Raw genomic sequence first — 115,343 nt, 5'->3', positions numbered from 1 at the left:
GAACGGATATAGCTCAACACTGCGGAGACGATTCATGTCATGCGGGACGGAGGCTCTGCTAGATGGGAATCGACGCTCGTATCCCCATGTCCAGGAAAATGCTTGGCTGTAGCCGATACGCCTTCCTCCTGATATCCCTTGATCGCAGCTACACCCAGGGCAGCTACCGCTGCGGGATCTTCACCAAAGGAACGTACCCCGATGACCGGGTTGCGCGGATTGTTATTCACATCCAGGCATGGAGCAAAGTTCATATTCACTCCGAGCGAACGAAGCTCACGTGCTCCGATCTGGGCGACCTTGTAGGCATCTTCGACATTACCGGCCGCGCCAAGTGCCATATTGCCTGGTATCCGGCTAATGCCTCATGATCGATTCGGGCGACCATGCCGCCCTCTTGGTCGATCGAGAGAAAGAGCGGTGCTTTTTGCTGCTTCGTTGCCATCTCCTGCAGGGATGCGGACAACTCAGCGAGCTGAGGCAATGCCTGCACGTTACGGCGGAAATAACAAATGCCGCCTACCTGATATTGCTCGATCAGGATTTGTGCATGCTCATTCGGTACCAATGCATTGAATCCGCACGTAAACATCTGACCTACTTTTTGTTCCAACGTTAACTCGTTTGCCGTCCATTTCATGAATACTTAAACCTACTTTCATCTATGAATTCTGGGAGATCACACCGTTGCTTCGCTGGACATTTCGCGGAATTCCGAAGGGGTCATCCCCGTTGCCTTCTGAAATACCTTCGTGAAGTACCGGCGTTCGTGATAGCCGACAAATGAACCAATCTGCGCGATGTTTTTGTCACTGTTCGCAAGCAGGAACTTCGCCGCCTCCATCCGCTGTCTTGTCAAATACTCAACGAATGTAAGGCCGACATGATTCTTGAACAACAGGCAGAAATAACTGGAGCTGATACTTAAATGTTCCGATAGTTCCTCAATTCCAAGGTCTTGGCCCATATGCGTGTTGATGTACTCCAATGCGGCGGAGACGAGCTGCTCAGGCGATTTCTTGGCAGCTTCAGGATTGGGTGCTTCATCAATGAGCGAAACGGTGTTGTAATACTTCTCTTTCGCTTTCTTCTTGCGAATCTCCTCCCCAATCTCTCGAATCTTCATCTCCAGTTCGCCATAATGTATGGGTTTGCTTATATAATCTTTCACTCCGAGTTTGATCGCTTCGCGCGCGTATTCAAATTCCTGATAGCCGGTTAACAAGAATACTTCCGCCCGGCTCCCCATCTCCCGCACCTTCGTAATAAAAGATAATCCGTCCATAACCGGCATTCGGATGTCCGATAGAATGAGGTCCGGATGATGCTGCTCTGTCAGCTCAAGCGCCTCCATCCCGCTGCGGGCAAGTCCTACCACCTTCATGCCCATATCCTCCCAAGGCAGCACCTTGTTCAGATTGTTTAGAATCGGAGCTTCATCATCCACCAATAATACCTTCATCATTCTGCTCTTCCCCCTGTCGTAATTGGTATAACGCATTGGATTACGGTTCCGCCTGGACGGCTGGAACAGATAAACAGTCCATAGTAATCACCGTACTGAATTCGAATACGGTCCGCGACGCTGCGGAGCCCGAGCCCGCGACGCTCTTGATTTACTTTTAGGTTCTGCATCGTAGCTTGTCGCGACACATCGTCCTCCGGTATCATGTATTCGAAAGTGGATAACTGCTCGGACGTCATGCCAAGGCCGTTGTCTTCCACTCGGATCATGACATTACCGAGTTCTTTCCAGGCAGATATGCGAATCCAGCCGGTATAAGATATCCCTTCGAATCCATGCTGAATGCTGTTCTCCACGAGTGGCTGCAGGGTAAGCTTCAGGATACGGCTGTTTAGAAGATCCTTCGGCACATCGATCTCATATTCAAATACGTCCTCGAAACGGAATTTCTGAATTTCGAGGTAACTCTGCAAATGTTTGATCTCTTCCTCCAGCGTGATCTCTTCCCGATCCTGTATGCTAATGCGCAGGATGCTCGCCAGACGGTACACCATTTCGCTTACCTTACGTCCTTCATTCTGGATGGCCAGCACATTGATCGATTCAAGTGTATTGAACAGGAAATGCGGTTTAATCTGGGCTTGCAGCACACGCATCTCCGCCTCAGTCTTCTGTCGTTGCTCCTTCTTGATCTGACCAAACAGATTGTTGATCCGATTCATCAAATTGTTAAAGCCCTGGGATAGAAGCAGCAGCTCATCCTCGCCCTTCTCTTCGACTCTGGCATTCAAATCGCCGTCCTCCACCCGCCGCATAAATCTGACGATAACCGCAATCGTTCCTGTAATGCGGTTCATGAACAGCCGATTGAACACGATCGCTGTCACGAGACAGATGCCCATGATCACAAAGAACCATTTAGCGAAGGACGTGACTTCCTGGGACAAAGAGTGCCAATCTGTGATCGAGACGAGATTCCAGTCATAATCCTTCAGATGGTAGACGGAAACGATATTTTCCTTACCATTGAACTTGGCTTTAAAGCTCTGATAACCTCGCTGGAACTCCACGTTTCGTTTCATGTACTGACTGATGTTCTGACCGTCCATACTGTTCTGCGGATCAAACAATATTAAGCCGTCGTTGTTAACCACCATAAAGGAAGTGTTCTGGATATTGTTTGGAATTGTCAGATTCCGAAAGATCTCCTCGAACTCCCACTTCTTGATCTGCACGACGAGGATACCAAGCTTGCGCAGAGTCGAAACATCCTTAATAAGCCGAATCTGCGTGAATACCGGGTCTGCGCCCGTCAGTTCAGGGAATTCATGCGGAGCCAGCCATTTCGGTATGCCGTTCAACTCGACGACTTCCTCATACAGAGGGCTGTTCTTAAACTCCTTATACGGCAACGTTCGAAAGTTCTCTTTACTGAAAATCGGTATCGGCGGTTTCTCTTGGCTGAAATGGTACAAAAAAGCATAGCTGATCGCAGGATGGTTATACAACAAATTCCGGAAGCTGCGCTGCCTCTCATTCAGATTCAACTGCTCGGAGTCGGTTATCAGGTTCTGGGAATATGGATCCTTGGCGTTAAGAGCCATCGCAAAGACCGAAGTCGCGATGCCGTTATCCGTCACATACTCCATCTCCTTGAAGACATTCAGCAGACTGTAGCTGATCGCCTTGAGTGAGTATTCGGCCTGCTGACTGTACTTTTTCTCAATTGAATTATAGGTGATGAAAAAAGTGAAAAGACCGAGTACAAATAAGGGAATAATGATAAGCCCGAGAAATGCCGTAAACAATTTGTTACGTAAATTCATGCGCATGCTCCTGCTCCGTAAATTACCCCTTAACACTTCCTGCGGTGACTCCTTCAATTATTTTCTCTTGAAGAACTGCATAGATGATTAGGACAGGCAGCACGCTGAATACGATTCCGGCCGACATCTGGGCATAGTTCATATTGTAAGCGTCTCTGAAGCCGACCATGCCGACAGGGAGCGTTCTCAGTTCATCGCTGGAGAGGAAATAGTTAGCGAGCAAGAATTCGTTCCAGTTGCCTAGGAAGTTAATGATAAATACGGTAACAATTGCCGGAACGGTTAGAGGTAAGATAATCTTAACAAACAACCCCGGAGACCTCAATCCATCTATTACCGCGGCTTCCTCAATTTCGCCTGGCAGCGAACGCATGAATGCTGCCAGAATAATAACCGAGAATGGTATGGCGTTGGCTACATAAGGCAGAATTAAGGCCATATGCGTATTCAGAATGTCCAGTCGCGACATTAACCCGTAAATGGGCAGCAGAAGCGAGTTGTTCGGAATGAGCATCCCAATCAAGATACATTGAAAAATAATGGCGCTGATCCGGTTGTAACGCATCCTGGTCACAGCAAACGCCAGCATCGCTGCAAACAGGATCGACAAGCAGGCCGATAGCACACCGATGTATAAACTATTCAGGAAGTAGGTACTGATCTTCGCATTCACCCACGCATTCACGTAGTTATCAAAGACGAAAGTGCTCGGCAGGCCGAACGGATTGGTGGCAATCGATTGGTTATCCGTCTTCACAGAGGAGAACAATACGAACAGGAACGGATACAAGATGGTGAGCAGATAAGCCATCAAGAATATATGCGGAATCAGTCTCTTTATCGCCCTCATCAGTATTCAACCCTTTCGTTACGCCGTGCAATCAGAACCTGATATAGCACTGTAATGATCATCGTAAAGATAAAGATCAGTACAGCAATCGAATTGCCGAAGCCGTGCTTGAAGCTGGTTATCGCATAGCGGATCATATAGGTCGCCATGACGTCGGTCGAACCGGCTGGACCACCTTTTGTCATCACAAGTATAATGTCCGCTGCTTTCATCGCGCCCGCGATGGACAACATGATGACAACAGAGATAATCGGCATGATTAGCGGCAGTGTGATTTTTGTTGCCCGCTGCATGCCGGTAGCTCCATCGATCGCAGCTGCTTCATCAAGCTCCTTCGGAATGGAGATGATAGCGGCAAGCACCATCACGATGTAAAACCCGGTCCATTGCCAGGCGTTCGTAATCAGAATGGCAAGCATGGCCCACTTGCGATCGGATAACCAATAGATCGGCTCAATGCCAACCAAGCCGAGCAGCTCATTCATCAATCCAAAATCCGGATTGTAGATGAAGCCCCACAGTATGCCGATCACGGCTGTCGACATAATAGATGGAGCGAACACCGCTGTTTTATATAGCCCCTTCAGTCGCTTCACATTAGCGATGAGCAGTGAGAAGATGACGATGACCGGTACCTGAAGCAGGCAGGAGAACAAAATAAAGTACACGTTATTTCGCACAGACTTCCAAAAAGCAATATCGTGAACAGCCGTCGTGTAATTATCGAATCCGATATAGGTTACATCCTTGGATATCCCATTCCAACTCGTGAAGCTGTTATCAATAGCCGTAAAGATCGGATAAATAAAAAACGCCAGGAATAAAACGAATGCCGGCAGCACAAAAACGATGTATATCAGCGGGTTTCGCAACGCCTTGTTCATGGTAACCTCCAGGTCTGAATCGTTGGATTAGACGAAAGGGCGCCCCCCATGATCAGCAGTGGCGCCCATATCGTCTCTTATGCTATTAAGCGCTTACTCCTCTGCTGCGTTTGCAGCTTCCTGTGCCGCCTGTACGTTCTCGAGCATCTTCTGGGCGTCAAGTTCGCCGCCGATTACCTGCTGGATTCCCATGCTGAGCGCCGTATTCACGTCAGCTTGAACAAGTGCATCAAACGCCGGGAAGGACTTGTCAATCTCGCTGACTGCCTTGAAAATATCCTGCATGAGCGGATCATCGGATGTGGAATTCATTGTGTCCAAATCCATCTTCATCGCTGGCAGCACGCCATCTTCCTTCAAACCGCGCAGTTGCATCTCGTCGGTCCACATATTCTTGATGAATTCCTTCACCGCTTGAAGCTTGCGCGGGTCATTGTTCACGGCAGCGGAGAAGCCGTAACCATTATTCGCATCCTGCATCACGACAATCGGATCACCGACATTCACTGGAGGCAGATTGAAATATCCGATCTTGCCTACCATGTCGCCTGCTTGTGCAGCGTCTCTAAAGACGGAGTTCGCCCAAGACCCGTCCATCATCATCATGGCTTCACCAGAGATGATCTGATTTCTCATGTCGGCATATTCAAAGCCCAATTCGCCTTTTTTGAAGTAGCCTTTTTCCACCCATTCCTGGTGTTTCTTCACGCCTTCAACGACTTTCGGATCCGTCCACTTGGTCTCTCCGGTCTTGAAGCCGTATGTTACTTCTGCCCCTGCATAGTAGCTCCACAAATTGTTCGTTGTCATGAGCGGAATCCAGGCATCCTTAGAAGATTGGGCAAATGGAATTTTGCCGTCTGCCTTAATCGTCTCTGCGATTTGCTCCAGCTCCGCTAATGTTTGGGGAACCGAGAGGCCTTTTTGCGCGAAATAATCCTTGTTATAGAAAATCCCTTCAATCGAACCGCCGATCGGCAATCCGTAGATCTTTCCGTCATGGGTAAACGGATCCAATGTTGTAAATTTGTCTTTAATGCCAAGCTCTTCAAGAATTGGAGTCAAGTCAAGCATCAATCCTTCCTTGGCATAAACGCCGGCGTCCGGGCTGCCGAACACATCGAATACTTCAGGTGGTTTGCCTGCGGCCATCTCTCCCCGCAGTTTCTCTTTACGGTTTACCTCGGAATCGACTGCATCCAGCTTGATCTTGAGTCCCGGAACAGCGGCTTCGGTTTTACTGACTACATCGTTAAGAAGTGCCAGACGGAATTTCTTGGACTCTCCTACTTGGGTATGGCGGATCGTAATTTCAAACGGCTCGTTGCTGTCCGCTCCCCCAGTTCCTGATGCATTCCCGGAACCCTTGTCTCCGCATGCAGACAATAGCGTAGATGAAACAAGTAAAAGCGACATCCATAATGCAAGACCCTTTCTCTTCATCTTACTTGACCCTCCCCATGTATATATTCACTTCATGTCTCCATTATAGAAAGCGATTGCAATAAAGAATAGGTTGATATTTATCTAGGAGAGGGGCAATATTGTCTAATAAAAAAATAACCTTCCCTGAAAAGGGAAGGTTATCATGAATCATCTGATCCTATTGTCATGCATTATACTCCAAGCATTTATACTTCACCTATAAGCTGATATGCACGTGTTATCTGATCCGAAGAAGGGGAAGGAACGCCTTTCAGCGGATACATGAGGCCCAATTGCTCCCACTTATATATACCCATCTGATGATACGGCAGTATCTCAAATTTCTCCACACCATCTAGAGTTCGTATATACTGACCTAACGCCATCAAGTCTGCTTCATGATCATGAATACCGGGAACATACACATGGCGGATCCACATCTTCCGATTATGATCGGACAACCAGCGTGCCGTCTTCAAGGTTCGTTCATTGGATTTGCCTGTCAGCTCGATATGCTTCTCATCATTGATATGCTTTAAATCAAGGAGAACCAGATCCGTATAATCGAGCAGCTCCGATATCTTCTCCGGCTCACTGTACCCATTGCAGTCCAGTGTAGTGTGCAGATTCCAGCGCTGCTTCACTGCCTTGAACAGTTCAGTTACAAAAGGATACTGCAGCGTCGGCTCGCCTCCAGAAACCGTAATCCCGCCCCCTGAAGAACGATAATAGATTATATAGGGTTCTATCTCATCCAACACTTTCTCTACCGTCATTTCATAACCCTCGTTCAGTCCCCAGGTATCCGGATTGTGACAGTACTGACATCTCAGCAAGCAGCCCTGCATGAAAAGGACAAAGCGGATACCCGGACCATCCACCGTTCCGAACGTTTCTATGGAATGTATATGACCTTTGAGCATGGGAGTCATCCTTTCTATATCCGCAATTTGTCGATTAAATCCAAGGTTACATGGAGCCGTGGAAAGTACGATGGATGACGTCCAGCTGTTGTTCGCGCGTAAGCTTGACGAAATTGACCGCATAGCCTGACACACGCACTGTCAATTGTGGGTAATTCTCTGGATGCTCCATCGCGTCGATGAGCTGCTCCCGATCGAATACGTTGACGTTCAGATGATGGGCATCGCTGCCGAAATAGCCATCCATCATGCAACCAGATTGCTCACGCCTGCCGAATGTTCTTTCCCTAGCGCGCCCGGTACGATGGAGAACGTGTTGGAGATACCGTCCAAACTATCCTCGTACGGAAGCTTCGCTACCGAGGCCAGCGAGGCCAGCGCCCCCTTGCGGTCCCGTCCATGCATCGGATTCGCTCCCGGCGCGAACGGCTCGCCAGCTTTGCGCCCGTCCGGCGTAGTGCCGGTCTTCTTGCCGTAAACCACGTTGGACGTAATGGTCAGGACCGATTGCGTCGGCATCGCGTCGCGATAGGTGCGGTGCTTGCGGATCATGCCCATGAAGGACTCCACCAGCATGATCGCAATGCTGTCGACCCGATCGTCGTTATTGCCGTAACACGGGAAGTCTCCGGTAATTTCAAAATCGACCGCGATTCCCTGCTCGTTCCGAATCGGCCTTACGCTCGCATGCTTGATCGCACTGAGCGAGTCCGCTGCTACGGACAGCCCGGCGATGCCGCAGGCCATCGTCCGCAGAATATCCCTATCGTGCAGCGCCATTTCAATCCGTTCGTAGCTATATTTATCATGCATATAATGAATCACGTTGAGCGTGTTCACGTAAAGCTTGGCCAGCCATTCCATCATCGGCTTGAATCTCTTCATGACGGCCTCGTAATCAAGAACTTCGTCCGTGATCGGCGGATATTCCGGCCCGACCTGGGCGCCGGACTTCTCGTCCTTACCCCCGTTAATCGCATACAAGAGTGCTTTGGCCAGATTGGCTCTCGCCCCAAAGAATTGCATTTGCTTGCCGATGCGCATGGCAGAGACGCAGCAAGCAATTCCATAATCGTCCCCGAAGATCGGACGCATCAGATCATCGTTCTCATATTGTATGGAGCTGGTTTCGATTGAGACTTTAGCACAGTATTTCTTGAAACCTTCCGGCAATTTATCAGACCAGAGCACGGTCAGATTCGGTTCGGGGGCAGGACCGAGATTGTACAGCGTGTGCAGGAAGCGGAAGCTATTCTTGGTAACCCTTGTCGTGCCGTCCATCGACATGCCGCCGATCGACTCCGTCACCCAGGTCGGATCGCCGCTGAACAACTCGTTATAGTCCGGCGTCCGCAGAAACTTCACGATCCGAAGCTTCATCACAAAGTGGTCTACCAGTTCCTGTGCCGACTGCTCGGAAAGCTTGCCGCTGGCAAGGTCGCGTTCGATGTAGATATCCAGGAAGGATGATACTCGGCCGAGGGACATCGCCGCCCCGTTCTGCTCTTTGATCGCGGCCAAGTAACCGAAATACAGCCATTGAAATGCCTCCTTGGCGTCAGTCGCAGGCTCCGAGATGTCGAACCCGTGCATGGCCGCCATCACCTTCAATTCCTCCAACGACCGAATCTGCTCGGATATCTCTTCCCGCAAACGAATGGTCGGCTCATCCATGACATCGGTCTCCAGTTCGCCAAGCTCCCTCATCTTGTCTTGAATCAGGAAGTCTACGCCATACAGCGCTACCCGGCGATAGTCGCCAATGATGCGTCCCCGCCCATAAGCATCCGGCAATCCTGTAATGATCCCGGCCTTGCGGGCCGCTCTCATCTCGGCGGTATAGGCGTCGAACACGCCCTGGTTATGCGTCTTGCGAATATTCGTGAACATATCCACCACGTCCTGCGGTATCTCGAACCCGTAGGCATGGCAAGCATCAATCATCATTTTGATGCCGCCGAATGGTTGAATCGATCGTTTGAAAGGCTCATCGGTCTGAACGCCGACAATCTGCTCCTTATGTTTATCCAAATAGCCGGGTTGGTGGGAAGTGATGGTCGAAGGCGTATGGACGTCTACATCCAGAACCCCGCCGTTATCCCGTTCTTTCTTGGTCAACTCCGATACGATATCCCACAATACCTTGGTGTTATCCGTGGGTCCCGCTAAAAATTGCTCTGAGCCGTAATAAGGGGTCATGTTTGCTGCAATGAATTCATTAACGTCAATGCGTCTGGTCCATTTCCCTGATGTAAACCCTTTCCAGCCCGCCTTTTCAATCACCGACATATTGAATCCCTCCTATATTATGCTGCGGCTCGCAGGACGGGCGGGGGCACGCATTGATCCATCTCAGATCTTAATGTGAATAATTTCACGATCAATGTTACTTCTTCCCCCGCCATGTGTCTGCAAGTTTCAATATCGAAGATCTGAGATTCAACAACTCTGCTCTACACCTATATTGTAATCCTGTTGCTTATCGAAATATGTGATATTAATCACAAATTAATGGTTTTTCGTGATTTTTATCACTCTGACACTACCCTGCGCTAGAATCGGCCGTAGAATGCGTTCCTGTACACGTCCGCCAGTTCAGACACCAGCGGCAGCTTCGGATTGCTGGTCGTGCATTGGTCTTCGAAAGCCCGGTCCGCCAAATGTGCGACCCGTTTCTCGAAATCTTGAGGATCGAAGCCGAGCTGTTGGAACGATTCCTCGATACCGAGCTTGCCGTTCAGCTCCCGAATGGCGGCGATCAGGCTGCCCACGCCCTCTTCCGTCGTTCTGGCCGGCAGCCCGAGGATCCGCGCGATTTCCGCATATCTCTCGTCGGCCACGAAGTGAGTGTACTTGGGCCAGGCCGCGAATTTCGTCGGCTTCTTGGCGTTGTAACGAATGACGTGAGGCATCAGGATCGCGTTGGTTCGTCCGTGCGCCGTATGGTACTGTCCGCCCCATTTATGAGCCAAGCTGTGGTTGATGCCAAGGAACGCATTCGCAAAAGCCATGCCTGCTAACGTCGAAGCATTATGCATTTTCTCGCGGGCGAGTTTGTCGCCGGTTAAGGCCGATGGCTCAAGATACTGGAACACCAGTTGAATGGCCTTGATGGCGAGCCCATCCGTATAATCATTCGCCAGCACCGACACGTAGGCTTCGATCGCATGCGTCAGCACGTCCATCCCGGTATCGGCCACCGCGGTTTTCGGTAAGGTGTATACGAATTCCGGGTCGATGATAGCTACGTCCGGCGTTAGCTCGTAGTCGGCCAACGGGTACTTGGTATGTCCCTGTATTTTGTCTGTGATGACGGCGAACGAAGTCACTTCCGAGCCCGTTCCCGACGTGGTCGGAATCGCCACGAACTTCGCCTTCCGTCCAAGCTTCGGATATTTATATACCCGTTTGCGGATATCCATGAATTTTTGCTTCAGATCGTTGAAATCCGTATCCGGATATTCGTAGAACAGCCACATCGCTTTGGCCGCATCCATCGGCGATCCACCGCCGAGGGCGATGATGCAGTCCGGCTGGAATCGCTCCAGCAGCTCTGTTCCGCGTTCTACGGTCGTCGTCGAAGGATCGGGCTCCACATCCGAGAAGACCTCGATGACTACAGGCACTCTGCGCTGGCGCAGATAGTGCTCTACGCGCTCCACGTAACCCAGCTTCACCATTACGGGGTCGGTCACGATCGCGACGCGGGTGATGTCCGGCATTTTCGCCAGATACTGCGTGGAGCCTTTTTCGAAATAAATTTTATCCGGCACTTTAAACCACTGCATGTTCACGGTTCTGCGGTTCACCCTTTTCACGTTGATGAGATTGACGGCCGTCACGTTCGACGAAGTGGAGTTGCGGCCGTACGAACCGCAGCCGAGCGTCAACGACGGCAGGTTCGTGTTATAGATGTCCCCGATCCCACCTTGCGAGGAAGGCTGGTTGACCAGGATGCGGCACGTCTTCATGCGGTCCGAGAACTTCATGATGACGTCCTCATTGTGGGAGTGGATGACCGACGAGTGGCCCATGCCGCCGAAAGCAACCATCTCTTCGGCACGCGTAATGCCTTCCTCCGCGTCTTTCGCCTTGTAACAGGCCAGAACCGGGCTCAATTTTTCGGCAGACAGCGGATAGGCAGGACCGACTCCCGCAAGCTCCGCGACCAGGATCTTGGTGTCCTCCGGCACCTCGAAGCCGCAGGTTTCGGCAATCTTGGCTGCCGGCTGTCCGACGATGGCCGGATTGACCGCGCATTTCTCGGCTACCATGGCATGCGCATTCAGCTTCGCCAGCTCTTCCTTGTTTACAAAATAGCAGCCGCTCGCGGTCATCTTTTTTTTCACCGTTTGATAGATCGGCTCCTCGATAATGACGGCCTGCTCGGAAGCGCAGATCATGCCGTTATCAAACGTCTTGGACAAGATCAAATCGTTCACCGCTTGATCGATATCCGCACTCTTCTCGATGAAACACGGCACGTTGCCTGGTCCTACGCCGAGGGCAGGCTTACCGCAGCTGTATGCGGCTTTCACCATCGCGGAACCGCCCGTGGCCAAGATGCAGGCGACATCGGGGGAATTCATCAGCGCGTTGGTTTTATCCATGGAAGGCGCTTCGATCCATTGGATGCAATCGGCCGGGGCACCTTGCTTCACGGCCGCGTCCCGCAGGACCATCGCCGCTTCTCTACTGCATACGTGTGCGGACGGATGAAAGCCAAAGATGATCGGGTTTCTTGTTTTCATGGCTATGAGCGCTTTGAATATCGTCGTTGAGGTCGGATTGGTTACCGGGGTAATTCCCATGATGATGCCGATCGGCTCCGCAATGTTTTGAAAGCTGTCATAGGCGTTGTCTTCGATGATCCCCACGGTTTTGTTGTACTTGATGCTGTTGTGAATGTACTCCGCTGCATACAAATTCTTGATGATCTTGTCTTCGTATACGCCGCGCCCGGTTTCCTCCACCGCCAACTTGGCGAGCCGCATATGGTTCTCGATGGCGGTAAGGGCCATCGCCTGCACCATTCCGTCAACCTGCTCCTGATTCAAAGACATGAATTTCTCTTGTGCCCGGTTGGCTTTGTCCACCAGATCTTGAATGTGTGCCGCTGCCGTTTGCCCTTTCGCTTCGACCTTTTCTTTGCTCACAGCCATCTCTCTCATCCTCCTATGCTTTTTTTTCATCGTCTACGCTTCGATCGTAACACAACCAAAACCAAATTTATGTGAATTTTTTCACAACAATAAAATCGGCTTTTTTTGTGTGATTGATATCCTTCTTCCCTCTCTCACAAGTGAAAGAGATCACAATGTTTGAAAATTCGCCATGATTTCCCTCCCCGCAAGCCACTCAAGTGAATGTTTTCACGTTATAATTGAATTATAGATAGAACAGACCCCATTCGAGGATGATAAAGGAGATACCGATATGAAAACTGTGGATCGGCTTGTGGAAATGGATACCAGAGGAAACACACAGGGCTTCTCGGAACAGAATCGTAATCGTCTGCTCGACACCATGAAGGAAAGAATATACCCTGAAGGCTCGCACCTGTTCTGGGAGAGAGACTTCGCTGATAAGTTGTATTATGTGAAAAAGGGTCGCGTCAAAATAACAAAATCTACGGACGAAGGCAAAGAGCTTATACTATACATGCATCATCCAGGCGACATGGCCGGGCAAGCCGATCCATTCTTCGGCACTAGCCATAGCTTCTCGGCAGAGGTGATGGAAGACAGTGTTGTAGGTGTCATTGATCATAAGGATTTACAGATGCTGATCTGCCAGCATTGTGATTTTGCCATTGATTTCATGAAGTGGATGGGCGTCTACCACCGAATCACCCAAACGAAATTCCGTGACCTGATGATGTACGGCAAGCCGGGTGCTTGGCTTCAACTCTTATCCGTCTAGGAAATACGTATGGCCAGCCCCATGCGGATGATTCAATTCTCATTCATAAGAAGATCACGCATACGGATCTCTCCAACATGATTGGCGCTACTCGCGAAAGTGTAAATCGGATGCTTAGTGATCTGCGTAAAAAGGAAGTCATTGAATATACCTCGGGTATGATCATTATTAAAAATCTATCGATGCTGCAGGAAATATGCCACTGCGAGCTCTGTCCGAACGAGATATGTCGAATCTGATGTTCCCCATCTATTTACGAATTAGTGTTAGTCAGCATCATGTGTATAATATGCGACGCATTGCCCACAATAAGGCTTGTCTCTCCAAACCCACATAAAAGGAGTGCTCAGCATGCGTGAAGGTCTGATCCCTGCTGTTCTTGGAACTGTAGTATCTGCTTCAGGTGCCGCTCTGCTTAGCAGCAAGTACAAACTTGCCGCGACCGGTATTCTTGGCTTTGGCCTGGCTCATATTGTGCTCGGTGCAATTGACCTCGTAGAACGCCGGTAACGGAATGGAAGACAGAATTACAGGCTGTCCTGACTCGGGTTCAACCGAGAGGACAGCCTGCTTTTATTATTAACCGTTCCGTTTCCTTTGTCCTTTATCCGAGGATATAAACCAATAAGCCATGCCTACAAATAACCCACCGCCAATGATATTCCCCAGTGTGACCGGCACCATGTTGCTAATCCATCCGCCAATGGAGATGCTCTCGGGATGCCCTGGTAATATCGTCGCTAGTGTCAGAAGCGACATGTTCGCCACGCTATGTTCATACCCTGTCGCAATGAAGGCGAACAGACACCACCAGATTAAGATCAGTTTCGTGGTCTCTCCTTTGGCGCGTATCCCCATCCACAGGGCCAGACATACAAGCCAGTTACACAATATGCCTCTGAAAAACAGTTCCATGAACGGATCGTTCATTTTCTTGGCAGCAGCCGTGAAGATGAGATGATCCGGCGGCAGGCCTTTGAACAAGCCGGTAGCATAAATCAGATAACTGAACAGAATCGCTCCGGCCAGATTGCCGATAAACACGAGTACCCAGTTTCTCAGCGTATCGCCTATCGTCGTTCGTTTGGATAACGTGCTTATCGTAAAAAACATATGATTCCCGGTAAACAACTCTGCTCCGGCGAACACAACCAATGTGAGCGCGATCCCGAACGCGGCACCCATGACGAGGGATTGGTAGGGCGAACCGGCGGTTGCCAGCGGTGCACCCACCTTAAATATCAAGATAATCCCAATACCGACATACGCACCGGCCAGCATAGCCGATACCATGTAACGCAGCAGATTCCCATTCATCTGCTCTTTCTTCGCGATGGCGACATTTACGACGGCTTCCACATCATTTTTAAACATAGGCTACTACCCCTCGATTTCGTCTGTTGAATATGCTATATTTCTCGCCTTAAACCACGACCTCAACCTTTCCGTCCACGGCGCGAACCGGATATACACGCACTTGACCCTCATCCGGAGCCTGTACAAGCCCTGTCGAAAGCTCGATTTTCCAATCGTACAACGGATCGTAGATGAAATGCCCGGATACGATGGCTTCGGCTAACGGTCCCCCTTTGGGGTGAGGACTTCTATTCTCCAAAGCAAACCATTGATGATCCGAAGTCCGAAAAACGGCAATCTCCCGATCTCCGATTTGGACCACCCTTCCGAGTTGTGACAGAAATTCATTTTCATTTCCTACCGTAATCAATCTTCCGGTCTCCATAACATGCAACCTCCGCTTCTTTGCTCGATCCTCATCCAAACTCATATTAACTCTTTATGATCAGGCAACAAAAGGGAAGCAGGTTCCTCCCCCTTCTACTTGCTGCCGACCGGTCTTGCGTCCTGAAATAACGTATTTCGCAGCTTATCGTCGTTCAGCACTTTCTTCCACGGATCCTCTACTTGCTTTAGGGCAAGCTCAATTCTTTCCACCAGTTCCTGACGCTGTTTCGTGTCGTCAAGGATCGCGGCGCGGATTTGCTCCAATCCCAAACGCTCTACCCATTCCGACGTTCTTTCCAGGTACTTGCCGGTTTCGCGGTAATGTTGCATCAAGCACCGCAGAGCTCGATCAGTTCCTCATCCGTTTTCACTTTACAGAACGAATCGGCCAGACGCGCCTTCGTTCCGCCGTTGCCTCCGATGAATATTTCCCATCCGCCGTCATTGCCGACGATCCCAATGTCCTTCGTGCACGATTCGGCGCAATTTCGCGGACATCCATTAACCGCCATTTTAAATTTCGCCGGAAAGTCCAGTCTCTCGAATTTCTCCTCCAGAAATGCCCCCATGCCCATCGAATCCTGCGTACCGAAACGGCAGAACTCAGAACCCACACAAGTCTTGACGGTCCGCAGCGATTTGGCATACGCATAACCTGACGGCATATCCAACTCTTCCCAAACACTCGGTAAATCTTCCTTCTTCACGCCGATGAGATCCAGACGCTGTCCCCCGGTAACCTTCACGACCTTCACGTTAAATTTAAGCGATACATCCGCGATTTTCTTCAGATCCTCCGGCGTAGTAACGCTCCGTACATTCTAGGAACGACGGTGTAAGTGCCGTCTTTTTGAATGTTGGCGTTCATTCGTTCGTTGACGAAACGGGATTCCCTCTCCTCCTGATGAGTCACCGGATTCAGCATCGCCAGATAGTAATGAATGGCCGGACGGCATTTCGAGCAGCCTTCCGGATTACTCCATTCCAGAACATGCATGACTTCTTTCGTCGTGGTAAGTCCCTTGGCACGGATTTCCGCGACGACCTCGTCCCGGTCGAGTGTTGTGCATGGGCATATTCCTTGTTTACCTGCTGCCTTAAAGCCATCTCCCAATACGCTCTGGAGTATTTGCTCCACGACAGGTTTGCAACCGCCGCAAGAGCGCGTCGCTCCCGTGCAAGCTTTGATTTCATCCACAGTCGTGAAGCCTTGCAGCGTAACGGCATCCACAATGCCTTTCTTGGTTACGCCGTTGCACCCGCACACGATTTCATCATCGGGCATCATTTCCAGCGAAAACGCCTTACCGCTTCCTTTTCCCGCACTGTCGGTACCCATGATCGAATCGTAAATATCTTCGGTCATAGCCGTCTTTTTCCGAATCATCGATTGAAGGCTTGTCGCATCGCTCACATCCCCGAACAATATCGCACCGACGATGGTGTTCTCGCGTAGCAAGATTTTCTTATAGGTTTTGCGCCAATCGTCCTTCGCCACGATCACCGAGTGCTCAGGCTGCTCCATGAACTCTCCGGCGGAGAACACATCAACGTCGCTGATTTTCAGCTTCGTCGATACGATGCTTCCCTCGTAAGGCTTGCCCTCCACGCCGCATAGTTGCCTCGCAAGTACCTGTCCCTGCTCGAACAACGGCGCAACCAGACCGTAGCATACGCCCCGATGCTCGCAGCATTCGCCAACCGCATACACATCTGGCCAAGACGTCTGAAGATGATCGCCCACCACGATTCCCCGGTTCACTTCGATACCGCTCGCTTGTGCCACAGCGACGTTAGCTCTGATGCCCACGGCCATGACCACCAGTTCGGCTTCAAGCTCATCTCCATCCTTGAACCGGAGCCCAGTGACCCTAGCATCGCCCAATATTTCTGTGGTTTGTTTACCTAGTAAGAAACGGATGCCTTGCCGTTCAAGCTCCCTTTGCAGCATTCTCGATGCCATGGCATCCAGCTGACTCTCCATCAGATCCTGCATGAGATGAACCACCGTCACCTCCATGCCCAGGCTGACCAACCCCTTGGCAGCTTCCAGACCCAGGAGTCCACCGCCGATGACAGCCGCTTTCTTGTATGCCTTTGCGGCCTGAAGCATCTGCGTGCAGTCGGCAATGTTTCGAAAGCCGATAACCCCTTCTTTGTCACTCCCCGGTACAGGTAAAACAAAAGGCCTCGAACCCGTTGCAATAATCACTTTGTCATAAGGAATCTTCAATCCGTTGCCGGTCGTCACGACCCTGTGCTCCCCATCGATGGCGGTCACGGTCACACCCGTATGCAAGGTGATATGGTTCTCCTCGTACCATTTCCAACTGTTCAATACAATATCGTCCAATGATTTGCTGCCTTCCAATACATACGACAGCATAATGTGGTTGTAGTTCGGGTGAGGCTCCTGTCCAATGACGGTGATGTCAAACTTCCCGCCTAATTTCATGATTTGCTCGACCGTGCTAATCCCAGCGATACCGTTGCCAATAACAACTAACTTTTCTCTCTTTATATCGGACATCACTTGATTCCTCCCCAACACGTTATCTGGTGATCGTGAGCTTCCATTCCTTTCACCTAAATTATATCGTTTTAGGGCATTAATTTTTGTGATTTATTTCACAATTATTAAATAAAAATACCAAATAACCCTGTCCGGATCGGAACAAGGTTATTGTGACCTTCTAAATGATCTGAGCTTCCATATAGGTTCGCTCGCCATTTGATATTTTTAAGTACGGACTGATTCCGGCGAACCCTCTGGCATCCAGATTCACACCTGTCATCCAGTTTCCTTCAAGCCAGTGTCCATCCGCTTCCATCGCAACAGCCGGTGCCTGGATATGCTCCTGATACAATACGATGCTGGATTGTATCTTCTTGATCGCCTTCCCTCTCTCCATGAGCGGCTCCACGTTCATATAAGTAGGAACAAAATAATTCGCGATAACATCAAGCTCCTCCCCGTCGAAGAACGGTTCACTTCCGAGGAACGGATGGAGCATCAATATATTCTCATAGTGCGACCAGATGATCACCTGCAGAAATCTTCCCAGCCAGCCTTTGTCCGAGGCAACCTGATCGTGGGAGTGGCCAAACTCATAATCGATAAACTTCCAGCCGCTTGGTCCCTTGACCCACTTCTGGAACATCTCTTCGCTGCTTCTGCCAGGCGGAGCGTTCGAATCTAAGTCAGCCTCGAATAACTTGAGCCGCAGCGATTCAGGAAAATACTGGCTCACCATATCTTTGGTTTTCTTAAAAATGTGCTGCACTTTCGTAGATGCCTGTTTAAGCTCTGCAATATCTTCTTGTCCGTAATGCAATTGGGAAATATACATCCGTTTCATATGGGCTCGCCTCCTTCATTACGCTGTCTATTGATATCATATCGTTCGTTAGGCTTGTTGGTGCAAGTCCCAGCAAGATACCAAGCCGTCCTCATTTGTCAAAAAAACCCTGTATGAGTAGTCTCATGCCAGGGTTCGTGTGTCATTGATATCACCATTACGGGATAAAGCAGTTATTTATCGATCCAATGCTCCGCCCAAGCCGAGACTTGTTCCATCACGGGTTGCAGGGCTTTGCCTTTCTCGGTTAGTTCATATTCGATACGGACCGGTGTCTCCGGATACACATGGCGACTTAATATGCCTTCGCATTCTAAATCCTTCATCCGCTCGGACAGCATCTTATCGCTCATGGATGGAATCAGATTCGAAATATCCTTAAATCGCTTGGGTCCGCTCATCAACGTCTGGATAATCAGTCCGTTCCAACGCTTGCCCAAAAATGAAAATGCCGATTCAAAACGTGGACACATCGTCATATTCGTAACTTCCATAATATCCTCACCTCTTTACGAAGTCACCTTGGTTAGTTTAGTTATATCATGTAGTACTGGTGATGCTAAAACTTACGATTAGTAAGCATATTTCATTTTAGCATATTTTTGTGAAACTGAAAACCATCTAGCCCCTATTTCCCAGAAAATCAGCATTCTTCGGTAATCAAACGAGCCAATTGTTCCAAATCCCCTTCAATTAACGGGGATAATGTTCTATTATACAGCACGGAGGCTGGATGGAACAGAGGAAATATCATATAGGTGTTCATCGAAAACTGATATCCTGCTCCCGGGTCTTCCAGACTAGCCGTCTGTTGAACCGGTCCCTCAATCAGTTTCCCGTGTAAGGATGTGACAGTCTCATGACTGCCAATGAGCCGGTGCAGCGCGATATTTCCCATGGGAGCGATGATCCTGGGCTGCACCCAGGCAATCTCTTCATCCAGAATCGGCGCATGCGCATGATTTCAACTTTGGTTGGCGTCCGGTTCGAGCGACTTATGACCTTCTGACCATCGGCTCGCACGATCGTTTTTTCCTTATAGGGTCGGCTTCTCATCGTACTGGTCATGTAGACCTCCGCACGGGTCAGAGCAAGGCGATCCAGGTACATATCCATCTCTTTGCCTGCTTGCCCGGCAAAAGGTCTCCCTTCCATCACTTCACTTGCTCCCGGTGCTTCCCCCACAAACATAACCTTCGCTTTCCTTGTTCCTCTGCCGAGCAGGAACCCCTCGACTGGTTCATGGGCGAGTCTGGCTCGGCAGAGCGCGATAATGTTAGGATCTACGACGGCACTTTGTATGTTATCCATGTTCTTCCCCCCTTCATGTATACCATACAATACCCTGTTTGAAGATATATCCTTCCCCAGCCTCACAAAAAAATTACGTAAATAGCTTATTAATAGCAAAAACGAGCCCCCAGGAACAATCCTGGACGACTCGCGATGATTACCGATGAACATGTAGCAATATTTAAACCATTACAGGCAGATTTCGCACCGGTTGGCTATTGCCATAGGTTTGCTTGCCTGCCGTCGAAGCAGACCAACGAATCCCGTTAGCGATGACGTTCAGCACTTCGGGGTTGTAGTAGGTCGGATAGGTTTCATGCCCTGGGCGGAAGTAGAAGATGTTCCCATGCCCGCGCTTGAACGTGCAGCCGCTGCGGAACACTTCCCCTCCTTCGAAATTGCTGACGAAGACTAGTTCATCCGGTGCAGGAATATCGAAGAATTCTCCATACATCTCCTCATGCTCGATGACAATCGGACCTGTAATGCCAGCAGCGATCGGGTGTGTCGGATTGACGCTCCACATAATCTCCTGCTCCCCCGCTTCGCGCCACTTCAGATCACAACTCGTGCCCATCAGCGCTTTGAATACCTTGGAGAAATGACCCGAATGAAGAACGATCAGACCCATCCCGTCCAGTACGCGTTGCACTACTTTGCCCACAATCTCGTCGCTAACCTGGTCATGAGCCATATGTCCCCACCACAACAGCACATCGGTTGAATCCAGTACCGAGTCGGATAATCCATGCTCCGGCTGATCCAGCGTTGCCGTTCTGATCATAAAATCAGAATGCTCCAACCCCTCCGCCAGTGCTTGATGAATGCCGTTCGGATATACCTGACGCACCTCATCATGGATCTTCTCGTGTACGAATTCATTCCATATGGTTACATTCAGCATATTGCCGTTCCCCCTAATTGCTTATTCGCTTCTTACCCCTAGATGTTATACCCACCACATTTCGCCAAGCGGCTCTTCAATCAGCACGGACTGAAGATTTTGCACCGCTTTGGAGAAACCTTCTTCGACGGACATCAGTCCATCTTCATGTTCGATACTTACAACATAGTCATACCCAACGAGACGCAGGGCACTCATCATATCTGCCCAATCTTTCACATCATGTCCGTACCCTACACTGCGGAACTGCCAAGCGCGATCCAGCATGTTAGTATAGGACTGCATATCGGTCAAGCCGTGTTTGTTCACATTGATCGGATCAATACTTGTATCCTTCGCATGGAAGTGATGGATCGCGCCTTCACGACCAAGAATTTGAATCGCTTGAACCGGATCGATACCCTGCCACCACATGTGACTTGGATCCAAGTTTGCACCGATCACTTCACCGGCAGCTTCACGCAATCTGAGCAAAGTTCCTGGTGTGTGAACAGAGAAACCGCCGTGCAGTTCAAGACCGATCTTGACGTTACGATCTGCCGCGAATTTCCCCCACTCGGTCCAGTAAGGAATTACTTTATTATCCCACTGCCAAGTCAGAATCTCCTGGTAATCATTCGGCCACGGAGCAACCGGCCAGTTCGGGAATTTAGCATCCTCGTGATCGCCCGGGCAACCGGAGAACGTGTTAACTACCGGTACTTCAAGCTTCTCAGCGAGTTCGACGGTTTTGACAAATGCATCATGGAACTCTTGGGCTACAGCCTTCTGAGGGTGCAGCGGATTGCCATGACAGCTAAGTGCACTGATGATCAATCCGCGTGATTCTACTGCATTTTTGAATTCTTTGAGGGCTGCTTCGTTCTCCAGCAGCTCAGCAGGATTGCAATGAGCATTACCCGGATATCCGCCTGTACCAATCTCAACGGCTTTCAGTCCCTTGGAAACTACATAGTCAAGTGCATCCTCAAATTTACGTCCACTCAGCAATACCATAAATACGCCTAATTTCATTGTATACCTCCTGAATAATTTATTGTAATAGTAGTTATTGTCAGGTCTTAGTTCTCGAAGTACACGGCCTTGCCGGTCTTGGCCGATTCATAAATAGCTTCCAGAATTTGAGTCACGACAAAAGCCTGCTCCGGCTTAACCACAGGATCCTTATCTTCGATGATCGCTTCGATCCACATTCTGGCTTCACGATCAGCATCGCTTTCCTTGGAACCGGAATAGAAGCTACGCCGCCGGCGTTCAGATCCACTTTCGTTTCGTACAGTCTGCTCATTTTTTCGCCATTAATGCGCAGACCGTCTTTCATGTCGCTCCGCCTTCCGTACCTGCAAGAACTGCCTTAGCTTCACCGATTTCGACCACGTTTAGCGCCCAACTCGATTCTAGGACGATTGTCGCTCCGTTCTCCATCGTAATGAAACCGAATGCGGAATCCTCCACCTTGAATTCTTTTGGATCCCATGGACCGAATGCGTTCGCCGCGTTCTCGCGATGACCCAGCTTATGGAATGTAGAGCCGAGTACGCTCTTCGGCTTATAATTATCCATGAGCCATAGCGTCAAATCGAGGGCATGGGTACCGATATCGATCAATGGCCCGCCGCCTTGCTTCTCTTCATCCAGGAATACGCCCCAAGTTGGAACTGCACGGCGACGGATAGCCAGCGCTTTACCATAGTAAATCTCGCCGAGCTCTCCCTCTTCGCAGATTCCCTTCAGATACATGCTGTCATCGCGGAAGCGGTTGTTGTAACCGACCGTCAATTTCTTGCCCGTACGCTCGGCTGCTTCCAGCATCGCTTTGGCTTCAGCTACCGTCTTCGCCATTGGCTTCTCACACATGACATGTTTACCCGATTCCAGGGAGGCTACGGTAATTTCCGAGTGAGAATCATTCGGGGTGCAGACGTGAATCACATCGATGCTTCCGTCTTGTAGAAGCTCCCTGAAATCCGTATATACCTTTGCACCTTCAACTCCGTATTCGGCAGCCGCCTTCTGAGCACGCTCCTCTACGATATCGCAGAAGGCGACCAGTTCCGCCTGGGCTTGCTTCTTCAAGCTCGGCATGTGCTTGCCGTTCGCGATGCCTCCACAACCAATAATGCCGATCTTCAATGTTTTTGACATGTTCTTTTCCTCCCATCGCATTTTAGATCATTACTGGATAAGCTCCAATATTAGTGCAACGCTTTCATACAGATAGTAGCCAAGAAATATGTACTCCGGCAGATATCTGTCGGAAGCCAGGCAGCATGTACCTCATGTATAATTCTACAAGATGTTGCGCCTGGCTTCCAGTTCGGCGTTATTCTGCCGAATCAGCCTGTTGCGGGGCCGGAAGATTGCCATAACGATAGGTGCTTTCCAGAACGACATGCCGACCTTCCAGCGACGACTGCTGGAAGGATTGCATAATCTCCAGCACGTGATAGGCCATGCGTGCACTTGCGCGGTGGTCCTTCTGTTCATGAATCGATTGAATCATATCATTGATGCCAAGTCCACGCTCGTTCTTGCCGCATTCAAACGCGGGCTCCAGCAGTTCCCACTCATCGGAGCCGTGCTTGCGCAGCTTAACCTCGCCATTGAAGAAATTCGGGTCACCGAGGCTAAGCGTGCCTTGCGTACCGTAAATCTCAATCCATGGCAATGCCGAGCCGCCGAATATATCAAAGCTCGTAATCATGGTAGCGATAGCGCCACTCTCGAAATCCAGCGTACCTGCCAGATGAGTCGGGGTCTGAACCGTAATCGGCTTGCCTTGCAGCGGGCCGGAACCGACCACACGATCCGGGATCTGAATGCCCGTTGAGGCGCTTATGCGGCTTGCAGGCCCAAGCAGTTCCACTAGCGCGGATACGTAATAAGGTCCCATATCCATCATTGGACCGCCGCCCGAAGCATAGAAGAACTCCGGATTCGGATGCCACGATTCTGGCCCGGCTCCCATCATAAACGCTGTTGCGGCGATCGGCCTGCCAATCAGGCCGGATTCAATGGCCGCTTTCGCTGTCTGAACACCGGAGCCCAGGAACGTATCTGGCGCGCAGCCTGCACGCAAACCTTTTTTATCGGCGATATTCAGAATGCGGCTTCCTTCATCAAGCGTAATTGCCAGAGGTTTCTCGCTGTATACGTGTTTGCCCGCTTCCAGAGAGGCGATATCCACGTTCGCGTGACTGGCTGGAATGGTCAGGTTAATAATGAACTCAATGTCAGCCTGCGCAAGCATCTCCTCCACGGTATATACGTTCGGGATGCCGAACTCTTCGGCTTTGGCCTTGGCGTTCTCTTGAATCAGGTCGGCACAAGCAACAACTTCGATCCACGGGCTATTCTTCAAGTTGGTGAAATAGATGCCGCTGATGTTTCCGCAGCCAATAATGCCTGCCTTCATTTTTTTCATTGATGTCACTCCTTGAACCAAATAGATGTGCCTTTGACATGTACAATGGTATTCTTTTATGGTTTCGTTTAAAATGAATAATATGATTAAAACATGAACAATCTGGTCATTATTTTCTTTTTCATCAAAGGGGACTTTCGCCATGGATCTCAACTTGTCCAACCAAGTCGTAGCAGCTGATTTCTCATTTCATCGCAAGCCGTTCAAGATGTCTCTTGCCGACGGATTCGATACATATCTGATGCGCTGGCAGACCGACGGCAAGTGCCGTGCCCGCATCGACGACAAGCTGACGCTCATCGAATCCGGGGACTTGCTGATCTTTGCGCCGGGACAGCCCTATGAGCTGCGAATCGATGATGAAGTAAACGCCCAGGGCGAATTAACAATTGAAAGCGGCGATTATCATATTTTCTTCAAAGGTCCATGGGCGGATGCATGGTGGAATTCGCAGAAGCGGCCAACCAAGATCCGCCTTCCGCTCGAAGAACGCTACTTGAGCCTGTTCCGCCAAATTCTGATGGAGCAGCGTCGTGTCTCCAACGCTTATCCGGAAATATCTGATTATACTGCGCGCATCCTCTGTCTTGAAGTCGATCGCTTGCTGTCGGAGCAACCTCCGACTACACCCAAGACTTATCTGGCGTATCGCATGAAAAATTATATCGAGCAGAATGCCTCCTCGATGTTCAAACTTGAGGATGTGGCCGCGCACGTTGGTATCAGCGTCTCTCGTGCCGTTCACCTGTTCAAGGAGGCGTTCGATACGTCGATCATGCAGTATACGATGGACGTGCGGCTTAGCATGGCGAAAGAGCGTATCGTGTTTAGCCCGCTCTCGCTTGAGGACGTGGCAGAAACTTCAGGCTTCGCCAACTACACCTATTTTCACCGGGTTTTCCGTTCCCGATTCGGCGTCTCGCCCAAACAGTATCGCATCGCCAGCAGGACCTCGACCTGAACCGATTATCAATCACAATGAAAGCCATGACCGTGCAAGAATTTCATCCTGTACACGGCCATGGCTTATTTTTGCTGCCGATATGGGGTTTTAACATATTACGCTTTTCGCTTGCCGATCTCCTCGGATACAACGACGGCTAAATCTTCATTGCCGAACATGGACAGCACGCCTAATAACGTCTCGTCCGGTATATCTCCTGCTTCTTCCTTCGGCACGGTCAGCTCCAGCACCCGGATCAGTCTATCGTTCTCCTGCTGATGCGGATATGCCTCGCGATACAGCACCATCGGATCGATATCATGATTCACGCACCACTGGGCAAATACCAGAATCATCATATCCTCATCCTGACGATAGGATTCCACGATTCTCTCTTCTACAGACTTCCCTTCTGACTCCATGTCTGGCTCTCCTCCTCTATTCAACCAGCTTCACCTGGGCCGGATGACGGGCTGCTTCCTTGGCCTGAAGCTTCTTCTTCATCCATGTGCCAAAGCCGATCACGAGCAGGATAACGATAACTTCAAATCCATACTTCACGATGCCGTTCGCAAACCAATGATGGATGAGCGGCTCCTCCACAATCATCTTCGAAGCTGTCCAGACCAGTATAGCAGCACCAATCGTGATAATGAAAGGAAATCGGTCTGTGAGTTTGATAATAATCGTGCTACCCCACACCATGATCGGTACCGATATGGCCAGTCCGAGAATGACGAGCAAGAAGCTCTCTCCCGCTGCGCCAGCCACGGCCAGTACATTATCGAGTCCCATCATCGCATCGGCAATAATGATCGTCCGAATGGCCGTCCACATCTTATTCCCTGCTGAAATTTCATGCTGCTTCTCGTCCACGAGCAGCTTGTAAGCGATCCACAACAATGCCAGCCCGCCGATTAAACGCAAGCCCGGAATCATGAGCAGCTTGACGACCAGCAGCGTAGCGATGATGCGGATGATAATGGCTCCTAACGTTCCCCACAGGATGACCTTCTTCTGATCCTCTTTTTGCACATTGCGAGCAGCGAGTCCGATGACGATGGCATTATCCCCGGCCAGGACCAGGTCAATGAGGATGATAGAACCAAGCGCAATCCAAAAATCCAGTGACATTATCAAATCCATATTTGTCCTACATCCTTTCTTTACTTTGTGTTATGATTCCACGAAACCGACGTTCACCATCCGCAAATCAGCCGTTGCCTAATTTTAATCAGGAGACCTCTCTTTTTGGACGCAAAAAGAGACCTTCACCTCATTAAAGAATCAGGCAAAGGTCTCGCTAAACAACTAATTGGTTGCCAATAAAGCCGGGGATGGTTTTTCCCGTAATGACGACTTTATTTATGAAGCTACTCCCCTTTGGGAACTATTCGATTATATATATAATAACATATGGACAAGTGCTTGACCATCCATTTTTTCTGCCCGCGGAACCGCAGAAGCGGAAGCCCCTTATGCCCGGCAGCTTTTATTTTCTGCTATGATTAGGTTTATCGTAACACGATTGAAGAAAGGCTGGCTTATGAAAAAATGGACTTTACCCGCTCTGTATGTGTTGATGCTGGGAATCGGCTTTATCAATCGGCATGATCTGATCAGGTGGCTTGAGAGCGAGCCTCCTCTATCCCTGATTATCATCCTGGCCACCCTGCTTGCCCTGTTTCCCATTGCCCCCTTCCGGGTGGTCATCGCTATACTCGGCTTCGCCTACGGAACCTTATGGGCAGCCGCCATCGCCTGGCTCAGTACCACAGCTGCTGCTGTTATCATCTATGTTGTCGTTAGGACCATATATCGCGAGCCTGGAGGGCGGCTGCTGGAACGCTACTCCGCCCTCCAAGGTTTCACAACGATGGTGGAAAGACACCCCTTCCCGGCGATGGTCCTGGCCAGACTTATGCCGGTCGTTCCCCAAATGGCGGTAAATATATACGCGGGGGTGGCCTCCATTCCGTTCTGGACCTACACCATCGCCTCGGCGCTTGGAAAGTCTCCCGGCATACTGCTCTATGCCTGGCTTGGCAGCGGCTTTTCAGAGCGGCCGCTCTTATTTGTGCTGTTGTCTGTCGCTATCGTAGCCTTGACGGGGATCGGCCTTGCTTGATCCGTCGGATCAGGCGCAGGCGGGAATGAAATCCGCTTTGGTTTCATTCGCCAAAAAGATTATAATAGGAAGAAATGCATTTACATTGATTTGAATAATGGAGGGATAATAGATGAATCATCAATCAAACTCGAGTGAATTGGCGACTTTCGCAGGCGGTTGCTTCTGGTGCATGGTCTCCCCCTTTGACGAGCTTCCCGGCATTCTGAAGGTAACCTCAGGCTATACCGGAGGACGTACGCAGAATCCAACGTATGAAGAGGTATGCTCGGATACCACCGGTCATTATGAAGCGGTTCAGATCACCTACGACCCTGAGGTTTTTCCGTACGAAAAGCTGCTCGAGCTATTCTGGCAGCAGATTGACCCGACCGACGAAGGCGGACAGTTCCATGACCGGGGAACATCCTACCGGACAGCCATCTTCTATCACACGGAATCCCAGCGCGAACAGGCAGAGGAATCCAAGCAAGCAATAGCAGCTAGCGGTCGCTTCGATAAACCGATTGCGACACCGATTATTCCAGCCAGCACCTTCTACGAAGCGGAAGAATACCATCAGGATTATTACAAGAAAAACCCCGGCCATTACAAACGCTACCGCAAAGGCTCAGGACGGGAGGACTTTATCGAGCAGCACTGGTCAGAGCCCGTGGATAAGGCAGCTCTGAAACAACGCCTTACCCCGCTGCAGTATGAGGTTACGCAGAACAATGCTACTGAGCCGGCTTTTCATAATGAGTTCTGGGATCATCACGGCGACGGAATCTACGTGGACATCGTGTCCGGCGAACCGCTCTTCAGCTCGACGGACAAATACGATTCGGGCTGCGGTTGGCCTAGCTTCACCCATCCCATCCGTGAGTATAACATCAAGGAGAAAACAGACTTATCGCATATGATGATTCGTACTGAAGTCCGCAGCAAGAAAGGCGATTCCCACTTGGGCCACGTATTCAACGATGGACCCGCTGCGAACGGATTGCGGTACTGCATCAATTCGGCGGCTCTTCGGTTTGTACCGAAGGAAGAGATGGAACAGGAAGGGTATGGCGAATACTTGCAGCTCTTCGAATAAATACTAGGACATTCCCTCCGGGCTTTTATTCATAATAGCGATTTGGGGTAATAATACTCAACACGTGCTGGAATGAATGGAGGCTTGGGTTATGCCCTGGACGAAGCAAGACTACCCGGTATCTATGAAGAATCTTGAGCCTCGCGTAAGACATAAAGCGATTGAAATCGCGAATGCCCTGCTGGAGGAAAATTACGAAGAAGGCCGTGCGATCGCGATTGCAACGGCCAAAGCCCAGGAGTGGGATGAGAATCATCCGAAGGACGAGGATTGACCCTTAACGAAAGAGAAGCTCACCGCCGTATGATCATCGGGGTGAGCTTCTTTTCTTTTCTATTTTGTACATCCCTGTTACGGTCGACTGCTAACGGTAGGACTTGCGGGTTTCGGAGATACCGGAGCGCTTGAGGCACGGACCGCATTCCGAAGAGGTTTCTTCTCCGGTTTCACGGTGCCGTACGTCACTGTAACCGTAATGACTTGCCCAGCAATGGATACGGCTAGTATAGTGTACAGCGTTTCAATTAGTGGCATGTAGAATAGCGATAATAGCAGAACTACAGCATCCATTAAGAAGAACACCGTCCCTACCTTAAGCCCGCTCCATTCACTAAAGAGCACGGAGATCACATCGTCTCCTCCTGTTGCTCCACCGTAACGAAGCACTACACCGGCTCCAAAACCAGTTAGTATACCCGACAGCACCGCCGCAACCAGCAAATTATTGCCAAGATCAATCACAAGCGTTGAATACCGCTCGATCAGGGCGTAGAACACGGTAAACATGCTGGCTGCCACGACCGTATTCAGCATAAACTTCCGACCCTTGATTAACCAGGCGATCAGAAGAACGGGGATATCCAACAGAACCATGCTTAGCGCCGGCGGAATATCAAATGCATATTTGCCGAGCAGAGCAAGACCAACAAATCCGCCTTCTGTCAGATGATTGTAAAAATTAATGTGATAATAGGCGAACGCCATAAGAAACGTTCCGAACAGCATCGCCGACATCGTAATGATTGTCTCTTGTCTCTTCCTCATACAGGATCCCTCTTGTCGTAGTAGATTGGTCAGACATAGGCCAATCTCTACCGTAGGGTAACCTGGAGGAGCTCATCCTTCGAATCATAGTTCCCATCCTTTCGATAGAGACGGTCCAGCCTTCAGACATCCGACTTCGCTCTACGAAAGAAGCTATGTGTATGAGAGATCATAACGTTTCCAAATCGTCCTTTGGGAATTCGTCCTTCGGGGACACATGGTATCCTGATCCTTTCTCGTTAAGTTGATTACTAACTCTATTATAACACAATAGACACACTTGCTAAACAGCTAACCTATTGATATGGAATATATTAGCTATTCAATCGGGGCGACTAGCTCTATCTTAATCCGATCCGGATCCTCGAAAAAGACGGCATAATGTGCATCCCCACCGGCATAAGGGTGACGATCGGCATAAAGAATCGGGATGTCTCGTTCGATCAGCTGCCGCGTTATCAAATCTACTTGTGCCCTCGACTCCGCATGGAATGCTAGATGGTTTAGCCCTGAACGCCTCCGATGATACGGAATATCCAAGTATAACGAGTCCGTCTGCACGAACACGAGATACCCTCCCCCCTTCTTCCAGCTTATTCCTCCCTCCCATTCCTGGAAAATCTCACAGCCCATCTCCTCAAGAAACCATTCCCAAAAAAGCCGGCTCTGCTCCAGGTTGCTTACATTGATCTCCACGTGATGAAACATAAATTTCTTCTCCCTTCATGATATGTATGCACATGGCGCTAACATGTCAATAATTAATACTTGCACGAAAGTATGGCCGTAGAATAACATGTGTAACATAGAACATATGTTCTATGTTACCATTATAACTTGATTGTAAGGACGTGTCACCTATGAAACCTTCTGTCCTTCCTCCCGAGCCCGCCGTGGAAGATGAAGCCTTGATCAGGGACTATCTGCTTCATACCGTACTCCAGTCTGTGGTAGAGCAGGACTTGCAAATCCTAAGCAACTTGAACCTTGAGATGACAACCATTTATAGACTTAATTTGCGGCACATCCAGAAGAACGTTTCCAACCAAATCTGGAATCTGCAGCAGCAGATGAGGGAGCACGGAATTCGAATCGAGAATGAATTCAAGGATCAGGAGGGGGTCCAAGTCGTCTATCTTTGCCGTGGTTATCCATGCAGCTTGCTGTGTGATTGGCCTTATGTGAAAGAGAAATCCTCTATGAGGCTCGCCACGTACCTGAATCAGGCACTGGAGTCTGAAGCAAAAAGTTTCTAATTGGATAGCAAAAAACCTTTATCAGTCGACTTCTGCGACTGATAAAGGTTTGGATTGACCTTGCTTCAAGGTTACGCTTAGCGATTCTCATCGTCAGCCATGGCCGTCCGCTTGTGGACCCAGGCTTCGTAATGATGAACGGCCAAACCTGCGAATGAGGCATGTTCGCTGCCGAGTGAAGCAGCATGAAGGGCCTCATCCTCCATCTCCTGCTCACTCTTGGCGAAAAAGGTAAGATGATCGCCTTCATCCGTATCACCAAGCTCCATGCCGATCCAGACTAATTTGCCAAGCTCATCGGCCTGTTCCAGCTCTTCCTTGGACAACTCGTACATCTGCTCCCCGCTATCCCGGTATGCCATCACAGCAATCGCATCTGTACGCTCAATGATCCAGCGACTGAACGAGTCGGAGCCCCCCGGCCCCGGAGTGGAATCCAGCCAGAATGGAACGGCTGCACTGATCGGAAGATTTTGCCGGTTTGCTTCGGCGACCCATACTTCCATATTGGCGCTCCATTCCTCCACAACCTGTTGCTGTTCTACATCCCATCTCCGAAGCACATAAGGCTCTACATCGAATTGAACGCCTTCGAATTTCTCCTCAGGTGCAGAGGCAGCGTTGTACTCATCCAGCCAGTTGAGCAGCTCCATTCCTTGGGAACGGCCGGCTTCGTATGCCCATTCCGGCTGCCCGTCCAATGCATGCACGCTGATCCCTTGCTGATGCGCGGCTGACACGAAGGAACGATATTCCTCCGCATCGACACCCCGCTGAATTTGCAGGAAGATCGTTGTGATGCCTTCACGGCCGCTGAATTCAATGATCTGATCCGTATCACTGCGGATAATGCTGGCATCCCACAGCCAGGTTGCCTTGTTCTCGTTCACCGGACCTGATGGGAGAAGAATGAGGATAAGTAACAGCAAAAGACCAATGACGGCGACCAGGCTGATAAGTTTAAGCTTCGCTTTTGCAGATATAAACCTCAATCTCCTCGTCCATTTCATCAGATCAGCACGGCTTCACCCGGTTCAGCGACATGCTGCACCGAATGGCCTATCTTATAAATATGAGGCTGTGCATGCGATTTGAATGCATTACGAGTATCCAGAATCGGTACTCCGGTAGCGGCGATCGTCTCATAGTCCAGGTTACTATGGTTCGTAATTAACACGATGCAGTCATAGCGGCTGAATTTCGCCAGATCGTATTCTACGCTATGAACGGTTTCGCCACGCTTATCCACAAAACTATGCGCGTACGGATCATAATACTGTACCTTCGCACCGTTCTCTTTAAACAAATCGTAAACTTCAAGACCCGGCGATTCACGCAAGTCGCTGATGTCCGGCTTGTAGGCCATTCCGAGCAGCAAGATGTTGGAGCGTTTAATGGATTTAGCATATTCGTTAAGTATCGTTGCCGTCTTATTGATAACGTAATACGGCATATTGTCATTCGTCGACTGTGCCAGCTCGATGAATTTGCTATAGAAACGGAATCCCTTCGCTTTCCAGGACAAGTACATTGGATCGAGCGGGATGCAGTGACCACCAATCCCCGGACCCGGATAGAAAGGCATGAAACCGAACGGCTTCGTTGCTGCAGCGTTGATAACCTCCCACACATCGATCCCCATTCGATCGCACATCATCGCCATCTCATTCACGAACGCAATGTTCACGCTGCGGAACGTGTTCTCAAGCAGCTTGGACATCTCAGCCACTTTCGGATTGCTAACCGGCACAACCGTCTCCACATACTGTTTATACAAGGCTTCACCGAGTTTAAGGCAGGCCTCCGTCGTTCCGCCAATGACCTTCGGCGTATTTCTCGTATTAAATCGGCTGTTGGATGGATCCACCCGTTCAGGCGAGAAGCATAAATAGAAGTCCTTGCCGACTTTATAGCCAAGCTTCTCAATCTCCTGCTGAATCAGCTCTTCTGTCGTACCTGGGTAAGTCGTGCTTTCCAGCGTAATTAGCAGATTCGGCTTCATAAACCGTTTGATCTGATCCACAACCATCGTAATAAAGGACGTGTCTGGGTCCTGATTCTCACTGAGTGGCGTTGGTACACAGATGCTGATTGCATCAATAACGGCAATCATACTGTAATCCGTTGTCGGTTTAAAGCGGCCGGTCTCCATGCATGCGGCAAGCTCCTCGGACGAGATATCCGAAATGTACGATTCGCCCCGATAGATCCGGTCAATCTTGTCAGGATCCAGATCAATTCCGACAACCGTAAATCCCTGCTTCACCATTTCTACAGCCAGTGGCAGGCCGACATAACCGAGGCCAACCACCCCTAATACCGCTTTCTTGTCCTCAATAGCACTTAACAAATTTTCGTATTCGTATTCCTCTTTCACAAGCATTCAACCTCCATCGGATGTATAGTCTGATTGCTAAACCGTTAATAATGCCCCTGTTTAATGAAGGCAACGACGGATGCGAGCATCCAATTCTACCGGCGAGAACGGCTTCGTCACATAATCGTCGACCCCGTTCTGGAAACATTGACTGATCGTCTGCTCCACACGCTTCTCTGTCAACACAACGATCTTCGGCGGCTCCTTCACTTCCAGTTGTTGTATATGATGAATGAACGGCAGTCCATCAATCCCATGCAGATTAAGTTCTGTCAAGACAAGGTCCGGCTCCCATTTCGGGATTAACTCCAGTGCCTCTAGTCCGTCGACGGCTTCAAGCGTTTCATACCCTTGCATAGCCAGCCGGATTTGCAGGAATTCCCTCACCGTCGCATCCTGATCTACAATCAGAATACGGTTCTGCCCTTGGCCGGTGTCCTCTTGCGTAAATATATGAATATCTGAAGAGGTGCTGAGTCTGGCCGCTTCCGCCATCTGTTTCATGGATTGCGGTGACGGTGGCTCTGTGAGGGCAGCAAGCGTTATGCGCGGATCTGCCTTGCCGGCCCAAGCATTCAGATGCAGCTTTAACAGCAACGCCTGATAATGGGCTTCATCCAGCGAGTACCCCTGCAACGTAACAGCCAGTACCCCGGTGTTGGGGTCCTGAGTTACTCTCCCGCCATCACCCGCCAGTTGATCGACGTAAGACTGCACTTCTTCCAGCTGTTCATCGATCCCCGGCGCAGTGCCGGCACAATACAGAAACAGCAGGGCGGTGTTGCTTCGGTGTTCTCTCACTTCCTCCTCCAGGCGGCTGTAAAAATCCACAGCCTGTTCGCGTTGCAATGTTGCGGATTGAGTCATCGTTTCAATCCCACCTCTCTTTATGGTTTAACACTGGTACAAAGATGAATCGGGCCTTGATGTTAGGCTGCTTCGTTCTTGTCTTTCCAACTCTGCCGGGTCATGGTTCCCCATGAATTGTTGTTCTGCATGTATTGAATGTGCCCTAACACCCTCCACATCACGCCAAGCTGATGATAGCCTACGAACTTGAGTGCGGAGAATAGCAGCATCTTCGCCAGGTCGGACGGTTTGGAATAGCGCTTGAACGCGATTTCCTCCAGAATGAGCGCACCTACACTGAGCAAGTAGCCACTTATGAAGTTAACGAGTCCGAACACCACCAGAACGTGCCAATTGGTCATATCAAGCATTACGTATCCAAGCAGAGCCAGAAGGCCCGTAATTCTGAAATAAGTTTAACGCTTCAAAAATAACGTTGTACGGCATCGTCAGCAGACCCATGACCTTGTATCTCGGATTAAACAACATATCCCGATTCTCGATCATGTTCTTCAGATTCCCCCGTCCCCAACGCTTGCGTTGGTTAGAAAGAATATGGTAAGTGTCCGGAGCCTGTGTCCAGCAGACCGCCTCCGGGCAAAATGCTACGCGATACGGAATTTTATTCTCAAGCATGTAACGGTGCAGCTTGATGATGATGTTCATGTCTTCCCCAGGGTATCCCCCGCGGTAACCGCCTACGGCGAAGATGTAGTCCTTGCGGAACATCCCGAACGCACCGGAGACGATAATGAGTCCGTTCAGATGGCTCCAGCCGATTCGTCCACCCAAGAACGCTTTAAGGTACTCGATCGATTGGAACATCGGCCACATCTTGCGTGGCAGCGATACATCCTTGACTTCGCCGTTCTCAATCACACAGCCGTTAGCGATGCGAACATCGCCGCCGATCGCCACCGTTTCCTCCGGATTCTCCATATACATGCGAGCCATGCGGATCAACGCGTCCTTCTCCAGCAGGGAGTCTGCGTCAATGGAAGAAATGAGCGGATACTTCGACAGATTAATACCAGCGTTCAAAGAGTCGGCCTTGCCTCCGTTTTCCTTGTCAATCAAGTAAAGATGCGGATATTGCGGATTATAATAAATTCCGCGAACCTGCTTGGTCTCCAGTCTGCCTCGTACTTCGGGATTCGGCAGCAAGGCAAGTCCGTACTCTTCAATCAATACCTTCAGCGTCTCATCCGATGACCCGTCGTTGATGACAATGACTTCATACGTAGGATAGTTCAGTGTCATCAAGCATCGTACGTTCTCTGTAATCGTCAGTTCCTCATTGTATGCAGGAACCAGCAACGACACAGACGGGACGAGCTCCGAGCCGGATAATGTATTGTATTTGGAATAGGTGGCACGTCTGTAAATATTTCCGATATTTCTGAAAGAGAACATCAGTATTACAAAATAAAGCGCGGTAACGGCCATCACGTAATAAATCGCGACCATTCCATAGGTGAGCAGGATATCTCTAAGCAGTGTAATCCCCTCCTACTCCAGCAACTTTTCCGATGCGCTTACTTGGTTGAATGCCAAAGTAATGGTCGTACATCAGCTTCTTCTTGTTAAAGGCCACCATTTGTTCAACTGCTTCATGATCGCCTTCATTAGCCATCGTCCGTTCGATTCGGTACAAAGCCGTCTCGCGAGCAGGGCCGGTTCCCGTCAGTGCTGCCTGGCAGAGCATCTCAAATCCCTGCTCCCCCAACATAGCCAAACTTTCTGCGCTGTGATTGCGCACATGCCAATTATCATCCTTCAGTGCCTCGGTCAGTAAAGGAATACTGCCCGCCGCGTGCAATCTACCGAGTGCCTTCGCGGTTACGACCCGAACTTCCCATGCATGGTCCGTCATCAATTGCGTAATGGTGTCATCTTCTAGGGCTGGGTTGGAGCTGAGATACAGCTTGACCGCCTCAGCACGTACATCTTTCTCTTCCGATCCGACCAGTCTATCCAGCGTTGGAACTGCAGCCGGAACTGCTTGCCCCCACATGGCTACGAGTGCAACCTTGACTAGACCCGGATCAGAATCATCCAACAGCTTGCGCATCAGGCTGGCGGAGTCCAGCCGAGTCTCGACCAGGATGTCCGCCGCCATATGATGAATGCCCTTATCGTAGGACAGCATCCGGGTCAGCATCTCGCGAATTTGCTGAGTTTGATCCGCACTCTTGGCAATCGCTCTGGCGATAATAATCGTCATCGGACCGTAACTCATCCGATTCAGCAAATGCTGGAGCTGCGGGACAGCCTCCTCGGCCCGCATGCCGCCGAGTCGGTAGGCCGCTGCAATCCGGCGTCCTTTGCGTACACTGGACAAAGCGCGGATGTCCTCTTCCACGTACCCGGCTTCTCGGCATAATCGCAGCACCTTGTCCCTTGCCTCTCCCTTGAATTGGTCGATCCATTCAATGAACTTCGTTTGGACGACCCGGCGCTCCGACCGGGTCAGCTTGCCCGGAGGCAGCTCGAGTGTAATATCGTCATGCAGATGAGACTGTACATACACAAAGTAGTCATTGAATTTGTGTCGGCCAAGTTCGAATTCTTTCTGCTCCGCATTATGTTTATATTTCATTCGAAATAACGAGATAATTCCTATTGTGATAAGACCGAGGCATATCGCGATAAATATATACGCCATGGTTAGATTAGAAAACATATTGGAATGGCTCCTCCTTTTTTATGAACTCGGATCTTGCTTAAGGTTCAGGCAAGCGCTGAAAGATTTCCTGCATATCATAATAGCTATGCTTCAAGCGTTCGCTGTAAATAGCCGTTTCCCATAACTCCCAAGTATAAGGCTCTATCTCTTGCAGGTTCATCGTCTCCGCTGAAATTGGGTTCGCAGATTCGCCAAGCTCCGAACGATCCACAATCCAGGGAACTAACCGAATACCGTCTGCAGTGATCGTGCTGAAATCGCGCTTGTCTTTCAGCGGACTGTAGTCCAGCACTTGCAGAGAACTCGGATCTCCAAACCCAAGCAGCATCCAAGGAATTCTCATTTCCACCACCTGATCTGCATATTGCCATGCCGCCAAGGAATGGAAATCGGGAGACGCCGTATCGGTGGTTCCTCGCATCAACATTCCCACGTTCTCGTCCACGAATGGATGCGCAAACTTCGTATCTGGCGGATTCATCAGCAAGCTGATCGCAAGTTTCCAGGAATGGAATGTTCCGTCAGGAACAACCGGGTCATCTGCTGTGCCCTTGACTTCCTGCTCCTCTGGAAGCATCCAGTAACCTTCTTGTCCATACAGGCGTCTGTGGAAGTCATAGGATGGGGCGATTGTAACCTGGGACTCATCCTCATTCCCAAGTTGGATCAACGTCTCCAGTGCTCCACCTTCCAACGTACGACCGGCCAATTCCTTCTCGGGTATATCACCGCCGGGGATCGTATCGGCCCCAATGAACAATTTCGATTGTGCGGGGTCAAAGGCTTCCTCCAGCTCCATTCCAATGTACAGATAGGCTTCATCATGAGTAAGCCTCATATTCTTGACGCCGGGGGCATTCCCAGGCCAAGTATAGATCTCATCCTCCGGAATCTTGTCCCAGTCACTCAAATCACCATCAATGGCGATTTGCTCGGCTTTTCCTGGCTGCATGGCCAGAACGCCGAACATCTTCTCGTTGGTCAGCACGTTCAACCAGAAGGATCGCCGGTCTGCCGGTATTTCAAAAGGCATCGTATTCCAGGTTTTCTTGAACCATTCATCCTGCCACATGAACAGAATGGCCCCGGAATAGCCTTCGTCATAAATGTCCTGTGTGAGCGAAGCGTCAATTTGTCCTTGCTCCCTCTCATCATGTCCCCCTTGATCTTTTCCTCCCGGGCCATGGTGAGAAATACCGATCGATGATGGCACGCCATATTCGGTTACCATGATCGGCATATCGTCGAATTCAGCCTTTAGTTTACGAAGGTAGGCTTTATACGTGTTATATCCCCCGTTGCCGTCAGGCAATGTCTGTAGGGTCTTATCCGTACGGAAAAATCCGGATAATACGGGTAGACATGATAGGCTGCGAAATATCCCGCATTCCAATCGACAGGTTCAATATGTCTCGCATCTACGGACACTAGGTCCTCTTCAAATAATGGTTCACCCGGATGCTCCAGCACGTCTGTCGTAACCCAATTCGTAAAGGTCATCGGATGCTGCCATCCGTATTTAATCTCTTCGGCCGCGGTCAGGTCCATTAAAGATGCCAGCCAACTCTCAAAAGGACTCGCCTTCTCTGTTGCCGAGAAGTGGCTTCCCTCATACCGGGGAACATCCTTATGTAACTTGTTGGTATTCTCAACCATCATTGGATCCCATTCTGTACCGACATGCCATGCCATTAAATACTTGCCGGCATTCGTCTTATACTTACCGCTCGCTTGCCCATGCTTGGGCTGGACAGTCACGTCACCGTATACCGCGGCAACCGCCTTTGATATTTCCGCCCTGAACATCTGTACGATCTCTTCATCGTAAGCATCCTGACGTTCAATTAGCTGCTCCTCCGGTGACCATATCCCCTGCATAAAGTAAAGCGGGTCCTGGCCTTTATCCCTGTTGTACTTCACCAGGGAGGTATAAAAGACCGGATTATGAACGGTGTAGACCCGGATGACGTTTGCGCCCATTTCATCGATTTGTTTGAACCAGCGCAAGTAATCCGCTTCGGTTGCGGGCAACTCACCGGGGTAATGCCCTGGGACCGTAGCCCCCAAGTTCACGCCTTTGACAAAAATCTCTTTCCAAACCTCCTCTTCTTCATACACAAGAAACGAGGTTCCTTCAGTCTTGAACTTCATCTTCATGCCTTCGGCGTCCGCATACGTTTTTAAGGACGGCCGAAAATATCCTAATATTGCAGCAGCGCCGCAGAGAAGCACAATCGTACACACTCCTGCGATCGCCCACCGTTTACGTGTGCTCATCGTCCTCGTCGCTCACCTGCCCTTTCTTAATGACATGCTGCTTCATTGCACCGACTATCGTGACGACTGAGCTATACTCGTCATTCTATAGTCGAAACGCTCCCGATACCATATTCCTTCTTTACCAACTTTCCAAAGGCTTACAGTAGTCTTAAAGAAGTAAACCGTCCACTCCTTCGCATGTCTCCCCCGAAATAATCGCTGCCGTATTGACTTCTCGTCCATTTGACAATTAGCTTGCTTGGTGTTATTCGACAAACTTCCGATGCAGGAAGATGCCATGGGCCACCAACCATAAGGCTTTAGCACACAAACGAGTTACAGCGAATAAGGAGAGTTTTCTGAAAATTTTCTTGAATCAGTATATTAAACGCTGAAAAATTGCTAAAGTTCCGGTCATTTTTACATCTTTATCCATAGTTATGACAAAAATGATACCAAAGTCATATAAAAAAACGGCTGGAAACCGCATTCTGTCAAGGTTTGTCAATAATAGCCTTTTTAACAAAATGAGAAAGGAGTCCTGTACCGGGATTGCGTTATATTCTATAGATCTGAGTGTCAGGGTCAAGTGGTAAGTATCACCTATTTTTTGTGATTTCGGTTTCAAATCCGCCGAGATACGTTATATAAATTAATTGTTCGCCAACGCTTATATTGGACCAGAACAGCTAAAAAGACCCTGATTAAGCAGCCTTCACAGTAATAACAGAGTCTATGGTTATTGGTGTGACGGGCAAAGACCAGCCACTCCCTGCCTTAATGACTACATGTAGGTCTGCTCCTGCAGGAGGATGCGTCATCCGTGTCAGTCCCATAAGACTGATGGCAGGCTCCCTAACCACTCGACAAGCCCATGTCCCGTCACCCGTTACTCATTCGATTCTTCAGCCACAATCAAAAAAACCGCAGGACCAGTCGGGTCCCGCAGTTTCTTTGATGATTATATGGTTTCACTAATCAGTTCCAAATAGTCCAGACGCACCGTGTGTGACATCACTTTAATGCCGATGGCGTGCTGACCAGACGGTATCTCAATCTTGGCCCGCAGCAAATACGTCGCCCACGAATTCGTTACCACATCGATCTCTCCCACAAATTCGCCATTCAGCTCCACAGCGATGCGACTTGGCAGATCGGTTGCAGACATCCGGATCTGCACTTGATAACAACGATGATCACGATCCTGCACGGAGGCAGGAACATTCACTTCATACTGGAACCAATCGCCAGCGTTTGCCTGAAGACAAAGCCTATCGTCCTCGGCCCACGGCTCTCCCCCGCCATGTTGAAAGTTAGGCTCCGTGCGCGGGCTTGCGATGAAACGAATATCCGTGCCATCCCCCTCTCGGAATCCGATATTAACCTTTGCCTCGTGCTGAATCTTATAACTAATGCCTCGTCCCTTGTAACCATAAAAGATAGCCGGATATCGCAAAGGTGGTCTGCGAAGCAGCGCATGCACCACTTCCGGATGGTATTCACAATTCTCGAAACGCATATTATGCAGGTATTCCCACAGAATGTCCTCGGCTTCCGCGGCCGTCGGCGGTTCCCCGCCCTCCAGAAAGTCCACGAGTTTATGCCAACCTGCAGGTTTTATGATCGAGCAGGGGGAGTTATCCGTGTCCATCTTCTTCCAAGTCCAGAAGTTCCACGAGATGTTCAAGTCATCGTACATGCCAAAAGCACCCACATACCAATCGATGTTATTCTCGCCTCCCTCGCCCATGAAGATCGGCACATCCCACTCATCACGTTTATCCAGAAACTTCTGAATGCTCTCTTGATCTGGATTGTTCCAATATTTATGAAATTGCAGCATGAGATTATCATCGAATTTCTCGTCGAAAATGCTCCAGTCCGTTGCCCAGTGTGCCCCCTCGAGAATGATCATATGTTTGGAATCCACTCTGCGGATAGCTTCCGTCATCTCTTTATAGAGCGGCATCACTAGACCATTATATTGGCTGAACCAATCCGGTAACGGCTCATTCAACAGATCGTAACCGGCAATGATCCATTCATCTTTATAGCGCTCCGCCAGCGCGCCCCATAGTGCAATTGAAGCCTTGCGGTGGCTCTCCTTGATGAATAGTTCGGGGAGGTCATGCTCCGAATCATCGATATTCGTTCCCGTCTGTCCACCCGGTGCTCCGTGCAGATCCAAAATGACATACAGCTTGTATTCCCGGCACCACCCAATCATTCGATCCAGTAATCGCAAATGATGTTCTTTCAGTTGGAGTGGCTCTTCCTCCTCGATAAGAAACCGCGCGTTGAGCGGAAGTCTGACAGAATTGAAGCCTTCCGCGGCGATTTGCCGAATATCGTCCTCGGCACTGTGTGCCTCGTAGTACGATTCCCAGAATTCGTTCGCTTTCACGGACCCAATCAACTGTTCGATCATGCGTTCCATACGTCTTGGACGATCCCCTGCCTCAGGTAATCTCCACATGTAGCCTTCCGGCAGCAGCCAGCTACCAAAGCCTACGCCGCGAAGCAGCACCTCGTGGCCAACACCGTTAACTAACCGTTTGCCGTCTGTCCTAAGAAATCCGTTCACTTCCCCATTACGAGCGTTCATATCATCATCCCCAAATGTTTATTTATCGTGATCGACTAGCCTTTGACCGCGCCCTCTACGACGCCGTTCAAAATGTATTTTTGCAGCAACAGGTACAACACAATAACTGGCAGCATGGCCAATATCAGCGCCGAGAGAATGGCAGACCAGTCGTTGTTACCATACTGTCCGAACAACATGTTCGTGGACAACAACAGCGTATACGTATCCGAATCGGTCAGCATCAAGAGCGGAAGCAGGAAGTCGTTCCATATCCAAAGGGCGTTCAAGATCGCGATAGTGGCCGTGATGGGAAGCAGTAGCGGAAATATGACGGTAAAGAATAAACGCGCTTCGCCGCATCCGTCAATAACCGCAGCTTCATCCAGCTCTCTTGGTATCGATTTGACAAAGCCGTGGTACAAGAAGATCGCCATTGATACGCCAAGGCCGATATAAATAAACCCAAGCCCGATTGTCGAGCCTTGCACGCCCAGAACCTTAGCCACTCTGTTCAAAGTAATCATCACGGAATGAAACGGAATCAGCATCGACATGACGAATAACGCAAACAGAAACCCGCTGAGTTTGCCGGGCGTACGCGATAGTTTATAGCCTGCCAGCGATGCGAACACGATAATGCCTGCAAGTCCGATCACGGCAATGACCGTCGTGTTCCAGAGACTTCTCATAAAGTTGATTTTGTGAAAGGCATCCGCATAATTGCTAAATTGGATCTGGGAAGGAAAAGCCATGATGTTGCTCAGCATCTCTCCTTCCGTCTTCAATGAATTCAGCAGTCCCATATAAATGGGGAACAACGTAAATACGGCAGCGACCATAAGGAACACGAAGACCAACAGTGAGCCCACGCGAAGCGGACGTTTTCTCTGGTAGGATTGATGATCTGCAGGGTCCCCGCTCCTGCCTGATCCAAGTCCTAATGCCCGGTTTGCACTCATGCTTCCACCTCCTTCTTCTTCATCACTTGCAACTGAATCATCGTGATGATAAAGACAACCAGGAACAGAATCATCGCTTTGGCGCTGGCATATCCATAGCGGCTATTCATGGCAAATGCTTCTTCGAAAATATTAAGCGCAATCACCTGGGTTGAACGACCCGGTCCGCCGCCCGTCAATGCAAAGACTGCTTCAAATACTTTGAACGATGAGTTCAGCGTGACAAATAATCCAATTGTCAAAGCCGGGTAGATCATCGGCATTGTTACATGCCGGAAGATGTGCCATGCATTCGCCCCGTCAATCGCCGCTGCCTCTTTCAAGGTAGGCGGCACTCCCTGCAGAGCAGCGATGTAGATGACCATCAGATAGCCAACTCCGCCCCATAAGGACACGATCAGAATCGCAATGAACGAGAAGTTCGGGTCACCGATCCAGGACTGGTCCAGAAAAGCAAACAGCGTATGCTCCGCAATGTAAGGCAGCACCTTGGTGAAAATGAACATCCACATGAAGCCTCCAATGATCATCGAGATCATGTTAGGCATGAAGAAGATCGTGCGGAACCACACCTTGCTTCTTGTACGCGATTCAATGAACACAGCGAGCAGAATCGCGATAATATTTTGCAGAACAACCATATACACCACGTATTTCAGGGTGAAAAGAAGAGAATCCCAAAAGACGGGATCCTGCTTCATGATTTCCACATAGTTATCGAGGCCTACAAAGCTGTAATCACGATTCAATCCATTCCAATCCGTCAAGCTATACCACACGCCTCCAGCCGCAGGTATCAGAAAGAAAACGACATAGAACAACAGTGCGGGAAAGACGAATGCCAGCAGTGTGAGTATTCGGCGTTTACCTCGAGCGGCACTCATTATTTGTTACCTCGCGCTCCAGCTGCCCAGGCATTGTCCAAAGCCTTAATGACGTCTTCTTTAGACACATCTTTGGTATAGTAGCTTTGCAACTGTTTTGCCGTCTCATCGGTAACTCCGTTAGGTAACGATAAATCCTGATACGCTCTACCCTCTGAAACATATTGTGAAGCTTCATCTACCCACGGGAATGTCTCGTATTGATGAACATTCGAAACGGGGTTGAATTTAAGTTCTTCGAATAAAGCGGACGATTCCTGCCCATCCAGAATGAAGTTGAGCAGAGCCATCGCCACTTCCTGATTCTCGCTCGTTGGTGAAACGGCCAGTGAAGTCGAAGTCGACAGGTTAATCATCGTACCATCCGGATTGTTACTAACGGGAAGCGGTGCAACGCCGATCTGCATGTCAGGATTCACTTTCAGCAAGGTTTCGGCCTGCCAAGTACCCTGAACCCACATGGCCGCTTTGCCGTTTGCAAAATCGGCTGAGCCTGTAGCCCCACTGACTTCAAACGGTTTATCCGTCCCATTCTCCATGATGAGATCAATGATATCGAATACCTCTTCCACGTCTTTATACGAAGCAGTACCTTCATTCATCTTCTCAATCCAGTCCGGATGCTCGGAATTGACAATTCCGCCAAGCGACAAGGCCATCATAAGCTGCGGAATCCAAGACTCCTGGAACGCCAGTTCGAATGGTTTGATGTCGTTAGCATTCAACGTATTTACGACTTCCTTCATCTCATCCAGCGTTTGCGGTGGCGTCAATCCCAGATCAGCGAATATTTCTTTATTGTACAGATAACCCCAGGAGAGACTCTCCATAGGCAGTGCTACCACTTGCTCATTGTATGTCACTGTCTGCTTTACGCTGTCGAACAACTCGTTCACGAACGGCTGATCCGTTAAATCGCTCAAATAACCCGCTTCATAATACGTCGGGATGTCAGCAATTGCGTGCAGCGTGTAGATATCCGGTGCGTCATTGGATGACAAGCGCGTCTGGAGGATTTGCTTTGCCTGATCCGAATTTGGCATCTCCAGTTTGATATGGACATTTATATTTTTCTCGGCCAGCATCTTAGCTTGAATTTATCGAAATATGCATCGAACTGATCTTTAAATCTCGGAAAACTCATAAATACCTTTAATTCTACGTCTTGCGGTTTGTCCTCATCTTCGCCTGCGGCACCACTACCGCCTGAGCTGCAGCCGGCAATGACCGATAACATAAGAATCCATACCAGCGAATGCTTAAGCGCTTTCTTCATGTGTACTACCCCCTAGTTAAAATCGATTACGTTTTCAGTATATAGGAGCTTCCACCTGACATCTTTTGAACATATTATCCTGTTGTATTGGACAATATTGAACCAGCGAACTCACTTTCGCAGTCCGCCTGGGGGTACGCCAAAATGCTTCTTAAATACCCGATAGAAGTACGTCAAGTCCTCGTACCCTGCCATCTGGGCAGCATATTTAATCGGCATGGCCTGTTCTACGATAAGCGCTCTGGCCTTCTCCATCCGCAGCCGCAGAATCAGATCCGAGACGTTCTCCCCTGTATGCTGCTTGAACATTCTGCTCAGATAGGTCTTGCTGACATGGAAATGGCGGGCGACCGATTCGAGAGAAATCTCATCCGCATAATGGTTCGTGATGTATCCCTTAACTTCATCGGGATCGAGTCGGCCGCGAGTCTTCTGCAGTTCAAACTGATCCATTACAAAACCGAAGCTGGTCGCCAGTTCCGTTGCAGCCTCTTGAAAGGACAACCAGGATGCGCGTCCCTCGCTCTCATCCCATGAAATCGCATCATATACATGCTCCAGCGCCAAATCATGCTCACCTGCGAATTTGCCTAACATCAACAGAAAATCATGTCCGATCTGACCGGCCATCGAGGCACTGGAGACGTTAACATTCGCGAACGACTGCTCCAGAAATAAACCCAACTTCTGAAACTCCGCCTCCACGGCTTGCTTGTCCAGCATCAGCAGAAAGCTAAATATACGCTGTCGATATGCCAAGTATTGATCCAAGCTGTTTTTGTCCGCAAACACAATTGGCGTATTGCCAGACCCGATGGAACGTGTTGCCGCTTCCAAATTCTTGACGGTGCGAGCGAGTGCCTCGTTCAGTTCCTCCGGATTTACCGGCTTCAGCAAATATTCCACCGCCCGGGAACGGATCGCCTGTTTCAAATACACGAAATCGTCATAACCGCTCATAACGATGATCTGGATTGAAGGATGCTGCGAACTCATTTGTTCAAGCAGGGCCACTCCTTCCATCCCCGGCATCCGCATATCGGTCAGAACGATATCTGGCAACAGTTCCTGCATCATTTGAAGCCCTTGCAGCCCGTCTTCTGCCTCGCCAACGATCCGAATGCCATGTTGGTCCCAATGCCCCAGCGCCTTCACAACTTCCCTTGACCACGGCTCGTCATCTATGATGAGTATCCGGTGTTCTTTCATGTAAGCTTATCCCCCTGATTGTTTACTGTTGCGGGCAGAATCGCCACGATCATCGTCCCGACTCCCGCAGCGGAGAATACGCGCAGTCCGTACGCATGGCCAAATTGCAGCCTTAATCGATCATGCACGTTTTTGATGCCAATGCCTCTTCTCCGCTCGCCCGCTGCTCTATCGAGACCTTCCGCTTTCGGCGCCGTCTCGCCATGCAGCTCGTTTCGAAGCACCTGTAATCCCGAAGGAGTCATTCCTACGCCTTCGTCTTTGATCGCGATCAACATTCTCCCTCGTACCGCAGAGACTCGAATCTGAAGTCTCCATGAGCCTTCCTTCGGCTGCAAACCATGATCAAACGCATTCTCAACCAAAGGTTGAAGCGTGAATTTAGGCAATATGCAATCACTCAGCTCGTCATCCACCTGCAGTTCGACTGTACATCGGCCGACAAACCGATTCTCTTGAATGAAAATATAGTTCCGGGTATGCCCCAGCTCTTTGTCCAGAGTAACCATCTGGTTCCCAGTGCCTCCGCTGATAGCATAGCGAAGGAGGTCGCCGATGACATTCGTGATCTTGTAAATTTCCGGCACGCCCTTTACCAGGGCCATCCCTCCGATCATATGAAGGGTATTATTCAGAAAATGAGGGTTGATCTGGGCTTGCAGCGCCATAAGCTGTGCGTTCTTCACATCAATCTCGCGCTGATACTCGTCTTCGATCAGTTCCTTCATGCGCTGCATCATGGAATTATAACCGCTTTCGAGCAGCCCCACCTCATCCTGGGATTGAACCGACTGTACTTCAAAATCTGGTATTCGGGTCTTGCGCATTCTTCGAGCCAAGGCAATAATCGGACGGGTGATCTGCAACGATACGAGTACTGACAACAGAATGGAAATCGCGGCAAACAACATTCCGGTCAGGATCCCGGCCCGAATCGTAGCTTCGGCGCTCTGGGTCACGGTAGACCTTGGAATGACTTTGATCACAGTTAACTGACCATCGCTGACGGAGTTGATAAAATAAAAATTACGGTCCGTCTTCCGGTACTGAAAACCGGCTTGCTGCGGATTATAATCGGCAAATTGTGCCGTAATCACGTTAGCAACCGGCTCCTTCTCGTTAACGGATGATAGTTCCGTCATCTTGTCATTCAAAAGGTACACCGAACTTTCCGCCTCCGATTGCAGGATTTCGACAATCCCATTCCAGATCTCCTTGTTTAGACGTACCGCTATGGCGCCAAACAACGTGCGGTCCTCGAAGCGGTTCATCCCGTGGTACACGTGAATCGCATCGTTGGAGTGCGCGAAATACATGTTCTTGATCGTACCATCCAGCAGGCGGTTCCAGGGCTGCTTATTCAAATCCAGCATCGCCGTGTTCATTCCAACATAATCAACCGAATAAGCAAGTTGATTCGAAGCTCCGTACAAGGTTAAGTTGTCGATTTTGCGAGAGTTGGCGAAGAACGACGAGGTTAGCGTCTCCCGTATGTAATTGAGCGTTCGGTAGTCCGTTTGAACCGCAGGACCGCCCAGCCCCTGCATTAACGGTTCATTAATCTGGAGTGTATAGAACAGCCTGTCCATCTGCTCGATCAGTTCGCTCAAATATTGGTCAGCCCACATCATCCGAGACGTATTGGCATCGATCATCTCTTTCTCGACCGATGCTCTGGTGTTATTCGTTGCAATCCACGTAATGATGATGACGGGCAGCGTGGTCAGGCAAATCATCATTACCATTAGCCTGAACCTGATTCCGGTTCGTTTCATTGCCTCTTCCCTTTCTAGGACCACTCCTAATATATGGTATGTTCAGTTCGGGACTGTTTTATTTGGTAACCATAGATGATTTTGGCTTCGAATACAACCTTGAGACCTCGCGCAAGCGACTCTTGAACAGGCAAAAAACTGCCTTACAACGAACGTGAGGCAGTACGAGAATGTTAATCAAAACCAGGGTTATTGGATATCCAATACAAAAGGTATCGTGACGATCTCATCCTTGTACTGGAATTGTCCCCACGCTTTAAAGACGCCGCTATGGGGAAAGGTCGTAACAAACTCCGCTGTCGGGCCCGTACCGTTCTCATCCAAAGGATGAACGTGAATGTACTCTTCGGCATCTTCAGACATGATCACGACATGGCCGACCGCACCCAAATAAGGTTCCAAGCGATCGATTCCTTGCTTCGTCTCGGCATCCTGAAAATGATAGGTGAGCACTACTTCCTCATTCGACAAGGTATTGCTTAGCTGGAGCTCGACCTCGATGCCATTCACTTGCGTAATGAGGCTAGGGTCGGGCTCGATCTCTAACATCGCTTCGGCCTCACCCTCGACGTAGACCCATTCGCTTAGGGTCGTACCTGCTGCGCCTTCAGGCACAAAATCGGCAAACAACTTATATTCGCCTCCTGCCGGAAATGTTGTATTTACCGTAAATACGCCATTCTCTCTGTAATCAGGATGGATATGGTTGAAATAGGTCAACTCCCGGTTCACGATAATCAGATGCAGCAGCTTCTCATGATGGACAGCAAATTCGTTAACAGGTTCTCCCGCACTATCCGTAATGTTGATGGCAAGCTCGGTTTGAGTGCCTGCAATGGCGGGCTCGTTCCACGCAAACTCCACTTCATATGGATTCGTATGCTGCTCGTGATCACCGCCGTGTCCGCTGTGTTCACGCCGCTCGTCTACGACGCCTTGCTCTTGACCTGCCTCGTGGCCGCCTGTTTCCTCGTTCGCATGATCACATGCCGGTAATCCTATCGTCAGCACCGCCATAAGGATGATCCCAAATCTATACTTACGCATCAATAATCACTCCATTTCCGCCCGAAAGTGTTTCCCTTTGCTTGAATGCTCCTACCCTCATCATAGCCCCCTACCCTATAAATAAACACTCCGCGAAAAAAAGAACACCTTACCGGCGGCAAGATGTTCTCTCGATATGGAATGACATGATCACACTCATCCGATGATTTCGTAGATTTTGTCCAGATCCACATGGCGACGCACAACGTCTGCCACGCGGTCAAACTCGGCAAGCTTGCGCTGTTCCGACTCGAAGGTTGCCGTTATGGGAGACAGCCCCTTCTTCAACCGCAGGCCATTAAGCCACGATCTGCGAAGGGCATCATTATCGAATAAGCCGTGCATGTAGCTTCCCCATACGCGACCGTCGGATCGACCTAATCCTTCAAGCTGTGCTTGGCTATCGCTAGGCAGCGACTCCATGGTGAACAGGGGCGAAACTCCGGCGCCCCCTGTTACATCACTCCACTCGCTTACACCCATATGGATTTCATAGGCCGTAATCGGGAAATCACCAGCCCCATAGAATGAATCTAGGCGCAGCGGATGGTCCGGCGACAGCTTCCCTGCCACGCGGACCGTTCTTTTGTGCTTCAAAAAAGTCGTCCTCAGCGGCAGCATGCCGAGTCCCTCCGCTTCACGAACACTTCCTTCCGCCGCATGCGGATCCGACAGCCGCTCGCCCAGCATCTGATAACCTCCGCATATACCGACCAGTTGTATATCCTGCTGCTCTGTCATGGTCCTGATCGCATCGGCGAGTCCTCGTTCCCGGATGAAGTCCAGATCGTCGAGCGTGCTCTTCGTACCCGGCAGTATAATCACGTCCGGCGTTCCCAGTTCATCCACCGAGCTTACGAACCGGACAACAACATCGGGTTCCCCGCGCAGCGCATCAAAATCCGTAAAGTTGGAAATTCGCGGATAACGAATAATTGCAATATCAAGCTCCCGCTGCTCTTGTCTTCGATAGTGAAGCTCATCCAGCACAACGGAGTCCTCCGCCTCGATTCGTATGTCTTGAATGTAGGGAAGAACGCCTAGCACCGGAATGCCTGTCCGCTCCTCAAGCCAGTCCAATCCAGGCTGAAGCAATGCTACATCTCCGCGGAACTTATTGATAATGAACCCTTTGATTCTTGCTGCCTCATGCGGCTCCAGAAGCTCAAGCGTTCCGACTATGGCAGCGAACACGCCACCGCGATCAATATCTGCCACCAGAATGACTGGCGAATCCGCCCATCCGGCCAGATTCATATTGACGATGTCCCGATCCTTGAGATTGATCTCGGCCGGGCTGCCCGCACCCTCCATCACCACGATATCATAATCCTCGCGAAGTCGTTCCAGCGCATCCAGTACGATCTGCTTAGCCTTCGGCAGAAACTGGGTCCGGTAATCCATCGCGCTCATCTGCATTTCAGGCACGCCGTGAATAACGATCTGCGAGTGCATGTCCTTCATCGGCTTAATCAGGATCGGATTCATATCCGTCGTTGCGGCAATGCCGCAGGCTTCGGCCTGCACGCCCTGCGCTCTGCCGATCTCCTTGCCGTCCAACGTCACGTAGGAATTGAGCGCCATATTTTGCGATTTATACGGAGCTGTTCGATAACCATCCTGCACGAATATCCGGCAGAGAGCGGTCGTGACGATGCTCTTGCCAACATCTGAAGCCGTTCCCTGCAGCATGAGAACCGCTCCCTGCCCCTCCTTGCTCGTTACATCATGATCCCGTGCTTGATACTCCTTCATGTTCTTCATCCTTTACTAGTCATAAACTGAATCTTCCGTACGATTATGCCTTGTCGATCGGGTTGAACCCAAACGCCGTCTAAGCGCCTCACTCAAGGGATAATATTTTGAAAAATCAGGGATATATTCATCTAAAATATACTTTTTTAGTTAAACTTGCATTATCTTGGATAAACGGTATTGTTTGATGAAAGGGAGGAACTTATTGAATGGTAATGCATTTATCCAGGTTTAGCAACAACGTCTATCTTCATGTCAAATGGTTTGCGGACCGTTTGGACTGGGTACCGCTGTCCTTTCCAAGTGTCATTACCTTGACTTTTTTATTTTGGTTAGCGTTTACATTGTTTACCTTATCGATTGCATGCGCAGTTCATGAACCTTTGGGAAGGATGGGCCCTATCGTTTCGCTGCATCATGTCCTGCACCGGCTCAGACCACATACCGGGGTGATCTTGCGAATCGGACTTGCTGTCGGGCTGATGCTTCAGCTTCTGAGCGGCTCTTATCTTGCGCCCGAGTTCAGAACCGATTCCATGTGGATTATTGTTGGCCTCTTCACCGCTGCTGCCTGTCTACTATATCAGCGCACATTGCCCCTCAGCGGAGCTATTCTGTTCTTGCTGTATACCCAAGCTTCATTAACCTACGGTATATTTCATTCCATGGATTATCTGATTTATCTTGGTATCGTCTATCATCTCTTCGTCTGCAATACTCCTTTGAAACATACGGCATCGCCAGTCCTGTATATCTGTACAGGAATGTCCCTCGCTTGGCTAGCCATGGAGAAACTAACGATCCCTGAACTTGCCTGCACGGTTATGGGCGGCTACGGGCTCCCTACCTTCGGATTCACCATCGAGCATTTCGTTTTGATCAGCGCCTTTATCGAACTTGGTCTGGCCTGGGCCTTTATCATGGGCATGTTGAACCGCTTCACAGCTTGATTGTATCCGGCATATTCTTGATGACCAGTACCGTATTCGGGTTCACCGAGATAATCGGCCACACCATCATCCACACCCTGCTCGTATTATTTCTCATCGAAGGCACGGAAGGATTGCGAACTCCGCTTCAATTCCATCGCTCTCCCGTACTTCGCGGAATGTTTGTAAGCGTCAACTTCTGCCTCTTTCTATTCGGCTTAATGACCTTGTATATCTGGATGGGCGTTAACATGGGCTAAAGACCGTACGGCACGATAAAAAAGGAACTGCGCGCACGCCTTAGCGCCACACAGTTCCCCCTTATATGCTTCATCTCGCTTCGAGTCCGCCTATACCTTGGGCAGCTCTACCATAGCCTTGGTTTCACTTGCGCGAACCACGGCATCAAGCACCTCTTGATTCCGGTAGCCGTCCATGAACCCGGGGACGCCGTCAGCCGGAGCTCCTCGCAGCACGGCGGCAAAATCAGCATACTGCTTTACCTTGCAATGGGCCGGCACCTCGAGGGTTGTCGTGGATAGCTGCCCCTGTTCTTGTTCCCGAATCCATACGATTCGCTCCGGATCGAGCGTGCCGGCATGCACGGTTCCAAGATCTCCATAAATGGACACTTCATGCTGATTGCCCGAACCAAACGCATTGCGCGAAGTTTGAAACACACCCATAATATCGCCTGTCATTCGTGCCTGGAAGCTGGCGAAATCATCCACTTCGATCTTCGCCATTGCCCCCGTGACCGGGTCATGACGTTCCGGAATAATGGTCTGCAGCTGCGCGGTAACCTCTTCAAACTCGCCGAACAAGAACCGGGCCATATCAATCATATGTGAGCCCAGATCACCCAAGGTACCTGTTCCGGTAATCGCTTTGTTGTACCTCCACATGTAAGGCACTTGGTGGGACGGTACACCGAAACCTTGCAAATACTGAATGGAGAAATGGCGGATCGTCCCCAGTTTACCCGTACGCACCAATTCCCTCGCATAGCGGAAGGCCGGCGTATAACGGTACGTGAAGCCAACCATCGCAGGGATCGGCTGCTGCTGCTCGTACTGCTCAAGCAGCGGCACGGCTTCCTCATATGTACGAGTGAACGGCTTCTCGGTCAGAAACGGCTTGCCCGCTTCCAGACAAGCACGGATGATGTCTGCGTGCACATTGTTAGGCGTAATGGAGATGACTGCATCCACGTCAGGATCTTTAATCAGCTCCTTAAAGTCGACATAACGCTTGCTCTCTTCAATGCCGAGTTGATCACCTACTCTGGTCACGCTTCGCCATTGAGATCACTTACAGCAACAAACGTATACATATTCTCGTGATTCATCCAGCGGATATGTTCTTGAGCCATCCCACCCAGCCCGATCAACCCAATCCGAAATTTATTCATCTTTGATGCACTCCTAAGCTCCATAAAGTTTATTAATAATAGGATGACCATGAGCGGGCACTCACAATCGTTCAGGTTATAAATCATGCCCCGCAGCACAGCATCCTTTGATTGCGCGGGGCAGTCATTCATTGGCCGATCTATTTTACGCTAGTGTAACGCTTGTAGGCATCCTTACGGATTTCCATCAGTCGCTCGAGTCCCATATCATTCAGCTTCTTGACATAAGCGTCCCACTCTTCATCAATCTTGCCTTCGGAAATCCACTTCGCGCGTGTCGTGCCGACAAAGCCGTCAATGTCGGTGGTGAGTGTAGGAAGCTCCAGGAATTCTTCAGCGCTGTACATGACATTCGGGAACGGCGTGGTGACATATTCGCTGCCTAACTTGTCAATGACGAGCTTCAGACCATCTCCAGTCGTCTCATCCAGAATGATATTCTTCTCAAAGCTAGGGCTTACGTACTTCGGCCCGAAATCGCGGACCGACTGATCCCAGTACCATGCATCAGCACTAGTGCCTTCCGGCGGATTCATCAGCGTATACGTACCGTCATCATTCTTCTGAATAACCGTGCCGATCGCCCCCCAGAAATTCTGAATACTCGCTTCATTCGTGTAGAACTGATCGGCCAGCGTGCAGATACTTCGGGATATTCATTCGATGTTGTTATCAGGAATTCGTTCCGTCTCAGGTTCATACCGAGCGGCTCGCCGCCCTGATAGCGCTTGCCATCTGGACCCGCAATGGACGGAATGGCGATATATTGATCCTTCCATTGACCAAAGACTGCGTCCGGTACCCACTGATTGGAGAAGCCAACCAACGGCACATCCGGATTCTGATGCTTAGCCGTTAACATCGTATTATCCTGCGTGAAGATTTCTTGATCGATTAAGCCTTCTGAGTACAGCTTATGCGCCCACTTGATCGCTTCCTTGTAGTTCTCTGTAATCGGATAGTACACTGGCTCATTGTCAATCACCATCATACTGTTGCCATTAATATCCGTAATGCCGAATGGATTCAACAGATCTATGCTGATATTGCCGGATCCGCTGACCGGAAGTTCATCAGGCTTGCCGTTGCCATTCGGATCTTGCGTCTTAAATGCCTTGAACACTTGATACAGCTCTTCCGTATTGTCCGGTACTTCCAGACCCAGCTTATCCAACCACGTCTTGTTGATAATCGGCTGAATCGAGGATTGCGGCCTGGACGGAAGTCTTGCTGGCAGCGAATAAATCTTGCCATCCGGGAACGTGCTCATTTGCTTCATTTCCGGTGTCTCTTCCATCGCGGCCTTCAAATTCGGCATATATTGATCAATATAGTCGTCCAGTGGACGGAAATAAGTTAGGTTGTTCACGATATCGGCATCGCTGAATACGATATCACCGAAAACGATATCTGGAAGCGTTCCGCTCGCTAGCATAATCGATTTCTGCTCGCCCCAATCATTCGAGGACATGACCTGCCAGTTGATCTTCACGTTGGTGCTCTGCTCCAAGTCCTTCAACCACTGATTTTGTACGAACGTATCCCCCATATTACCCCAACGGACGGTCAATACATCCAGCGTGATCGGCTCGTTAACGATGGGAAGGCCTTCTTGATTGAAATCGGATGCGGCCGCATCCGATTTCGGATCCTTATCGCCACTGCCGCTGCATCCTGCCAGATTAAATAACAGAACGGCAGCCAGAACGATAGTGCCAGCTAACTTGAATCGGTAGGCGCGATTGCTCTTCTTCATTTTACATTTCCCCCATTTTCTTATTGATGGAACCCGTAAATCCATTGCCTGACTCATTGCTTCACGGCGCCGATCATCACCCCCTGGTTGAAATACTTCTGCACAAACGTAGATGCACATAATCGGTACGGTGGCGACGATGATCACCGCATATCGCATAATGTTTGCGAGCCTTAACGCAATCTGGGCGCTTCGCCTGTTCCCATCGCGGATTGCATCTGGTTGGTAACAAGAATATTTCGCAGAATCAACTGCAAGGGATACAGACTGGAATCCTTTAGATAGATCAGAGCATTGAAAAACGAGTTCCAATGACCGACAGCCGTCCATAACGCGATGACCGATATAACCGCTTTCGATAACGGAATGACGATCGTGACGAAGTAACGAATATTGCCACAACCGTCAAGCTGCGCCGCCTCCCATAAATCGTCGGGGATACTGTTCTGGAAAAAGGTCCTAGCCACAATAATATTAAAGACAGCCACCGAAAAGGGGAGTACCATGACAAGGAACGTATCGTAGAGCTGAAAATCCCGAACGGTCATAAACGTGGGAATCAAACCGCCGTTGAAGAACATCGTAAAGATAAATAGCAATGAGATATATTTACCGCCGACCAGATCGCGTCTTGAGAGCGCGTATGCCGCCGATATATTCACAACCAAACCGATAGCGGTTCCGACGACGGTGTAGATAATCGTATTTTTGTAACCAATCCATATATTAGAATGCTTCAGCAATTCCTGATAGCCCGCCAGCGTAAAATCTTTCGGGAATAACCAGACTTGACCGTTTGCCACGGCCGCCGGTTCACTGAACGATGCGATAATAATGAAATATAACGGATAGATGAGAACAATCAACATCAGGATGGCAAACACATACAGCCCAATCTCCAGTACACGGTCCGATGAACGCGTATTTACCTGTCGCGGCGGTGAAAGATTCTCATTCACTTTGATAGTGCCCACTCTAACCCTCCTCCCTTGTTACCATAAGCTGTTCTCGCTGTATTTCTTAGAGATCTGGTTGACCATTATCAACAGAATGAAGTTGATGATTGTGTTAAACAAGTTGATGGCAGATGAGAAGCTGTACTGGCTGCTCAGCATCCCGATCTTATATACGTACGTGGAGATAACCTCGCTATGGGACAAGTTTAGATTGTTCTGCATCAGATACACCTTCTCGAAGCCCACGCCCAGCAGACCGCCAATCCGCAAAATCAACAACGTGATCATCGTCGGCATCAGCATCGGGATATCGATGAATCGGATCTTCTGCCACCGGCTGGCTCCATCCATCGTAGCTGCTTCGTACAAGCTCGGATTGACCGCAGACAGTGCCGCAATATAGATGATGCTGTCCCACCCGGCATGCTGCCACACGTCAGACCATACATAGACGCTGCTGAACAAGCTTGCCGATCCCATAAGATTTGGCGCTTCCAGGCCGAAGAGTCGGAACAAATTACCGACAAGCCTGAACTCGGCGAGAACAGGATCAGCATGAGTCCTACCATAACGACGGTGGAGATAAAGTGCGGCATATACGTTACCGTTTGAAAAACACGCTTAAACCAGTTCTGCCGCATCTGGTTGACCATCAGCGCAAGCATGATCGGGATCGGAAATGTCGCTACGCTGTACAAGCTAATGACCAGCGTGTTTATGATCGTCGTTGAGAATTGATACGAGTTAAAGAACTTCTCGAAATATTTCAGACCAGCCCAGGGACTATCCATGATGCCTACGGCCGGGCTGTAATCCTTAAAGGCGATCAGGATGCCATACATCGGTACGTATGAGAACAACAAAACCAAGATGACGGCAGGCAGCAGCAATAAATACAAGCCCCAGTTCTTCCTAATCCGCCCAAGGGTCGGTTGTTGCCCCCTGCGATTCAGTTCAGCTGCCTTCAATTTCATTCCCCTTTCTATTGTGCAACATCCTGCCTGCGCAGCATGCTATGCCGACTAAGCAACTCAAGTATACGGCTGCCAGACCGCGTTATTTGGACTAGCTTGATGTCCTATTCGGACCTTAACAAGAATTAAGGCGATACAACCGCCCACTATCATGATGAAGTCTGATGTTATTCGGACTTTACCTTGCAGTATCCGGACTTTATCGCCGAATCCGTTAGAGCCCCACCTGTTTTTTGCGCCCATTCGCTTTATAATAGCTATACCAACATTAAAACGCTTTCATATTAAGGCTCAGGAAAGGAGCCGCACCCGTTCACCATGGTTAAATCATTGAACAATAAACCTTATCCCATCCGGCACTATGTCAAAATCATGCTCTTCATATCGATCTTCGCCCTCGTGATCGATCTCGTGATCAGCTTCACTTCCATATACATCGTCAAACAGCAATCCACCCGGTACTTGCAGGATACGGCCAATCTCTATATTCGGCAGATCAATCATGACTTTTCTTACATTAATCATTACATGGGATGGACGCTGGCTAATGATGAGAGCGTAAAGGCGATGGATGACCCGGAGACTGAGTATGTCGATTTCATCAAATCGAGTGAGCAGGTGCACAAACGATTCAACGAGTTGCAGAAAAACTATGGGCAGGAGTATGATTTTTTCTTCTATATGAAGGACCAGCGTTTTTTTCAGAACTATGGACCCATGTCGCTCTCCTACCCGGAGTTCGAAGATCTGGAGTCGCAGATCATATCCCTGACGGACTCGAAGAATGTGTATGAGACCTTCTACTCGAATTGGAACCCGATCATGGTCAAAGACACACCTTATATCATCAACATCGTTCCTTTTCACAATCGCTATCTGATCTGTCTCATCTCCGCGGATAATCTGATTCGGCCGCTGCGACAATTAAACCTCGGTGAAGAAGGTTATATTGCGCTTGTAGATCACGCAGGTACGGCGATCTCGGGTCCTGGTCAGGGGGAGGCAGTGAGTCCGGAGACGCTGAACAGCGCCAAGTCCTCCTTGTTTACGTTCTCCCAGACTCGAACGACGGTGACCAAGGAATTCTCCAACGCTTCGTTCAAAGTTCAGTTGGTCATTCAATTCGGCTTATTCGAGACGATTATGATCGCCCAACTGCTCATCATGCTGCTATTCGTCGTGCTGACCTGCACGCTTAGCGTCGTCATGCTGTATTTCAAGCGGAAAGTGCTCAAGCCGATTCAGAACTTCTCGGAGAATCTGCGGCGGATCCATGAAGATAGCGAGCATCTGGATTTCAAGAGCAGCGAGATTACGGAGCTGGAACAGGTCAACTCTCAGTTCAAATTACTTGTGGAGCAGATCAAGAAATTCAAGATCGACCTTTATGAACAAGAGCTGGAGAAACAGCGAATTCAGCTGGATTATATGAAGCTGCAGATCAACCCACATTTTTTCCTGAATTGCCTGACGAATATTTACAGCATGGCCCAAATGCAGATGTTCCGGGAGATCGAATACATGTCCCTGTCCACATCAAAGTATTTCCGATACATCTTTCAGAGCAATGACAATCTGGTTCCGCTGACGGACGAAATCGAGCATGTGCGAACCTATCTCGAGATTCAGAAGCACCGATATCAGGACGCCTTCTCATATGAGATTCGCTTGGGTAACGATATGTCCGGACTGACTATCCCGCCGTTGATCTTGCAGACCTTCATTGAGAACACGATCAAATATGCCGTCTCCAGGGACCGATTATTGCAGATTCAGCTGACGGTCGGCTTGTATGAAGATGAGGAGAGAAGATACATGGCGATTGAGATCGCCGATACCGGACCCGGCTTCCCTGCTGACGTGCTCGAGAAGCTCACCGGGGGCAAGGCGCTTGATCAATCGGAGGGCAAACATATCGGAATCATGAATGTATTGCAGCGACTGGAACTGCTCTATCAGCACAGGGCTCAGTTGTGTTTCAGGAATCAGAAGGATGGCGGGGCTTGTGTAACGATCTATCTGCCTGCACCCGCTCCATTAGACGAAAGGGGGCTGTTCGCAAATGAACGTACTGCTGGTGGATGATGATTATTTCGTGGTTGCGGCGTTAGAGAAAAAGATTGATTGGCACGCGCTCTCCATCGAACGGGTATTTACGGCTTACAGCGTAACGCAGGCAAGGGATGTTCTGCTCGAACAATCCGTCCAGATTCTAATCTGTGACATTGAAATGCCGCAAGGCAGCGGCCTGGAGCTGCTGGCCTGGATTCGCGAAGAGCAGTACAGCATCCAGACGATATTTCTAACGAACTATGCCGACTTTAATTACGCGCAAAAAGCGATTGAATTGCAAAGCTTTGATTATTTTCTGAAGCCGATTGAATTCGACAAGCTTAGTCTGATTATCTCCAAAGCGATATATAAGGCAAAAGAACAGCAGCGATATGAAGAAGCGCTCCAGGACGGGGATTTGTGGAGAAAAAATCAAAACAAACTGCAGGAACATTTCTGGAGCAAGCTCATCAAGGAATATAAAACCGCGCCTGACCCCCAGGCTATGGCAGCGCATATCGCCGAACAAAAACTTGCTTATGATATATCCGATCTGTTCCTGCCCCTCTTGTTGACAATCTTTCCCTACGACCGCAGCCTTGGCAAGGAAGACAAGGAACTGTTCGATTATGCCCTGCTTAATGTGCTGACAGAATTGTTCCAAGATCCACTCTTCACGATCGAACGCGTGGTGGAGCACAAGGATTATCACTGGATCGTCATCATCAAGTGGCAAGACCAACCAGATGCACACGTGATCGAGTGCGTATGTACGTCATTTATCGAGAAGGCCAATCTGTTCCTAAAGAGCGACGCCTGCTGCAACGTATCCTCCACCGTATCGCTGCTGCATGTTCAGAAGTCGATTCGTGATTTGCTGCAGATGAATGAAGAGATGATCAAGCTGCGCAACGGCATATTTTTTGTGGAGCGGCTGCAGCTCCAGGATACAATATATACTCCGCCTAATCTGCACGAATGGGAAGAGCGGCTTCAAGCAGGCCGCACATCTCATTTTCTGGATGAGATACGACGTTATTTACGAGATCTAGCGCATAAGGGAGTATACAACGCCTCCGTGCTGCGGTTATTCCGGTTGGATCTCGTACAGCTCGTCTATTCTTATCTGAAGAACAAACAGATTCAGGCCCATAAGCTGTATACCGGCACAACCAACGACCAATTATTCATGCAATCGCTGAACTCGATTGAAGATATGGAGAAGTACATGGAATATCTCGTCAGCACGGCAGCCGAATACCAGCACTATGCCGATCAATCGCGCACGGTCGTTGAGGAGATCAAGCAATACATTCATCGCCATGTTGGGGAGGATTTGACCCGTACCAGCCTAGCGGAACTAGTCTATCTGAATCCTGATTATTTCGCGCGAATCTTCAAACGCGAGACCGGAATCTCTCTCGGGAATTATATAATCGAAGCACGAATCAAGGCTGCCAAGCATTTGCTGGAGACAACGCCACTGTCGGTGTACCAGATCGCGACCAAAGTCGGTTATGCCAACTATTCCTATTTCTCGAAGCTCTTCAAGCAAGATACAGGCTGGTCGCCGAGTGAGTTCAGGAGAAGCGCTCACGCAGGATACAGCGGTCAGCAGGATGTGGCAGGTGGCGATCGATAAGGACAAGGTGCATCTAATGACGATGACATAACAGCGAGAAAAGAGCGTTCCCTCCGGACTACTTGCTCCGGTGGGACGCTCTTTTCTCGCTGTGCTATCCTATTCCTTGACGACCATTTTCAGTGGGGCGGCAATGTTCTCCTCCACCTCTTTGCCTTGAAGCACATCGCGTGCAGCCTCCACTGCAAGCTGACCGATCAGCTGCGGCTGCTGGGCAACCGTTGCGGTTAGATTCCCGGCTTCAATCGACTTCAGCGCATCCTCATTACCATCAAATCCGATGACGATGATGTCCTTGCCCGAGCTCTGAATCGCTTCGATCGCGCCAAGCGCCATCTCATCGTTATGAGCGAAGATCGCTTTGGCATCCGGATTTCCTTGCAGCAGATTCTCGGTCACGGTGAGACCCTTCGTCCGGTCGAAGTCCGCTGCTTGCTTGGCTGCCACATTCAATTGCTCGTCGGCGATATCATGGAAGCCCTTCCCGCGCTCACGCGTAGCCGAGGCGCCCGGTACACCCTCCAGTTCGATCACCTTGGTGTCTTCGCCAAGCTGCTCTACGATATACTCTGCCGCCATTTGCCCGCCTTTGACGTTATCGGATGCGACCAATGCCGCAACCTCGCCTTGATCAGCGGAGCGGTCCAGTGTAATGACCGGGATCCCAAGGCTGTTCGCTGTCTGCACGACGGTCGAGATCGCGGATGAATCCGTTGGATTAATCAGCAGGGCATTGACGCCCTGCTGGATCAGATCATCCACGTCATTACTCTGTTTTGCAGAATCGTTCTGCGCGTCCACGATGACAACCTCCATGCCCTGCTTGTTCGCTTCGGCAACAACGCCGTCCTTCAAGGATACAAAGAACGGATTGTTCAGCGTAGATATGGATAGCCCGATCTTAATGTCGGTCACATCGCCGGTTGCCTTAGGCTTGGCCCATTCCGGTGGTTCTAGGGAACAACCGGTCACAAAGATCAACATGAGTGATATTAGAAGTGCCGATACTTTTTTCTTCATTGTCCTCTCCCCCTTAAGCCGATTTTTTCCGGTCGAGCAGTACGGCTATCGCGATCACGACACCCTTGACGACCATCTGATAAAAGGAATTAACGCCGAGCAGATTGAGACCGTTGTTCAAAATGCCGATGATCAGCACGCCGATCAGAGTACCGACAATCCGGCCGCGGCCACCCGTAAGGCTTGTTCCACCAAGAACCACCGCGGCAATCGCATCCAGCTCATAGGATGTGCCTGCTGTTGGCTGCGCCGAATTCAAACGGGAGGTCAGAATGGCCCCTGCTAGCGCGGACAACATTCCCGCCAGTGAGTAGATCATGATCTTGACGCGGGATACCTTAATACCTGATACGAGCGAAGCCTTCTCATTACCGCCGATCGCATACGTTTTGCGGCCGAATGATGTTTTGTGAAGAATGATCCACAACAGAGCAAACGTGATGATCATCGTAATCGCCGGTACTGGAATACCGAAGAAATATCCACGGCCAAACAATTGAAATACAAGCTGTCGCCTAGACCCGTAATCGGGTTACCATTCGTGTAGACAAGCGTCAAACCCCTGAATATCGTCATCGTTGCCAAAGTTGCGATAAACGGGGCCATTCTGCCCTTCGTAATCATGACACCGTTGATCATACCCATGACGCCACCAAGCGCAACGCCGATAATGATGGCCAGAATCGGATCGAAGCCGGCAACCATCATATTGGCAACGAAGGCGCTGGATAATGCCAGAATGGAGCCAACGGACAGGTCGATGCCGCCGGTCAGAATAACGAACGTCATGCCAAAGGCGATCAAAGCATTAATCGATACCTGCCGCAGCAGGTTCAGAATATTCAGCGGCTCGAGGAAGCTCGGATTCAACACCGAGACGATGACAATGAGAATAATGAGCCCGAGCAGCGGGCCTAGCTTTTGCGTCAGGCCGGAAACGTTAAATCCTTTTCCCGACTTTGCGTCGTTAACTGTTGTCATATTACTGTCCTCCTGTAGCTAAAGTCATGATTTTCTCCTGCGTTGCATCTGCTCCGTCTAATTCGCCGGTGATTCTGCCCTCGTGAACGACAAGAATCCGGTCACTCATGCCCAGAACCTCCGGCAGGTCCGAGGATACCATCAGAATGCCTACTCCGCGCTCGGTCAGCTCGTTCATGAGCTGGTAGATTTCACGCTTGGCACCGACATCCACGCCACGGGTCGGCTCATCCAGGATCAACACGCCGGGACCGATCCCGATCCACTTGGCGATGACCACCTTCTGCTGGTTACCGCCTGACAAATTGCGTGCGAGCGTCTCGGAGCTATGGGTCTTGATGTGCAGCCGTTTAATCAGGGAATCAACGAATTCTTTCTCTTTCTTCCCCGAGATGAACCCTCTTTCCGAAAAGCTGAACAGATTGGGAAGCGCCATATTCTCTCGCACCGAGAAATCCAGGATCAACCCTTCGTCCTTGCGATCCTCCGTAATAAAGCCAATGCCATGCCTTAGGGCGTCATCCGGCTTCTTGATCTGGACCTGCTTGCCTCTGACCCAAACCTCGCCGCTATCCAAGGAATCGAGTCCGAAGATCGCTCGCATCATCTCGGTACGCCCTGCACCCATCAGACCTGATACACCTACGATTTCACCGGCTCTTACGGTAAAGCTTACATGCTCGAAGCGGCTTTTACTGCTTAGCCCCTTCACCTCAAGCACAGGTTCGCCAGGTTTGGGATGTCTTGTCGGATAACGTTCGGTTAACTCCCGGCCCACCATTTTCTTGACCACTTCATTGAAATTCGTGTCCGGAATCGGCTTCGTATCAACGGATTTCCCATCTCTCATCACGGTAATTCGATCACAGATGGTGAAGATTTCCTCCATCCTGTGCGAGATGTACACGACCGATACGCCCTCTTGCTTCAATGAACGAATCACGTCAAACAGCTTCTCGATCTCCCGTTCCGTTAAGGCCGCCGTAGCTCGTCCATAATAATGACCTTCGCCCTGGTCATCAGCGCTTTCGCAATCTCAATCATCTGCTGTTGCCCCACGGAACACTCGCCAGCATCTTGGGTCAGCGGAATCGTAACCGACAACTTGCTGAACTGCTCCTTGGCAAGCGCCTTCATTTCTTTCATATTCAATAATCCGAAGCGCGAGGTCATCTCCTTGCCGATAAACAGGTTGTCCAGAACCGTCATCTCCGGCCAAATATTCAGCTCCTGATGAATGAAAGCGACGCCCTTCTCTTCGGCTTCCTTCGGATTGGAGAAATAGGTCTCCTGATCATCGATGACGATCTTGCCATCATCCCTGCTATGAAGACCGGTCAGGATGTTCATCAGCGTGGATTTACCAGCACCGTTCTCGCCCATAAGCGCGTGAACCTCTCCTTCCCGGAGATCAAAATCCACGCCTGTCAGCACCCGGTTCGCACCGAAAGACTTATGAATGTTAGTCATTTCAATATGCATCGTACTGCCTCCTTATCATCCAAAATGAACACCCGCCTGCAAAATGCAGTTTGCGTACGGCTTGGCTTCCCCCGTGCGGATTACGGCCTTCGCCTGCTGCGTCAGTGACTTGAGCTGCTCGTGCGACCACGCTTCTACTTCGCAATCCAAGAAACGCTCATGTATATATTGCAGTGTTTCCCTATTCTCGGATTTCATCTCCTTCGCGATTATGATCTTCTCGACAACCATATCATCAGCAATCGCTTCAACGACGTCCATAAAACTGGGCGTACCGTACGTTAAGGCCAAGTCGATCTTCTCAACGCCTGGCGGAATGGGAAGACCCACATCGCACACAACGATCTGATCGGTATGACCGAGATCTGCCAGCACCTTCGCGATATGACTGTTCAGCATCCCTTGTTTCTTCATGTTCTATAGACTCCCTTCCACTTCGCTTCGGGAAGGCATCCCGCCTTGCGCCCCGAATTGGGTAACGGATATCGATGCCGCCCGGTTCGCAAACCTTAAGCTGTCGCGAATCCCCTGCCTTCCGCCAAAGCCACGGCAAATGCACCGTTAAAGGTGTCCCCAGCTCCCGTCGTATCCACCACCTCGACCTGGTAGCCTGGGACAACAATCTCCTGCGTGCCATCGTAATAACGAACGCCCCTCTTGCCTTCAGTCACAATCAGCTTGTTCGGATAGCGCCGGAGCACTTCATCCAGCGGCTGGTCGCCGAACATAATGGCAGCTTCATGCTCATTGGGCGTAATGTACGATGCTAGATCGATGACTGATTGAGGCACGACCCTAGCAGGGGCCGGATTCAGCATGAACGGTATTTGATGCTCGGCGCATAGACGGCTAACATGCACCACAGTCTCCTCCGGAATCTCTTGTTGAAGAAGCACCATATCGGAAGCTTTGATCACATCAATCGCCCGATCCACATAGTCCGGCGTAACATAATCATTGGCAGCCTTCACGACCACGATACTGTTATCCCCTTCAGCCAGAATAATGTGGGCTGTACCACTCGCCATACCTGTAACCGGTTCCACATGGTCTGTAACAACATGGTTGGCGCGATAATTGTTCAAAATTTCCTGACCGAATGCATCGTCGCCGACGCAGCCGATCATCGAAACTTCAGCTCCGAGCCGCGCTGCGGCCACGGCTTGGTTCGCTCCCTTGCCGCCTGGCACGGTCTTGAAACTCTCGCCAAGCACTGTTTCACCCGCGCCAGGGCGCTTGGCGGATGTGACCACCAAATCCATAGACGCGCTGCCGATTACTGTAATTCTTGCCATTATGATTCCACCTTTCGGGTTGATTGACGTTCAACAAATTCCACGGGGAATTGAATATTGTTCTGTTCGAGAACTCGGCCTTCAATCAGGCTGATCAAGATTCCTGCGGCCTCACGCCCCATGTCGTATGCAGGCTGATGAATCGTGGATAGCGGAGGCGCCAGCAGCCTGCTAAGTAAAATGTTATCAAAACCGATAATCTGTACATCATCCGGTACTCTTCTTCCCAGACGATAGGCTTCTGCAAGCACCGCAGATGCGATAATATCATTACTGGCGATGATTCCGTCCGTATCCGGATACTTGCGAAACAGTTCCTCGGCGGATGGCTCTGCGTCGGATATGGAGAACGAGGTCGTACCCAGTACGTCATAATGTACGCCTTGCGCCGACAATGCCTCGGCCGCTCCTTCGAAACGTTCCTGGGCCGTACGGATGTGCACCGGTCCTTGGATGATCGATATGCTGCGGCAACCGCGACGCAACAGCTCGCGTGCTGCAATTCTGCCACCCTCACGGCTGTCAGCATAAACGGAAGGACGGTCATCTGACATTCGGTCCACAAACACAACCGGCAATTGGAGTTTGGTGTATAACTCCGCCGCAGAATCATCCGTCGAAGAGATGACGCCGACGACGTTATTTTGAATGAAGGTCTGGATGTAATCCATCTCCTTCTGCTTGTTCTCGTCACTATTACCAATAATTAACCGATAATCGTTGGCCTGCATCACATCTTCCACTCCGCGCGCAAGCTCCGGAAAATACGGATTCATGATATCAGGCAGCAGCAAGCCGACAAGCTTCGATTTGCGTTTATATAATGATCGCGCTACCTCGTTCGGTGTGTAGCTAAGATCACGAATCGCAGCCTCCACTTTATTTCGTGTATCTTCATGTACATATCCATTATTATTAAGTACTCTCGAGACCGTGGCCACAGATACCCCTGCGTGCTGCGCCACATCCTTGATGGTTGACATATAAAACTCACCTCATTCATGTGTAACCGGTTACAGATATACCTTATCATATCATCCCCCCATGCGCAACCTACATCAATTCCCATATTTTAGCCAAATACATATTACGGTAATCTTACAAATCCCATCATCAAAATTTACAACTCCTATCTATACTCATATCTGTAAGGCCAAGCCAGAAAGCGAGGGAAATCGAATACATGGAAAAAGAATTCACGCTGCCCTCTCCCGGGCATTCGCTAGCACCGTCCATCGATGAGGCGGTTGCCTCTACTCCAACCCGACCTGCCTCGATGAAAAAAACGAAGCGCAAAGAAATTTTGCTTGCGTATGCTTGCTTAGCTCCTTCTCTGTTCATATTCGGTCTGTTTCTATTCTACCCGCTGCTCAAATCGCTGTATCTCAGCCTATTCCTGACCGATCCGCAAGGGCGAGTCGCTGAATTCGTGGGACTGGACAATTTCAAGGAAATATTGACCTCGGAGATGTTCTATACCAGCTTCGGCAATACATTGCTGTTTATCGTACTGACGGTTCCCACCGGTATGGCAGCCGCCATTCTGTTGGCCGCCTTGACCCATAATAAACTGAAAGGGATGAAGCTATTCCGCTTCATCTTCTCGCTGCCAATGGCGGTTTCCGTCGGTACCGGCTCCATGATCTGGATGATTCTCTATCATCCGACCTTAGGTGTGCTGAATTACTTCCTGTCGCTGCTCGGTACTGCGCCGATTCAATGGCTCACCGATCCGAAATGGGCGATGATCTCTGTCGCCGTCATGACCGTCTGGATGAATCTCGGCTTCAATTACATCCTGATGCTAAGCGGGATGCAGGGCGTATCGGAAGATATATACGATAGCACGAAGATCGACGGATCTGGAGCGTTTCGTACGTTCTTCCGCATTACGATGCCGCTGATCTCCCCTACTTTATTTTTCACATCGGTCGTGTCGGTCATCGGCGCCTTTCAAGCGTTTGGACAGATTAACATTCTGACAAAGGGTGGTCCGATGAACAGCACCAACGTCATGGTCTTCAACATTTATCAGGATGCCTTTGTTAATTTCCGGTTCGGCATCGGCAGTGCGCAAGCGCTCATACTGTTTGTCATCATCCTGCTGCTGACCGTCTTCCAATTCAAATTCGTGGAGAAGAAGGTGCACTATCAATGAACATGCGTCTGATGCCCAAAAGCTTTGTATACCTCGCACTGCTTCTCGGGTCGCTGGTCGTGGCTTTTCCGCTCCTATATACCTTGTCCACGTCGCTTATGAGCGAAGCTGAATCGTCCGTATATCCGCCGCCGCTGCTTCCTGACGCGATCAATCTGTCCAACTTCGCCAAGGTAATCGATACGATTCCGGTCCTGACCTTTATCGGCAACAGCCTGATCGTCTCGGTCGCAATTATGCTGGGGCAAATCGTAACGGCAAGCCTGGCGGCCTACGCCTTCGCTTTCCTCCGGTTCCCGGGAAAGACGCTGTTGTTCAGTTTATTTCTCGCAACGATGATGATTCCGTGGGAAGTGATCATGATCCCGAATTATTTAACGGTCAAAAGCTTGAATTGGCTCGATACCTATCAAGGGTTGATCATTCCGTTTCTGGCCACCGCCTTCGGAACCTTCTTGCTCAGACAAACCTTCCTGCAATTGCCGAAGGAACTGTTCGAAGCAGCCCGCGTCGACGGATGCGGCCATGTGCGAATCTTCCTGAGCATGGTACTGCCGTTATCCATACCCGGCATCGCTACACTTGGCGTCTATTCGTTCCTGAATAATTGGAATATGTACCTGTGGCCGCTCCTGACCACCAACCGCGTGGAGATGCGTACCGTCCAGATCGGAATCGGCATGCTGCAGTTCGAAGAGATGAACTCCTGGAATTTGATTCTGTCCGGTGTGCTCCTGCTGCTGCTTCCTTCCCTGCTCCTGCTAGCGCTTGGCTTGAAACCGCTAGTGCGCGGCATTACCGCGGGCGCATTAAAGGGATGACTTCGAAGAACCAGTCAAGCTGTACTCTGCTTATTCAGCCTTGCGAATCGGTTCTACCCATAACCGTATCTCGCAATTTCTGATAGATCTAACCATACTATATATTCGAAAAGGGAGAGATTAACCGATCATGAAACGTTTTGGAAAAAGATCCTTTACACTGATCTTGCTTTCTTGCTTGATGCTGATAAGCGCTGCTTGCAGCAATGCACCGGTTGTCAACGAAAGTACCGCTGCCGCAGGCAATGAACCATCGAAAGAGCCTGTCAAAGTCGTATGGTGGCACTCCATGAGCGGAGAGCTTGGCACCGTTGCAGATAAGCTCATCTCTGATTTTAATGCTGCACATCAAGATATTCAGGTCGAAGGCGTATTTCAAGGAACCTATGATGAAAGCTTGAACAAACTAAAGGCTTCCCTCGGATCGAACAGCGGGCCGACGATGATTCAAGTGTATGAAATCGGCAGCCGTTTCATGATGGACACCAAAGCGATTCGCCCGGTTCAGGACTTCATGGACGCCGAGCAATACGACATCTCCTCCTTGGAGCCGAATATCAAAAACTACTATACGTTTGATGACAAACTCTATTCCATGCCGTTTAACTCTTCCAATCCGATTCTATATTACAACAAGGATGCCTTTAAGGCTGCCGGACTCGATCCAGAGAATCCTCCCAAAACCTATGAAGAAGTTGCCCTGGCCGCGAAAGCATTGACCACCGGAAGTCAAACCGGCGCCTCTTTCGCCATCTACGGCTGGTTTATGGAACAGTTCCTGGCCAACCAGGGAGCCGAACTGCTTAATAACGGCAACGGCCGTACTTCCTCGGCAACGGCTTCACAGGTAAACGATGCTGCCGGCGTGAAGACGCTGGCATGGTGGAAGCAAATGCTGGACGATAAAGTCGTACTGAATCTGGGACGTAAAACGGATGACACCAAGAAGGCCTTTGCTGCCGGCCAAATCGCCATGACACTGGACTCTACGGCTTCGCTTCGCGGCATTGTGAGCGCAGCCGAAGGCAAATTTGAAGTCGGAACCGGCTTCCTGCCCAAACCGGCTGATGGCGGCGACGGCGGCGTTATTATCGGCGGCGCCAGCCTGTGGCTGATGAATAATAAATCGGAAGCAGAACAGCAAGCCGCCTGGACGTTCATGAAATATTTGGCCGAACCGCAAACCCAAGCCAACTGGCATGTGAACACGGGCTACTTCCCGGTTACAACCAAGGCGTATGATGAGCCTGTCGTAAAGGAGAATCTGGAGAAATACCCTCAATTCCAGACTGCCGTGGACCAACTGCATCAGACAACGGCCAACCTGGCAACGCAAGGTGCTGTTATGGGCGTATTCCCTGAAGCTCGCCAGCTTACCGAAACAGCGATTGAAGAGGTGCTGAACGGAACGAAAACGCCGCAGGAAGCACTGGATAAAGCCGCATCCGAGATCAGTTCCAAGATTGAAACCTATAATCGAACCGTAAAGTAAAACTTCGATAAGATAAGGCACCCCTTCCCCTTCGTTGGCTAAACCTTGTAACGGTTGTAGCCAGCGATCACGGAAGGGGTGTTTTTGGGTTTCGCCCGCATCATTCATGCAGGCGCTTGAATACACTGTAATAAAGTGGAGGTGAGCCCATGATGATTCATCAACCATCCACCGTTACCATCATATCCGTGCCATTCGACCGGGGAGCTACCCGCCGCGGTGCCAGTCAGGGACCCCAAGCGATTTATGGGGCCGGGCTCAAGCGCAAGCTTGAGGCGCTCAGTATCCGATATCATGTGGAAGAACTTACAGCCGTTCCTGAGTTGAAGGACAGGTCATATCCCCCTCAACTCAAACACTTAACCGAAGTCGTAGCGATCAACGAGCAGCTAGCTGCACTTATCTATACACAGGTAAGCGCGGGCATCTTCCCGCTTGTGCTTGGGGGCGACCATAGTATTGCCATCGGCACGCTCGCCGGACTCACCAGGCATCACCGCCAACTCGGCGTTATCTGGATGGATGCGCACGCCGACCTCAATACGCCAGCTACGACCCCTTCAGGGAATATTCATGGCATGTCGCTAGCCGTCAGTTTGGGCCGGGGCGACGTACGACTGACCTCCATCGGTGGCGTCAAATCAACGATTCGACCAGAGAACGTCGTGCTGGTAGGAGCACGTTCCCTTGATCAAGGCGAGCGGGATTTCATCCGCAAGGAAGGCATTACGTGCTTCACGATGCAGGACATCGACCGTATGGGCATGTTTCGGATCATGGAAGAGGCCATTGAAATTGCCTCCGCCGGCACGGATGGCGTCCATCTCTCCTTCGATACCGATAGCATCGATCCGAAGGTCGCACCCGGAACAGGAACGCCGGTCCAAGGTGGTCTCAGCTATCGGGAAGCACATCTCGCCATGGAGCTGCTGTCTGAATCCGGCATTCTATCCTCCGCCGAGTTCGTTGAGAATAATCCGCTGCTGGACCGGGGACAGACCACCTCCCGGCTGCTAGTCGGTTTAATCGGATCCCTGCTTGGTGAGAGCATTCTATAGGTATCATACAGAGCCTGGGGTGCTTTATTACCTGCCTGCCGGGCTCCTTGGGACTTCTTCAAGGAGGTTATGCCATGAATTCAACGCAATCCCATATCCAGAAAGCCGACAAGTACGGGGCGCATAACTATCACCCTCTGCCGATCGTGATTGCCGAAGCTGAAGGCGTTCATGTCACAGATTCGGAGGGCAAACGTTATATCGATATGCTGAGCGCCTATTCAGCATTGAATGCCGGCCATCGACACCCACGAATCATTCAGGCGCTGAAAGATCAAGCGGATAAGGTGACGCTCACTTCGCGTGCATTTTACAACGATCGATTAGGCGAATTTTACGAGAAATTGGCCGCGTTCACAGGCAAGAGCATGATTCTTCCCATGAACTCCGGAGCCGAAGCGGTGGAGACTGCACTCAAGGCAGCGCGCCGCTATGCATATCAGAAGCGCGGCATACCATCCAATCAAGCCGAGATCATCGTCTGTGAGGGGAATTTCCACGGGCGCACGATTACCGTGACCTCCTTCTCCTCATCAAGCGAATACCGGGAAGGATTCGGTCCGTTCACACCCGGCTTCAAGCTCATCCCCTATGGAAATCTGGAGGCGCTGGAACAAGCCATCACCCGAATACTGCCGCCTTTCTCGTTGAGCCCATCCAAGGTGAATCCGGAATTATCATCCCCCTGACGGATATCTAAGGGGCGCAATGGAGCTGTGCCGGCGTCATAACGTTCTGCTGCTCGCCGATGAAATTCAGACCGGCTTCGGTAGAACCGGGCAACGCTTCGCCTGCGACTGGGAGAGCGTCACGCCGGATATGTATATTCTCGGCAAAGCGCTCGGTGGCGGTGTCCTTCCCGTCTCCGCCGTAGCGGCGGATGCCGACATTCTGGGTGTGTTCGAGCCCGGCTCTCACGGCTCCACCTTCGGAGGCAATCCGCTGGGCTGCGCCGTAGCCATCGCTGCGATTCATGTAATCGAAGACGAGAAGCTGACCGAAAGATCATTGGAGCTCGGTGCCTACTTCGCAGACCAATTGCGGACCCTGAACCATCCTGACATCAAAGAGGTCAGAGGCCGGGGGCTATTTATCGGGGTCGAGCTGCATGTTCCAGCCAGACGCTACTGCGAGCAACTGAAAGAGCTTGGCTTGTTATGCAAGGAAACGCATGAGCACATTATCCGCTTCGCGCCGCCGCTCATCATCAACCGAGCACAATTAATACACGCCTTTGAGCTTGTCCAGCAGGTATTTACCGAGTAAGTTTAATGACATAACAAAAAGGTTCACATCCTATGCCCTTGAGCGGATGTGAACCTTTCGATGTTTGTTCATGTCCCTACAACTTCAAGCGACAGTTGGCTTTCGCAGCGCTGTGCCCTAATGGATAGAACCGTCTTTGGAAAGCTGTTTGAACCGAAGCTTGGTCTGTTTAAACGCCTCATGCAGTTCGCGAATGATGACGTCGATCTCGTCTGCATGCTTAAGTTCCTTCTCCAGTTGGGCGCACAGCTGAGCGAGTCTGGCAGCTCCGACGTTCAAGCTGACTCCCTTCAAACTGTGCGCGAGTGCAGACAGCTGAGTTCGGTCCTGTTGTCTCCACAACTCCTGGATCTGATCAATGCAGGCGGCAGCCTCGGAATCAAACATATCGTATAACTCTGTGAAGAAGGACTGGCTCTCATCGAGGCTGCGCAGTTCCTCCACCATCTCCAGATCGATAACAGCATCCGTGTTGTTGAGCTGCTCCAAGCCGGATGAAGGTACTCTCTGCCGAATTTCCCTCGCCCAATGCTCAACGGTTCGCTGCACATCATCGAGCCGCAGCGGTTTGCTGAGATAATCGTTCATCCCCGCTTCCAGGCACTGTTCCCGATCCTCTCTGCGAGCATTGGCGGTTACAGCGATCACGACAGGGCGTTTGGCTTCTTCCATTCGCTGCAGAATCATGCGGGTCGCCTCGAACCCGTTCATCACCGGCATCTGAACGTCCATAAAGACGAGATCATAGTGACAGCTCTGCAGCGCCTGATATGCTTCCAGTCCGTTGCCAACCACGTCTGCCGTATAACCCATCTTCTGCAAAATACGCAGCAGCAACTTCTGATTGACCATGTTATCCTCCGCGATCAAAATCCGAAGCGGAAGGCGTTCGGATAGCGTGGCATCCAGCACAGACGGACTTCGATGCTTGGACGGGACCATATGGTTCTCATACAGGCTGGTTAACATGACATCCACCAGTTGCTGTTCCCGTACCGGCTTCGTGACGACTGCCGCATAGAGCGATTCCAGCTCCATATCGTGCGCATCCAATCGCACTGAAGAGAGCATAATCATAGGCAAGCTCTCCGGCGTACGAAACTTTCTGATGTTGTGACCGAGTTGGACCCCGTCCATCTCGCGCATCTGCATATCGATGATCGCCAGATCAAAGATATCCCCTTGTTCGATCCATAGCAACGCTTCCCGGGCAGATACGGTCGCTTTCGCATACACTCCCCATTTTTCAAGCACCGTCTTAAACACTCGCAGATTCGTACTGTTGTCGTCCACGATCAACACCCGCTTCTGACGCAGCAAAGCGTCCTTGTTGCCTCGCTCCAGAAATAAATCCGCGCTCTCGGTGGTAATCGTGAAATGGAACGTCGTCCCGCTGGCTTCCACGCTTTCCGCCCATATTCGTCCGCCCATAAGCTCGACCAGTTGTTTGCAAATGGCAAGCCCGAGTCCAGTCCCGCCATATTGGCTGATCACCTCAGGTGCATGCGCCTGGGAGAACGATTGGAAGAGCTGATGCTGTTTCTCTTCCGAAATCCCGATTCCCGTATCCTGAACGGTTACGTATAATTCAAATAAGGATGAATTGCCTGCGAGCGGACGTTGGTAAGCCGAAACGACAATTTCACCCGTGTTCGTAAACTTGACAGCATTGCCGATGAGATTCACGAGCACTTGGCGCATCCGCGTCACATCGCCCACCAGGAATGGCGGAATGTTTGGATCAATATAGGATAATAACTCCACGTTTTTCGAAAGTGCCTTGTGAGCGAATAAATCCAGGATATCTTCGATGCACGACTGTAACTCATATGGCTGGTGCTCGAGCGCCATTTTGCCTGATTCCATCTTGGAGAAATCTAAAATATCATTCAAAATAGAGAGCAGTGACTCATTACTCCCCCGAATCGTCTCGGTATACTCCCGTTGTTCAGTCGTGAGCTCCGTTTCCTGCAACAGACTGGTCATGCCCATAATGCCGTTCATCGGCGTGCGGATCTCATGACTCATCAGCGCCAGAAAATCCGTCTTGGCTTGCGCTGCCTGCTCGGCTGCTTCCTTCGCCTGGATCAGCTCCTCCTCTGCCGCTTGCAGTGTCATCACAGAGGTTTCGAGCTCCACGACATAAGACAGGAAGGTCGCCATCGAGTTCAGCAGATTGATCTCGCGTTCAGTATACGTATATGGCTCACGGTCCATGGCACAGACTGTCCCGAAGATCTCGCCGTTACTCCGCCAGATCGGAACGCCGATGAATGAGCAGCCGCCCAGATTTCCGGTCACCTCCATGCCGCATGTCAAAGGGTGTTGCGCTGTATCTTCAATAATGAGAGGCTTAGCGCCTTTCTCAATAACCAAACTGCAGTACGTCTGTTCATATGGCAGGCTACGCCCTCCTGGATCAGTTGCTCCTGCCGATTAAACACCTTAAAAATCGTATTCGTGACTTTATCATTGCTGGCTACGAACAATGTATTCACGTGAATGATCTGGCTGATCATAGAAAGGATATGCCCAGCGGCATCATCCAGGCTGCGATACAGCTTTGGATCCGAGTCGAAACGTTCCACCTTACACAACCTCTCGTAATACGCTCTGCATTGCTCACTCAAATTTAGCATACATTCGATAAAGCGCCAATGAAATCATGGCTGATTCTTCCATATCCTGTCTTATGACAGACAATATACTATTCATCAGCTAAGCCCCATGGTTAAATACACCGAAAATGGTTTACTATGATGATATCAACACACATGGAATGGAGGCCGTATTAATTGAGAGTTGCTATATGCGGAGGAACCGGATTTATTGGCCAAGCCCTTACAACCTATTGGCTCACCCTTGGGCACGAGGTTATCATCGTGACCCGATCAATCCCTGAGTGGGACACTCGATTAGAAGATAACGTGCGCCTGTCCTATGTTACATGGGATGATATGAACCATGACCCCGCCAGGTTCGAGCGGTTGGACGCACTGGTCAATCTGGCCGGGGCTTCTCTAAGCCAGCGCTGGACCGAGAAGCGGAAGGAGCAAATCATGCTTCCCGGAAGAAGACCGTCGCCGCAGTCGCTAAACTCATGCACCATCTCGAGCAGAAGCCACCCGTGGTCGTTCAGGCATCCGCCATGGCGATCTACGGCACGTCAGAGGATGAAGTGTTCACTGAGCAGAGTCCTGCGATCGTAATGGACTTCCCTTCCAAAGTGGTGGAGCAATGGGAACAAGCGGCTGAGTCTATCGAAACCGACCGCCTGATCAAGCTTCGCATCAGCGTCGTGCTTGGAACCGAAGGCGGTGCCCTGCCCAAAATGCTGCTGCCCTATAAGCTAGGGGTAGGCGGTCCCATCGGCAGCGGGCAGCAGTGGCTCTCCTGGATTCACATAGACGACATCGTGCGGCTGATCGACTATGGCATTCATCATGAGCAAATTCATGGTGCGGTCAACGCTGCTTCCCCTCACGCTGTAAGGAACGATGAATTTGGCAGAATCGTCTCCAAGGTGTACCGTCGTCCGCATTGGTTTCCGCTTCCCGCGTTTGCACTGCGGACAACGGTTGGGCAAATGTCCATGATTTTATTGAAGGGCCAGCATATCGTACCCGATAAGGCACTGCACCACGGCTTTTCATTTACATACCCCACACTCACTGCAGCCCTTACCGAGCTCAAGAATCGGTAAGGCATGCGAAAGAGCCCTCTGTTCTCATGGCACACAGAGGGCTCTCACTTACCATCACATCGCAGGTTGGTTTTCTACCATACTGTGATGTTATTTTAGGTCCATGCCCACATGAACCCGTCCCGATCCCAGGCGATTCTTCCGCCGTGCAGCTTGCGGAAGGCTTTCTTGACATCCTTGGAGAGAGAAGCATTTCCATTCTCATTCACGAATACAAACTCTTCGCCAAAATGCTCCCTAACATACCTAATCGCCTCGGTTTGATATAAATTTCCCGTGAAGCGGATTTCCTCGACCATCCATTCGGCTACCTGCTGCGCACTGAACGCCATGCCTTCATTCTTCCTTTCTATTGAACGTTCATCTATTATAACAGATCATGACAGCAGCCCATCATGCCGATTATGGTACGGGTGTCAGCTCGCTTTCCGTTACCCACTTGTGGTTCGTGACTTCTTTTCCGTCTGTGGTTGAGGAATAGTCTACCATGTACACCGTCGTTTGCTCCGCACTATCGATCACGGTGGTCGCCCCTTGCATGCCCTCCATATGGTCGGCTTCAACGACCACCTTTGTTCCAGTTGGGAGCGGCGTTTCCCCTGGATTCTGCAGCTCTTCGTGTATAACCCATTTATGGTTCTTCACTTCGGGTCCGCCATGGGTCGGCTTATACGAGATCATATATACCGTGGTATCATATGCACCGACAATCGTAGCTTCCGCTCCCTTCATGCCGGGCATGTGATCGGCTTCCATGATTGCGTTTGAGCCTACGGCGTACGTTGGATGGGCCGCTTTCTTTAATCCCTCAGGCACTTCTCCCGAGCCCGAATGATTCATACCGCTATGATCCGTGCCCTCCGAATGCTCCGTCCCCCCTGTACTTACTGCTTCCTCCTGGTTTGAGCTCTCGCAAGCTGCCAATACCAGCACCAACGAAGCGATTACGGCCATGGTGATGACTTTAAATTTCAACTTATGTTTGTTCCTCATCGTTCATATCTCCTTTACTAATGTGATAGATTGGCTCCAGCTTATCACTATGTTGTGAAGATTCTATGTAGCCTCGGCCAAGTCGTCCTATCCTATCAGTCTCTCCCCTTTTTCAGCAGACATAACCAAAAGGCCGCACCCGGATATCAGCCAGGAACAGCCCGCTCTGCACAATCTTATATCTCTACAACCGCTTTGATTACCTTGGGACCCTCGCTTACTCCTGCCCGTTACCATAAGCACTATCGAGTCTGATAGACGTCATGATCCTATTCGGATCGGCAATCCCGTCTCCGCCGAACGGAGCGCGGCATACGTTACCTCCATCGTCTTGAAGCCATCTTCATAGGTCGAGCGTATGCCTGAAACGTCGCCTGTTCGGACCGCATGAATAAACGCCTCATTCTCCTGCTGATACGGGTTGGCGGCATTGCGGAATTCTGCCAAGCTCCCTTTGTCTCTAACGATCAGCTTGTTCGGATTCACCTCGACGCTCCCCTGGTCGGTGTAGACCGTCAACCGACCTGCCCACCCTCAGGGAGGATGCAAGTATTGGAGATGGTAGCCACCGCCCCGCTTCGCAGCTTCATGGTCACGGTGCCCACATCGTGAACGGTGACACCTTCAACCTGACCTTTCATCGCTCTATGAGCAAATGCCGCATACACTTCTTCCACCTCGCCCAGCAAGCAGCGCAGCAAGTCCACGATATGCGTCGTCTGCTCGATGAACTGTCCGCCCGAGCCTTCTTGCTTCCTCCACCAGGAAACCTGCGGCATATCTCCCATCCAGTAGCCGAGCGCCATACCTGCCTTGCGCTCCTTCAAAATGTCGGCAGCTTTCACTGCGGCATCGGTATAGCGGAAATGATATCCTACGGAAGTGATCAATCCGGTCCGGCTCACTTCCTGGTTAATCTTCGTTGGGACTTCCATGCCCGTGGCAAGCGGTTTTTCCACGAGAAACGGAATGTTTCGTTCTACCAGACTGGTCTCGATCGCGCCATGCGCAAAAGGCGGCACACAGACGTAAACCGCATCCGGTTTTATTTCATCCAACATCTGCTCGACTTCGTCATATCCTTTCGCTGTTGCATAATTTCTTGCCGCATTCTCTGCCTTCACCTCGCTTGTTCCTACGAATGCGGCCAATGTCACGCCCTCCATCCCAGATATAATATCGGCATGGACCTTACTGAACCAACCGGTTCCGATGATGGCTACCTTTAAACTCATATTAAGAACCTCCCTGTCACTAGAATAAGATCGGATTCGGATTAAACATTCAATGATTGCTTGAGCCAATCGTACGCATGGCGTCCGTTGATTTCATGACCTCCTTCAAACAGATCGAAGCTAAAATGGTGCAGCGATTGCCACGCCCCGTACGTCCGTTCGAGACTGCCGATCGCGGCATGAACGCCTGCCAGCGGAAAGATCGGATCATGTACCCCGGATTCGATGAATAGGTTCCGCGGCGCTATCAGCCGATCAGATCGGGAAGTTCCGCAATTTGTAATACACCAGGGACGTAATTATCAATGCAATGATCCATAGCGAGTATGCTATGCTTGAACGTATTGGCAAATCCGCACAGCACGGTCGCTTTATCCGTTCTTCCAGACCGGACGCATACGCCGCAACCAGTCCGCCGCCAGAGAATCCCATCAGGCCAAGCCGTTCCGAATCGACGTCCTGCAGCCGCGCCATCAAGTCAATCATTCGGGTTGCCTCATAGACCCGAAGACCGGCCAAGGTTCGTCCCGTCATTATCAGATGCCGGGACAACGTGTTGCAAGAGCACGGCTTTGCTTCGGCATAATCACGTGCCAATCGGCGCTCTCCGAATCCGGCAAGCTCCGGTGCGAACACCTTCATCCCGCGCCGCACAAGCTGAATGGCAAAATGCTGATGAATGCCGGTCGCGGCCGTATCGGCAGTACCGTCCGGCGCCAGTCCGACGATCTCTTTACTGCCATAACCGTGCCCATGCAGAGCAAGCACGGCAGGCAGCGGCCCCGAATGCTGGCGAGGCGTCAAGACATATACCGGAACAGACAGTTCATCACCCAGTTGGAAGATCATCCGTTCGCGAATATGGTCTTCCAGAACGGTATGCTCGATCTGTTCCCCGAGATGATCTGGCTGCCGATGAGCGAAACCGAAATCTCCCAATGCACCCTCCAACTGACGCCTGATTACCCGTGTTCGCTCCTGTACATCGCGCAAGCCGCTCAAGCTGCCCCGGCAATGGTCCGTGGAATCGTACAGCTTCTCCAGAAAGCGATCCATCGCTCCCATGCCTCTCCCTCCCTGATATGAAACAACAAGTACGGTTTATATTCGACATGTTTGCCCCATTCCCTCTTGCATTGAGGGAACATGATATATACTAGAGAGGTATCCATTCCGCTGAAAGTCTATATGCCAAAGGGGAGACTACGCTCCGATGCTGATTCATCACCGATCGTTTATTCCATTATTCAAACGCGCCAATTCCGTTCTGAACCGTGCCATAACTCGCATGGAGCAACCCGATCTTGCAATTGTGGTGCACTACTGGGGATTTATGCCGCGTCACTTCGACAATACCGAGCACAGACACTCTTTCTTCGAAGCTTGTTATGTGCTTACGGGCGACGGCACCTACATCGAGCAAGAGACAGAATTCGAACTCCATCCCGGAACCTTGTTCCTGTCCAGACCAGGCGTTCAGCACGAGATTCGCAGCCAGGAGGCTTATCCTTATGCTACGTCGCCTTTGAACTGGACGAATCCGCAAGCAGCGAGTCGTATGCGGCGGCATTTCGTACACTAGCCCGACAAGGCATCCCGGTGCTAGAGGAGGGCGCAGAGCAGCCCCCTGGGCTGCTCTGGCTTTCACTGCTTTCGCTCTTTCAAGCCGGACATTCGAATGCTCCCTATCCGCCGCATGTGCCGAGCAGCATAGCTGTATCGCTGATTCTCTCCATTCTGTCTGCCCATGGTCCTGGTTTCTATCAAGAGCCGCAAGGAGCCAAAGCCCCTGATGAAGGAAACTCGCTGTTTCACCAAGCTGCGCTGTTCATCAAGGACAATCTTCCCGAACCGTTATCGCTGGAGCGTGTGGCGGGCCATCTTCACATCACGACGCGACATTTGACGCGTCTGTTCCGCACATACGGACATCAATCCTTTGTCCATTATGTACAGGAACAGCGTGTGCAGATGGCTAAGCATCTGCTCCTGCATTCGGATCGGGAGATCAAAGAGATTGCGGCTCTGAGCGGCTTCGAGTCCGTTCACTACTTTACCCGGGTGTTCACCTCCAAGCTGGGCGTAACTCCTGCCCGCTTCCGTCGCTCGCAATTCTCTGAAGGCCGCTCTGATTCCGAGCTCTGAATTCCTTTATAATCCATGTCCTGATCGTACAAAAACACTTCCTCTTTCTATAAAGACGCATCCTCCCCTGTACTTCTACAATGGAATCGTAACAAGACTTCCGAAGAGGATGCCTCCATCCATGACTAAGGCCAATGCCTTTCAGACCCATCCGATCAATCATGTAGACTTTTCTCACGAACCTGTATTTATGAACAAGGGGATCCGCTCGTTGCACTCCCTCATCCACTCCATCTACCAGCAGGATCAGCGCGGATTATTCATCACGCTCGATGGAACGCACGGCGCAGACCTCGACGGCTTGCTGACCAAGCTTCGGCAGCAATGCGATCAAGATGGGATCACACTCACATGTGACTCCACATCAAGCCATGTCAAACCAGAAGCAGAACTCCGCGCAGAGATGGCACGCTATCTAACCGATAACCGGGCGTTCGGCTATAAAGCGTCCGATGTTCATCCCTTGCAATATTTCCGGCAGGATGCACGTCAAGCCCTGAGAGCAAGCGCGCTTGCAGCCGAGTCGAACGGCGGAATTCACGTATTGCACGGACCCGGTGCTTATATGCTCGCCCACAGGGAGCCCGATCTTGCGTTCTACGCCGATTATTCGCGTGAGAACCAGCAGCGACGACATGCGGAGCATATGGGAAGCTTCGGTTTTGGCGTCTCTCATGATAAGGTCGAAACCTACAAGAACTGCCTGTTTCTCGAATGGCCGGTCTGGGAGACGTACCGCCGCGACTGGTTATCCATCCACGGCAACCGTTCGGATCAACAGGCCTACTACATCGATCTCAACCGTTCGCATGAACCTATATGGTTATCCGCCTCGTGCCTGGCTGCAGTGCTAAACAAAGCCGCCCAACAGCCGTTTCGGGTGAAGCCCTTCTTCGCGCCCGGCATCTGGGGCGGACAATATCTGAAAGAGCTGTGTGAACTGCCGGAGGCATGGCCCAACTGCGCCTGGAGCTTCGAGCCGATCGCGCCGGAGAACACCCTGCTGCTGCACGTTCAGCATGTAACGCTGGAAGTTCCATTTACGCTGTTAATGGAAGCCTCGCCGCTGGAGATTTTGGGACGCCGGAACGTCGAGTTATTCGGGCATTATTTTCCGATCCGCTTTGACTATCTGGATACGATCCAAGGCGGCAACCTGTCGCTTCAGGTGCATCCACTGCAATCCTATGCGGAATCGACATTCAATGAACATATGACACAGCAAGAATCCTATTACATTATGCGGAATGCTCCAGGCGCCAAGGTATATTTGGGCTGAAGGAAAAAACAACGGGTGCGCAATTGCTGGATGCTGCTGCGCATGCCCACCTTCACGAGGAGCCGCTGGTCCTCTCTTCTTATGTGAACGAGTATGAGACGCAGCCGGGCGATCTCTATCTGATCCCGCCGGGCACGGTGCATGCCTCGGGCATAAATAATCTGGTGCTCGAAATCTCGTCCACCACCTGGTGGTTCACGTTCAAGATCTACGATTATTTGCGACTTGACGGAGACGGCAAGCCCCGCCCAATGAATCCCGAGCATGCGCGTCACAACGTGAATGACGCCATGAACACGTCTGCCGTCGTCAACGGACTGATCGCTCGCCCCACGGTGATTGAACGTCAGGCCGGCAACACGTTGGAACTGCTCGGTCAACGCGATGACCTGCTCTTTCAGGTGTCCAGGCTGTCCCTGCATGATACGTGGAGGGGTGACACCCGTGGAGAATTCGTGATGTACAACCTGGTTGAAGGCGACCGCGTCCGCCTTATACCGGAAGCGGGGGGCGCTGCCGTTGAATGGGGTTATGCGGAGTCTTATATTATACCGGCCTGCATCGGCCCATATCGCTTGGAGAATTTGTCCGGGTCGCCGTGCAAGCTGATCGCAGCGAGGGTCAATCCAGACTGGAACCAGCCATTACTCCCGCCCGCCATGAAATCCGGAATGGATGGTGAAGGCTTCGATGCGAGACGATCCTAGGGCACATCTTGGAGCCATGCCGTCCCGCCCCTCTATCACCATCGCCCTCGATGCAGGGGGCACCGTCTTGAAGGCGGCACTTCTTGTGAACGGTCAACTTATTCCGGGCTCGTTCCGTACGCAGCCAGCGAACGCTCAAGACTCGGCTGTCAAAATCATCGAGGGCTTTGCCGCCGTTTGCCATGAACTGCTGACCGATTATGACTCCACTTGCAGGAAGTTAGATGATCGCGATCGCGTACGAATCGGATTGGCCGTTCCCGGTCCGTTCGATTACCGGGAGGGCATCGCGCTGCTTAAGGATGTTGGCAAATATGAGTCTCTATACGGCTGTCGGTCCGTGACCTGCTCCGCTCGCAGTTCCGGCTTCTGGGCTCGCGTCAAGCAGATATCATGCTGAACCATCTTGCTGGCGCCGATATTCGGTTCGGCAACGACGCTTCATGTTCGGACTTGGAGCTGGTCTTCGCTTCCCGTCGGAGCGCTTGATCTGCCTGACGCTTGGCACCGGCCTCGGGTCCGCCTTTATCGAGCATGGACGAATCGTAAGCGGCCGGAAAGGGATTCCATCCAGTGGGATGCTGTTCGCCGAGCCTTTCGAGGAAGGGATCGTGGACAGCTATTTCGGAAGAAGGGGCATTCTGAAGCTGGCCTCCGAGCGGGGATTGCTGACAGAAGGAGTTGATGTCGTCGATCTGGCGGCAACCGCTGCAGGCGGTGACACAAGCCGATTAGAACTATTCCGAACGTATGGCAGGAGAATGGGCGAGATGCTGCTGCCTTATATATCCGAATTCGGACCCAGCCGCTTGATACTAGGTGGACAAATCTCGCGCAGCTTGCCCTTATGGGATCAGTCATTAAGTCAGGCTTTAGGCGAACATGCCATTCCTGTGCACTGTCTCGATCAGGATGGAATGTCTACTGTTTTTATGGGCATCGAGCAACTATTCGGCGATATGGAGAACGAGCCATACGTCCCATTATTCAATAAATAGGAGGCTATTACTGTATGAATGCATCAAATCAAGGCGATCATCAACCACTCGTCCCTGGACGATCTATGCCATTCACCATTCCCACACGGATATCGGCTATACTGAACGCCAGGAGCGAATCGAGCAGTACCACGTAGATTTTATTCGCCAAGCACTGGATATTACGGAAGCTGCACATCGCGGAGATCGTCCGGAATGGCGTTCATTTCGCTGGACCTGCGAGACGTTCTGGGCGGTAGAGAAATTTCTCGCAGCCGCTACGCCTGAAGAGACAGAAGCGTTTCAACAAGCCGTCCTCCGGGGAGATGTCGAACTATCCGGAACCTATCTGAACATGACCGAACTGCCGGATTTTGACCTGTTGCTGCGCAATCACGGCAAAGCCCAGAAATACGCGAATACGTTCGGACATCGGATCGATAGCGCCATGACCGCCGATATCAACGGCTACAGCTGGGGATATGCGGACAGCCTGCTGCGCAATAACATTGAGCATCTGTTCTCCTGCATCCATACGCATCACGGCATGTATCCGCTAGGGCGCAAGCAGACTCCCTTCTGGTGGGAAAGCCCGGAGGGCGGCAAGCTGCTGGTCTGGAACGGCGAGCATTATATGTTCGGCAACGAACTCGGATTCTGCCCCAAGGCACTCGGGAAATACATCATCAAGGATGAACTGCAGCATCAATTGATGGAACCTGAGCAGCGTCATAACGACATTGCCGCGATCCGAATTAACCGCTATCTATGGAATTTGGAGCAGGAGTCCTATCCGTACTCCTTCGTTCCGGTCATGGTATCCGGGCTCGGAACCGACAACGCTTCCCCCAATGCGGATATCGCCGAATGGATCACGGAGTGGAACGAGTTATACGGTGACCGAATCACGATTAAGATGGCTACTCTGTCCGAGTTTTTTGCGGTGTTGAAGCAAGAGGACTTATCCTCGCTTCCTGTACACCGAGGCGACTGGCCGGACTGGTGGACGGACGGCGTGGCCTCCACCGCCATGCACACCCAGATTTACCGGGACGCGCAGCGCACGCTGCGCAAGGTCAAACGGCTCGATCCCGGCCAGCAAACGGCAAGCCCTGCAGCGATCGAGGAGACTGCGCAGGCTCTGACCATGTACGCGGAACATACGTGGGGTTATCATTCCTCCGTATATGAGCCTTGGCATCCACAAGTTCAAATGCTGGAAGTTCGCAAGCAAGCCTATGCCGCCGAGGCCAGCAAGCTGGCTCATCAAGCGCTGGATCAGGTGCTCGTGGCCCGTCGCGGCGCGCTTCTGGCTCCCCACCGTCCGCTGCGGTATGAGGTGATTAATACGGAGCCCGCGCCAGCCGCATTGCAGGTCATCGTCCCCTTGGATGGCTGGGAGCACGTCATCTTGAGGAATCGCTTTGAGCTTATAGATGAATCAACCGGGCAACCCCTGCCCTATCAATTGACGCATACCGGGGCGCTCGTGACCGAACTTGCACTTGCAGCAGGCGAGGCTCGCGTTCTGTTTATCCGTCCGCTCGAATCGTCTGATCCGTCCTCCCTTGCCACAGCGATGGTGACGGCACGCAATACCGAGCCGATCGCTTGTGAAGGGATCGACGACATCGAGCGCTTGCCTTCGGCTCATCCTATTGTTGTGGGCCAGCGTTCAATTGAATCGGCAGCATTTCGGATTGAATGGGCGATCCCGACGGGAATCACGGCCTGGATCGACAAGACGCGCTCGATCGATCTGCTGGACGACACGCGCGAGCATGGACCGTTCACGCCAATCTATGAGGTTACGCCCGCACAGGATGAAACCGACCCTGCGCAAGTATGCTCCACCCGCCGCCGGATGGGACGCAACCGTAAGGGCCTGGACGTCCAGCGGGATGCCGGACGCCTGACCCGCGTAAACGTGCTGGACAACGGTCCGCTCTTCGCGCTGGTCGAGCTGATCTATGAGGTGAAGGGGCTCAGCTACTATGCCCTGCACATCAAGCTGTTTGCACATCAAGCGCGAGCTGAAGTATCCGTTCGCTTCCACAAGGATAGCGTCTGGCTGCCAGAGAACGTGTATGTGGCGCTGCCGTTTGGGCTAGGCAGCGATGCCGAGCTGTATGTAGAAAAAGCCGGAAGTCTAGTGCGCCCGTGGAAAGATCAAATTCCGGGGACATGTCTCGATTACACAAGCGTGCAGGAAGGCATCTTCTGGCATTCGCCTCAGGAGCGGGAGGTCCTGACTCTGTCCATGACGGATACGCCGCTCGTGCAGCTCGGAACGCTTGCACATATGCCGCGGCAGCTTCACACCATGCAAGCGGCGGATAGTCGCCCGTCTGCGCATGCATGGATCCTAACCAACTACTGGGAGACCAACTTCAAGGCCACGCTTGGCGGCTTCTACGAATTCCGTTATGCGCTGGAGCGTCATCACCAGCTCGATCCCCAGGAAGCGGCGAACAGCCTGCACGCTTCCACAGGGCAATTTACGGTTCATCGAATACGATGATCCATAAGGCCCGCAACGGTCTCATGCTATATATCTCAACGACAACAACCCGGTATCTGAACTAGATACCGGGTTGTTGTTCGCTCATTTATGCTGAACCTGCGATGTAACGTTTGTTTCTCCGTATCCCTTTTGTTCTATTAACCTATAGTTAAAGTAGGGTCAGCCAGAGATATAAACCTAAGAGCGTTATCATCAAGGTGGGGATCGTCAATATAATCCCTGTCTTAAAATACGTCCCCCAACTGATCCTCACGCCCTTGGTCGAAAGAACGTGCAGCCACAACAAGGTGGCCAGCGAGCCAATCGGCGTGATCTTGGGACCTAAATCGCGCCGATGATATTAGCATAGATTAATGCCTCGCGAACGGCGGCCGACGTGCTCGTCGCATCGATGGCTAACGCATCAATCATTACCGTCGGCAGATTGTTCATGATTGAAGACAGAATCGCGGCGATGAATCCCATCCCCATGGTTGCCGCGAACATCCCTTGATCCGCGATGCTCTGTATGACGCTTGCCAAGAGATCGGTAAGACCGGCATTACGCAGACCATAGACGACCACGTACATGCCAATCGAGAAAAATACGATCGCCCATGGGGCGCCCCTAAGCACTTCCTTGGTCTGCACAGCCGGACTTTTTCGTGCCATGAGCAGGAAGAACACCGCAATAAACCCGACCACAATCGAAACCGGGATACCGACAAACTCGCACACAAAGTAACCGATCAACAACACGCTTAATACGATCCAAGATAAACGGAACATGCTATGATCCTGGATCGCTGTTGACGGATGTTTAAGCTGTGCCCCATCATACTTTCGCGGGATGCTTTTGCGGAAAAACAAATAAAGCACAAGTATGCTGGCCACTAAAGCGAACAAGTTCGGAACGATCATCCGGCTGGCGTATTCGATAAACGTAATGCCGAAGAAATCCGCTGATACGATGTTCACCAGATTGCTGACTACGAGCGGTAGCGAAGTGGTGTCGGCAATAAAGCCGCTTGCAATGATGAACGGGAATACCTTCCGTTCGTCCAAATTCAGCGCTCGCACCATGGCAAGCACGATCGGGGTCAGGATCAACGCCGCCCCATCATTCGCGAAAAAGGCCGCCACGACGGCGCCCAGCAGTGATACATACACGAACATTCGGACGCCGTTTCCGCGAGCGGCAATCGCCATATGTAAAGCAGCCCACTCAAACAAACCGATTTTATCCAGGATTAAGGAAATGATAATAATCGCGACAAAAGCGAGTGTGGTATTCCACACGATCTGGGTGACATCCCACACATCCTGAAAATCGACCACTCCAACGAGAAGAGCGAGTATCGCACCTCCGCATGCGGACCATCCGATGGACAGATTTTTAGGCTGCCAAATAACTAAAACTAAAGTGATGATAAATATAACGCTAGCCAGGACAACGGAAATCAATGAACAAGCCCTCCAATTGCACCATAATCACGAATGTAATCTTCCCTCAACTCTATGCTCCATGTACCTTTCTGAGAAGGGTTGATCACAGAAATTCATATACCGCTACTGTGCAAGTTGTTTTTCTCTGGTGCAAAAGATGTGCGTTCTATTGTATTTTGTCATAACTTCACGGTCAAACGGGTTGCTTAAGTTTGTGGAAAGTGAAGCGGACACGCAAAAACAGTGCAGGCCCAAACTTCAAGCCTGTCACTGCTTTTCATCGTGCATATTATGCTAATTCAACACTTAACTTAATGTTTGTAATGCATCAGGTGTAAAAGGAACCAATTCGTCTGTCCGGCCGTCCCGAATTTTAGTTACCCAAGCCGGATCAATCAATAGTGCACGTCCTATGGCAACGAGGTCAAATTCTTCACGTTCGAGTTTTTCAATCAATCCATCAATTCCGACGCTAGCAGCTCCCTTCCCTTCAGCGAAAAGACTTGTAAAATCACCATCAAGACCAACAGATCCAACCGTAATCGTCGGCTTGCCAGTTAGCTTTTTGGTCCATCCTGCAAAATTCAGGTCAGAGCCCTCGAACTCAGGCTCCCAGAAACGGCGAGTGGAACAATGGAAAATATCGACGCCTGCAGCAACGAGTGGCGCTAGGAACTGCTCCAGCAGCTCAGGTGTTCCAGCTAATTTCGTTGAATAAGCCCCCGATTTCCATTGTGATAAGCGCAGTACAATCGGGAATCCGGTTCCAACGGCCTGACGGCAAGCCTCGATCACCTCAACTGCAAAACGTGTGCGTGCAAGCATGTCACCACCATAGCGATCGGTGCGCTGGTTGGTTTTCTCCCAGAAAAATTGATCGATTAAGTATCCATGTGCACCATGCAGCTCAATGCCATCAAATCCAAGTCGCTTGGCTTCAGAGGCCGCCTGCGCGAACGCTTGAACGATGTCAGCAATTTCCTCTTCCGAATAGTCATTCACTTGACCGCGAGCTCCCATATGCCAAATTTGTGGAATGATCCGTCCGCCTGCCTCATGTACTTCAGACACTACATTTGTCCAGCCGTTCAATGCAGCTTCACCATAAAAATGCGGAACGTTAGCTTGATTCGACGCATCCGGATGATCGACTATCGTTCCTTCTGTCACGATAAGTCCTACGTTGTTCTCGGCTCTGCGACGGTAGTAGGAAGCTACATTAGCGCCAGGCACTCCATCGGGAGAAAATTGCCTGGTCATCGGTGCCATTACGATCCGATTAGCTAATTTCAAGTTGCCTAATTCAAACGGTTTAAATAGGGGTTCTACTGATAGTGTTTTAGACATGATAGCCTCCAAAGTTAATTGATTTTTAAATGTTTAGACAGTATCACAGGGGCCAATGTGGCCCGCGTTAAGATTAGTTTTATTTAATATCTAGATGTTCATCCAAAGGGGCGTTCCTTAAGCACCACCTCCTTTATTATCACGTTGTAAGACCAATATCAATATTCGCTATCCATTTTTGACTACACGGTCAATAACTTGGCAAAAAAAGATCAAGGCAAAATAAGTGCAAAAGACGTACGCAAGACCGCCTCGATCTGTTCCCGAGATCCTCCTGATTTTTCTAAAATCTTGGAGCCGGAAATAGCGTTGTTTAAATAAGCTGCAAGCACGCTGCTGGAAAAACGGGTCGTAATCAACTGCTGTTTCTGACCGCTGCTGATGATTTTCTCTAGTATATGTTTAGTTTCGGCGGACATCAGCTCTATTTCGCGGGTGACCTCTTTGTCATCCTTAGCAAACTCCAATGCGGTATTTACCATCAAGCATCCGCGGCACAATTCTTCATCATGCAGCAGAGAGTTGTATAAGGATTCAAGCTTTTCCAGTGGAGAAATATTCTGCTCCTCCAGCTCTTTCAAGTTCGAAATACGTTGTTCACGATAGTGGGCTAAAGCCTTGAGGAATAGAGAGCGCTTGTCGTTAAACACACAATACAAGCTTTGCTTCTTAACCCCTGTCATACGAGTTAAGTCCTCATAGGAAGTAGATTTGTATCCTTTGTCCCAAAACACTTCCATAGATTGGTGTAAAACATGATCAATATCGAATTCTCTTGGTCTGCTCATGAGATTACTTTATCAATTCTTGACTATATAGTCAAATAAAATTCGCCAGTCTTATGGATGAGTACTTTTATTACTACCTCAACGTTCGCAGTATGAAATTGATACAAGCCTTGATAACAAACAACTCGCAAACCATTACTACCCCTTACATTTTCCAGTTGCATATCGAACATTTGTTCTGTATATAATAAGAATGAGCATTTTGAAGAACGGGAGGAGGCTGTACCGATGTCCGCGTCTCCGCTGCAAACCGAAGAGGAACTGCTATCCGTCAAGGAATGCGTCATCCTGCCGCTCGTACTGGACGTGCTGGAACAGGACATCCACCGCATGAAACCTTCCGGCATCAGCCCCGATTACCTGCAGCATCTGCAGGCCGTGCAGAAGATGACGTTTACGAAGCTTGCAGCGCTCAAGCGCAGCTGCCGCGCGCGTGGCATTGCCATTCTGAATACCCAGCGCCGGCAACATTCCATCCACATCCGTTACCGCTGCCGCGGGTATCAGCATGATATGGAACTCATGTGGGATTTTGTAAGGGCCGATATTCAGATACGGCTGGCGGAAATACTTCACATTTCGCTTGAATAGGAGGAATCATCATGCATAAACGCTCGCAGCGCGTCGTGTTTCTCGCGGACTGCCAATCCTTTTATGCCTCTGTTGAAAAAGCAGCCCATCCCGAGTACAAACATAAACCTCTGGTCGTCTCTGGCGACCCTTCCCGGCGCAGCGGCATCATTCTTGCCGCCTGCCCGCTCGCGAAGGATTATGGAGTCACAACAGCCGAAGCCTTGTGGCAGGCGCAGCAGAAATGCCCGGATGTGATTGTCATGAAGCCGCATATGAGCGCCTACATCCGGGTGTCCCTGCAAATCATGAGCATACTTGAATCGTATTCCGACCAAGTGGAACCCTTCAGCATTGATGAGCAGTTCGTCGATGTGACGGCAAGTCTGGCGCATTTCAATTGTACGCCCGCCGAGCTCGCCAAACACATCCAGATGCGTGTCCGGTATGAGACCGGCGTTCATACCCGGGTCGGCATCGGTCGCAACAAGATCCTTGCCAAGCTGGCCTGCGATAACTTTGCCAAGAAGAACAAAGACGCCATCTTTGAACTAAGCGAATCGAATATGGATGCACTCTGGGCCTGCCCGGCGCACAAAATGTTCGGTGTGGGCTCGCGCACGACCAAGCATTTGGCCCGGATCGGCATTCAGACGATTGGCGAGTTGGCGCACACCCCTCTGCCTGATCTCAAATCCAGGATGAAGCGTCATATGAGGAAAAACTGTGATATCTGGAGCGAGGTATTGTGGCGAACCGCCAACGGTTACGACGATTCCCCAGTCACGCCGGACGCGTTCGAGGGCCAGAAGGGAATCGGTCGGCAGACCACGCTGCCTGTGGATTATCGCGATCAGCAGGACATCGACGTGGTGCTGAATGAACTGTCCATGCTCATCTGTCAGCGGGCGAGAGCCAAAGGTTATATGGGCAACGTCGTGCATGCCGGTGCCCAGGGCGCCGACTTCGACCGGCCGGTCGGCTTCTCGCGCCAGATGAAGATTCCAGAGCCGACCCACCTGTCCCGCGAAGTGTACGCAGCGGCCAAGGAGCTGTTCCGCAAGCACTGGGATGGCGGCCCGGTTCGCAAAATATGGGTCTCGCTCGGCGAACTACAGAGCGATGCCGTCTACCAGATGTCCCTCTTCGGAGACCGGGAGCGGCTCATGGATCTGGAGCACGCCATGGACGACATCAACAACCATTTTGGCCCCTCCTCCGTCTACTTCGCTCATCGCTCACCCAAACGAGTCAGCTGAAATTCCTGAACGCCAAGATCGGAGGACACTACAAATGAAGAAACTAACAGGCAACGGTCTATGGGAATCCAGTCGCATGATGCTGTTCGAGCATCGGGACGCCATTATTGAGAAGCAAGGAACGATGCATAAGCAGGCTCACCCGCTGCTCGATGAGCAGCAGGCGCAGTGGATTGCCGAGAAGATCAGCGACGCGTATCAGAATAAACGCCAGATCCAACTTCTCGTATACGGGGTATACGATCATTATACGGTCCGCGGCGTCATTTCCCGGATCAACACCGCCAATGAACGACTGTTTATCAGCGATACATGGATCAATCTAAGCGATGTGCTGGAGATCGATACCGATGAGATCACAGAATAACGGATCGCTACTGAGCGGCAGACGACTAAGCAGGGATACAAACGATAAATAGAAAGGGGTACTCCATGAAAATGCACACCTTTGATCACACGCGATTGATAGCACAGAATGCCGCGAGGCCACGGAATCTCCTGCAGTCCCTACTCTGGACCAGGCACGATACTCCCTCGTTGGAGCATGGCCGACTCTATGAACACCATGCTGGATTTATCTTAGACGGAACCGTTGTCGGCAGCCTGGATCACCATCCTTCCATTGCGCCTATGAGATTGCCATTACAGACCAATGGCAGACCCGAGAGCTAAAGATTGCCCTCTCCGGCGCAGACGGAGAGCATTATCTCTGCTTGAGACGAGATGAAGAGAATCGCTGGTGGGAAGGCGGGACGGATCGTGAGCTTGGCGCATTAGCCGGTCTGACGGATATCGATCTCGGCATATCCCCTTCCACCAATACGCTTGCGATCCGGCGCCTCCGCCTGCAACCCGGGGACAGTGCGGCGATCACCGCCGCTTGGGTTCGCTTCCCAAGCCTTGAAATCTCTCCGCTTCCCCAGCGATACACCCGTACAGGAGAGAATACCTATCGCTACGAGAGTAATGATGGCGCATTCCAAGCGGACTTGGAGATAGACGAACATGCACTCGTCACCCAATATGCGGATATTTGGAGTCGAATTTGATCTCGCTGACACCCGCATAGTGTCAAAAATCCCCTGCGCGTCCTATCTGGACTTCGCAGGGGATTTCCATGTGGTTAATGTGGTACGAACAGCAATTGCAGGACGAACAAGACCGCGAAGATGTACATCAATGGATGCACCGCTTTCCACTTACCCTTAACGATCTTCAGCAGCGGATACGTAATGAAACCAAGCGCGATCCCCGTTGCGATGCTGGACGTGAGCGGCATCGTCAGGATCACGAGGAAAGCGGGAAAGGCTTCGTCAAAGTCGTTCCAGCGGATATGCTGGACATTGCTCAGCATGAGACAGCCCACAATGATGAGCGACGGTGCAGTAATGGCCGATATTCCCGCCACCGCGCCAACGAGCGGGCTGAAGAATGCCGCAATCACGAATAAGCCCGCCACAACAACCGACGTCAAGCCTGTACGACCGCCGGCGCCCACTCCCGCCGCGGATTCGATGTAAGCCGTCGTTGGACTTGTGCCGACCATCGAGCCAGCCACCGTCGCTACCGAATCGGAGAACATCGCACGCTCTGCCCGTGGCAGCTTGTTATCCTTCATCAAGCCGGCCTGCTGCGCAACACCGACAACCGTTCCTGTCGTATCAAAGAGTGTCACGAGCAGGAAGGAGAATACAACGGCATATAGCCCGTGCGTAAAGACATCGGACAACGCCGTAATCGGATTCCATACCAGTATCCCTTCCGGCAACGAGGGGGTCGATACAATGCCGCCGCCGAAATGCAGCATGTCCGCAAAATAAGCATGATACCTGTGATGATCATCCCGATGAACAAAGCGCCTTTAATGTTCCTGGCCAACAAGATCAGCGTAATGACCAAGCCAACCATGGCCAGTATGACGGACGGCTGATGCAGGTCGCCAAGCGCCACCAGATTGTCCGGATGTGCCGTCACGATGCCGCTCATGCGCAGTCCGATAAAAGCGATGAACAACCCGATGCCAACCGTAATCGCATGTTTGAGATTAGCTGGTATCATCTCGATCAGTCGGCGCCGCAGCGTTGTCATAGACAGCAGCAGGAACAGTAGACCTGCAATAAATACAGCGGAGAACGCTTCAATATAACCGATCCCGGCATGACCCTGCACCACGGAATATGTAAAATAAGCGTTCAAGCCCATCCCCGGCGCAACGGCAATCGGATAACGAGCCACGAGCCCCATAAGGAGCGTCCCGATGACGGCCGCGATGATCGTTGCGGTGAAACTTTGCTCAAAAGGCACCCCCGCTTGAGAGAGAATGAGCGGATTCACCACCATAATATAAGCCATCGTAAAAAATGTCGTGGTCCCCGCAACAACTTCTGTCTTAACCGAGGTACCGTTTGCTTTTAAATCGAACACAAGTATAGCCTCCAATCATCATGCTGTACTAGCCCAAGATGCTAGAACTGCTAGAACCTTTTGTAAGTTGTACAATGTTTGATATACTCTGGACAAGTCATTATGCTGCACCTGCGCAGCAAGCCACATCGAATTCGAGGAGGCCTTACACAATGTGCGGACGCTTTACGTTAACCGTCACCTGGGAAGAGCTGCTGACAAGATATCTAATAGATCCGGAGCTACTGACGCCATTTCACGTGCCCCGTTATAATATTGCCCCTACGCAGATGGTAACGGCTATTATTAACGACGGGACGGCGAACCGAATCGGGCAGTTGCAATGGGGGCTCGTCCCCTCCTGGTCCAAGGACGCCGCGGCAAGCGCCAAGATGATGAATGCGCGCAGCGAGACGCTGGAAGAGAAGCCTGCTTATAGGATACCCTTTTATCGGAAAAGATGCCTCATTCCGGCAGACGGATTTTACGAATGGCAGAAAACCGACATCGGCAAACAGCCCTATCGGATCAGCCTAAGAAGCGGCGAAATCTTTAGCATGGCCGGTTTGTACGATACGTGGATCACGCCGTCTGGTGAGAGGCTGAGCACCTGTACGGTCATTACAACCGAACCGAATGAGCTGATGGCACCGATTCACAATCGGATGCCCGTCATACTGAAGCGAAGCGATGAAGCGCTATGGCTCAAACGGAATCCCTTGTCCGGTGGAAACCAAGAACCGGATCGCTCCTCGCTCGAAGCGATGAAGAATCTGCTCCAGCCCTACCCAGACCGCGAACTGCAGGCTGTGCCGGTAAGCACTACCGTCAATTCCGTCAAGAACGATTCCGCGGAGTGCATCCGCCGGGTAAGCGGGTCCGACTAAATCGCGCTTCACCTTTTCCACGCATATACACGCCAGAAGCCCCTGCTATGGAGAACAAACTCCCGCAGGGGCTTCTTCTATGCTTACGCCAACATACTCGTAACATGAATCTTTAACTATTCGCGATTACCCGTTCCCTGCCTTAAGTATGCTACCCAGCGTCTCGTAAGGCGCAAGATTAACGGAACATCCCCCACAGCTTGATGAGGTGAAACGTATTGTTCGGATCGATCTTCTGAGCAAGCACGAACTGTACCAACTGCTGCTCCTGAACCGAACTCAGCTTCTCATTCAAGATCCCGCTGGCGCTCCGAACCAATTGATGCACTTTGGCGCTATTTTGAAGATCGGCCTTGGTCAAGTTCTGCGTCAAAGCTTTGATCTTTTCCTTAATCGCCGGATTTTTCATTTTCAGTTTGATCCGCTCTACCAACTGCGGACTAATGCCATACTGCTGATAACCCAATGAAAAAACACCTCCCGTCATAAATGCTGTCACCTTCTGATTATATGACAGAAGCCCGTCCATTGTGCCAACAGATTCCTTACAGGCTAGTCCATAATATCCCCTTGAAAAATCTTCTCTTCTTGCAGATAAACACGTAACGCTTCATATTCAGGTGAAGTCCAGAAGCTGCTGTCACTGACCAGACTGGCTGCATCACCCCGTGCTTCCTCAACTACCTTGAAATCGGCAACCATATCAGCCAGTCGGAATTCCGGCAACCCGCTCTGTTTCGTTCCGAAGAAATCCCCCGGTCCTCGCAGCTCCAGATCGCGCCGCGATACCTCGAATCCATCTTCCGTCTCTGTCATAACCTGCATGCGCTCTATACCGACCTCAGACTTCGGATCGGCAACGAGGACACAGTAGGAAGCATGTTGCCCCCGACCGACCCTGCCCCGCAGCTGATGCAGCTGCGACAGACCGAAGCGATCGGCATCCATGATCACCATTAAGGTTGCATTCGGCACGTCAACGCCAACCTCAACCACCGTCGTGGATATGAGCAGTTGTACTTCATTGCTGTAGAACTGCCGCATCACTTCATCCTTCTCGGAGGGCGTCATGCGCCCGTGCAGCAGCCCGACGGCATACTTAGGAAAGGCTTGCTGCATCTGCACGTGCAGATCAATCGCATTTTGCACATCCAACTTATCCGATTCTTCAATGAGCGGAGCGATTAGATAGGCTTGGCGTCCCTGGTCTACTTCCCGGGAAATAAATCCGAGTACGCGCTCCATTAAATCATGCTTCACCCAATAAGTTGTAATCGGAATTCGCCCCTTTGGCCGTTCGGACAGCGTGGATACATCCATGTCGCCAAAAGCTGTGATCGCCAGCGTCCGTGGAATCGGAGTTGCTGTCATCGTGAGCACGTCCGGATTATAACCCTTACGGCGCAGTACACTGCGCTGATTGACGCCAAATCGATGCTGTTCATCCGTCACGACAAAACCCAGCTCTCTGAAATAAACATCTTCCTGGATCAGGGCATGTGTACCAACCACCACATCGGTTAACCCCATCTGAAGCGAAGCCAGCAGGTCTTTGCGCCTCTTGCCGGTTACGCTTCCCGTAAGCAGGCCGACGGTGATGCCGAAAGGCTCGAACAGCTTTTGCAGGGAACGCATATGCTGCTCCGCCAGAATCTCCGTCGGTACCATGAGCGCCCCCTGAAATCCTGAGCGCACAGTCGTAAACAACGCTATGGCCGCCACAATCGTCTTGCCTGATCCGACATCGCCTTGAAGCAGCCGGTTCATGCAATATTTTGATCGCATATCATGCAAAATTTCGAGTTCCACCTTCTTCTGAGCGTCAGTGAGCTCGAACGGGAAGCTGCGTACAAACTCTCGAATCGTTGCATTGTCAGCCGTATGTACAATCCCATCCAGGCGTTCTCGGTTCAGCGCTCGGAACGCCTGCATTTTAAGCTGGAACAGAAACAGTTCCTCGTACACCATCCGCCGTCTACCCTCCTGGCCTTCGCGGGAACCCACCGGCTGATGGATCGTCATGATCGCTCCCTTGCGGGGCATCAAATCATACTTCTTGAGCAGTGCTTGCGGCAAGATTTCGGGAATCATCTCCGCATACTGCTCCAGTGCCCGAGTCATCGTCTTCCTGATCCAGGCCTGCGTGATTTTCCCCCCAATGGAATACACCGGCTGCAGCGTGCCGCTGCGAAATGCTCCTTGATCCGGAAATTCCGATTCGGAGACCGTAAGCTGCATTCTGCGCTGGTCCCACTTACCTGTCAATACAATCTCACGACCAGCGGTTAACTGATCTTTGAGAAAATGCCGATTAAACCAAGTAGCCGTAAACATCCAGTTCTCAGCCAGCATTTTACAAGTAAGCCTTGATTTGCGTCCATACCGCTGCAACACGGGCACGCTGGCAATTTTGGCCTGGATCGTAATCTTATCCCCATCCTTGACTTCGCTTAGTGTCCGCAGCCGGTAATCCTCATACCGGAACGGATAATATTCAAGCAGATCCTTTACCGTAGAGACGCCAAAGGCGTGAAGCTCCCCTTCTTTCAGGGCGCTCACGCCGTTGATCTGTCTAACGGATATTTGATCGAGTTTGAGACTCATATCATCTACCTCACTTATGCAGGCCACACATAGGCTGCAATAGTTCCAGGTCCCACATGTGAACCGACCACGGGACCGATCTCGGAGAGGGTTGTTTCCTCGACTTGGAACACCGTGGACAATTGCTGCAGAATTTCTTCCACTTGCGCCGGGTCAGCCGTATGTCCTACGGCTACCTTAACATGGGTAACACCGGATAAATCCCGCGCTAGCAATTCAATAATTTTGGCGGTTGCCTTCTTGCGTCCGCGAACCTTCTCCACCGGGAATATGACACCTTCATCATCGATGGACAGGATCGGTTTAATGTTAAGCAATGTACCGAGCACGGCTGACGCCTTGCCGATTCGTCCGCCTTTTTGCAAAAATTCCAATGTATCGACCAGGAAGTATAGCCTGCGCTTGCTGCGAATCTCTTCCAGCGAAGCCACGATATCGGAAGCCGTTGCGCCTTCCTGAGCAAGCTTCGCTGCTTCAACGACAAGCAAACCGAAGCCGTACGAGGCGGATTTGGAATCCCAAACGGTAATATCAGCATCACCTTCGATCATGGAAGTCGCAATCAGTGCAGACTGATAAGTCCCGCTCATGCTCGATGAGATATGCAATGATACAATCGAACAACCGGGATACTGTTCCAATATAGATTCGTACACCGCAACGAAATCCGCAGGCGATGGCTGGGACGTCGTGGGCAGCTGTGTCGATTGAACCAGCTTCTTGTAGAATTCTCCGGGGGCAATCTCGACGCCATCCAAATAGGTCTCTTCCCCAAACATAAGTCTTAACGGCACGATATGAATGTTATGTTGCTTCACCAGGTCTGCCGGAATATCCGCTGTGCTATCTGTCACAATCACGGTCTTATTCACCGGAACCCCTCCTATAATTAACCTTGCAATAATGTAAGATAAACGAATAATCGAACCGAATTAAAGATTAAGACTCAACCGAGAATAAATAAGCATAAATGGGCTGACCGCCGTAATGCACTTCAACCTCGGCGTTCGGATATTGCGTCTCCAGCCAGTTCGTCAATGCATGTGTCGATTCTTCCGTTGCATCGCTACCTGTAAGCAGAGTAACAATCTCATCTCCTGATTCAAGCATCTTCTCCAGCAGTTCCTGTGAAGTTGTAACAACGTCAGGAGCGGCAGCCACGATATTCGAATTGCGAATTCCGATGAATTGGCCAGCCTTGATCTCAAGCTCATCGATCGTGGTGTCCCGTACAGCATAAGTCACTTGACCCGATTGGACACGACCGATGGCGTCCATCATGCTGTCGGTATTCACATCCGTGCCTTCATCCTCTTGGAAGGCGAAAGCGGCAGCAATGCCCTGCGGAATCGTCTTGCTCGGGATCACCGTAACATTGCGCTCCCCTTCAAGCAGTTCGCGTGCTTGCTGGGCAGCCAGGACAATATTCGAATTGTTCGGCAAAATATAAATTTGCTGCGCGGTGATTGAGGCTACCGCATTCACAAAGTCCTCCGTGCTTGGGTTCATCGTCTGTCCTCCAGACAGTATCACGTCGACCCCAAGGCTCTTAAAGATCTCCGAAATTCCATCCCCCGAAGAGACGGCAATGAATCCGTACGGCGCGATTTCATCTGCTGGCGGAACGGCCGGCGCTTCCGGTGTTCTCTGTTCTGCCGGAATGTCGGCAAACAGCTCCGGCATAGGCGCGATGTCCATGCCCGTGGTTAATAAATCGCGATGCTGCTCACGCATGTTCAAAATATGAATCTGCGTGATCTCGCCGTAATGCAGGGCCAAGTTCAACACTTCACCCGGTGCCTTGGAATGTACATGAACTTTAATCGTCTCATCATCAGCAATGACGATGATGGAATCACCATTCACTGCAAGCGCTTTCCGGAACTGATCTTCGTCAAATTCGGCACTTGTTCCCTCACCTAGCTGACGATTAATGAAGAACTCCATATCATATAGAAACTCGATGTCTTCTGTGGACAATTGGGACTGAGCCGATGTTGGTACTTGAATGGCCGTTAAATCAGGAGCAACAAAAGCCGGCGATGGCGCGCTGTCCGCAACAGCTTGTCCTGGTGCAGATGTTGTATTGCCCTCTGAAATTACGCCGCCACGCAGCACTTGCAAGAATCCTTCATAAATGTAAACAAGGCCTTGACCGCCTGAATCTACCACCCCTACTTGCTTAAGGACCGGAAGCATATCCGGTGTCTGGGCCAGCGTCTCCTTCGCTTTGGCCAGCACCTGCTCCATCACTTCCACAACGTCGTGGCTCCGGCGCGAGAAATAAACAGCATGCTTGGCTGCTTCTTTAGCCACCGTCAGAATCGTACCCTCAACGGGCTTTACGACCGCTTTATACGCAGCTTCAACGCCTGTCTGCAAGGCAGCGGCAAATTGATGAGCGTTAAGCTCACTGTAAGGTGCTGCATAGCGGCTGAATCCGCGAAACAACTGGGAAAGAATAACCCCGGAGTTTCCTCTGGCCCCCATTAAAAGACCCTTGGACAGCACACCGGCGCTGTGACCAATGGATTCCGAGTACTTACTCTTCAGTTCTGTCACACCTGCAGTCATCGTTAAATTCATGTTCGTCCCCGTGTCGCCGTCCGGCACCGGAAAGACGTTCAAGGAATTAACGTGTTCTGCATGCTGCTGCAGCTGCTCCGCTCCGGCTAAGACCATCGCGGTAAATTCTGTTCCATTCAAAGAACGCTTACTCAATGAGAATTCCCCTTCCTGGCTTGATACCCATAAACACTTCTTCTGAAAATTACATATTTATTTCATAGCATATAGCTGACGAAATTGCCCGATTGGCATAACGATAAAATGGCCATGATGATATCAATCGCATCAATGGTGGGCTGGAATCTCGTCCACTAGCCTTCGGCATATCCATATCAAATCCAAGAGACACGCCAACGTAGCCCGTAATATATCACTTTAAAATATTATGGACTAAACAACATTGTACTATAAGAACAAAGAGAAATAAATGTTTTTAGGACAGTTGACGGAGCAATTTTTACTGTGATATTATATTTAAGTATTGTTTCATGCAGGGTTAGGAACAAGGAGGTGTAATAAATGGCTCGCAAATGTTATGTAACTGGCAAGAAACCAGGCAGTGGCAACCATGTTTCCCACGCTAATAACCACAACAAGCGCTCTTGGGGCGTTAACGTTCAGAAGGTTCGCATTCTGGTGGATGGCAAGCCTAAACGTGTATACGTCAGCACTCGTGCTTTGAAATCCGGTAAAGTGACTCGCGTATAATCATCTTGTTATATGAAGAAAAACTTCTTAATCTCCAGCCACCGTTTGTGGGCGATCCGGGACAAGGAAGTTTTTCTTGCGTTTAGATACATATGATCATGATCCTAAACAAAAAGCACCCTGAGCGGATTTCAGGTGCTTTTTTTATTTAGATATAAGAAAGGGAATGTTGCAAGAACACCGCTCCCTTATACCGCAAGAAAAACGTCCGGTCAAAACGCGGTTAATCATCGATGTACGTACGTCGTGAGACGCTTCTCTCTTGGGTATAGATAATCATCATCACTATACCGCAAGAGAACCTCCGCAGCAGGTTGCGGTATGTCCTAGCGTGCGCTGATCGGTGTATTCTTGCCAAGCTTCCCTGGAGCCGGCAAGGCGGCGGCCGTCCCGGGCGGAGGTTTTGTTGCGCCGGGACAAGCTGTCAGCTCTTGTGAAACGTATTTAAGATCGCCTTCACAAAACCTCCCAAAAACTTCGGCAGCTTGAACGTATAGAATTTCATGTCTCACCCTCCCCATCATTCTCATGCCTTCCTGAATTATGTTATGCACCAAGCTCATAGAAGTGAACAAAGGCAAAAAAGGCCACATGAGAACCCAGCTCATGTAACCATATTTATGCGGGAAAGTCCCGTGCTATGCATCTCCTGATTACGTTCTGGTCAAGATGTTACACTGCCGCGAATATCAGCAATGGCACCAGCACGATCTTCCTTGCTGAATACGGCACTACCTGCCACCAATACATCCGCTCCGGCAGAAGCAACCAGCGGCGCTGTTTCCGGCGTGATACCGCCGTCTACTTCGATATGGATATTCGGAGAAGTGGACGCCGAAATCATCGCACGAATACGGGCGATCTTGTCCACGGTCCGTTCAATGAAGGCTTGTCCGCCAAATCCCGGATTCACCGTCATCACCAGAACCATATCCAAATCAGGCAGCACTTCTTGCAGGACATCGGCTGGAGTAGCAGGATTAAGTGCAACGCCGACTTTCACGCCATGCTCTTTAATGAGGTGAATGACGCGATGCAGATGCGTACATGCTTCCACATGTACCGTAATATAATCGGCTCCAGCCTTGGCAAAATCAGCGACGTACCGCTCCGGCTGCTCGATCATCAGATGTACATCAAGCGGCAAGGAGGTGTGGGGTCTGATTGCCTGAACGACCGGAGGACCAAGTGTAATATTGGGCACGAAATGTCCGTCCATCACATCCACGTGAATCCAATCGGCTCCGCCCGCCTCAGCCTCCCTGATCTCCTGTCCGAGCTTGGCAAAGTCTGCTGATAATATCGATGGCGCAATTTTGATCATCTTAGTACCTCCGCTTCTTTTCTTTCATCTCTGTAAAAAAGCCCACGTAATGTTCATAGCGGCTATCTTGAATGATTCCATCATCCTTAGCCTTCAGGACCTGGCAGCCTGGTTCATGGAGATGGCTGCAGCCCCTGAATTTGCATTCGGCGGCATAAGGAGCAAATTCTCGGAAGCAGCTTGATAATTCCTCCACCCCTAGTTCCAGAAAATCCAGCTGGCTAAATCCTGGCGTATCCAGGACGTAACCTCCGTTGTCCAGCTCAATCAACTCCACATGGCGCGTTGTATGACGTCCGCGGCCAAGCCGGATGCTGATTTCACTCGTTTCTAATGACAGACCCGGCATAATCGCGTTTAGTAATGAAGACTTCCCTACGCCGGATTGGCCGGAGAACACACTGATGTGCTTGGCCAGGCGGTTCTTCACGTCCGCGGTGCCAAGCCCCTCGAGCGAGCTTGTAATCATCACTTCGTAGCCGATAGCCTCATAGATCTGCTTCACCTGCTCCATAGAATCATCCGAGGCATCCGCCAGATCCTGCTTGGTCAGACAGATTAATGATTCGAGACCAGCATGCTCAATATGTACGAGGAACTTGTCCAACAGGAGCAAGTTCAGATCCGGTTCCTTCACCGAAAACAACAGCACCGCCAGGTCGACATTCGCGACCGGCGGGCGGATTAATTCGGAGGACCGTGGCAATAATTCCTCCACGGTGCCCTCCCCATTCTCTGTCAATGAATACATAACGTGATCTCCAACGAGCGGAGAAATGCCTTTTTTCTTGAAAATGCCGCGGGCTCTGCATTGAACCGCTGGGTCCTCCCCGGATATCGTATTGCCGTCTCTAAGTGGTTTGACATAATAATATCCGCTTAGTGCCTTCACGATCAGTCCCTCAAGCATAGAATAGGCCTCACCTTTCTTGTTGGAATGTTATTTCGATTAGTCGTTGTCCTTACCTTTCCCACGTCCGTTGCCGTTGCCGTTGCCGTTGTTGCCCGGAGGCCAATCTAAGGCGGAGTCATCCTCGTCATCATTACCTTCGCCTGCGTCTTCATCCGGCGGGGTATCTACAGGAGTGTCCGGCGGTAAAGGTGGCGGCTCGTACGATGGCTGCGGTACGGTCCCGTTCTTCACATCGTTGTAGCTCACACTATAAGTTTCCACCTGGCGGCCGTCGCGATAAATCATGACCGTGGCGTTCTTGTTCGGCGCGAGCAGCAGCTTGACCGGGATCGTCTCGGTCGTGCTGATCATCTTGTTCACCGCTTCCTGGTTCTCGCCCAGCGCATCAGTGAACTCCACCTTCACCCGGATTTCTTGCCCTTCATAAGCCGGAGTAATCGGTACGTTATACGTATGTTCCAGCGCATCCGCAGGATAACCGGAGCTTACGAACAGGGTAATGGCAGCACCCGGCTCCACATCTGCGTTCTCCTCATGCGGCCACTGTTCCATGACCTCGCCCTTCTTGATCTCGTAACTCGATCTTTCTTTGATCGCTTCAATCTTGAACCCGTTCGACTCCAAGAAGTTAACGGCCTTTTGTTGCTCCATGCCGACAACGCTAGGCATTTTGATTAGATTCCTGCCTTTGCTGACGACAACCGAAATCGTATCCGTTTCCGGATTGAACGGTACACCTTCCGTTGGTGTCTGCCTAAAGATCTGATCTTTAGTAATTTCATCATTGTTCTCGGTCGTAACGTTGATAGCGTCCGGGGAGATCTCGATACCCGCTTCCTTCAATTTAGCGACGGCCTCTTCGAGCTTCATGCCGGTGATCTGCGGCATATTCGGAAGCGGTTTGGCAATACCTACCGATAGTTGGACCGGCGTGTTCTCCTTCAACGTGGTTCCCGGTTCCCTGCTCTGATGGAATACGATCCCTTCTTCCACGTTCTCTTTGTATTCGCGGATGACTTCCTCATCCACCGCCAGACCGCTCTCTTCCAGCATCCGAATGGCGTTCTCCTCGGTCTCGTCCACGACGTTAGGGACCGTAACTTCCTTAACTTCCAGCATGTTGTTCACATAGATGACAACACCCGTCATAATACCAAGGAACAGGAGCGCCGATACGATAATGATCGTTGGTTTGACCCACTTCTTCTTTCCTTTGCCCGGAGGCTCCTCTTCCACTTCCTCCTCCTCGTCATCACTCAGAGAGCTATCATGTGGCTGCCCACTGCGCTGCATCGTCTTGAAGGCCGGCATTACCCGGGTAGAATCCTCATCATCTTCAAATTCCATTCGCGGCTCGTTGCGCCGAGTCGGCAGCAAGCAGGTCTCGAGGTCATCCATCATCTCTTCTGCTGACTGGTAACGCTCTTCCGGATTTTTGCGCATGGACTTCAGGATGATATTCTCCACGCTCTGAGGGATGAGCGGATTAACCTCTCGTGGATCATCAAACTCCTCCTGGAGATGCTTGAGCGCAACACTGATAGGACTCTCGCCCAGGAAAGGAAGACGAGCAGTAAGCATTTGATAAATCACGATGCCAAGTGAATATAAATCCGATTTCTCGCCGGTCACAACACCTTTCGCATGCTCTGGCGAGAAATAGTGAACCGAGCCTACGACAGAGCCCGTCTGCGTGATCGTCGTTGAAGTCACAGCACGGGCAATTCCGAAGTCTGTTACTTTCACCCGACCGTTACGGCCGATCAGTATGTTATGCGGCTTAATATCACGATGAATAATCTGATTATGGTGTGCATGCCCCAGCGCATCACAAATCTGGGTGGCGATCCGCACGGCTTCATCAACCTGCAGCGGCGCCCGCTCTTTAATGATCTCGTTCAAGTTCTGCCCTTCGATATATTCCATGACGATGTAATGCACTTCATCCTCTTGGCCCACATCGTAGATGCTGACCACATTGGAGTGCGACAATGACGCCGCGGATTGTGCCTCGCGCCGAAAACGGCGAATAAACTCCTCGTCATGTACAAACTGCTGACGCAGTACCTTAATAGCGACATTACGATTCAGAAGGATATCCTGAGCCTTATAGACGAGCGCCATACCGCCGCCGCCAATACGCTCAATGATTTTATAGCGACCAGCCAACTCATGTCCGATCATGAATCCCACCCCTTTATACGTTGCGAGGCAACCTCTTCCTGATGCTCAAACAAAGCGACCGTGATGTTGTCTTCACCGCCAGCGAGAAGTGCTAACTGAAGCAGGCGATCCGCTCTTTCCTCCAGAGGGATGTCAAGCGAACCAGATATTTGTCCAATTCGTTCGCGGTTAACGCGATTGCTGAGACCGTCGCTGCACAGCAGCAGCACTTCGCCTGCTCCAATCGTGACCGGAGCCAGCTCAACGGTCACATCTGCATCCGTTCCAAGCGCCCGGCTTAACACATTTCTCCGGGGATGATTCTCCAGTTGATCCTCCGTGATTTGACCACTCTTATAGAGTTCATTCACTAGGGTATGGTCATCTGTGAGAAGAATCACTTGTCCGGGAATAATCTTATACGCTCGACTGTCCCCGATATGCCCGATATACCCTTCGGAATCGCGGAAGAGCACCGCCACAATGGTCGTCCCCATATTGTGAAGCTTCTCGTCCTTAGAGGCTTCCTGATAAATGACTTCATTGGCATGCAGAATCGCATCCCCCAGCGCCGCGCGAATGGCATCCATCGACATCCCGGGCTCAAGCGAGGATAAATCAGCCGATACCGTTTCGACCGCCAGCCTGCTGGCGGTATCGCCTGCAAGATGTCCCCCCATACCATCAGCAACCACACCTAAGGTATAGCCATGTTCCAATGTGCTAATAAACACGGAATCTTCATTAACGGAACGAACGCGTCCCACATGGCTAACATGGACCGTATTGATCAACGCCTCTCACCTCAACTCCATATGCTTGGCCCGCAGCTGACCACAAGCGGCAGCGATATCATGGCCTTGTTCACGACGGATGGTCACATTGACCCCCTTATCTGCTAAAGCACGTTGAAATTTGAAAATGTCATTACGCGATGTGCGGACATATTTCCGCTCCGGCACATGGTTGACTGGAATCAGATTGACAAAACAGTTCATATCCTTGATCACATCTGCCAACTCTTCCGCATGCTCAACCTGATCGTTCACGCCGCCAATCAGTGCATATTCAAAGGTGATGCGACGCCCGGTCTTGGCTTGATAGTAACGGAGCGATTCGATCACATCATCGAACGGGAAGCGGCGGTTTACCGGCATGAGCTTGGAACGCAGCTTATCGTTCGGCGCATGAATCGATATCGCCAGATTGATCTGCGTATCCTCTTCCGTGAACTTATAGATGTTCGGCACAATTCCGCTCGTCGAGACGGTAATGTGACGCTGGCCGATATTCAATCCTTTTTCGTGGATCATCGTGCGCAGAAACTTCATCGTCGCCTCGTAATTCTCAAATGGCTCGCCCGAGCCCATGATGACGATGCTGCTCACCCGTTCTCCGGTGTTGTCGAGGATTTTCTGAGCTTGTACGACTTGAGCAATAATCTCGCCTGCGGTCAGGTTACGCTTCAGTCCACCCAGCGTAGATGCACAGAATGTGCAACCGATCCGGCAGCCAACTTGTGTCGTTACACAGATGCTGTTGCCGTAATTATGTTTCATGATTACCGTCTCGATCGCATGATCGTCATGGAGACCGAACAGGAACTTTACCGTCCCATCCTTCGACTCCAGCTTCGTAATCTCCGTCAACGTAACAAAGCTGAACGTCTCCGTCAGCTTAGCCCGCAACTCCTTGGACAGATTCGTCATCTCTTCAAAATCGTTAACACGCTTCACATAGAGCCAGTCATAGATCTGGGAACCGCGAAAAGCAGGCTCTCCATTCTCTTGCGCCCACCCCTGCAGCTCCTCCAGTGAATAATCATATATAAAAGGTTTCATCTTCTCAACTCACACACCTGTCTATTACATTCATATGCATCTCATTTTTCATTCTTTCTATTTTAACATAAATAAAAGAGACGGTAAAAGAGGAAAACCCGCCGGTATGGCGGGACACGACTATAGTCATAAGCAAGCAGGGACCTCTTAAGGGTTGTGCTTGCGAAGTCTTGCAATGTAAAACCCGTCACTATGATAGTGCTGGGGGAGAATTTGAATGCCGCCCGCACGGACCAACGACCGTTCCGCCAGCCGTCCAAGCGTGCCAAGGCCGTCCTCCGCGATGCCATAATCCGAGTGGCTATCCAGGAAAGCGGTAACCACGCCTTCATTCTCCTGCGGCTCAATCGTGCACGTGCTGTAGATCAGTATCCCGCCAGGCCGGAGCAAGCGGGAGACGGACTCCAGCAACTGCAGCTGCAGCGCGGCAATCTCCTTGATATCCTGCGGCGTTTTCCCCCATTTTAGATCAGGTTTCCGCCGAATAACACCCAGACCGGAGCAGGGAGCATCCAGCAAAATCCGATCAAAAGACGCAGGTTCATACTGCAAACCCAATTGCATGGCATCGCCGGTTACCACCTGGACGCTGTTCAGCCCAAGCCGCAGCGCCTGGTCTGTGATCAACTTGCCTTTATGAGCGTGAATATCGTTAGCCACGATATGGCCATCGTCGTTCATCAGCTCCGCCATGTGAGTGGTCTTCCCGCCGGGAGCAGCGCAGCAATCCAGCACCTTCATGCCCGGCTTGGGCGCAACCGCCTCGGCGACCAGCATCGAGCTCTCATCCTGGATCGAGATCATCCCATCTCGATACCAATCGGTAAGCGCCATATTGCCGGCCCCCTTCACCACGATTCCATACGGACTCAAGGGTGAAGGCTGGGCATCCAGACCGTTGTCGTTCAGCTCTATCAGCATGTGCTCGCGGCTGATCATGGTCGTATTAACCCTGATGCTGACAGCCGGTGGTTCATTGTTGGCAGCACAGATCGCCTCGGCGGTTTCCACCCCGTACTGGGATATCCAGCGCTCTACAAGCCACTCTGGATGAGAATGCAGCAGAGAGATTCGTGCTGCCGCGGGCATATCGCCTTGAATAACCAAGCTATCCTTCTGACGCAGCATATTCCGAAGCACCCCGTTCACCATACCGGAGATCCCTTGATGACCGCGGCGCTTCGCCAGATTGACCGCTTCGCTCACTACCGCATGATCCGGTATGCGATCCAGATATACAATCTGATACAGCTAAGCCGAAGCAGCGCCCTTACCCATGGCTGAAGCTTGCCAATTCCTTTATTAACGGACTTATCCAAATAATAATCAAGGGTGTTAAGGCGCGAGATCGTACCGTAAACCAGTTCCGTCGCAAGCCCCGCATCATTCTTCTCAAGCCTGGACTTCTGAATAGCCGAGTTGAGCAGGAGATTGCTGTACGCGCCCTCCTGCTCTACCTGTGTCAATACATCCATCGCCAACTCTCTCGGGGAGGACTGGCGACTCTTGGAGTGCCGGTTGCCGCCGCTCACGTGAGCACCGTCCCTACCGTCAAGCTTGTCCCGCGCATGAATTGTGCCGCATCCATCGCTTTCTTGCCGCTCGGCTGCACGGTGAGCAAAGTCAATGTGCCGTCGCCCGTCTTGACGACAACACCCTGCTCATCAAGCTTAAGCACCGTACCAGTCTGGACATCGACATCATTTGATGTCCATTGTCCCGCTCCCGGTTTAGCCGCCGCCCACACTTTAAACACATCCCCGTTCCAGAGCGTAAAACCACCGGAATACGGAACCAGTCCGCGAATCTGATTGTAGATCTCACGAGAAGTTCGCGACCAATCAATCTTCTCGTCCTCCCGGCTCAAATTCGGGGCATACGTCGCTTGCGCCTCATCCTGAGCCTCGGCTTTTACCTTCCCCTGCACGAGTCTAGGGAGTTCTCGTTTCAGCAACTCGGCTCCGGCAAGGCTCAGCTTCTCAAACATCGAACCCGCCGTGTCCTCGTCTTCGATTGCGACCTCCGACTTGGCGATCATGTCGCCGGTATCCAGCCCTTCGGCCATATACATCAGCGTAATGCCGGTTACAGCCTCTCCATTGATGATGCTGCGCTGAATCGGCGCCCCTCCCCGATAAGCGGGGAGAAGCGAGCCATGCACGTTCAGACAGCCAAGTGCCGGCAGTTCCAGTACGGACTTCGGCAGAATTTGACCATATGCAGCGGTAACGATTAAGTCGGGCTTATATTCAGCCAGCTCAGCTACGGCCTCTGGGCTGCGCAGACGCTGAGGCTGCAATACAGGAATACCGTGCCGGACCGCAGCCTCCTTGACCGGAGTCGGAGTCAGCACTTTCTTGCGTCCCTGAGGACGGTCAGGCTGGGTAACCACGGCCGCGATAGAATAGCCTTCGGCAATGAGCATCTCCAGGCTAGGCACAGCAAAGACAGGTGTTCCCATAAATACAATCTTCATCGATTTTCCAACTCGTTTCTTGGCTGCTCGGGTACATATTCGTATACCCGCTCAGCGATTTCGGTAAATAATACCCCGTTCAGATGATCGATCTCATGCTGGAATGCACGGGATAGAAGTCCTGTTCCGGTAATAATCAACTCGGTTCCTTCCCGGTCAAGCCCTTTGACCGTCACTTTCTCGGCGCGACGCACATCTCCATTCCAACCAGGAATACTCAGACAGCCTTCGGGTCCGAACTGCTCGCCTTCACTCTCTATGATTTCAGGATTGATCATCTTGATCAATCCGACCTCGTCACCCGCATCAATGACAATCAGACGCTTCAGTATACCAACCTGCGGTGCGGCAAGACCGACGCCATCCGCATCATACATCGTATCAGCCATATCATCCAGAAGCTTCTGGACGTTAGGCGTTATCTTGGTAACTTCCTTCGCCCTTTTATGAAGAACCTCATCCGGTTCTTTAACGATAATTCGAATTGCCATATTAACGACACCTTCCTTGTGCTTTTCATCATTATATGCAGGATTACATCAACATTTGCGGATCTACATCCATGCTAATCTGAAGTTTACCGTCTCGCACCGAATCCTGAAGCCCTTCGGCAAGTTCACGAATCAGCGAGACGGCATCCATACTCCCCCGCCATTTTATCATACATTGAAATCGGTATCTATTCTTTAAGCGCGGGATAGGCGACGCCACGGGGCCAAGTATATCCAGCGCATTGGCATCAAATCGGTCAAGACTGCCAAGCCATCCCCGCTGGCGAGCTTCATGTTTGACATCCGCTGCAAAGTTCTCGGCGATTCGCACAAGCAGCGGAAGCTGCTCATGCGACAACGTTACCAGAATAAGTCGGCAGTACGGGGGATAGTGCAGTGCTTTACGATGCTTCAACTCATCTCGTACGAATGATAGATAATCATGTCCGCTTGCATGGATAATCGAATAATGCTCAGGAGTATAAGATTGGATCACCACTTCTCCTGGAAGCTGATGGCGCCCCGCTCTTCCCGCTACTTGGGTAAGGAGCTGAAACGTCTTCTCGGCAGCCTGAAATCGGGCAGGTTCAACGCCGAATCAGCTGTAATGACCCCTACGAGCGTCACGTCCGGGAAGTCAAGCCCTTTAGCCACCATCTGTGTTCCCAATAGCACATCGGCCTTCTTCTCCCGAAATTGCTTCAGCAATTTCTCATGGGAGCCTTTCTCTGTCGTGGTATCCACGTCCATCCGAATGACGCGAATGCCCGGGAATAGCTTGGCCAGTTCTTCTTCCACCGCTGCGTGCCCGTGCCGAAATAACGTATATGCTCACTGTCGCAATCCGGACACACCTCCGGCGCCTGTGCGGCATAACCGCAATAATGACAGCGGAGATTGTTGGATTTCTGATGATACGTCAAAGAGATATCGCATTCCGGACAGCCTGCCACATACCCGCAACTGCGGCACATGACAAACGTTGAATACCCTCGCCGGTTTAGTAGCAGTACAATCTGCTCCTCACGTTCAAGCCGTGCCGCAATTCCCTCGTGCAGAGACCGGCTGAACATCGAGCGATTCCCTTCACGCAATTCTTCCCGCATATCTACAATTTGTACCTCAGGCAGCTTGTTGCCAAGCGCCCGGGTTGGCATCTCCAGCAGCATTGGGGCAAAATCATCATTGGACTGAGACCTGGCCGCATAATAGCTTTCAAGTGAAGGCGTAGCCGATCCTAATATGACCGCCGCACCAGACATAGCCGCACGCTGAATCGCTACGTCACGGGCGTGATACTTCGGCGTCTCCTCTTGCTTATAGGAAGTTTCATGCTCTTCGTCCATGATGATGAGACCAAGACGATCAAACGGAGCAAATACAGCTGATCTTGCTCCAACTACAACCGAAGCGCGGCCTTCACGAATTTTGCGCCACTCATCGTACCGCTCGCCATCCGACAAGCGGCTGTGCATTACGGCCACGCGATCTCCAAATCGTGCCTTGAACCGCTCCACCATCTGTGGGGTGAGCGAGATTTCCGGCACGAGCACGATCGCTTGTCGCTCCTGTTCCAAAGCACGCTGGATGGTCTGCAGATAGATCTCAGTCTTGCCGCTGCCAGTCACGCCATGCAGCAGAAATATGCCATGTCGTCTCTCATCCAGCTTGTGCACGATGTTGCGATATACGGCCTGCTGCTCAGCGGTCAACGCCAGCGGTTCACTAGGTTTAAAGTGCCTGCCTTTATATGGATCACGGAATACTTCAACATCTTCAATCACAACCAGACCCTTGTCGACTAATGCCTTCACGGTACCGGCTGTAACGCCAAGCTGTTGAAGCAACTCCTTCTGCGATATGGGGAGAAATGGCTCAATCTCAACCAGATGCTGGAGCACTTCTCGCTGACGCTGGGCTTTCGCGGGGAATGCATCAAGCTGCTCTTTTGCTTCTACAATAGAAACAGCCAGCCCCACGGCCTTCATGGTCTTCTTCTGTAACTTATCCTTGATCTGCTGATGTTCACGAAGACGACCGCGACTGACTAATGATTTAATGTCACCCGCATTATCCGGATAAGCCTTGTTAACTGCTGCAAAGAGACTTCGCCCTTACTCCCAACGTAAGCGAGGATTTGCGCCTCCCACTCGCTCTCAGGCAGCAGTGCCAACAGATCGTCAGCTCCCCGCGTCTCCGATTCCGTCTCTCCCAGCGACACATACCGCTCCGCCTTACCTTTCAGTGCGGTGGGCAGCATCGACTGCAGTGCTGTAATGTGACGGCACGCATAACGATCCCGCATCCATTCACCTAACCGAATCAGTTCAGAGGACAAAGGCGGCATAACATCGAGCACTTCCTGAATGGCCTTCATCTTGGCCGTCTCCATCTCCGGCCGCGGATGAACAGACACAACAAAACCTTGCAGCGTCCTGTGACCGAACGGAACACCGACCCGGCTGCCGACCTCAATCCACGGCCGCAAGTGAGCTGGTATCAAATAATCAAAGGGGCGGTCCGTGTCCTTCGACGGTACGTCCACAATGACGCGCGCCATTTCCATTTCAATCGCCGTATTGATTTCCATTAGGATGACCTCCGGCCCAAACGTTCGGCTGCCAGCTTCAACAACTGCTCCGCTACTTCCTCCTTGGCCATAAGTGGAAGGTCCAGCACCAGCCCTTTCGCATCATATATCTGAACACGATTCGTCTCCGTCCGAAAGCCCGCACCCTCTTGCGACACGTCATTGGCAACCAGCAGGTCGCAATTCTTGCGCTCAAGCTTCTCCCTGGCGAACGCTTCAACCGAGTTCGTCTCTGCGGCAAAACCAATCAAAAATTGCGAAGATTTCCGTTGACCCAGGTTCTCCAGTATATCTGTCGTCTTGACGAGTTCCAGCGTCATCGTCTCCCCCAGCTTCTTAAGCTTGGAGGTTGCGACTTGTGCAGGTCGATAATCCGCAACGGCGGCAGCTTTGATAACGATGTCACTGTCTGCAAATTGACGCAGAACCGCTTCATACATCTCCTCTGCTGAACCGACTCTCTCCACGTTCAGGTCGGCGGGCGGCGCCTCATCGGTGTGAGCGGCGATCAGATGGACGTTCGCTCCGAGCTGCTTCGCCACCTTGGCAATGGCAAAACCCATTTTGCCAGAGGAATCGTTCGTTATATATCGCACAGGATCGATCCGTTCAATGGTTCCGCCAGCGGTGACCAGCACTTTTTTTCCGTGTAGGAGGTTCGCCTCCATGGAATGTCTCCGCCCTTGTCCAATTTGACAGCAGGCTCCGAATTCCGTTCACTGAAGAACCTTTCGACGACCTCCACAATCGAATCCGGCTCTTCCATCCGTCCCTTGCCGATATATCCGCAAGCGAGCAGCCCTTCTCCCGGCTCTATCATTCCGACGCCGCGGGAGACCAACGTCTCCATATTGGCCATGACCGCCGGATGAGTGTACATATGCACATTCATCGCAGGGGATATCATGACCGGCGCCGTTGTTGCCAATAATGTGGTTGTCAGCATATCATCCGCTAGCCCGTGAGCCATCTTCCCAATAACATTCGCCGTTGCAGGGGCAACCAGTACGAGGTCTGCAAGATCGGCCAGATGGATATGGGAAACAACCGAGGGATCTCTCTCGTCAAAAGTATCACTATATACCGGGTTCTTGGTCAGCGTCTGCAGTGTCAGTTCCGTTATAAACTGCTTGGCGGACTCACTCATAATGACATGGACATCCGCACCTCGCTGAACAAGCCTGCTGCATAGGGTGGCTGCTTTGTAGGCAGCGATGCCGCCTGTAACGCCAAGTACGATGACTTTTCCGTTCAACATGACAATTCCCCCGCTTTCTTATTGATCCTCTTGCCCTATAGTTAAATATCTTCTCAAAAAATAACAACCTTACGGTTGTCACTTTTGGCGTACTTCTTCAATTAAGATGTCTTCGTAGAGAAACTAGTCTTCTCCCCGCTCAATCTTCACATAGTCACCATAAATTTCTTCCAGCGCGACGCCGACGTGCTTATGGGATTTTGGATTCTTGAGTTCGCTGACTCCGCCTTCGCGCAACTGGCGTGCACGGCGGGACGCCGCTACCACCAAAGAATATTTACTGTCTACTTTGTTCATCATTTCATCGATCGATGGGTATAACAATATCGAAGCACCTCTTCTCATATACTTGAACGTCAGGCCATCTATGAAAACCGACAGCTACTTTCTCACCTTACAATGTTCGGCTATAATGATAGATTCTATTCTCTCGCAAGCCAGATTGATTTCGTCGTTTACGACGGCATAATCATAATGCTGCAGCAGATTGATCTCATCAACCGCTATAGACATTCTGTGGTCAATCGTTGCCTGATTCTCCGTGCCTCGACCCTGAATCCGGTCCTTCAACTCATCGAGTGATGGCGGCATCAGAAAAACAAAAATTCCGTCAGGGAATTTCTCTTTTACTTTCAGCGCACCCTGCACTTCAATCTCGAGAATGATATCCTTCCCCTCGGCCAGCGTCTCTTCCACAAAGTCACGCGGCGTGCCGTAGTAATTCCCGACATACTCCGCATATTCCAGCAGTTGGTCGTGCTCAATCATATCCATGAACTGTTCGCGGCTCTTGAAGAAATAGTTGACACCATTAACTTCGCCAAGACGCGGCGAACGTGTCGTGGCTGATACCGAATATATCAGATCTGGAACGCGGCTGCGAAGCGCCGTGCAGACAGTTCCCTTACCTACCCCGGAAGGCCCGGACAATACAATCAATAATCCCTTAGACATAGTACTCCTCATCTTATTCGTCGTTGTCGTCATCTTTGCTGGACAGACGGTGAGCTACCGTTTCAGGTTGCACAGCCGATAAAATCACATGATCACTGTCGGTGATAATAACAGCCCGCGTCCTTCGACCGTACGTAGCATCTATCAGCATATGACGGTCCCGTGCTTCTTGAATAATCCGCTTGATCGGAGCCGATTCAGGGCTCACGATCGAAATAATGCGATTGGCCGAGACGATATTACCGAAGCCAATATTAATAAGTTTGATTGCCATAGTGCGGTGCTCCCCCTATACATTTGACTCTTATTTGCCGAGAAGCCGCAGTCACTCCACGTTGGCGGCTTGTTCACGAATCTTCTCCAGTTCCGCTTTCAGATCGACAACACGGTTTACCAGAGTCAGATGATTGGCCTTCGATCCAATCGTATTGACTTCTCTGTTCATTTCCTGAATCAGAAAATCCAGTTTACGGCCTACAGGGCTCTTCTGATAAAGCAGCTCTCTGCACTGTTCCAAATGACTGTTAAGACGAATTAACTCCTCGTCCACATTGGAACGTTCAGCAAACAGTGCGACTTCCATTCCGAATATATGTTCATCAACAGCAAGCGCTCCGTCATGGAGCGATTCGATCCGCTGTCGCAGGCGTCTTCGATAATCCTCCGTAACCCGCGGAGCCATCTCTTCCATCTCCCGGTGAAGCCGCTGCAGCCGATCCACTCTCCCTTCGATGTCCTTGATCAGGAAAGTGCCCTCTTTGCTGCGCATCTGTATTAATCCATCCAGCGCTTCCTCCAGACCTTGAAGCAGCGCATCGTTCCACTGCTCCTGCTTCGCTTTATCCATCGGAAACCCGTCTGGACTGATGAGGATATCAGGCAATGACAATATATCGCGCATCGCCAGATCTCCTGCCACACCATACGACTTCAATTCCTCGGCGGCCTTCAGATAAGCCTGAACCATCCCATGGTCCAGCACTGCGCGCCGGGACTCGCTGTTGTTCTCCTTGTTAATATATACGTCAACCCGTCCGCGTCCGATCCGTTTCTGCACAGCTTTCCGAAGTGAATCCTCGAAACAAGCCCATTCACGCGGCATTCGGAATACAACCTCACAATGCCGATGATTCACAGACTTCACTTCAAACGACAAGCTGTAGCCCTGGAAATCGACTGCAGACTGCCCATATCCGGTCATGCTTAATGACACACGGAACCACATCCATTACACTATTGTAATTGATAATTATTAATGAAACAAGGGGGTCGACCGTCGGCCTGACTTCTCCCACACGTACTCCATCAGTTGCACGCTCATTTCATAGAACATGAACGGCGTCATGATATAAATCCCGTTGAAATGTTCCGTTGCTACATCGAGCAGTTCTTTACCGATCTTGACGCCTTCAGCCCGGCCCACTTCCCCTTCAAGCCCAGCCATTCGGCTGCGCACCTCGTCAGAGAGCTGAATCCCCGGTACCTCATTATGCAGATATTCTGCATTACGTCCGCTTGCTAGCGGCATAATTCCGATAAAGATCGGAATGTCCAGATGCTTCGTCGCTGCTTTAAGCTTTACGATCAACTCCGGATCGTAAACGGGCTGCGTCATAATGTAGTCAGCACCAGAAGCAATTTTCTTCTCCAGCCGCCCGACCGCTTTGTCTAAATGACGGACATTCGGATTAAACGCGGCGCCGACAACAAACTTCGCTTTCTGCTTGAGCGGCTTGCCGGAGAAGGCGATCCCTTCATTCAATTGCTTAATCATCCGTATGATTTCGA

The 115,343-nt window shown here is 50.8% G+C and carries 90 protein-coding genes and 22 pseudogenes (2 of these 112 only partly in view); 31 read left to right on the top strand and 81 right to left on the bottom strand.

The window, feature by feature from the left end; all coding sequences use genetic code 11:
• The 9 genes and pseudogenes from JCM10914_RS02350 to adhE form a co-directional block, all read right to left on the bottom strand.
• A pseudogene (locus JCM10914_RS02350) lies at positions 1-640 on the bottom strand (glycoside hydrolase family 3 protein); it reaches 997 nt to the left of the window's first position.
• Positions 641-679: 39 nt separating this feature from the next.
• Positions 680-1,465, bottom strand: coding sequence for a response regulator (locus JCM10914_RS02345; RefSeq protein ID WP_023956961.1), 786 nt, complete (start codon positions 1,463-1,465; stop codon positions 680-682).
• Positions 1,462-3,291, bottom strand: a complete 1,830-nt coding sequence (locus tag JCM10914_RS02340; protein WP_023956959.1) for a sensor histidine kinase — start codon at positions 3,289-3,291, stop codon at positions 1,462-1,464. Before JCM10914_RS02340 ends, JCM10914_RS02345 begins: the two co-directional genes overlap by 4 nt.
• 22 nt (positions 3,292-3,313) lie before the next feature.
• Positions 3,314-4,141: a carbohydrate ABC transporter permease gene (locus tag JCM10914_RS02335; protein ID WP_023956956.1), complete on the bottom strand. Its 828-nt coding sequence runs from the start codon at positions 4,139-4,141 to the stop codon at positions 3,314-3,316.
• On the bottom strand, positions 4,141-5,025 hold the full coding sequence (locus JCM10914_RS02330) for a carbohydrate ABC transporter permease (protein WP_023956954.1): 885 nt from the start codon (positions 5,023-5,025) through the stop codon (positions 4,141-4,143). The genes JCM10914_RS02335 and JCM10914_RS02330 overlap by 1 nt, the downstream gene beginning before the upstream one ends.
• Before the next feature lie 93 nt (positions 5,026-5,118).
• On the bottom strand, positions 5,119-6,468 hold the full coding sequence (locus JCM10914_RS02325; protein ID WP_023956952.1) for an ABC transporter substrate-binding protein: 1,350 nt from the start codon (positions 6,466-6,468) through the stop codon (positions 5,119-5,121).
• 188 nt (positions 6,469-6,656) lie between these two features.
• On the bottom strand, positions 6,657-7,373 hold the full coding sequence (gene pflA / locus JCM10914_RS02320; RefSeq protein ID WP_023956950.1) for a pyruvate formate-lyase-activating protein: 717 nt from the start codon (positions 7,371-7,373) through the stop codon (positions 6,657-6,659).
• 46 nt (positions 7,374-7,419) lie between these two features.
• Positions 7,420-9,662: pseudogene (gene pflB / locus JCM10914_RS02315) on the bottom strand (formate C-acetyltransferase).
• Between the two features lie 263 nt (positions 9,663-9,925).
• Positions 9,926-12,535, bottom strand: a complete 2,610-nt coding sequence (adhE, locus tag JCM10914_RS02310; RefSeq protein WP_023956943.1) for a bifunctional acetaldehyde-CoA/alcohol dehydrogenase — start codon at positions 12,533-12,535, stop codon at positions 9,926-9,928.
• A gap of 274 nt (positions 12,536-12,809) precedes the next feature.
• Between adhE and JCM10914_RS02305 the strand changes: the two are divergent.
• Positions 12,810-13,534 (top strand): annotated as a pseudogene (locus tag JCM10914_RS02305) (Crp/Fnr family transcriptional regulator).
• 112 nt (positions 13,535-13,646) lie between these two features.
• The gene (locus JCM10914_RS02300) at positions 13,647-13,805 is read left to right on the top strand and encodes a hypothetical protein (protein WP_023956937.1); all 159 of its coding nucleotides are present in this window, start codon (positions 13,647-13,649) and stop codon (positions 13,803-13,805) included.
• 69 nt (positions 13,806-13,874) lie between these two features.
• Here the strand turns inward: JCM10914_RS02300 and JCM10914_RS02295 are convergent, their stop codons facing one another.
• The 10 genes and pseudogenes from JCM10914_RS02295 to JCM10914_RS02250 all read right to left on the bottom strand — a co-directional run bounded on the left by JCM10914_RS02295 (position 13,875) and on the right by JCM10914_RS02250 (position 24,018).
• The gene (locus JCM10914_RS02295) at positions 13,875-14,669 is read right to left on the bottom strand and encodes a formate/nitrite transporter family protein (protein ID WP_023956935.1); all 795 of its coding nucleotides are present in this window, start codon (positions 14,667-14,669) and stop codon (positions 13,875-13,877) included.
• Between the two features lie 49 nt (positions 14,670-14,718).
• Positions 14,719-15,036: a nitrite reductase small subunit NirD gene (gene nirD, locus JCM10914_RS02290; protein WP_023956933.1), complete on the bottom strand. Its 318-nt coding sequence runs from the start codon at positions 15,034-15,036 to the stop codon at positions 14,719-14,721.
• A gap of 95 nt (positions 15,037-15,131) precedes the next feature.
• Positions 15,132-17,568 (bottom strand): annotated as a pseudogene (gene nirB, locus JCM10914_RS02285) (nitrite reductase large subunit NirB).
• A 163-nt stretch (positions 17,569-17,731) separates the two neighbouring features.
• Positions 17,732-18,397 (bottom strand): hypothetical protein, encoded by a 666-nt coding sequence (locus tag JCM10914_RS02280; RefSeq protein ID WP_023956925.1) that lies wholly within the window; start codon positions 18,395-18,397, stop codon positions 17,732-17,734.
• A gap of 173 nt (positions 18,398-18,570) precedes the next feature.
• The gene (locus tag JCM10914_RS02275) at positions 18,571-18,891 is read right to left on the bottom strand and encodes a helix-turn-helix domain-containing protein (RefSeq protein ID WP_023956923.1); all 321 of its coding nucleotides are present in this window, start codon (positions 18,889-18,891) and stop codon (positions 18,571-18,573) included.
• A 149-nt stretch (positions 18,892-19,040) separates the two neighbouring features.
• Positions 19,041-19,588: pseudogene (locus tag JCM10914_RS02270) on the bottom strand (uracil-DNA glycosylase).
• A 283-nt stretch (positions 19,589-19,871) separates the two neighbouring features.
• Positions 19,872-20,594, bottom strand: coding sequence for a ThuA domain-containing protein (locus tag JCM10914_RS02265; protein WP_023956920.1), 723 nt, complete (start codon positions 20,592-20,594; stop codon positions 19,872-19,874).
• 45 nt (positions 20,595-20,639) lie between these two features.
• Positions 20,640-21,608 carry a sugar phosphate isomerase/epimerase gene (locus tag JCM10914_RS02260; RefSeq protein ID WP_023956918.1) on the bottom strand — a complete coding sequence of 323 codons (969 nt, stop codon included), beginning with the start codon at positions 21,606-21,608 and terminating at the stop codon, positions 20,640-20,642.
• Positions 21,609-21,655: 47 nt separating this feature from the next.
• Positions 21,656-22,739: pseudogene (locus tag JCM10914_RS02255) on the bottom strand (Gfo/Idh/MocA family protein).
• Between the two features lie 178 nt (positions 22,740-22,917).
• Positions 22,918-24,018, bottom strand: coding sequence for a Gfo/Idh/MocA family protein (locus JCM10914_RS02250; protein WP_023956912.1), 1,101 nt, complete (start codon positions 24,016-24,018; stop codon positions 22,918-22,920).
• Positions 24,019-24,160: 142 nt separating this feature from the next.
• Between JCM10914_RS02250 and JCM10914_RS02245 the strand changes: the two genes are divergently transcribed.
• Positions 24,161-24,979 (top strand): AraC family transcriptional regulator, encoded by an 819-nt coding sequence (locus tag JCM10914_RS02245; RefSeq protein ID WP_023956910.1) that lies wholly within the window; start codon positions 24,161-24,163, stop codon positions 24,977-24,979.
• A gap of 98 nt (positions 24,980-25,077) precedes the next feature.
• Here JCM10914_RS02245 and JCM10914_RS02240 read toward each other — a convergent pair whose 3' ends face one another.
• On the bottom strand, positions 25,078-25,383 hold the full coding sequence (locus JCM10914_RS02240; protein WP_023956908.1) for a hypothetical protein: 306 nt from the start codon (positions 25,381-25,383) through the stop codon (positions 25,078-25,080).
• 16 nt (positions 25,384-25,399) lie between these two features.
• Positions 25,400-26,107 carry a TerC family protein gene (locus tag JCM10914_RS02235; protein WP_023956906.1) on the bottom strand — a complete coding sequence of 236 codons (708 nt, stop codon included), beginning with the start codon at positions 26,105-26,107 and terminating at the stop codon, positions 25,400-25,402.
• A gap of 400 nt (positions 26,108-26,507) precedes the next feature.
• On the opposite strand from JCM10914_RS02235, the gene JCM10914_RS02230 reads away from it, so the two are divergent.
• From JCM10914_RS02230 to JCM10914_RS02220, 3 genes are all read left to right on the top strand, one after another.
• Positions 26,508-27,089 (top strand): TVP38/TMEM64 family protein, encoded by a 582-nt coding sequence (locus JCM10914_RS02230; RefSeq protein ID WP_036716780.1) that lies wholly within the window; start codon positions 26,508-26,510, stop codon positions 27,087-27,089.
• 112 nt (positions 27,090-27,201) lie between these two features.
• The gene (gene msrA, locus JCM10914_RS02225; RefSeq protein ID WP_023956902.1) at positions 27,202-28,167 is read left to right on the top strand and encodes a peptide-methionine (S)-S-oxide reductase MsrA; all 966 of its coding nucleotides are present in this window, start codon (positions 27,202-27,204) and stop codon (positions 28,165-28,167) included.
• A gap of 91 nt (positions 28,168-28,258) precedes the next feature.
• Positions 28,259-28,441 (top strand): hypothetical protein, encoded by a 183-nt coding sequence (locus tag JCM10914_RS02220; RefSeq protein WP_023956900.1) that lies wholly within the window; start codon positions 28,259-28,261, stop codon positions 28,439-28,441.
• 77 nt (positions 28,442-28,518) lie between these two features.
• Here the strand turns inward: JCM10914_RS02220 and JCM10914_RS02215 are convergent, their stop codons facing one another.
• The gene (locus JCM10914_RS02215) at positions 28,519-29,211 is read right to left on the bottom strand and encodes a YitT family protein (protein WP_023956898.1); all 693 of its coding nucleotides are present in this window, start codon (positions 29,209-29,211) and stop codon (positions 28,519-28,521) included.
• Between the two features lie 318 nt (positions 29,212-29,529).
• On the bottom strand, positions 29,530-29,919 hold the full coding sequence (locus tag JCM10914_RS02210; RefSeq protein WP_023956896.1) for a VOC family protein: 390 nt from the start codon (positions 29,917-29,919) through the stop codon (positions 29,530-29,532).
• Positions 29,920-30,071: 152 nt separating this feature from the next.
• On the opposite strand from JCM10914_RS02210, the gene JCM10914_RS02205 reads away from it, so the two are divergent.
• Entirely contained in the window at positions 30,072-30,467 is a 396-nt protein-coding gene (locus tag JCM10914_RS02205) for a hypothetical protein (RefSeq protein ID WP_023956895.1), read from the top strand.
• A gap of 77 nt (positions 30,468-30,544) precedes the next feature.
• Here the strand turns inward: JCM10914_RS02205 and JCM10914_RS02200 are convergent, their stop codons facing one another.
• From JCM10914_RS02200 to JCM10914_RS02130, 16 genes and pseudogenes are all read right to left on the bottom strand, one after another.
• Positions 30,545-31,459 carry a hypothetical protein gene (locus JCM10914_RS02200; RefSeq protein ID WP_231638458.1) on the bottom strand — a complete coding sequence of 305 codons (915 nt, stop codon included), beginning with the start codon at positions 31,457-31,459 and terminating at the stop codon, positions 30,545-30,547.
• A 17-nt stretch (positions 31,460-31,476) separates the two neighbouring features.
• Positions 31,477-32,850: a nucleotide sugar dehydrogenase gene (locus tag JCM10914_RS02195; RefSeq protein WP_023956891.1), complete on the bottom strand. Its 1,374-nt coding sequence runs from the start codon at positions 32,848-32,850 to the stop codon at positions 31,477-31,479.
• Positions 32,851-32,904: 54 nt separating this feature from the next.
• Positions 32,905-33,711 carry a response regulator transcription factor gene (locus JCM10914_RS02190; protein ID WP_023956889.1) on the bottom strand — a complete coding sequence of 269 codons (807 nt, stop codon included), beginning with the start codon at positions 33,709-33,711 and terminating at the stop codon, positions 32,905-32,907.
• Positions 33,712-33,773: 62 nt separating this feature from the next.
• Positions 33,774-35,139: pseudogene (locus tag JCM10914_RS02185) on the bottom strand (glycosyltransferase).
• Between the two features lie 43 nt (positions 35,140-35,182).
• The gene (locus JCM10914_RS02180; RefSeq protein ID WP_023956883.1) at positions 35,183-36,376 is read right to left on the bottom strand and encodes a HEAT repeat domain-containing protein; all 1,194 of its coding nucleotides are present in this window, start codon (positions 36,374-36,376) and stop codon (positions 35,183-35,185) included.
• A gap of 40 nt (positions 36,377-36,416) precedes the next feature.
• Positions 36,417-38,656: pseudogene (locus JCM10914_RS02175) on the bottom strand (hypothetical protein).
• A 686-nt stretch (positions 38,657-39,342) separates the two neighbouring features.
• Complete coding sequence (locus JCM10914_RS28220; protein WP_269433825.1) at positions 39,343-39,501, bottom strand: HPP family protein; 159 nt, start codon at positions 39,499-39,501, stop codon at positions 39,343-39,345.
• Between the two features lie 98 nt (positions 39,502-39,599).
• Positions 39,600-41,243, bottom strand: a complete 1,644-nt coding sequence (locus JCM10914_RS02165) for a cellulase family glycosylhydrolase (protein ID WP_023956877.1) — start codon at positions 41,241-41,243, stop codon at positions 39,600-39,602.
• Positions 41,244-41,278: 35 nt separating this feature from the next.
• The gene (locus tag JCM10914_RS02160) at positions 41,279-42,064 is read right to left on the bottom strand and encodes a carbohydrate ABC transporter permease (RefSeq protein WP_052019613.1); all 786 of its coding nucleotides are present in this window, start codon (positions 42,062-42,064) and stop codon (positions 41,279-41,281) included.
• 116 nt (positions 42,065-42,180) lie between these two features.
• On the bottom strand, positions 42,181-43,068 hold the full coding sequence (locus JCM10914_RS02155; protein ID WP_023956873.1) for a carbohydrate ABC transporter permease: 888 nt from the start codon (positions 43,066-43,068) through the stop codon (positions 42,181-42,183).
• Positions 43,068-44,153, bottom strand: a complete 1,086-nt coding sequence (locus tag JCM10914_RS02150) for an ABC transporter substrate-binding protein (RefSeq protein ID WP_231638456.1) — start codon at positions 44,151-44,153, stop codon at positions 43,068-43,070. Before JCM10914_RS02150 ends, JCM10914_RS02155 begins: the two co-directional genes overlap by 1 nt.
• Positions 44,132-44,344 (bottom strand): hypothetical protein, encoded by a 213-nt coding sequence (locus JCM10914_RS29625; RefSeq protein WP_023956869.1) that lies wholly within the window; start codon positions 44,342-44,344, stop codon positions 44,132-44,134. Before JCM10914_RS29625 ends, JCM10914_RS02150 begins: the two co-directional genes overlap by 22 nt.
• Before the next feature lie 111 nt (positions 44,345-44,455).
• Positions 44,456-45,553 (bottom strand): response regulator, encoded by a 1,098-nt coding sequence (locus tag JCM10914_RS02145; RefSeq protein ID WP_023956867.1) that lies wholly within the window; start codon positions 45,551-45,553, stop codon positions 44,456-44,458.
• On the bottom strand, positions 45,550-47,328 hold the full coding sequence (locus tag JCM10914_RS02140) for a sensor histidine kinase (protein WP_081739726.1): 1,779 nt from the start codon (positions 47,326-47,328) through the stop codon (positions 45,550-45,552). Before JCM10914_RS02140 ends, JCM10914_RS02145 begins: the two co-directional genes overlap by 4 nt.
• A gap of 189 nt (positions 47,329-47,517) precedes the next feature.
• Positions 47,518-48,375 (bottom strand): hypothetical protein, encoded by an 858-nt coding sequence (locus JCM10914_RS02135; RefSeq protein ID WP_036716772.1) that lies wholly within the window; start codon positions 48,373-48,375, stop codon positions 47,518-47,520.
• Positions 48,376-48,531: 156 nt separating this feature from the next.
• Positions 48,532-50,130 carry a cobyric acid synthase gene (locus tag JCM10914_RS02130; RefSeq protein WP_023956864.1) on the bottom strand — a complete coding sequence of 533 codons (1,599 nt, stop codon included), beginning with the start codon at positions 50,128-50,130 and terminating at the stop codon, positions 48,532-48,534.
• Positions 50,131-50,339: 209 nt separating this feature from the next.
• Here JCM10914_RS02130 and JCM10914_RS02125 point away from each other — a divergent pair, with 209 nt between their 5' ends.
• Entirely contained in the window at positions 50,340-51,080 is a 741-nt protein-coding gene (locus JCM10914_RS02125; protein ID WP_023956863.1) for a hypothetical protein, read from the top strand.
• A 329-nt stretch (positions 51,081-51,409) separates the two neighbouring features.
• On the opposite strand, the gene JCM10914_RS02120 is transcribed toward JCM10914_RS02125, so the two are convergent.
• The 5 genes and pseudogenes from JCM10914_RS02120 to JCM10914_RS02105 form a co-directional block, all read right to left on the bottom strand.
• Positions 51,410-52,351, bottom strand: a complete 942-nt coding sequence (locus JCM10914_RS02120; protein WP_023956861.1) for a Gfo/Idh/MocA family protein — start codon at positions 52,349-52,351, stop codon at positions 51,410-51,412.
• A complete protein-coding gene (locus JCM10914_RS31215; RefSeq protein WP_269433824.1) occupies positions 52,348-52,470 on the bottom strand; it encodes a hypothetical protein in 123 nt (40 codons plus the stop codon). The genes JCM10914_RS02120 and JCM10914_RS31215 overlap by 4 nt, the downstream gene beginning before the upstream one ends.
• Positions 52,471-52,610: 140 nt before the next feature.
• Positions 52,611-54,226: pseudogene (locus tag JCM10914_RS02115) on the bottom strand (extracellular solute-binding protein).
• Between the two features lie 53 nt (positions 54,227-54,279).
• Positions 54,280-55,191, bottom strand: a pseudogene (locus JCM10914_RS02110) (carbohydrate ABC transporter permease).
• Between the two features lie 27 nt (positions 55,192-55,218).
• Positions 55,219-56,156, bottom strand: a pseudogene (locus JCM10914_RS02105) (ABC transporter permease).
• A gap of 318 nt (positions 56,157-56,474) precedes the next feature.
• Here JCM10914_RS02105 and JCM10914_RS02100 point away from each other — a divergent pair.
• Complete coding sequence (locus JCM10914_RS02100) at positions 56,475-58,241, top strand: sensor histidine kinase (protein ID WP_023956850.1); 1,767 nt, start codon at positions 56,475-56,477, stop codon at positions 58,239-58,241.
• A complete protein-coding gene (locus JCM10914_RS02095; RefSeq protein WP_023956848.1) occupies positions 58,219-59,850 on the top strand; it encodes a response regulator in 1,632 nt (543 codons plus the stop codon). Before JCM10914_RS02100 ends, JCM10914_RS02095 begins: the two co-directional genes overlap by 23 nt.
• Positions 59,851-59,949: 99 nt before the next feature.
• Here JCM10914_RS02095 and rbsB read toward each other — a convergent pair whose 3' ends face one another.
• From rbsB to JCM10914_RS02065, 6 genes and pseudogenes are all read right to left on the bottom strand, one after another.
• A complete protein-coding gene (gene rbsB, locus JCM10914_RS02090) occupies positions 59,950-60,870 on the bottom strand; it encodes a ribose ABC transporter substrate-binding protein RbsB (RefSeq protein WP_023956846.1) in 921 nt (306 codons plus the stop codon).
• Positions 60,871-60,883: 13 nt separating this feature from the next.
• Positions 60,884-61,851, bottom strand: a pseudogene (gene rbsC, locus JCM10914_RS02085) (ribose ABC transporter permease RbsC).
• A 1-nt stretch (position 61,852) separates the two neighbouring features.
• Positions 61,853-63,333, bottom strand: a pseudogene (locus JCM10914_RS02080) (sugar ABC transporter ATP-binding protein).
• 15 nt (positions 63,334-63,348) lie between these two features.
• Positions 63,349-63,747, bottom strand: coding sequence for a D-ribose pyranase (gene rbsD / locus JCM10914_RS02075; RefSeq protein ID WP_023956837.1), 399 nt, complete (start codon positions 63,745-63,747; stop codon positions 63,349-63,351).
• A 3-nt stretch (positions 63,748-63,750) separates the two neighbouring features.
• Positions 63,751-64,628: pseudogene (gene rbsK, locus JCM10914_RS02070) on the bottom strand (ribokinase).
• Positions 64,628-65,611, bottom strand: a complete 984-nt coding sequence (locus JCM10914_RS02065; RefSeq protein ID WP_023956833.1) for a LacI family DNA-binding transcriptional regulator — start codon at positions 65,609-65,611, stop codon at positions 64,628-64,630. The pseudogene rbsK and the gene JCM10914_RS02065 overlap by 1 nt, the downstream one beginning before the upstream one ends.
• A 200-nt stretch (positions 65,612-65,811) precedes the next feature.
• On the opposite strand from JCM10914_RS02065, the gene JCM10914_RS02060 reads away from it, so the two are divergent.
• The 5 genes and pseudogenes from JCM10914_RS02060 to JCM10914_RS02040 all read left to right on the top strand — a co-directional run bounded on the left by JCM10914_RS02060 (position 65,812) and on the right by JCM10914_RS02040 (position 71,423).
• Positions 65,812-66,786, top strand: a complete 975-nt coding sequence (locus tag JCM10914_RS02060) for a carbohydrate ABC transporter permease (RefSeq protein ID WP_023956831.1) — start codon at positions 65,812-65,814, stop codon at positions 66,784-66,786.
• Positions 66,783-67,607 carry a carbohydrate ABC transporter permease gene (locus JCM10914_RS02055; RefSeq protein ID WP_023956829.1) on the top strand — a complete coding sequence of 275 codons (825 nt, stop codon included), beginning with the start codon at positions 66,783-66,785 and terminating at the stop codon, positions 67,605-67,607. Before JCM10914_RS02060 ends, JCM10914_RS02055 begins: the two co-directional genes overlap by 4 nt.
• Positions 67,608-67,737: 130 nt before the next feature.
• Positions 67,738-69,099 carry an ABC transporter substrate-binding protein gene (locus tag JCM10914_RS02050; RefSeq protein ID WP_036716767.1) on the top strand — a complete coding sequence of 454 codons (1,362 nt, stop codon included), beginning with the start codon at positions 67,738-67,740 and terminating at the stop codon, positions 69,097-69,099.
• 152 nt (positions 69,100-69,251) lie between these two features.
• The gene (rocF, locus tag JCM10914_RS02045) at positions 69,252-70,157 is read left to right on the top strand and encodes an arginase (protein WP_036716881.1); all 906 of its coding nucleotides are present in this window, start codon (positions 69,252-69,254) and stop codon (positions 70,155-70,157) included.
• Between the two features lie 74 nt (positions 70,158-70,231).
• A pseudogene (locus JCM10914_RS02040) lies at positions 70,232-71,423 on the top strand (ornithine--oxo-acid transaminase).
• Between the two features lie 117 nt (positions 71,424-71,540).
• On the opposite strand, the gene JCM10914_RS02035 reads toward JCM10914_RS02040, so the two are convergent.
• Together JCM10914_RS02035 and JCM10914_RS28735 are read right to left on the bottom strand one after the other, a co-directional pair.
• On the bottom strand, positions 71,541-73,799 hold the full coding sequence (locus JCM10914_RS02035; protein ID WP_052019604.1) for a response regulator: 2,259 nt from the start codon (positions 73,797-73,799) through the stop codon (positions 71,541-71,543).
• The gene (locus JCM10914_RS28735) at positions 73,739-74,011 is read right to left on the bottom strand and encodes a hypothetical protein (RefSeq protein ID WP_023956817.1); all 273 of its coding nucleotides are present in this window, start codon (positions 74,009-74,011) and stop codon (positions 73,739-73,741) included. The genes JCM10914_RS02035 and JCM10914_RS28735 overlap by 61 nt, the downstream gene beginning before the upstream one ends.
• Before the next feature lie 207 nt (positions 74,012-74,218).
• On the opposite strand from JCM10914_RS28735, the pseudogene JCM10914_RS02025 reads away from it, so the two are divergent.
• Positions 74,219-75,126 (top strand): annotated as a pseudogene (locus tag JCM10914_RS02025) (TIGR01777 family oxidoreductase).
• A gap of 95 nt (positions 75,127-75,221) precedes the next feature.
• Here the strand turns inward: JCM10914_RS02025 and JCM10914_RS02020 are convergent.
• The 4 genes from JCM10914_RS02020 to JCM10914_RS02010 all read right to left on the bottom strand — a co-directional run bounded on the left by JCM10914_RS02020 (position 75,222) and on the right by JCM10914_RS02010 (position 77,354).
• On the bottom strand, positions 75,222-75,458 hold the full coding sequence (locus JCM10914_RS02020; protein WP_023956813.1) for a hypothetical protein: 237 nt from the start codon (positions 75,456-75,458) through the stop codon (positions 75,222-75,224).
• A gap of 70 nt (positions 75,459-75,528) precedes the next feature.
• On the bottom strand, positions 75,529-76,119 hold the full coding sequence (locus JCM10914_RS02015) for a YdhK family protein (protein WP_023956811.1): 591 nt from the start codon (positions 76,117-76,119) through the stop codon (positions 75,529-75,531).
• A gap of 261 nt (positions 76,120-76,380) precedes the next feature.
• Positions 76,381-76,638 carry a hypothetical protein gene (locus tag JCM10914_RS31630; RefSeq protein ID WP_023956809.1) on the bottom strand — a complete coding sequence of 86 codons (258 nt, stop codon included), beginning with the start codon at positions 76,636-76,638 and terminating at the stop codon, positions 76,381-76,383.
• Entirely contained in the window at positions 76,635-77,354 is a 720-nt protein-coding gene (locus JCM10914_RS02010) for a Gfo/Idh/MocA family protein (RefSeq protein WP_023956807.1), read from the bottom strand. The genes JCM10914_RS31630 and JCM10914_RS02010 overlap by 4 nt, the downstream gene beginning before the upstream one ends.
• A 77-nt stretch (positions 77,355-77,431) precedes the next feature.
• Between JCM10914_RS02010 and JCM10914_RS29620 the strand changes: the two genes are divergently transcribed.
• Positions 77,432-77,587 carry a hypothetical protein gene (locus JCM10914_RS29620; RefSeq protein ID WP_231638453.1) on the top strand — a complete coding sequence of 52 codons (156 nt, stop codon included), beginning with the start codon at positions 77,432-77,434 and terminating at the stop codon, positions 77,585-77,587.
• 22 nt (positions 77,588-77,609) lie between these two features.
• On the opposite strand, the gene JCM10914_RS02005 is transcribed toward JCM10914_RS29620, so the two are convergent.
• A complete protein-coding gene (locus JCM10914_RS02005) occupies positions 77,610-78,419 on the bottom strand; it encodes a dienelactone hydrolase family protein (RefSeq protein ID WP_023956805.1) in 810 nt (269 codons plus the stop codon).
• A gap of 148 nt (positions 78,420-78,567) precedes the next feature.
• On the opposite strand from JCM10914_RS02005, the gene JCM10914_RS29615 reads away from it, so the two are divergent.
• From JCM10914_RS29615 to JCM10914_RS01985, 7 genes are all read left to right on the top strand, one after another.
• Positions 78,568-78,936 carry an AraC family ligand binding domain-containing protein gene (locus JCM10914_RS29615; protein ID WP_023956803.1) on the top strand — a complete coding sequence of 123 codons (369 nt, stop codon included), beginning with the start codon at positions 78,568-78,570 and terminating at the stop codon, positions 78,934-78,936.
• Positions 78,937-78,953: 17 nt separating this feature from the next.
• Complete coding sequence (locus tag JCM10914_RS29610) at positions 78,954-79,499, top strand: helix-turn-helix domain-containing protein (protein ID WP_231638452.1); 546 nt, start codon at positions 78,954-78,956, stop codon at positions 79,497-79,499.
• 121 nt (positions 79,500-79,620) lie between these two features.
• Positions 79,621-80,778: a hypothetical protein gene (locus JCM10914_RS29605; RefSeq protein WP_023956799.1), complete on the top strand. Its 1,158-nt coding sequence runs from the start codon at positions 79,621-79,623 to the stop codon at positions 80,776-80,778.
• Between the two features lie 23 nt (positions 80,779-80,801).
• Positions 80,802-81,485 carry a mannose-6-phosphate isomerase class I gene (locus tag JCM10914_RS29600; RefSeq protein WP_023956797.1) on the top strand — a complete coding sequence of 228 codons (684 nt, stop codon included), beginning with the start codon at positions 80,802-80,804 and terminating at the stop codon, positions 81,483-81,485.
• A gap of 67 nt (positions 81,486-81,552) precedes the next feature.
• On the top strand, positions 81,553-81,885 hold the full coding sequence (locus tag JCM10914_RS29595; RefSeq protein WP_023956795.1) for a hypothetical protein: 333 nt from the start codon (positions 81,553-81,555) through the stop codon (positions 81,883-81,885).
• A 43-nt stretch (positions 81,886-81,928) separates the two neighbouring features.
• Complete coding sequence (locus tag JCM10914_RS29590; protein ID WP_023956793.1) at positions 81,929-82,483, top strand: ROK family protein; 555 nt, start codon at positions 81,929-81,931, stop codon at positions 82,481-82,483.
• Positions 82,398-84,983 (top strand): glycoside hydrolase, encoded by a 2,586-nt coding sequence (locus JCM10914_RS01985; protein WP_231638451.1) that lies wholly within the window; start codon positions 82,398-82,400, stop codon positions 84,981-84,983. The genes JCM10914_RS29590 and JCM10914_RS01985 overlap by 86 nt, the downstream gene beginning before the upstream one ends.
• A gap of 151 nt (positions 84,984-85,134) precedes the next feature.
• Here JCM10914_RS01985 and JCM10914_RS01980 read toward each other — a convergent pair.
• The 3 genes and pseudogenes from JCM10914_RS01980 to JCM10914_RS01970 form a co-directional block, all read right to left on the bottom strand.
• Positions 85,135-86,429, bottom strand: a pseudogene (locus tag JCM10914_RS01980) (arsenic transporter).
• A 288-nt stretch (positions 86,430-86,717) separates the two neighbouring features.
• The gene (locus JCM10914_RS01975; protein WP_023956787.1) at positions 86,718-87,758 is read right to left on the bottom strand and encodes an NADH:flavin oxidoreductase; all 1,041 of its coding nucleotides are present in this window, start codon (positions 87,756-87,758) and stop codon (positions 86,718-86,720) included.
• A 212-nt stretch (positions 87,759-87,970) separates the two neighbouring features.
• Entirely contained in the window at positions 87,971-88,546 is a 576-nt protein-coding gene (locus JCM10914_RS01970; protein WP_036716762.1) for a TetR/AcrR family transcriptional regulator, read from the bottom strand.
• A gap of 228 nt (positions 88,547-88,774) precedes the next feature.
• Here JCM10914_RS01970 and JCM10914_RS01965 point away from each other — a divergent pair, with 228 nt between their 5' ends.
• The 5 genes and pseudogenes from JCM10914_RS01965 to JCM10914_RS01950 all read left to right on the top strand — a co-directional run bounded on the left by JCM10914_RS01965 (position 88,775) and on the right by JCM10914_RS01950 (position 91,424).
• On the top strand, positions 88,775-89,137 hold the full coding sequence (locus tag JCM10914_RS01965) for a hypothetical protein (protein ID WP_023956783.1): 363 nt from the start codon (positions 88,775-88,777) through the stop codon (positions 89,135-89,137).
• An 11-nt stretch (positions 89,138-89,148) separates the two neighbouring features.
• Positions 89,149-90,413 (top strand): annotated as a pseudogene (locus tag JCM10914_RS01960) (DNA polymerase IV).
• Entirely contained in the window at positions 90,410-90,742 is a 333-nt protein-coding gene (locus tag JCM10914_RS01955; protein ID WP_023956779.1) for a YolD-like family protein, read from the top strand. The pseudogene JCM10914_RS01960 and the gene JCM10914_RS01955 overlap by 4 nt, the downstream one beginning before the upstream one ends.
• A gap of 65 nt (positions 90,743-90,807) precedes the next feature.
• Complete coding sequence (locus tag JCM10914_RS29585) at positions 90,808-91,047, top strand: hypothetical protein (protein ID WP_231638450.1); 240 nt, start codon at positions 90,808-90,810, stop codon at positions 91,045-91,047.
• Entirely contained in the window at positions 90,948-91,424 is a 477-nt protein-coding gene (locus JCM10914_RS01950; protein ID WP_370570215.1) for a putative glycolipid-binding domain-containing protein, read from the top strand. The genes JCM10914_RS29585 and JCM10914_RS01950 overlap by 100 nt, the downstream gene beginning before the upstream one ends.
• Before the next feature lie 74 nt (positions 91,425-91,498).
• Here the strand turns inward: JCM10914_RS01950 and JCM10914_RS01945 are convergent.
• Positions 91,499-92,799, bottom strand: a pseudogene (locus JCM10914_RS01945) (NCS2 family permease).
• Between the two features lie 152 nt (positions 92,800-92,951).
• Between JCM10914_RS01945 and JCM10914_RS01940 the strand changes: the two are divergent.
• Positions 92,952-93,665 carry an SOS response-associated peptidase gene (locus JCM10914_RS01940; RefSeq protein ID WP_023956771.1) on the top strand — a complete coding sequence of 238 codons (714 nt, stop codon included), beginning with the start codon at positions 92,952-92,954 and terminating at the stop codon, positions 93,663-93,665.
• Between the two features lie 178 nt (positions 93,666-93,843).
• Here the strand turns inward: JCM10914_RS01940 and JCM10914_RS01935 are convergent, their stop codons facing one another.
• The 4 genes from JCM10914_RS01935 to JCM10914_RS01920 form a co-directional block, all read right to left on the bottom strand.
• Positions 93,844-94,131 (bottom strand): stage VI sporulation protein F, encoded by a 288-nt coding sequence (locus JCM10914_RS01935; RefSeq protein WP_036716872.1) that lies wholly within the window; start codon positions 94,129-94,131, stop codon positions 93,844-93,846.
• 86 nt (positions 94,132-94,217) lie between these two features.
• The gene (recG, locus tag JCM10914_RS01930; RefSeq protein WP_023956768.1) at positions 94,218-96,269 is read right to left on the bottom strand and encodes an ATP-dependent DNA helicase RecG; all 2,052 of its coding nucleotides are present in this window, start codon (positions 96,267-96,269) and stop codon (positions 94,218-94,220) included.
• Between the two features lie 14 nt (positions 96,270-96,283).
• Positions 96,284-97,141: a DegV family protein gene (locus JCM10914_RS01925; RefSeq protein WP_023956766.1), complete on the bottom strand. Its 858-nt coding sequence runs from the start codon at positions 97,139-97,141 to the stop codon at positions 96,284-96,286.
• Positions 97,142-97,208: 67 nt separating this feature from the next.
• Positions 97,209-98,990 carry a DAK2 domain-containing protein gene (locus JCM10914_RS01920; RefSeq protein ID WP_023956764.1) on the bottom strand — a complete coding sequence of 594 codons (1,782 nt, stop codon included), beginning with the start codon at positions 98,988-98,990 and terminating at the stop codon, positions 97,209-97,211.
• Between the two features lie 366 nt (positions 98,991-99,356).
• Between JCM10914_RS01920 and rpmB the strand changes: the two genes are divergently transcribed.
• Positions 99,357-99,545: a 50S ribosomal protein L28 gene (gene rpmB, locus JCM10914_RS01915; protein ID WP_023956762.1), complete on the top strand. Its 189-nt coding sequence runs from the start codon at positions 99,357-99,359 to the stop codon at positions 99,543-99,545.
• A gap of 424 nt (positions 99,546-99,969) precedes the next feature.
• On the opposite strand, the gene spoVM is transcribed toward rpmB, so the two are convergent.
• From spoVM to JCM10914_RS01835, 16 genes and pseudogenes are all read right to left on the bottom strand, one after another.
• On the bottom strand, positions 99,970-100,050 hold the full coding sequence (spoVM, locus tag JCM10914_RS01910) for a stage V sporulation protein SpoVM (RefSeq protein ID WP_034273235.1): 81 nt from the start codon (positions 100,048-100,050) through the stop codon (positions 99,970-99,972).
• 159 nt (positions 100,051-100,209) lie between these two features.
• Positions 100,210-100,869, bottom strand: a complete 660-nt coding sequence (gene rpe, locus JCM10914_RS01905; protein WP_023956758.1) for a ribulose-phosphate 3-epimerase — start codon at positions 100,867-100,869, stop codon at positions 100,210-100,212.
• A gap of 1 nt (position 100,870) precedes the next feature.
• On the bottom strand, positions 100,871-101,779 hold the full coding sequence (gene rsgA / locus JCM10914_RS01900; protein ID WP_023956756.1) for a ribosome small subunit-dependent GTPase A: 909 nt from the start codon (positions 101,777-101,779) through the stop codon (positions 100,871-100,873).
• A 39-nt stretch (positions 101,780-101,818) separates the two neighbouring features.
• Positions 101,819-103,966 (bottom strand): Stk1 family PASTA domain-containing Ser/Thr kinase, encoded by a 2,148-nt coding sequence (gene pknB, locus JCM10914_RS01895; protein WP_023956754.1) that lies wholly within the window; start codon positions 103,964-103,966, stop codon positions 101,819-101,821.
• Positions 103,963-104,739 (bottom strand): Stp1/IreP family PP2C-type Ser/Thr phosphatase, encoded by a 777-nt coding sequence (locus JCM10914_RS01890; protein WP_023956752.1) that lies wholly within the window; start codon positions 104,737-104,739, stop codon positions 103,963-103,965. Before JCM10914_RS01890 ends, pknB begins: the two co-directional genes overlap by 4 nt.
• 6 nt (positions 104,740-104,745) lie before the next feature.
• Positions 104,746-105,786, bottom strand: a complete 1,041-nt coding sequence (gene rlmN, locus JCM10914_RS01885; protein WP_023956750.1) for a 23S rRNA (adenine(2503)-C(2))-methyltransferase RlmN — start codon at positions 105,784-105,786, stop codon at positions 104,746-104,748.
• Between the two features lie 147 nt (positions 105,787-105,933).
• Positions 105,934-107,261: pseudogene (gene rsmB, locus JCM10914_RS01880) on the bottom strand (16S rRNA (cytosine(967)-C(5))-methyltransferase RsmB).
• Positions 107,262-107,314: 53 nt separating this feature from the next.
• Entirely contained in the window at positions 107,315-108,262 is a 948-nt protein-coding gene (gene fmt / locus JCM10914_RS01875; RefSeq protein WP_023956744.1) for a methionyl-tRNA formyltransferase, read from the bottom strand.
• Positions 108,259-108,753, bottom strand: a complete 495-nt coding sequence (gene def, locus JCM10914_RS01870) for a peptide deformylase (RefSeq protein WP_023956742.1) — start codon at positions 108,751-108,753, stop codon at positions 108,259-108,261. The genes fmt and def overlap by 4 nt, the downstream gene beginning before the upstream one ends.
• A gap of 43 nt (positions 108,754-108,796) precedes the next feature.
• Positions 108,797-111,319: pseudogene (priA, locus tag JCM10914_RS01865) on the bottom strand (primosomal protein N').
• Between the two features lie 23 nt (positions 111,320-111,342).
• A pseudogene (coaBC, locus tag JCM10914_RS01860) lies at positions 111,343-112,601 on the bottom strand (bifunctional phosphopantothenoylcysteine decarboxylase/phosphopantothenate--cysteine ligase CoaBC).
• Between the two features lie 123 nt (positions 112,602-112,724).
• Positions 112,725-112,925, bottom strand: a complete 201-nt coding sequence (gene rpoZ, locus JCM10914_RS01855) for a DNA-directed RNA polymerase subunit omega (RefSeq protein ID WP_023956728.1) — start codon at positions 112,923-112,925, stop codon at positions 112,725-112,727.
• Positions 112,926-112,982: 57 nt separating this feature from the next.
• Positions 112,983-113,555, bottom strand: a complete 573-nt coding sequence (gene gmk, locus JCM10914_RS01850) for a guanylate kinase (protein ID WP_023956726.1) — start codon at positions 113,553-113,555, stop codon at positions 112,983-112,985.
• A gap of 13 nt (positions 113,556-113,568) precedes the next feature.
• Positions 113,569-113,829: an extracellular matrix/biofilm regulator RemA gene (gene remA, locus JCM10914_RS01845; RefSeq protein ID WP_006209218.1), complete on the bottom strand. Its 261-nt coding sequence runs from the start codon at positions 113,827-113,829 to the stop codon at positions 113,569-113,571.
• A 51-nt stretch (positions 113,830-113,880) separates the two neighbouring features.
• A complete protein-coding gene (locus JCM10914_RS01840; RefSeq protein ID WP_023956724.1) occupies positions 113,881-114,768 on the bottom strand; it encodes a YicC/YloC family endoribonuclease in 888 nt (295 codons plus the stop codon).
• Between the two features lie 39 nt (positions 114,769-114,807).
• Positions 114,808-115,343, bottom strand: the 3' portion of a protein-coding gene (locus JCM10914_RS01835) for a bifunctional homocysteine S-methyltransferase/methylenetetrahydrofolate reductase (RefSeq protein ID WP_023956721.1). It continues 1,342 nt past the right edge of the window; only the last 536 of its 1,878 coding nucleotides appear in the window; the start codon falls outside the window, past its right edge — the gene reads right to left on this strand; it ends in the stop codon at positions 114,808-114,810.

The sequence above is a fragment of the Paenibacillus sp. JCM 10914 genome (genome assembly GCF_001315105.1).
Taxonomy (GTDB): Bacteria; Bacillota; Bacilli; order Paenibacillales; family Paenibacillaceae; genus Paenibacillus_AQ.
Note: the sequence above shows the minus strand (reverse complement) of the source record. Positions and strands in the feature narration are given on the sequence as shown.

Coding starts and splice junctions, on each gene's coding strand:
- rsgA (WP_023956756.1), bottom strand. CDS start 101,779: ATGCTTGAGGGACTGATCGTGAAGGCACTAAGCGGATATTATTATGTC.
- rpmB (WP_023956762.1), top strand. CDS start 99,357: ATGGCTCGCAAATGTTATGTAACTGGCAAGAAACCAGGCAGTGGCAAC.
- fmt (WP_023956744.1), bottom strand. CDS start 108,262: ATGAAGATTGTATTTATGGGAACACCTGTCTTTGCTGTGCCTAGCCTG.
- JCM10914_RS02130 (WP_023956864.1), bottom strand. CDS start 50,130: ATGAAGGAGTATCAAGCACGGGATCATGATGTAACGAGCAAGGAGGGG.
- JCM10914_RS02140 (WP_081739726.1), bottom strand. CDS start 47,328: ATGAAACGAACCGGAATCAGGTTCAGGCTAATGGTAATGATGATTTGC.
- JCM10914_RS29585 (WP_231638450.1), top strand. CDS start 90,808: ATGAAAATGCACACCTTTGATCACACGCGATTGATAGCACAGAATGCC.
- JCM10914_RS01955 (WP_023956779.1), top strand. CDS start 90,410: ATGAAGAAACTAACAGGCAACGGTCTATGGGAATCCAGTCGCATGATG.
- nirD (WP_023956933.1), bottom strand. CDS start 15,036: ATGGAGACCGGAAGATTGATTACGGTAGGAAATGAAAATGAATTTCTG.
- JCM10914_RS02325 (WP_023956952.1), bottom strand. CDS start 6,468: ATGAAGAGAAAGGGTCTTGCATTATGGATGTCGCTTTTACTTGTTTCA.
- JCM10914_RS02275 (WP_023956923.1), bottom strand. CDS start 18,891: ATGGAAGTTACGAATATGACGATGTGTCCACGTTTTGAATCGGCATTT.
- remA (WP_006209218.1), bottom strand. CDS start 113,829: ATGGCAATCAAACTTATTAATATTGGCTTCGGTAATATCGTCTCGGCC.
- JCM10914_RS02145 (WP_023956867.1), bottom strand. CDS start 45,553: ATGAAAGAACACCGGATACTCATCATAGATGACGAGCCGTGGTCAAGG.
- JCM10914_RS02205 (WP_023956895.1), top strand. CDS start 30,072: ATGAAACCTTCTGTCCTTCCTCCCGAGCCCGCCGTGGAAGATGAAGCC.
- JCM10914_RS01970 (WP_036716762.1), bottom strand. CDS start 88,546: ATGAGCAGACCAAGAGAATTCGATATTGATCATGTTTTACACCAATCT.
- JCM10914_RS01965 (WP_023956783.1), top strand. CDS start 88,775: ATGTCCGCGTCTCCGCTGCAAACCGAAGAGGAACTGCTATCCGTCAAG.
- JCM10914_RS02215 (WP_023956898.1), bottom strand. CDS start 29,211: ATGAGGAAGAGACAAGAGACAATCATTACGATGTCGGCGATGCTGTTC.
- JCM10914_RS01940 (WP_023956771.1), top strand. CDS start 92,952: ATGTGCGGACGCTTTACGTTAACCGTCACCTGGGAAGAGCTGCTGACA.
- JCM10914_RS02160 (WP_052019613.1), bottom strand. CDS start 42,064: ATGGTCGCTGCCGTATTTACGTTGTTCCCCATTTATATGGGACTGCTG.
- JCM10914_RS02100 (WP_023956850.1), top strand. CDS start 56,475: ATGGTTAAATCATTGAACAATAAACCTTATCCCATCCGGCACTATGTC.
- adhE (WP_023956943.1), bottom strand. CDS start 12,535: ATGGCTGTGAGCAAAGAAAAGGTCGAAGCGAAAGGGCAAACGGCAGCG.
- JCM10914_RS02230 (WP_036716780.1), top strand. CDS start 26,508: ATGAAAAAATGGACTTTACCCGCTCTGTATGTGTTGATGCTGGGAATC.
- msrA (WP_023956902.1), top strand. CDS start 27,202: ATGAATCATCAATCAAACTCGAGTGAATTGGCGACTTTCGCAGGCGGT.
- JCM10914_RS02250 (WP_023956912.1), bottom strand. CDS start 24,018: ATGAAAAAAATGAAGGCAGGCATTATTGGCTGCGGAAACATCAGCGGC.
- def (WP_023956742.1), bottom strand. CDS start 108,753: ATGGCAATTCGAATTATCGTTAAAGAACCGGATGAGGTTCTTCATAAA.
- JCM10914_RS02005 (WP_023956805.1), bottom strand. CDS start 78,419: ATGGGAGCGATGGATCGCTTTCTGGAGAAGCTGTACGATTCCACGGAC.
- JCM10914_RS02065 (WP_023956833.1), bottom strand. CDS start 65,611: ATGTCAACCATCAAGGATGTGGCGCAGCACGCAGGGGTATCTGTGGCC.
- JCM10914_RS02125 (WP_023956863.1), top strand. CDS start 50,340: ATGGTAATGCATTTATCCAGGTTTAGCAACAACGTCTATCTTCATGTC.
- JCM10914_RS01975 (WP_023956787.1), bottom strand. CDS start 87,758: ATGTCTAAAACACTATCAGTAGAACCCCTATTTAAACCGTTTGAATTA.
- JCM10914_RS29625 (WP_023956869.1), bottom strand. CDS start 44,344: ATGAAGAAAGCGCTTAAGCATTCGCTGGTATGGATTCTTATGTTATCG.
- rbsD (WP_023956837.1), bottom strand. CDS start 63,747: ATGAAGAAACAAGGGATGCTGAACAGTCATATCGCGAAGGTGCTGGCA.
- rlmN (WP_023956750.1), bottom strand. CDS start 105,786: ATGAAACCTTTTATATATGATTATTCACTGGAGGAGCTGCAGGGGTGG.
- JCM10914_RS29615 (WP_023956803.1), top strand. CDS start 78,568: ATGCTGATTCATCACCGATCGTTTATTCCATTATTCAAACGCGCCAAT.
- JCM10914_RS02335 (WP_023956956.1), bottom strand. CDS start 4,141: ATGAGGGCGATAAAGAGACTGATTCCGCATATATTCTTGATGGCTTAT.
- JCM10914_RS02220 (WP_023956900.1), top strand. CDS start 28,259: ATGCCCTGGACGAAGCAAGACTACCCGGTATCTATGAAGAATCTTGAG.
- JCM10914_RS02260 (WP_023956918.1), bottom strand. CDS start 21,608: ATGAAATTAGGCGTATTTATGGTATTGCTGAGTGGACGTAAATTTGAG.
- rbsB (WP_023956846.1), bottom strand. CDS start 60,870: ATGAAGAAAAAAGTATCGGCACTTCTAATATCACTCATGTTGATCTTT.
- rpe (WP_023956758.1), bottom strand. CDS start 100,869: ATGATCAAAATTGCGCCATCGATATTATCAGCAGACTTTGCCAAGCTC.
- JCM10914_RS02190 (WP_023956889.1), bottom strand. CDS start 33,711: ATGACTCAATCCGCAACATTGCAACGCGAACAGGCTGTGGATTTTTAC.
- JCM10914_RS29605 (WP_023956799.1), top strand. CDS start 79,621: ATGACTAAGGCCAATGCCTTTCAGACCCATCCGATCAATCATGTAGAC.
- JCM10914_RS02180 (WP_023956883.1), bottom strand. CDS start 36,376: ATGTTTTCTAATCTAACCATGGCGTATATATTTATCGCGATATGCCTC.
- JCM10914_RS31215 (WP_269433824.1), bottom strand. CDS start 52,470: ATGAATAAATTTCGGATTGGGTTGATCGGGCTGGGTGGGATGGCTCAA.
- JCM10914_RS02135 (WP_036716772.1), bottom strand. CDS start 48,375: ATGCGTAAGTATAGATTTGGGATCATCCTTATGGCGGTGCTGACGATA.
- rocF (WP_036716881.1), top strand. CDS start 69,252: ATGATTCATCAACCATCCACCGTTACCATCATATCCGTGCCATTCGAC.
- JCM10914_RS02010 (WP_023956807.1), bottom strand. CDS start 77,354: ATGAGTTTAAAGGTAGCCATCATCGGAACCGGTTGGTTCAGTAAGGTC.
- JCM10914_RS02055 (WP_023956829.1), top strand. CDS start 66,783: ATGAACATGCGTCTGATGCCCAAAAGCTTTGTATACCTCGCACTGCTT.
- recG (WP_023956768.1), bottom strand. CDS start 96,269: ATGAGTCTCAAACTCGATCAAATATCCGTTAGACAGATCAACGGCGTG.
- JCM10914_RS02015 (WP_023956811.1), bottom strand. CDS start 76,119: ATGAGGAACAAACATAAGTTGAAATTTAAAGTCATCACCATGGCCGTA.
- JCM10914_RS02300 (WP_023956937.1), top strand. CDS start 13,647: ATGCGTGAAGGTCTGATCCCTGCTGTTCTTGGAACTGTAGTATCTGCT.
- JCM10914_RS29620 (WP_231638453.1), top strand. CDS start 77,432: ATGGCGTCCGTTGATTTCATGACCTCCTTCAAACAGATCGAAGCTAAA.
- JCM10914_RS02195 (WP_023956891.1), bottom strand. CDS start 32,850: ATGCTTGTGAAAGAGGAATACGAATACGAAAATTTGTTAAGTGCTATT.
- pknB (WP_023956754.1), bottom strand. CDS start 103,966: ATGATCGGACATGAGTTGGCTGGTCGCTATAAAATCATTGAGCGTATT.
- JCM10914_RS02265 (WP_023956920.1), bottom strand. CDS start 20,594: ATGCTGAATGTAACCATATGGAATGAATTCGTACACGAGAAGATCCAT.
- JCM10914_RS29590 (WP_023956793.1), top strand. CDS start 81,929: ATGTTCGGACTTGGAGCTGGTCTTCGCTTCCCGTCGGAGCGCTTGATC.
- JCM10914_RS02155 (WP_023956873.1), bottom strand. CDS start 43,068: ATGAGTGCCGCTCGAGGTAAACGCCGAATACTCACACTGCTGGCATTC.
- JCM10914_RS01985 (WP_231638451.1), top strand. CDS start 82,398: ATGGAATGTCTACTGTTTTTATGGGCATCGAGCAACTATTCGGCGATA.
- gmk (WP_023956726.1), bottom strand. CDS start 113,555: ATGTCTAAGGGATTATTGATTGTATTGTCCGGGCCTTCCGGGGTAGGT.
- JCM10914_RS02280 (WP_023956925.1), bottom strand. CDS start 18,397: ATGAAACGGATGTATATTTCCCAATTGCATTACGGACAAGAAGATATT.
- JCM10914_RS02095 (WP_023956848.1), top strand. CDS start 58,219: ATGAACGTACTGCTGGTGGATGATGATTATTTCGTGGTTGCGGCGTTA.
- JCM10914_RS02050 (WP_036716767.1), top strand. CDS start 67,738: ATGAAACGTTTTGGAAAAAGATCCTTTACACTGATCTTGCTTTCTTGC.
- JCM10914_RS02020 (WP_023956813.1), bottom strand. CDS start 75,458: ATGGCGTTCAGTGCGCAGCAGGTAGCCGAATGGATGGTCGAGGAAATC.
- JCM10914_RS02235 (WP_023956906.1), bottom strand. CDS start 26,107: ATGGATTTGATAATGTCACTGGATTTTTGGATTGCGCTTGGTTCTATC.
- JCM10914_RS02210 (WP_023956896.1), bottom strand. CDS start 29,919: ATGTTTCATCACGTGGAGATCAATGTAAGCAACCTGGAGCAGAGCCGG.
- JCM10914_RS02245 (WP_023956910.1), top strand. CDS start 24,161: ATGGATCTCAACTTGTCCAACCAAGTCGTAGCAGCTGATTTCTCATTT.
- spoVM (WP_034273235.1), bottom strand. CDS start 100,050: ATGAAATTCTATACGTTCAAGCTGCCGAAGTTTTTGGGAGGTTTTGTG.
- JCM10914_RS02345 (WP_023956961.1), bottom strand. CDS start 1,465: ATGATGAAGGTATTATTGGTGGATGATGAAGCTCCGATTCTAAACAAT.
- pflA (WP_023956950.1), bottom strand. CDS start 7,373: ATGCTCAAAGGTCATATACATTCCATAGAAACGTTCGGAACGGTGGAT.
- JCM10914_RS02150 (WP_231638456.1), bottom strand. CDS start 44,153: ATGCTGGCCGAGAAAAATATAAATGTCCATATCAAACTGGAGATGCCA.
- JCM10914_RS02330 (WP_023956954.1), bottom strand. CDS start 5,025: ATGAACAAGGCGTTGCGAAACCCGCTGATATACATCGTTTTTGTGCTG.
- JCM10914_RS02295 (WP_023956935.1), bottom strand. CDS start 14,669: ATGTTTAAAAATGATGTGGAAGCCGTCGTAAATGTCGCCATCGCGAAG.
- JCM10914_RS02240 (WP_023956908.1), bottom strand. CDS start 25,383: ATGGAGTCAGAAGGGAAGTCTGTAGAAGAGAGAATCGTGGAATCCTAT.
- JCM10914_RS02340 (WP_023956959.1), bottom strand. CDS start 3,291: ATGAATTTACGTAACAAATTGTTTACGGCATTTCTCGGGCTTATCATT.
- JCM10914_RS02165 (WP_023956877.1), bottom strand. CDS start 41,243: ATGAACGCTCGTAATGGGGAAGTGAACGGATTTCTTAGGACAGACGGC.
- JCM10914_RS02060 (WP_023956831.1), top strand. CDS start 65,812: ATGGAAAAAGAATTCACGCTGCCCTCTCCCGGGCATTCGCTAGCACCG.